The sequence below is a fragment of the Aliihoeflea sp. 40Bstr573 genome (assembly GCF_024105655.1).
In the GTDB taxonomy this organism is placed as follows: domain Bacteria; phylum Pseudomonadota; class Alphaproteobacteria; order Rhizobiales; family Rhizobiaceae; genus Aliihoeflea.
This window is the reverse complement of record NZ_JAAAMH010000004.1, coordinates 1-109,725: the sequence shown is the minus strand read 5'-3', so window position 1 is coordinate 109,725 and position 109,725 is coordinate 1. Positions and strand designations below refer to the sequence as shown.

Annotated in this window: 116 protein-coding genes and 3 pseudogenes (1 of these 119 only partly in view); 61 read left to right on the top strand and 58 right to left on the bottom strand. The window is 64.2% G+C overall.

Translation table 11 applies throughout. The features are described from left to right. The 5 genes from GTK01_RS07145 to GTK01_RS07125 form a co-directional block, all read left to right on the top strand. Positions 1–138: the 3' portion of a chorismate mutase gene (locus GTK01_RS07145; RefSeq protein ID WP_252925184.1), read on the top strand. The gene continues 177 nt to the left of window position 1, outside the view; only the last 138 of its 315 coding nucleotides appear in the window; its start codon lies beyond the left edge, outside the window; the stop codon is at positions 136–138. A 27-nt stretch (positions 139–165) separates the two neighbouring features. After that, the gene (rpsP, locus tag GTK01_RS07140) at positions 166–594 is read left to right on the top strand and encodes a 30S ribosomal protein S16 (protein ID WP_252925183.1); all 429 of its coding nucleotides are present in this window, start codon (positions 166–168) and stop codon (positions 592–594) included. Positions 595–746: 152 nt separating this feature from the next. Beyond that, positions 747–1,130, top strand: a complete 384-nt coding sequence (locus GTK01_RS07135; protein WP_252925182.1) for a YciI family protein — start codon at positions 747–749, stop codon at positions 1,128–1,130. Further along, positions 1,127–2,365, top strand: coding sequence for an RNA polymerase sigma factor (locus GTK01_RS07130; protein WP_252925181.1), 1,239 nt, complete (start codon positions 1,127–1,129; stop codon positions 2,363–2,365). The genes GTK01_RS07135 and GTK01_RS07130 overlap by 4 nt, the downstream gene beginning before the upstream one ends. Positions 2,366–2,446: 81 nt before the next feature. Continuing rightward, complete coding sequence (locus GTK01_RS07125) at positions 2,447–2,932, top strand: SRPBCC family protein (protein WP_252925180.1); 486 nt, start codon at positions 2,447–2,449, stop codon at positions 2,930–2,932. Between the two features lie 92 nt (positions 2,933–3,024). Here the strand turns inward: GTK01_RS07125 and GTK01_RS07120 are convergent, their stop codons facing one another. After that, positions 3,025–4,638: a phospholipase D family protein gene (locus GTK01_RS07120; RefSeq protein WP_252925179.1), complete on the bottom strand. Its 1,614-nt coding sequence runs from the start codon at positions 4,636–4,638 to the stop codon at positions 3,025–3,027. Between the two features lie 154 nt (positions 4,639–4,792). On the opposite strand from GTK01_RS07120, the gene GTK01_RS07115 reads away from it, so the two are divergent. Together GTK01_RS07115 and GTK01_RS07110 are read left to right on the top strand one after the other, a co-directional pair. Next, positions 4,793–5,146 (top strand): DUF1428 domain-containing protein, encoded by a 354-nt coding sequence (locus tag GTK01_RS07115; RefSeq protein ID WP_252925178.1) that lies wholly within the window; start codon positions 4,793–4,795, stop codon positions 5,144–5,146. A 16-nt stretch (positions 5,147–5,162) separates the two neighbouring features. Then, the gene (locus tag GTK01_RS07110; protein WP_252925177.1) at positions 5,163–5,564 is read left to right on the top strand and encodes a glyoxalase/bleomycin resistance/extradiol dioxygenase family protein; all 402 of its coding nucleotides are present in this window, start codon (positions 5,163–5,165) and stop codon (positions 5,562–5,564) included. A gap of 254 nt (positions 5,565–5,818) precedes the next feature. On the opposite strand, the gene GTK01_RS07105 is transcribed toward GTK01_RS07110, so the two are convergent. The 4 genes from GTK01_RS07105 to GTK01_RS07095 form a co-directional block, all read right to left on the bottom strand. Further along, a complete protein-coding gene (locus tag GTK01_RS07105) occupies positions 5,819–6,853 on the bottom strand; it encodes an aspartate-semialdehyde dehydrogenase (RefSeq protein ID WP_252925176.1) in 1,035 nt (344 codons plus the stop codon). Between the two features lie 107 nt (positions 6,854–6,960). After that, positions 6,961–7,086: a hypothetical protein gene (locus GTK01_RS20965; protein ID WP_256483699.1), complete on the bottom strand. Its 126-nt coding sequence runs from the start codon at positions 7,084–7,086 to the stop codon at positions 6,961–6,963. Positions 7,087–7,133: 47 nt separating this feature from the next. Then, positions 7,134–8,213: a putative zinc-binding metallopeptidase gene (locus tag GTK01_RS07100; RefSeq protein WP_252925175.1), complete on the bottom strand. Its 1,080-nt coding sequence runs from the start codon at positions 8,211–8,213 to the stop codon at positions 7,134–7,136. A 133-nt stretch (positions 8,214–8,346) separates the two neighbouring features. Continuing rightward, complete coding sequence (locus tag GTK01_RS07095) at positions 8,347–9,021, bottom strand: DUF1236 domain-containing protein (RefSeq protein ID WP_252925174.1); 675 nt, start codon at positions 9,019–9,021, stop codon at positions 8,347–8,349. A gap of 249 nt (positions 9,022–9,270) precedes the next feature. Between GTK01_RS07095 and GTK01_RS07090 the strand changes: the two genes are divergently transcribed. Next, positions 9,271–10,065: a lytic transglycosylase domain-containing protein gene (locus tag GTK01_RS07090; protein ID WP_252925173.1), complete on the top strand. Its 795-nt coding sequence runs from the start codon at positions 9,271–9,273 to the stop codon at positions 10,063–10,065. A 67-nt stretch (positions 10,066–10,132) separates the two neighbouring features. Here GTK01_RS07090 and GTK01_RS07085 read toward each other — a convergent pair whose 3' ends face one another. The 5 genes from GTK01_RS07085 to GTK01_RS07065 form a co-directional block, all read right to left on the bottom strand. Next, positions 10,133–11,356 (bottom strand): argininosuccinate synthase, encoded by a 1,224-nt coding sequence (locus GTK01_RS07085; RefSeq protein ID WP_252925172.1) that lies wholly within the window; start codon positions 11,354–11,356, stop codon positions 10,133–10,135. Between the two features lie 100 nt (positions 11,357–11,456). Next, positions 11,457–11,642, bottom strand: coding sequence for a hypothetical protein (locus GTK01_RS07080; RefSeq protein WP_252925171.1), 186 nt, complete (start codon positions 11,640–11,642; stop codon positions 11,457–11,459). A 16-nt stretch (positions 11,643–11,658) separates the two neighbouring features. Further along, positions 11,659–13,077 (bottom strand): TRAP transporter large permease subunit, encoded by a 1,419-nt coding sequence (locus tag GTK01_RS07075; protein WP_252925170.1) that lies wholly within the window; start codon positions 13,075–13,077, stop codon positions 11,659–11,661. After that, the gene (locus tag GTK01_RS07070; protein WP_252925169.1) at positions 13,074–13,694 is read right to left on the bottom strand and encodes a TRAP transporter small permease subunit; all 621 of its coding nucleotides are present in this window, start codon (positions 13,692–13,694) and stop codon (positions 13,074–13,076) included. Before GTK01_RS07070 ends, GTK01_RS07075 begins: the two co-directional genes overlap by 4 nt. Positions 13,695–13,773: 79 nt before the next feature. After that, a complete protein-coding gene (locus GTK01_RS07065; protein WP_252925168.1) occupies positions 13,774–14,910 on the bottom strand; it encodes a TRAP transporter substrate-binding protein in 1,137 nt (378 codons plus the stop codon). A gap of 158 nt (positions 14,911–15,068) precedes the next feature. Here GTK01_RS07065 and GTK01_RS07060 point away from each other — a divergent pair, with 158 nt between their 5' ends. After that, positions 15,069–15,713 (top strand): LysE family translocator, encoded by a 645-nt coding sequence (locus GTK01_RS07060; RefSeq protein WP_252925167.1) that lies wholly within the window; start codon positions 15,069–15,071, stop codon positions 15,711–15,713. Between the two features lie 3 nt (positions 15,714–15,716). Here GTK01_RS07060 and GTK01_RS07055 read toward each other — a convergent pair whose 3' ends face one another. The 3 genes from GTK01_RS07055 to GTK01_RS07045 form a co-directional block, all read right to left on the bottom strand. Then, entirely contained in the window at positions 15,717–16,166 is a 450-nt protein-coding gene (locus tag GTK01_RS07055; protein WP_252925166.1) for a hypothetical protein, read from the bottom strand. A 10-nt stretch (positions 16,167–16,176) separates the two neighbouring features. Next, complete coding sequence (gene rlmN / locus GTK01_RS07050; RefSeq protein ID WP_252925165.1) at positions 16,177–17,400, bottom strand: 23S rRNA (adenine(2503)-C(2))-methyltransferase RlmN; 1,224 nt, start codon at positions 17,398–17,400, stop codon at positions 16,177–16,179. Positions 17,401–17,588: 188 nt separating this feature from the next. Next, positions 17,589–18,092 (bottom strand): invasion associated locus B family protein, encoded by a 504-nt coding sequence (locus GTK01_RS07045; protein ID WP_252925164.1) that lies wholly within the window; start codon positions 18,090–18,092, stop codon positions 17,589–17,591. Between the two features lie 374 nt (positions 18,093–18,466). On the opposite strand from GTK01_RS07045, the gene GTK01_RS07040 reads away from it, so the two are divergent. Beyond that, complete coding sequence (locus GTK01_RS07040; RefSeq protein ID WP_252925163.1) at positions 18,467–19,042, top strand: sigma-70 family RNA polymerase sigma factor; 576 nt, start codon at positions 18,467–18,469, stop codon at positions 19,040–19,042. Here the strand turns inward: GTK01_RS07040 and GTK01_RS07035 are convergent. The 4 genes from GTK01_RS07035 to GTK01_RS07020 form a co-directional block, all read right to left on the bottom strand. After that, positions 19,039–19,419 carry a YkvA family protein gene (locus GTK01_RS07035; RefSeq protein WP_252925162.1) on the bottom strand — a complete coding sequence of 127 codons (381 nt, stop codon included), beginning with the start codon at positions 19,417–19,419 and terminating at the stop codon, positions 19,039–19,041. The two genes, GTK01_RS07040 and GTK01_RS07035, sit on opposite strands and share 4 nt — an antisense overlap. A 52-nt stretch (positions 19,420–19,471) precedes the next feature. Further along, positions 19,472–19,768: a 4a-hydroxytetrahydrobiopterin dehydratase gene (locus GTK01_RS07030; RefSeq protein WP_252925161.1), complete on the bottom strand. Its 297-nt coding sequence runs from the start codon at positions 19,766–19,768 to the stop codon at positions 19,472–19,474. Next, positions 19,768–20,364, bottom strand: a complete 597-nt coding sequence (gene thpR / locus GTK01_RS07025) for an RNA 2',3'-cyclic phosphodiesterase (protein WP_252925160.1) — start codon at positions 20,362–20,364, stop codon at positions 19,768–19,770. The genes GTK01_RS07030 and thpR overlap by 1 nt, the downstream gene beginning before the upstream one ends. A 301-nt stretch (positions 20,365–20,665) precedes the next feature. Beyond that, positions 20,666–21,301 carry an arylesterase gene (locus GTK01_RS07020; protein WP_252925159.1) on the bottom strand — a complete coding sequence of 212 codons (636 nt, stop codon included), beginning with the start codon at positions 21,299–21,301 and terminating at the stop codon, positions 20,666–20,668. A gap of 111 nt (positions 21,302–21,412) precedes the next feature. Between GTK01_RS07020 and GTK01_RS07015 the strand changes: the two genes are divergently transcribed. The 4 genes from GTK01_RS07015 (at position 21,413) to GTK01_RS07000 (ending at position 26,530) form a co-directional block, all read left to right on the top strand. Next, the gene (locus tag GTK01_RS07015; RefSeq protein WP_252925355.1) at positions 21,413–22,090 is read left to right on the top strand and encodes an ABC transporter ATP-binding protein; all 678 of its coding nucleotides are present in this window, start codon (positions 21,413–21,415) and stop codon (positions 22,088–22,090) included. Between the two features lie 199 nt (positions 22,091–22,289). Beyond that, positions 22,290–24,836: an ABC transporter permease gene (locus GTK01_RS07010; RefSeq protein ID WP_252925158.1), complete on the top strand. Its 2,547-nt coding sequence runs from the start codon at positions 22,290–22,292 to the stop codon at positions 24,834–24,836. A 221-nt stretch (positions 24,837–25,057) separates the two neighbouring features. Beyond that, on the top strand, positions 25,058–25,837 hold the full coding sequence (locus GTK01_RS07005; RefSeq protein ID WP_252925157.1) for a Bax inhibitor-1/YccA family protein: 780 nt from the start codon (positions 25,058–25,060) through the stop codon (positions 25,835–25,837). Positions 25,838–25,960: 123 nt separating this feature from the next. Further along, positions 25,961–26,530, top strand: coding sequence for a GNAT family N-acetyltransferase (locus tag GTK01_RS07000; RefSeq protein WP_252925156.1), 570 nt, complete (start codon positions 25,961–25,963; stop codon positions 26,528–26,530). A 6-nt stretch (positions 26,531–26,536) separates the two neighbouring features. Here GTK01_RS07000 and ccmB read toward each other — a convergent pair whose 3' ends face one another. Both ccmB and ccmA read right to left on the bottom strand, forming a co-directional pair. Beyond that, positions 26,537–27,202 carry a heme exporter protein CcmB gene (gene ccmB / locus GTK01_RS06995; protein ID WP_252925155.1) on the bottom strand — a complete coding sequence of 222 codons (666 nt, stop codon included), beginning with the start codon at positions 27,200–27,202 and terminating at the stop codon, positions 26,537–26,539. A 33-nt stretch (positions 27,203–27,235) separates the two neighbouring features. Further along, positions 27,236–27,835, bottom strand: coding sequence for a heme ABC exporter ATP-binding protein CcmA (gene ccmA / locus GTK01_RS06990; RefSeq protein ID WP_252925154.1), 600 nt, complete (start codon positions 27,833–27,835; stop codon positions 27,236–27,238). A gap of 260 nt (positions 27,836–28,095) precedes the next feature. On the opposite strand from ccmA, the gene acnA reads away from it, so the two are divergent. The 6 genes from acnA to GTK01_RS06960 all read left to right on the top strand — a co-directional run bounded on the left by acnA (position 28,096) and on the right by GTK01_RS06960 (position 34,063). Then, positions 28,096–30,789: an aconitate hydratase AcnA gene (gene acnA, locus GTK01_RS06985; RefSeq protein ID WP_252925153.1), complete on the top strand. Its 2,694-nt coding sequence runs from the start codon at positions 28,096–28,098 to the stop codon at positions 30,787–30,789. Positions 30,790–31,019: 230 nt separating this feature from the next. After that, positions 31,020–31,778, top strand: a complete 759-nt coding sequence (locus tag GTK01_RS06980) for a thioredoxin family protein (protein ID WP_252925152.1) — start codon at positions 31,020–31,022, stop codon at positions 31,776–31,778. Between the two features lie 327 nt (positions 31,779–32,105). Further along, entirely contained in the window at positions 32,106–32,489 is a 384-nt protein-coding gene (locus GTK01_RS06975) for a DUF2794 domain-containing protein (RefSeq protein WP_252925151.1), read from the top strand. Positions 32,490–32,574: 85 nt separating this feature from the next. Next, a complete protein-coding gene (locus tag GTK01_RS06970; protein WP_252925150.1) occupies positions 32,575–33,339 on the top strand; it encodes a heme ABC transporter permease in 765 nt (254 codons plus the stop codon). Then, positions 33,336–33,494: a heme exporter protein CcmD gene (gene ccmD, locus GTK01_RS06965; protein WP_252925149.1), complete on the top strand. Its 159-nt coding sequence runs from the start codon at positions 33,336–33,338 to the stop codon at positions 33,492–33,494. Before GTK01_RS06970 ends, ccmD begins: the two co-directional genes overlap by 4 nt. Further along, positions 33,491–34,063, top strand: coding sequence for a DsbE family thiol:disulfide interchange protein (locus GTK01_RS06960; protein ID WP_252925148.1), 573 nt, complete (start codon positions 33,491–33,493; stop codon positions 34,061–34,063). Before ccmD ends, GTK01_RS06960 begins: the two co-directional genes overlap by 4 nt. Here the strand turns inward: GTK01_RS06960 and GTK01_RS06955 are convergent, their stop codons facing one another. The 10 genes from GTK01_RS06955 to GTK01_RS06910 form a co-directional block, all read right to left on the bottom strand. Continuing rightward, positions 34,064–34,942: an NAD(P)-dependent oxidoreductase gene (locus GTK01_RS06955; RefSeq protein ID WP_252925147.1), complete on the bottom strand. Its 879-nt coding sequence runs from the start codon at positions 34,940–34,942 to the stop codon at positions 34,064–34,066. After that, positions 34,939–35,748, bottom strand: a complete 810-nt coding sequence (locus tag GTK01_RS06950; RefSeq protein WP_252925146.1) for a glycosyltransferase — start codon at positions 35,746–35,748, stop codon at positions 34,939–34,941. Before GTK01_RS06950 ends, GTK01_RS06955 begins: the two co-directional genes overlap by 4 nt. Next, on the bottom strand, positions 35,745–36,965 hold the full coding sequence (locus GTK01_RS06945) for an NAD-dependent epimerase/dehydratase family protein (RefSeq protein ID WP_252925145.1): 1,221 nt from the start codon (positions 36,963–36,965) through the stop codon (positions 35,745–35,747). The genes GTK01_RS06950 and GTK01_RS06945 overlap by 4 nt, the downstream gene beginning before the upstream one ends. 57 nt (positions 36,966–37,022) lie before the next feature. Then, on the bottom strand, positions 37,023–37,637 hold the full coding sequence (locus GTK01_RS06940) for a pyridoxamine 5'-phosphate oxidase family protein (RefSeq protein WP_252925144.1): 615 nt from the start codon (positions 37,635–37,637) through the stop codon (positions 37,023–37,025). Positions 37,638–37,647: 10 nt separating this feature from the next. Next, positions 37,648–38,307 (bottom strand): septation protein A, encoded by a 660-nt coding sequence (locus GTK01_RS06935; protein WP_252925143.1) that lies wholly within the window; start codon positions 38,305–38,307, stop codon positions 37,648–37,650. Between the two features lie 2 nt (positions 38,308–38,309). Beyond that, positions 38,310–39,848: a signal recognition particle-docking protein FtsY gene (gene ftsY / locus GTK01_RS06930; RefSeq protein WP_252925142.1), complete on the bottom strand. Its 1,539-nt coding sequence runs from the start codon at positions 39,846–39,848 to the stop codon at positions 38,310–38,312. A gap of 9 nt (positions 39,849–39,857) precedes the next feature. After that, the gene (mtaB, locus tag GTK01_RS06925) at positions 39,858–41,147 is read right to left on the bottom strand and encodes a tRNA (N(6)-L-threonylcarbamoyladenosine(37)-C(2))-methylthiotransferase MtaB (RefSeq protein WP_252925141.1); all 1,290 of its coding nucleotides are present in this window, start codon (positions 41,145–41,147) and stop codon (positions 39,858–39,860) included. Positions 41,148–41,343: 196 nt separating this feature from the next. Continuing rightward, entirely contained in the window at positions 41,344–42,225 is an 882-nt protein-coding gene (gene dapF / locus GTK01_RS06920) for a diaminopimelate epimerase (RefSeq protein WP_252925140.1), read from the bottom strand. 49 nt (positions 42,226–42,274) lie between these two features. Beyond that, complete coding sequence (locus tag GTK01_RS06915; RefSeq protein WP_252925139.1) at positions 42,275–42,448, bottom strand: DUF1328 domain-containing protein; 174 nt, start codon at positions 42,446–42,448, stop codon at positions 42,275–42,277. 32 nt (positions 42,449–42,480) lie between these two features. Then, positions 42,481–43,509, bottom strand: a complete 1,029-nt coding sequence (locus GTK01_RS06910) for an MBL fold metallo-hydrolase (RefSeq protein WP_371924298.1) — start codon at positions 43,507–43,509, stop codon at positions 42,481–42,483. A gap of 275 nt (positions 43,510–43,784) precedes the next feature. On the opposite strand from GTK01_RS06910, the gene GTK01_RS06905 reads away from it, so the two are divergent. The 10 genes from GTK01_RS06905 to lpdA all read left to right on the top strand — a co-directional run bounded on the left by GTK01_RS06905 (position 43,785) and on the right by lpdA (position 55,821). After that, positions 43,785–44,363 carry an AprI/Inh family metalloprotease inhibitor gene (locus GTK01_RS06905; protein ID WP_252925137.1) on the top strand — a complete coding sequence of 193 codons (579 nt, stop codon included), beginning with the start codon at positions 43,785–43,787 and terminating at the stop codon, positions 44,361–44,363. 19 nt (positions 44,364–44,382) lie between these two features. After that, positions 44,383–45,537: a cell division protein ZapE gene (gene zapE, locus GTK01_RS06900; protein ID WP_252925136.1), complete on the top strand. Its 1,155-nt coding sequence runs from the start codon at positions 44,383–44,385 to the stop codon at positions 45,535–45,537. A 195-nt stretch (positions 45,538–45,732) separates the two neighbouring features. Then, positions 45,733–46,698 (top strand): malate dehydrogenase, encoded by a 966-nt coding sequence (mdh, locus tag GTK01_RS06895; protein WP_024587452.1) that lies wholly within the window; start codon positions 45,733–45,735, stop codon positions 46,696–46,698. Between the two features lie 12 nt (positions 46,699–46,710). Continuing rightward, positions 46,711–47,907: an ADP-forming succinate--CoA ligase subunit beta gene (gene sucC, locus GTK01_RS06890; protein WP_252925135.1), complete on the top strand. Its 1,197-nt coding sequence runs from the start codon at positions 46,711–46,713 to the stop codon at positions 47,905–47,907. Between the two features lie 5 nt (positions 47,908–47,912). Then, positions 47,913–48,815, top strand: a complete 903-nt coding sequence (gene sucD / locus GTK01_RS06885) for a succinate--CoA ligase subunit alpha (protein ID WP_252925134.1) — start codon at positions 47,913–47,915, stop codon at positions 48,813–48,815. A 135-nt stretch (positions 48,816–48,950) separates the two neighbouring features. After that, positions 48,951–51,938, top strand: coding sequence for a 2-oxoglutarate dehydrogenase E1 component (locus GTK01_RS06880; protein ID WP_252925133.1), 2,988 nt, complete (start codon positions 48,951–48,953; stop codon positions 51,936–51,938). A 28-nt stretch (positions 51,939–51,966) separates the two neighbouring features. Continuing rightward, positions 51,967–53,193 carry a 2-oxoglutarate dehydrogenase complex dihydrolipoyllysine-residue succinyltransferase gene (gene odhB, locus GTK01_RS06875; protein WP_252925132.1) on the top strand — a complete coding sequence of 409 codons (1,227 nt, stop codon included), beginning with the start codon at positions 51,967–51,969 and terminating at the stop codon, positions 53,191–53,193. A 25-nt stretch (positions 53,194–53,218) separates the two neighbouring features. Further along, positions 53,219–53,647 (top strand): VOC family protein, encoded by a 429-nt coding sequence (locus GTK01_RS06870; RefSeq protein WP_252925131.1) that lies wholly within the window; start codon positions 53,219–53,221, stop codon positions 53,645–53,647. Beyond that, a complete protein-coding gene (locus GTK01_RS06865; protein ID WP_252925130.1) occupies positions 53,644–54,390 on the top strand; it encodes an SDR family oxidoreductase in 747 nt (248 codons plus the stop codon). The genes GTK01_RS06870 and GTK01_RS06865 overlap by 4 nt, the downstream gene beginning before the upstream one ends. Positions 54,391–54,414: 24 nt before the next feature. Next, positions 54,415–55,821, top strand: a complete 1,407-nt coding sequence (gene lpdA, locus GTK01_RS06860; protein WP_252925129.1) for a dihydrolipoyl dehydrogenase — start codon at positions 54,415–54,417, stop codon at positions 55,819–55,821. Positions 55,822–56,038: 217 nt separating this feature from the next. On the opposite strand, the gene GTK01_RS06855 is transcribed toward lpdA, so the two are convergent. Continuing rightward, entirely contained in the window at positions 56,039–58,069 is a 2,031-nt protein-coding gene (locus GTK01_RS06855; RefSeq protein ID WP_252925128.1) for a M3 family metallopeptidase, read from the bottom strand. A gap of 152 nt (positions 58,070–58,221) precedes the next feature. Here GTK01_RS06855 and GTK01_RS06850 point away from each other — a divergent pair, with 152 nt between their 5' ends. Both GTK01_RS06850 and GTK01_RS06845 read left to right on the top strand, forming a co-directional pair. Continuing rightward, positions 58,222–58,689, top strand: a complete 468-nt coding sequence (locus GTK01_RS06850) for a MarR family winged helix-turn-helix transcriptional regulator (RefSeq protein WP_252925127.1) — start codon at positions 58,222–58,224, stop codon at positions 58,687–58,689. Next, positions 58,686–59,942, top strand: a complete 1,257-nt coding sequence (locus GTK01_RS06845) for a multidrug effflux MFS transporter (protein WP_252925126.1) — start codon at positions 58,686–58,688, stop codon at positions 59,940–59,942. The genes GTK01_RS06850 and GTK01_RS06845 overlap by 4 nt, the downstream gene beginning before the upstream one ends. A gap of 3 nt (positions 59,943–59,945) precedes the next feature. On the opposite strand, the gene GTK01_RS06840 is transcribed toward GTK01_RS06845, so the two are convergent. Genes GTK01_RS06840 through GTK01_RS06820 form a run of 5 tightly spaced genes read right to left on the bottom strand, consistent with a single transcriptional unit; the run spans position 59,946 to position 63,616 of the window. Beyond that, positions 59,946–60,608: a carbonic anhydrase gene (locus tag GTK01_RS06840; protein WP_252925125.1), complete on the bottom strand. Its 663-nt coding sequence runs from the start codon at positions 60,606–60,608 to the stop codon at positions 59,946–59,948. Between the two features lie 36 nt (positions 60,609–60,644). Beyond that, the gene (locus GTK01_RS06835; RefSeq protein WP_252925124.1) at positions 60,645–61,421 is read right to left on the bottom strand and encodes a DUF429 domain-containing protein; all 777 of its coding nucleotides are present in this window, start codon (positions 61,419–61,421) and stop codon (positions 60,645–60,647) included. Next, complete coding sequence (gene pdxY, locus GTK01_RS06830) at positions 61,402–62,241, bottom strand: pyridoxal kinase PdxY (RefSeq protein ID WP_252925123.1); 840 nt, start codon at positions 62,239–62,241, stop codon at positions 61,402–61,404. The genes GTK01_RS06835 and pdxY overlap by 20 nt, the downstream gene beginning before the upstream one ends. Continuing rightward, positions 62,238–62,456, bottom strand: coding sequence for a hypothetical protein (locus tag GTK01_RS06825; RefSeq protein WP_252925122.1), 219 nt, complete (start codon positions 62,454–62,456; stop codon positions 62,238–62,240). Before GTK01_RS06825 ends, pdxY begins: the two co-directional genes overlap by 4 nt. After that, on the bottom strand, positions 62,453–63,616 hold the full coding sequence (locus tag GTK01_RS06820) for a M20 aminoacylase family protein (protein WP_252925121.1): 1,164 nt from the start codon (positions 63,614–63,616) through the stop codon (positions 62,453–62,455). Before GTK01_RS06820 ends, GTK01_RS06825 begins: the two co-directional genes overlap by 4 nt. A gap of 117 nt (positions 63,617–63,733) precedes the next feature. Here GTK01_RS06820 and pncA point away from each other — a divergent pair, with 117 nt between their 5' ends. Together pncA and GTK01_RS06810 are read left to right on the top strand one after the other, a co-directional pair. Continuing rightward, positions 63,734–64,333 (top strand): bifunctional nicotinamidase/pyrazinamidase, encoded by a 600-nt coding sequence (gene pncA, locus GTK01_RS06815; protein WP_252925120.1) that lies wholly within the window; start codon positions 63,734–63,736, stop codon positions 64,331–64,333. Next, positions 64,330–64,914 (top strand): hypothetical protein, encoded by a 585-nt coding sequence (locus tag GTK01_RS06810; RefSeq protein ID WP_252925119.1) that lies wholly within the window; start codon positions 64,330–64,332, stop codon positions 64,912–64,914. Before pncA ends, GTK01_RS06810 begins: the two co-directional genes overlap by 4 nt. A 42-nt stretch (positions 64,915–64,956) precedes the next feature. On the opposite strand, the gene ppa is transcribed toward GTK01_RS06810, so the two are convergent. The 3 genes from ppa to GTK01_RS06795 form a co-directional block, all read right to left on the bottom strand. Continuing rightward, complete coding sequence (gene ppa, locus GTK01_RS06805; protein WP_252925118.1) at positions 64,957–65,493, bottom strand: inorganic diphosphatase; 537 nt, start codon at positions 65,491–65,493, stop codon at positions 64,957–64,959. Positions 65,494–65,654: 161 nt separating this feature from the next. Further along, positions 65,655–66,161, bottom strand: a complete 507-nt coding sequence (locus tag GTK01_RS06800) for a GNAT family N-acetyltransferase (RefSeq protein ID WP_252925117.1) — start codon at positions 66,159–66,161, stop codon at positions 65,655–65,657. Positions 66,162–66,257: 96 nt separating this feature from the next. Then, on the bottom strand, positions 66,258–67,448 hold the full coding sequence (locus GTK01_RS06795) for a VWA domain-containing protein (protein ID WP_252925116.1): 1,191 nt from the start codon (positions 67,446–67,448) through the stop codon (positions 66,258–66,260). Between the two features lie 80 nt (positions 67,449–67,528). On the opposite strand from GTK01_RS06795, the gene GTK01_RS06790 reads away from it, so the two are divergent. Further along, entirely contained in the window at positions 67,529–68,176 is a 648-nt protein-coding gene (locus GTK01_RS06790) for a thiamine diphosphokinase (RefSeq protein ID WP_252925115.1), read from the top strand. A gap of 7 nt (positions 68,177–68,183) precedes the next feature. Further along, a complete protein-coding gene (locus GTK01_RS06785; RefSeq protein ID WP_252925114.1) occupies positions 68,184–69,992 on the top strand; it encodes an ABC-F family ATP-binding cassette domain-containing protein in 1,809 nt (602 codons plus the stop codon). Positions 69,993–70,196: 204 nt separating this feature from the next. Here the strand turns inward: GTK01_RS06785 and GTK01_RS06780 are convergent, their stop codons facing one another. Continuing rightward, complete coding sequence (locus tag GTK01_RS06780; protein WP_252925113.1) at positions 70,197–71,135, bottom strand: homocysteine S-methyltransferase family protein; 939 nt, start codon at positions 71,133–71,135, stop codon at positions 70,197–70,199. Between the two features lie 158 nt (positions 71,136–71,293). Here GTK01_RS06780 and GTK01_RS06775 point away from each other — a divergent pair, with 158 nt between their 5' ends. Together GTK01_RS06775 and GTK01_RS06770 are read left to right on the top strand one after the other, a co-directional pair. Beyond that, positions 71,294–71,533, top strand: coding sequence for a type II toxin-antitoxin system CcdA family antitoxin (locus tag GTK01_RS06775; protein ID WP_252925112.1), 240 nt, complete (start codon positions 71,294–71,296; stop codon positions 71,531–71,533). Further along, positions 71,533–71,829 carry a CcdB family protein gene (locus tag GTK01_RS06770; protein ID WP_252925111.1) on the top strand — a complete coding sequence of 99 codons (297 nt, stop codon included), beginning with the start codon at positions 71,533–71,535 and terminating at the stop codon, positions 71,827–71,829. Before GTK01_RS06775 ends, GTK01_RS06770 begins: the two co-directional genes overlap by 1 nt. 1 nt (position 71,830) lies before the next feature. Here the strand turns inward: GTK01_RS06770 and GTK01_RS06765 are convergent, their stop codons facing one another. Both GTK01_RS06765 and GTK01_RS06760 read right to left on the bottom strand, forming a co-directional pair. Then, entirely contained in the window at positions 71,831–72,202 is a 372-nt protein-coding gene (locus GTK01_RS06765) for a cell division protein ZapA (RefSeq protein ID WP_252925110.1), read from the bottom strand. A gap of 6 nt (positions 72,203–72,208) precedes the next feature. Beyond that, entirely contained in the window at positions 72,209–72,481 is a 273-nt protein-coding gene (locus GTK01_RS06760; protein WP_252925109.1) for a DUF4164 domain-containing protein, read from the bottom strand. A 232-nt stretch (positions 72,482–72,713) separates the two neighbouring features. Here GTK01_RS06760 and tkt point away from each other — a divergent pair, with 232 nt between their 5' ends. From tkt to pgk, 4 genes and pseudogenes are all read left to right on the top strand, one after another. Continuing rightward, positions 72,714–74,708: a transketolase gene (tkt, locus tag GTK01_RS06755; protein ID WP_252925108.1), complete on the top strand. Its 1,995-nt coding sequence runs from the start codon at positions 72,714–72,716 to the stop codon at positions 74,706–74,708. Between the two features lie 143 nt (positions 74,709–74,851). Then, positions 74,852–75,859, top strand: coding sequence for a type I glyceraldehyde-3-phosphate dehydrogenase (gap, locus tag GTK01_RS06750; RefSeq protein ID WP_252925107.1), 1,008 nt, complete (start codon positions 74,852–74,854; stop codon positions 75,857–75,859). Between the two features lie 110 nt (positions 75,860–75,969). Next, a pseudogene (locus tag GTK01_RS06745) lies at positions 75,970–77,827 on the top strand (potassium/proton antiporter). Between the two features lie 68 nt (positions 77,828–77,895). Then, on the top strand, positions 77,896–79,092 hold the full coding sequence (gene pgk, locus GTK01_RS06740; protein WP_252925106.1) for a phosphoglycerate kinase: 1,197 nt from the start codon (positions 77,896–77,898) through the stop codon (positions 79,090–79,092). Positions 79,093–79,113: 21 nt separating this feature from the next. Here pgk and pyk read toward each other — a convergent pair whose 3' ends face one another. Next, positions 79,114–80,550: a pyruvate kinase gene (gene pyk / locus GTK01_RS06735; RefSeq protein WP_252925105.1), complete on the bottom strand. Its 1,437-nt coding sequence runs from the start codon at positions 80,548–80,550 to the stop codon at positions 79,114–79,116. Next, a complete protein-coding gene (locus GTK01_RS06730; protein WP_252925104.1) occupies positions 80,547–81,110 on the bottom strand; it encodes a DUF1036 domain-containing protein in 564 nt (187 codons plus the stop codon). The genes pyk and GTK01_RS06730 overlap by 4 nt, the downstream gene beginning before the upstream one ends. Positions 81,111–81,300: 190 nt before the next feature. Between GTK01_RS06730 and GTK01_RS06725 the strand changes: the two genes are divergently transcribed. The 4 genes and pseudogenes from GTK01_RS06725 (at position 81,301) to GTK01_RS06710 (ending at position 83,060) form a co-directional block, all read left to right on the top strand. Next, positions 81,301–82,116, top strand: coding sequence for an N-formylglutamate amidohydrolase (locus tag GTK01_RS06725; RefSeq protein ID WP_252925103.1), 816 nt, complete (start codon positions 81,301–81,303; stop codon positions 82,114–82,116). Continuing rightward, complete coding sequence (locus GTK01_RS06720; protein WP_252925102.1) at positions 82,113–82,421, top strand: DUF1244 domain-containing protein; 309 nt, start codon at positions 82,113–82,115, stop codon at positions 82,419–82,421. Before GTK01_RS06725 ends, GTK01_RS06720 begins: the two co-directional genes overlap by 4 nt. A gap of 129 nt (positions 82,422–82,550) precedes the next feature. Further along, a pseudogene (locus GTK01_RS06715) lies at positions 82,551–82,697 on the top strand (DUF2312 domain-containing protein); the annotation flags it as partial. Positions 82,698–82,802: 105 nt separating this feature from the next. Next, entirely contained in the window at positions 82,803–83,060 is a 258-nt protein-coding gene (locus GTK01_RS06710) for a DUF2312 domain-containing protein (protein ID WP_252925101.1), read from the top strand. 107 nt (positions 83,061–83,167) lie between these two features. Here the strand turns inward: GTK01_RS06710 and GTK01_RS06705 are convergent, their stop codons facing one another. Continuing rightward, positions 83,168–83,452, bottom strand: a complete 285-nt coding sequence (locus tag GTK01_RS06705) for a helix-turn-helix domain-containing protein (RefSeq protein ID WP_252925100.1) — start codon at positions 83,450–83,452, stop codon at positions 83,168–83,170. 471 nt (positions 83,453–83,923) lie between these two features. Here GTK01_RS06705 and GTK01_RS06700 point away from each other — a divergent pair, with 471 nt between their 5' ends. Beyond that, complete coding sequence (locus GTK01_RS06700) at positions 83,924–85,948, top strand: AAA family ATPase (protein WP_252925099.1); 2,025 nt, start codon at positions 83,924–83,926, stop codon at positions 85,946–85,948. Between the two features lie 382 nt (positions 85,949–86,330). Here GTK01_RS06700 and GTK01_RS06695 read toward each other — a convergent pair whose 3' ends face one another. The 6 genes from GTK01_RS06695 to GTK01_RS06670 all read right to left on the bottom strand — a co-directional run bounded on the left by GTK01_RS06695 (position 86,331) and on the right by GTK01_RS06670 (position 90,408). Beyond that, entirely contained in the window at positions 86,331–86,753 is a 423-nt protein-coding gene (locus GTK01_RS06695; RefSeq protein ID WP_252925354.1) for an MbcA/ParS/Xre antitoxin family protein, read from the bottom strand. A 227-nt stretch (positions 86,754–86,980) separates the two neighbouring features. Further along, complete coding sequence (locus GTK01_RS06690; protein WP_252925098.1) at positions 86,981–87,658, bottom strand: hypothetical protein; 678 nt, start codon at positions 87,656–87,658, stop codon at positions 86,981–86,983. 90 nt (positions 87,659–87,748) lie between these two features. Further along, positions 87,749–87,955: a hypothetical protein gene (locus tag GTK01_RS06685; protein ID WP_252925097.1), complete on the bottom strand. Its 207-nt coding sequence runs from the start codon at positions 87,953–87,955 to the stop codon at positions 87,749–87,751. 552 nt (positions 87,956–88,507) lie between these two features. Continuing rightward, positions 88,508–89,245, bottom strand: a complete 738-nt coding sequence (locus tag GTK01_RS06680; RefSeq protein ID WP_252925096.1) for a hypothetical protein — start codon at positions 89,243–89,245, stop codon at positions 88,508–88,510. 20 nt (positions 89,246–89,265) lie between these two features. Further along, complete coding sequence (locus GTK01_RS06675; RefSeq protein WP_252925095.1) at positions 89,266–90,000, bottom strand: HupE/UreJ family protein; 735 nt, start codon at positions 89,998–90,000, stop codon at positions 89,266–89,268. Positions 90,001–90,057: 57 nt separating this feature from the next. After that, complete coding sequence (locus GTK01_RS06670; RefSeq protein WP_252925094.1) at positions 90,058–90,408, bottom strand: hypothetical protein; 351 nt, start codon at positions 90,406–90,408, stop codon at positions 90,058–90,060. A gap of 159 nt (positions 90,409–90,567) precedes the next feature. Between GTK01_RS06670 and GTK01_RS06665 the strand changes: the two genes are divergently transcribed. Both GTK01_RS06665 and GTK01_RS06660 read left to right on the top strand, forming a co-directional pair. Beyond that, on the top strand, positions 90,568–91,890 hold the full coding sequence (locus GTK01_RS06665) for an MFS transporter (protein ID WP_252925093.1): 1,323 nt from the start codon (positions 90,568–90,570) through the stop codon (positions 91,888–91,890). A 28-nt stretch (positions 91,891–91,918) separates the two neighbouring features. Continuing rightward, positions 91,919–92,631, top strand: a pseudogene (locus GTK01_RS06660) (ABC transporter permease). A 178-nt stretch (positions 92,632–92,809) separates the two neighbouring features. Here GTK01_RS06660 and GTK01_RS06655 read toward each other — a convergent pair. Beyond that, positions 92,810–95,284 (bottom strand): heavy metal translocating P-type ATPase, encoded by a 2,475-nt coding sequence (locus GTK01_RS06655; RefSeq protein WP_371924285.1) that lies wholly within the window; start codon positions 95,282–95,284, stop codon positions 92,810–92,812. A 192-nt stretch (positions 95,285–95,476) separates the two neighbouring features. Between GTK01_RS06655 and GTK01_RS06650 the strand changes: the two genes are divergently transcribed. From GTK01_RS06650 to GTK01_RS06595, 12 genes are all read left to right on the top strand, one after another. Further along, positions 95,477–95,671, top strand: coding sequence for a heavy-metal-associated domain-containing protein (locus tag GTK01_RS06650; RefSeq protein WP_252925092.1), 195 nt, complete (start codon positions 95,477–95,479; stop codon positions 95,669–95,671). 11 nt (positions 95,672–95,682) lie between these two features. Further along, complete coding sequence (locus GTK01_RS06645; RefSeq protein ID WP_252925091.1) at positions 95,683–95,844, top strand: hypothetical protein; 162 nt, start codon at positions 95,683–95,685, stop codon at positions 95,842–95,844. Positions 95,845–95,978: 134 nt separating this feature from the next. Beyond that, positions 95,979–96,707: a glutaredoxin gene (locus GTK01_RS06640; RefSeq protein ID WP_252925090.1), complete on the top strand. Its 729-nt coding sequence runs from the start codon at positions 95,979–95,981 to the stop codon at positions 96,705–96,707. Positions 96,708–96,726: 19 nt separating this feature from the next. After that, complete coding sequence (locus GTK01_RS06635; protein ID WP_252925089.1) at positions 96,727–96,921, top strand: hypothetical protein; 195 nt, start codon at positions 96,727–96,729, stop codon at positions 96,919–96,921. Between the two features lie 49 nt (positions 96,922–96,970). Continuing rightward, a complete protein-coding gene (locus GTK01_RS06630) occupies positions 96,971–97,372 on the top strand; it encodes a hypothetical protein (RefSeq protein ID WP_252925088.1) in 402 nt (133 codons plus the stop codon). An 84-nt stretch (positions 97,373–97,456) separates the two neighbouring features. Further along, a complete protein-coding gene (locus tag GTK01_RS06625) occupies positions 97,457–97,678 on the top strand; it encodes a hypothetical protein (RefSeq protein WP_252925087.1) in 222 nt (73 codons plus the stop codon). Further along, positions 97,675–99,156, top strand: coding sequence for a TolC family protein (locus GTK01_RS06620; RefSeq protein ID WP_252925352.1), 1,482 nt, complete (start codon positions 97,675–97,677; stop codon positions 99,154–99,156). Before GTK01_RS06625 ends, GTK01_RS06620 begins: the two co-directional genes overlap by 4 nt. A 14-nt stretch (positions 99,157–99,170) precedes the next feature. Further along, on the top strand, positions 99,171–100,538 hold the full coding sequence (locus tag GTK01_RS06615) for a multicopper oxidase family protein (RefSeq protein ID WP_252925086.1): 1,368 nt from the start codon (positions 99,171–99,173) through the stop codon (positions 100,536–100,538). A gap of 42 nt (positions 100,539–100,580) precedes the next feature. Continuing rightward, a complete protein-coding gene (locus tag GTK01_RS06610; protein WP_252925085.1) occupies positions 100,581–101,060 on the top strand; it encodes a plastocyanin/azurin family copper-binding protein in 480 nt (159 codons plus the stop codon). 22 nt (positions 101,061–101,082) lie between these two features. Then, positions 101,083–101,364 (top strand): copper-binding protein, encoded by a 282-nt coding sequence (locus GTK01_RS06605; protein ID WP_252925084.1) that lies wholly within the window; start codon positions 101,083–101,085, stop codon positions 101,362–101,364. Between the two features lie 181 nt (positions 101,365–101,545). Next, positions 101,546–102,223 carry a response regulator transcription factor gene (locus GTK01_RS06600; protein WP_252925083.1) on the top strand — a complete coding sequence of 226 codons (678 nt, stop codon included), beginning with the start codon at positions 101,546–101,548 and terminating at the stop codon, positions 102,221–102,223. Continuing rightward, entirely contained in the window at positions 102,210–103,604 is a 1,395-nt protein-coding gene (locus tag GTK01_RS06595; RefSeq protein WP_252925082.1) for a HAMP domain-containing sensor histidine kinase, read from the top strand. The genes GTK01_RS06600 and GTK01_RS06595 overlap by 14 nt, the downstream gene beginning before the upstream one ends. Positions 103,605–103,782: 178 nt before the next feature. Here GTK01_RS06595 and GTK01_RS06590 read toward each other — a convergent pair whose 3' ends face one another. The 7 genes from GTK01_RS06590 to GTK01_RS06560 all read right to left on the bottom strand — a co-directional run. Beyond that, positions 103,783–104,598, bottom strand: a complete 816-nt coding sequence (locus GTK01_RS06590) for a hypothetical protein (protein WP_252925081.1) — start codon at positions 104,596–104,598, stop codon at positions 103,783–103,785. Between the two features lie 3 nt (positions 104,599–104,601). Next, positions 104,602–104,937, bottom strand: a complete 336-nt coding sequence (locus GTK01_RS06585; protein WP_252925080.1) for a hypothetical protein — start codon at positions 104,935–104,937, stop codon at positions 104,602–104,604. A gap of 376 nt (positions 104,938–105,313) precedes the next feature. Continuing rightward, positions 105,314–107,074: an ABC-three component system protein gene (locus GTK01_RS06580; protein ID WP_252925079.1), complete on the bottom strand. Its 1,761-nt coding sequence runs from the start codon at positions 107,072–107,074 to the stop codon at positions 105,314–105,316. Continuing rightward, a complete protein-coding gene (locus GTK01_RS06575; protein ID WP_252925078.1) occupies positions 107,071–107,322 on the bottom strand; it encodes an ABC-three component system middle component 6 in 252 nt (83 codons plus the stop codon). Before GTK01_RS06575 ends, GTK01_RS06580 begins: the two co-directional genes overlap by 4 nt. Beyond that, entirely contained in the window at positions 107,319–107,957 is a 639-nt protein-coding gene (locus GTK01_RS06570) for an ABC-three component system protein (protein ID WP_252925077.1), read from the bottom strand. The genes GTK01_RS06575 and GTK01_RS06570 overlap by 4 nt, the downstream gene beginning before the upstream one ends. Before the next feature lie 894 nt (positions 107,958–108,851). Further along, positions 108,852–109,175 carry a hypothetical protein gene (locus GTK01_RS06565; protein WP_252925076.1) on the bottom strand — a complete coding sequence of 108 codons (324 nt, stop codon included), beginning with the start codon at positions 109,173–109,175 and terminating at the stop codon, positions 108,852–108,854. A 365-nt stretch (positions 109,176–109,540) separates the two neighbouring features. Further along, positions 109,541–109,725 (bottom strand): hypothetical protein (locus GTK01_RS06560; RefSeq protein ID WP_252925075.1); only part of this gene is annotated, 185 nt, incomplete at its 5' end.

Sequence of the window (109,725 nt, the reverse complement as noted above, 5' to 3'; positions counted from 1 at the left end):
CAGATCGAACGGCTGCGCCGGCTTGCCGACGACGCCAATCTCGACCCCGATTTCGCGGAGAAGTTTTTGAACTTCATCGTCCGCGAGGTCATCCGCCATCACGAGGCGCTCGCCTCTGAGAAACATGAAAACGCATAAGAACCGAACTTTTCCAGGAGAACTGAAATGGCACTGAAGATTCGTCTGTCCCGCGCTGGCTCCAAGAAGCGCCCCTACTACCACGTCGTCATCGCCGACGTCCGCGCGCCGCGCGACGGCCGCTTCATCGAGCAGGTCGGCTCCTGGAACCCGACGCTGCCCAAGGATGGCGAGCGCGTGAAGCTCAACAACGAGCGCATCCAGCATTGGCTCGACCACGGCGCCCAGCCGACCGACCGCGTGCTGCGCTTCCTCGACCAGGCCGGCATCGCCAAGCGCGAAGTCCGCAACAACCCGAAGAAGGCCGAGCCGGGCCAGAAGGCCCAGGAGCGCGTTGCCGCGCAGAAGAAGGCCGAGGAAGACGCGGCCGCCAAGAAGGCAGCCGACGAAGCTGCTGCCGCCGAGGCCGCCAACGCACCGGCTGCCGAGGCTGCTTCGGAAGAAGCCGCTTCGTAAACGACGTCTTCAAGACGTGCTCAAAAACCCCGCCGGTCCTGCCGGCGGGGTTTTTGTCTGCGCGGGCCATTGATTCTTTCGAAATTGCCGCAGCGGAATCTGTCGGCTACGGCTGTGTTCGTTCGTCGTTCCATCAAGCTCGCGAGGCAGACATGCTCTACGCCATTCTTTGCTACAACAACGAAGACACGGTCGGCCAATGGACCAAGGAGGAGGACGACGCCGTCATGGCGCGTCTCGACGCCGTGCTGCAGCCGGTCGAACGTGCCGGCCAGCTCGGCCCGGTCGCACGCCTCCTGCCGACTTCGGCTGCGACGACCCTGCGCAAGGCGAGCGGCGAACCGCTCGTCATCGACGGCCCGTTCGCCGAGACGAAAGAACAGTTCCTCGGATTCTACCTCGTCGATTTCGACAGTCTCGACCAGGCGCTGGCCTTTTCGAAGGATCTGGCCGAAGCCAATCCCGGCGGCGGCTCCTATGAAATCCGTCCGGTCGGCTACGTGCGTGACCGCGACAGGGAAAAGCACGCTTCATGACCGACGCGCGCGCCCTCGAAACGCTGCTATCCGCCGCCCGTCCGCAGACGGTCGGCGCGCTCTTGCGGTATTTCCGCGATCTCGACCGGGCGGAAGAAGCGTTTCAGGAGGCGTGCCTGAAGGCGCTGAAGAACTGGCCGAGGAATGGCGCCCCGCGCGATCCGGCCGCGTGGCTGATCTTCGTCGGGCGCAATGTCGGCATCGACGCGGTGCGCCGCGAGAAGCGCCTCGTGGCGCTGCCGGACGAGCCGGTACTGTCGGACCTCGACGATGTCGAGACGCCGCTCGCCGAGCGGCTGGACGGCGCCGACTATCGCGACGACATCCTGCGCCTGCTCTTCGTGTGCTCTGACCCGGCGCTGCCGGCCGAGCATCAGGTGGCGCTCGCGCTGCGTATCGTCTCCGGCCTGACCGTGCCGCAGATCGCGCGCGCCTTCCTCGTGTCGGAAGCGGCGATGGAGCAGCGCATCACCCGCGCCAAGGCGAAGATCGCCGCATCCGGCCGCCAGTTCGAGGCGCCGGACGCCATCGCGCGGTCGGAACGCGCCGGCGCGGTCGCCGCGATGATCTATCTCGTCTTCAACGAGGGCTATTCGTCCCGCCCGGGCGCAAGCGAGGCTGCGCCGGTCCTGTGCGAGGAGGCGATCCGTCTCGGCCGGCTGCTCCTGCGCATCTTCCCGACCGAGCCGGAGATCATGGCTCTTCTCGCGCTGATGCTGCTGCAGCATTCGCGTTCCGCCGCGCGGATCGATGCTGAGGGAGAGATCATCCTTCTCGACGACCAGGACCGCGCGCGCTGGAACGCCAAGATGATCGGCGAGGGGCTGGCGCTGGTCGACAAGGCGTTCCGTCACCGCCAGCCGGGCAGCTACCAGATCCAGGCCGCCATCGCCGCGCTCCATGCCCGGGCGAAAACCGCCGACGAGACCGACTGGACGGAGATCGAACTGCTCTACCGGATGCTGGAGCACGTGGAACCCTCGCCGGTCGTCACGCTCAACCGCGCCGTCGCGCTTGCCAAGGTGCAAGGGCCGCAGGCCGCACTCGACCTGATCGAGCCGCTCGGCGACCGGCTCTCGGGCTATTTCAACTATCATGCCCTTCGCGGCGGACTGCTCCTCGAACTCGAACGCTGCCGCGAGGCACGCGAGGCGTTCGACCGCGCCATCGCGCTGGCACGCAATCCGGCCGAAGCCGCCCATATCCGCCGCCATCTCGACCGGATGCAGGCATAGACCCGCTCGTTTTCGCGTGCCCGATGTCGGTTCGCGCGCCTGCGGATCGTTCTTGGATCAGACCTGACAAAGGAGATCACGATGACCCCGGAACCCAAGGCAGAGACGGAGCACGAACTCGTTCTCACCCGACTTCTCGATGCACCGCGCGACAAGCTCTTCCGCTGCTGGACCGATGCCGAACTGCTGCCGAAATGGTTCGTGCCGGCGCCGTGGACGATCGCCAAGGCCGAGGTCGACCCGCGCCCCGGCGGGCGGTCCTTCATCGTCATGCGCGACCCGGACGGCAACGAGTATCCCAATGAGGGTGTCTATCTGGAGATCGTGAAGAACGAGAAGATCGTCTTCACCGACGCCTATACGGAAGGCTGGGTGCCCTCGCAAAAGCCGTTCTTTACCGGCATCATCACCTTCGCCGACGAGGATGGTCGCACGCGCTACACGGCGCGCGCGCGCCATTGGCGGGAAGAGGACAAGCAGAACCACGAGAAGATGGGTTTCCACGAAGGCTGGGGCATTTGTGCGGACCAGCTCGAGGCCCTGGCGAAGACGCTCCAGCTGTCCTGATATTCAGGGTTGCGCGGCCTGCAAATGGCGGCATTCTGCGCCGGTTCTCGAAATCCGCCGATTTCGGCATGCCCGATCGCGACACACCTTGGCTACAGCAGCCACTCGATGTCGAGGCGCTTCAGGATGCCGATCGCCAGCCGACCCCCAAGCCCCATACCCGGCTCGCGCCGCAAGGGTGCGGGAAGGTCGGGGCGCTTCCAGACGAGCCCGCAATGTTCGGACAAGGCCACCTCATAGGCGTTGTCCGGCACCACGTCGTCGAAGGCGTCGGCGACGAGGCCGGCCAGTAGCGGCGATTCGATGACGATGCCCATCTCGGTGTTCAGATCGATCGAGCGCGGGTCGAAGTTGAACGAGCCGACGAAGAGGCGCTCGCGGTCGACGACGAAGGTCTTGGCGTGAAGCGTCGAAGCGCCGGCGCGCAGCGCCGAGGCCGAGCCGCTGCCGGACCCGCGCAGGCGACCTGAGACGCCCAGCCGCGAACCCTTGCGCCGCTCGCGACGCGACGGCGCCTGCCGCGCCCCGTCGCACATCTCGAACAGGCGGATGCCGGCGCGCAGCAATTGCCGCCGATAGGGCGCGTAGCCGGCATGAACCGCGCCGACATCGGTCGCCTCATACGCGTTGGTCAGGATGGAGACCTCGACGCCGCGGGCGCGCAGCGCCTGAAGATTGGCGACACCGCGACTGCCGGGCACGAAATAGCCAGCGATGATGGCGAGCTCGCGCTTTGGCGTGCCGATCGCGTTTTCCAGCAGGCCGGAGAGCCGCGCGTCGCTGCCCGCGTCTTTCTTCAGATAGCCGAGCGCCTTGCCGGGATCGTCATGCAGGAGCGACACCTTCGCCCATTCCATCGGCAGCCGCGCCTCGGCAAGCTGGTGCACGATCTCGAGGTCGCGGACCGCCTTCAAATAGCGCCGCGCGGCCGGATCGCGCTCGACGATCGAGCTGCGCTTGCGCAAACGGCGCAGGCTGCGGGGACCGACACGGCGCAGGAGCAGGCGGGCCGGGAAGGAGGAGGCGGCGTTCCAATAGGTTTCGAACTGCGTCGCCACCTCGTCCACGACCGGGCCGAGGGCGAGCACGTCGAGATCGGCGAAGAGCGGGCCGTCGGCGACGCCGAAATATTCGTCGCCGATATTGCGCCCCCCAATCACCGTCGCCTGTCCGTCGACGGTGAAGCTCTTGTTGTGCATGCGCCGGTTCAAACGCGGGAAGTCGAAGACATATCCGAGCACTTTCGGCCAACGGACGGGGAATGGATTGAACAGGCGCACCTCGACCCGCGGATGCCGGTCGAGCGCGAAAAGCACCTGGTCGAGCCCGTCGATGCCGTTGTCGTCGAGGAGAAGCCGGACACGAACGCCGCGATCGGCGGCGTCGAGCACCTCCTCGAGAAGCATCGTTCCCGTGCGATCCCCGCGCCAGATGTAATATTGAAGGTCGAGCGTCTTTTCGGCCTGGCGGGCAAGCGACATGCGGGTCGCAAATGCTTCGGGGCCGTCCGCCAGAAGGTAGACGCCGGAGAGGCCGGGATGTGCGTCGACCGCCGGCCGCGTCATGCGCGCAAGCGTCGTTCCACTCACGTCGGGGGCGGGCCCGGGCGCGGGCAAGGCGCGCTGCGGCAAGGTGAACGCGCGGCGCATGGCGGCGGCCGTGAGGAGGGCGGCGCCAAGGACCAGCAATTTTCCGCTCGCACGCATTCCTTCCTCCGATCGCCGCCGTACAATCGTTCCGCGCGCTTCCGGTTCCGGCTGGCCAGGGCGCTCGAATGGCCGATTAATTCGAAAGCGCATGTCGGGAGCGCGCTCGGCCGTTCGTCATCCTGTCGCAACATGATGAAAGAGGAGCAATATCATGAGCTATGTCGACGGTTTCCTGCTTTCCGTTCCGAAGTCCAATCTCGAGACCTATAAGGAGCACGCCCGTGTGTCGGCCGATGTCTGGCTGGAACACGGGGCCACCGGCTATGTCGAGTGCCTGGCCGACGACGTGCCCTATGGCGAACTCACCTCGTTTCCGCGTGCGGTGCAGGCCAAGGAAGACGAGATCGTTGTATTTGCCTGGGCGACCTATCCCGACAAGACCAAGCGCGACGAGGTGATGAAGAAGGTCTTCGAGGACCCGCGGATGAAGCCGGCCATGGAGAACATGCAGTTCGACGGCAAGCGCATGATCTATGGCGGGTTCGACGCGTTCATCGAACGCTGAGCCGGAGGATCGATCGATGTCGGACTACACCTATCCCGGCGTGACGCCGCATCTGATGTCGAAGGACGCGGTGGCCGCCATCGACTTCTACAAGCGCGCGCTCGGCGCGCAGGAACAGGGCGAGCGCATGCTGATGGAAGACGGCAAGCGCATCATGCATTGCGAACTGAAAATAAATGGCGGCACGCTGATGATCGCCGACGCGATGCCGGAATACGGCTATCCCTGGGTCGAGCCGCAGGGCACCACGCTGAACATCATCGTCGACGATGCGCGCGCGGTCTGGGACCGGGCGATCGCGGCGGGCTGCACGGTGAAGATGCCGCTCGAAGTCGCCTTCTGGGGTGATCTCTACGGTCAGTTCGACGATCCGTTCGGGCACAGTTGGGCAGTGGTCGGCCCGGCGCCGAAGGGGTGAGCTGCGGTTTGGTTATTGGTTGCCTTTCCGATCCTTCGGATCGGATAGGGACCCCCACCCTTTATCCCTCCCCACAAGGGGGAGGGAGTCGCCGCCGTGGCGACGGTCCTTCAGCGATGGGCGGAAGAATTGGGCGCAGCGTGGATGCCTCCCTCCCCCTTGTGGGGAGGCATAAAGGGTGGGGGTCCTCTTCACAGAAACCGCAACAAGGCCGGGCATGAACCCGGCCTTTTTCATTCAGTTCATCCGAACGCTTACGCCGCCTGCTTCTTCGGCTGGATCAGGCCGCGCGCGACGAGGAGTTCGGCGATCTGGACCGCGTTCAGCGCGGCGCCCTTGCGCAGATTGTCGGAGACGACCCACATGTTGAGGCCGTTCTCGATGGTCTGGTCCTCGCGGATTCGGGAGATGTAGGTCGCGTCCTCGCCGGCCGAATCGAGCGGGGTGACGTAGCCGCCATCCTCGCGCTTGTCGATGACGATGCAGCCCGGCGCCTCGCGCAGGATCTCGCGCGCCTCGTCGGCGGTGATGGGGTTCTCGAACTCGATGTTGACCGCCTCGGAGTGCCCGATGAAGACCGGCACGCGCACGGCGGTGCAGGTGACCTTGATCTTCGGGTCGAGCATCTTCTTGGTCTCGGCCATCACCTTCCACTCTTCCTTGGTCGAGCCGTCGTCCATGAAGACGTCGATATGGGGGATGACGTTGAACGCGATGCGCTTGGTGAACTTCTTGGCTTCCACCGGATCGGCGACGAACACGGCGCGCGTCTGGGTGAAGAGCTCGTCCATGCCTTCCTTGCCGGCGCCGGAAACCGACTGGTAGGTCGACACCACGATTCGCTTGATCGTCGCCTTGTCGTGCAGCGGCTTCATCGCCACGACAAGCTGCGCGGTCGAGCAGTTGGGGTTGGCGATGATGTTCTTGCGCGAGAAGCCGTCGATGGCGTCCGGATTCACTTCCGGCACGATCAGCGGCACGTCCTGGTCGTAGCGGAAGGCGGACGAGTTATCGATGACGACGCAGCCCTGGCGGCCGATCTTCGGCGACCATTCCTTCGACACGTTGCCGCCTGCAGACATCAGGCAGATGTCGGTGTCGGAAAAGTCGTATTGCGCCAGGTCGCGCACCTTCAAGGTCCGGTCGCCATAGGAGACTTCCGTGCCCTGACTGCGGCGCGAAGCGAGCGCCACGACCTCATCGGCCGGAAAGCCGCGCTCTTCCAGAATGTTCAGCATTTCGCGCCCGACATTGCCGGTGGCGCCCACGACTGCGATCTTGAAACCCATTTCGTCTATCCTCGATCTCTCCGCGCTTCGACCGTGAGACCGTCCGCCGGCCATGAAGCGGACCTTCTCCCTGGCCAGACCGGGGAGAGATCGGAAAGGCCAGTGGATCAGACGGTTTTGGTGGTGTTTTTGGAGAGCTTGGTGGCCGGGGTCGAACGGAGGCGCGCGCGCGTCTCGTCGCGCTCGAAAGAGCCGAGAGAAGAGGCCATGAATGCCAAGATGAGGCCGCGCATTGCGAGTTTCCCGTTCGGCGCGCCTTTTACGCGGTTCTGACGAAGAGTCAATGCGGCCCGGCCCGGCCCCTGGTCTCGGCCATCAACTCATGAACGAAGCGCAGCTTCTCGGCGACCGGTTCGGAGATGACGAACGGGTAGAGGTCGGGCAGACCCATGCAGCGATTGATCTGGTTGGACGCCTCGCACAGGATGAGCCACCGCGTCAAAAACTCATCGAAATCTGCCGGCGGCTCCGGGTCGTGCACGTGCGCTGCGACCGGCTGGTCGGCGAACTCGCCTTCGTTCGGTGGCAGGTCATGGTCGATGACCGTATCGAGGCGGCCGAGCGGCATGTTGAGCGCCGCCGTCATTTCCAGCGTGTCGTAGATGTGGAGATAGTGGGCCCAAGTCTCTGCCCAATCCTCCCAAGCGTGGCTCGCCGCATAGTGCGAGATGTGGTTCTCATCCCAACCGGGTTGCGGCCCCGCTTCGTAGTGCCGCTGGAGCGCCTGCATGTAGTCTTCGCGCTCGTCGCCGAAGAGCGCGCGGCAGCGGTCGAGCCATTGCTGGTCGTCGCGGATCAGCCGGTCCCAGTAGTAGTGGCCGAGTTCGTGGCGGAAATGCCCGAGCAGCGTACGATAGGCCTCGCCCATGGCGACACGCATCTTCTCGCGCTCCGGGCTGTCGGCCTCGGCGACATTGAGCGTGATGAGGCCATTGTCGTGGCCCGTCAGGACGCGCTCGCCGCCCGGACCGCCACCAGCCGGATCGGCCAGAAAATCGAAGGCAAGGCCGACCTCGTCGTCGGGATTGGCTTTTGGAAAGACGTCCAGTCCGAAATGAAGGAGCTGATAGACGGCGCGCCTTTTCGCCGTCTCGGTGCGCGCCCAGCGTTCCGGATTGCCGCTGATCGACAGGTCGGGAATGGTCTTGTTGAGGGAGCAGGCGCGGCAGAAGCCGCCCTCGACCTCAGCGGCCCAGTTACATGCGGCGGACAGGGCGTTGGTACAGGTAAAGCCGCCCTGCCCCGTGATGACGAAATTCTCCTGCATCGGATCGTAGAGGACCGCGGTGCCGCAGGCGAGGCACATGCCGTTCTCGAAATAGAGGCGGCTCGAACATTTCGGGCAGGAGAAGAGCTTCATGGGGCAGGTATCCGCAGAGGGGTGTTGGCCGGAGAACTCGCAACCGTCGCAGCCGTTCCACGATCAGCGCACCGTCAGAAAGAAAAGCCGCCGGTGCGAGGCCGGCGGCTTACTTGCGTCAGACTGTCGAAGACTAACGCACGATGTAGACGATCCGGCGCGATTGCGGCTCGATGACGACCGGCTGGCCGTTGATATAGGCATAGCGGTAGTCGTAGTCCGGGATTTCGCGAATCTCGACGGTGTCCGGAACACCGGCGCCGACGACGACTTCGCCGTCGAGATAGACGGGCTCCACCTCGTTCTCGACCACGTAGCTGCGCAGCTGCGGGTCCGGGTCGGTCAGCACCCCTTCCGTCAAGCCGCCCGTGGCAGCGCCCGCGACGGTTCCAACGGCGGCGCCGATCGGTCCGGCGACCAGTGCGCCGGCGATCGCACCGGTGGCGGCGCCGGAGATCGCGCCTGCGCCTGTGGCGGTGCTTTCCTCATAGGTGGCGACCGGGACCATCTCGGCCGGGCGCTCCGTGACGACGATCTGCGCACCGGCATTGTCGGCGATCAGATAGTCGGAATAGGCCCAGCCTTCCGCGCCGGCAGCCGAGACCTGGCACCATTTGGAGTTTTCGAGGCAACCGGCGAGGGTCGCTTCGCCATTGGCGGTGATGGAGCCGACGATCGGATATTGCGGGCCAGGGCCGGCGCGGACGTTCAGGTCGGTCGTCGCGGTCACGGCGGTCTGGGCAAAAGCTGCAGACGACGCCAGCAGGACGACGGCAAAAGCCGACGACGAGGTCAGAATGTTCTTCATTTTCGTGTTCTCCGCGGGGGGTGTCACCTTCGCGGTAACAACGGCGTGAAAGCCCTGCGGTTCCAGGGTTGGGCAGCGGATCACAATTCGGTCATCATGATCGGACAACCAGCACGAGATAACGTGCGGGTAAGAAGCGTGTGCGACAGTGTCGGGCAGGCAGACGCTCTCGCGTCCGCGCGCCCGGACGGGCCAAAGATGATCTCAGTCATTTCGAAAGGCAGATGGATGGCAGGTTGGGGAAAGAGAATGCTGGGCGCGCTCCTGGCGCTCGGCGCAAGCGTGTCGCTGGCACAGGCGCAGCAATGCGGAAATGACGGCTCGGGCTTCGAGGCCTGGAAAAGCCAGTTCGCGCAGCGCGCCGCCTCGAGCGGAATCGGCCAGCGCGGCATTTCCGCGCTTCAGGGCACGAGCTATGCCACGCGCACCATCTCGGCCGACCGCAAGCAGGGCGGTGGTTTCACGCTGACGCTCGACCAGTTCCTCGAGCGGCGCGGCGGAAACGCCATCGTCTCGCGCGGCACGCAGCTGAAGCGCCAGAACGCCGACCTTCTCGCCCGCATCGAGCGCGTCTACGGCGTGCCGGCGGGCCCGCTCCTTGCGATTTGGGGCATGGAAACGGGCTTCGGCGGCTTCCTTGGCAACGAGAACATCCTCTCCGCCGTCGCCACGCTCGCCTATGACTGCCGGCGTTCGGAATTCTTCTCGGGCCACCTGATCGGTGCGCTGCAGCTCGTCGACCAGGGCAATCTGAATCCAGCCGCCAAGGGCGCAGCGCATGGCGAGATCGGCCAGACGCAGTTCCTGCCGGCCAATGTCGTGCGCTACGGCGTCGACGGCGATGGCGACGGCCGGATCGACCTGATCGGCAGCCGTGCGGATGCGCTCGCTTCGACCGCCAACTTCCTGCGCGGCCATGGCTGGCGGGCGGGCGCCGGATACCAGCCGGGCGAGCCGAACTTCGCGGCGATCCAGGGCTGGAATGCCGCCAGCGTCTACCAGCAGGCAATCGCCGTGCTCGGCCGCCAGATCGACGCGAACTGATCGCCATCCGATCGGACACGAAAAAGGGCCCGAACGGGCCCTTTTTCAGTGAGGCGCGCCGGGCGGATCAGGCCTTGCGCTTCCTTGCCGCCAGCGTGCGCAGGCGCAGCGCGTTGAGGCGGATGAAGCCCTCGGCATCCTTCTGGTCGTAGGCGCCACGGTCGTCCTCGAAGGTGACGAGCGCGTCGGAATAGAGCGACTTTGGCGAGCGGCGCCCGGTGACGATGACATTGCCCTTGTAGAGCTTCAGGCGAACTTCGCCCTCGACGTCTTCCTGGCTCTTGTCGATCAGCGCCTGCAGCATCTCGCGCTCGGGCGAGAACCAGAAGCCGTTGTAGATCAGCTCCGCGTAGCGGGGCATGATGTCGTCCTTCAGATGCGCCGCGCCGCGGTCGAGCGTGATCGATTCGATCGCGCGGTGGGCGGCAAGCAGGATCGTGCCGCCGGGCGTCTCGTAGACGCCGCGCGACTTCATGCCCACGAAGCGGTTCTCCACGAGGTCGAGACGGCCGATGCCGTTGTCGCGGCCGAGATCGTTGAGTGCGGCGAAGAGGCTGGCGGGCGACATCTCCTTGCCGTCGAGCGCGACCGGATCGCCCTTGCGGAAGGTGATGACGATGTCCCTCGCCTTGTCCGGCGCGTCCATCGGCGAGATGGTGCGCTGGTGAACATATTCCGGCGGCTCCTGCCACGGGTCTTCCAGCACCTTGCCTTCGGAGGACGAGTGCAGGAGGTTGGCGTCGACCGAGAACGGCGCCTCGCCCTTCTTGTCCTTCGTCACCTGAATCTGGTGCTGTTCGGCGAAGTTGATCAGGTCCGTGCGCGACTTGAACGTCCAGTCGCGCCATGGCGCGATGACCTTGATGTCGGGGTTCAGCGCATAGGCCGAAAGCTCGAAGCGGACCTGGTCGTTGCCCTTGCCGGTCGCGCCATGCGCAATGGCGTCGGCGCCGGTTTCCTCGGCGATTTCGACGAGACGCTTGGAGATCAGCGGCCGGGCGATCGACGTGCCGAGCAGGTAGGTGCCTTCATAGACGGCATTGGCGCGGAACATCGGGAAGACGAAGTCGCGGATGAATTCCTCGCGCACGTCCTCGATGTAGATCTCCTTGATGCCGAGCATCTCGGCCTTGCGGCGCGCAGGCTCCAGCTCGTCGCCCTGGCCGAGATCGGCGGTGAAGGTCACGACCTCCGCGCCGAGTTCGGTCTGGAGCCATTTCAGGATGATCGAGGTGTCGAGGCCGCCCGAATAGGCGAGCACGACCTTCTTGACGTCTTTCCATTTCGACATTCGGGGACCTGCTTGAGATGAATTCCGTTTCGGGCGGCAGCGCCCGTCCGGTCGCCTTTTAGCAGGAATGACGGGCCGGACAAGGCGTCCGGCCCCTTCGTCAGTCGGACGCGCGCCTGGCGCGCGAACTGCGCATTGCCGTCTCGAAGAGATCGTAGAGAACGGCAGCGATACCGATCGCGATCACGATGCCGAGGTCGAGCCGCGGCACCTTCCACAAGATGACCGCGAAGAACGCCACGAAGGCGATGAGGGCGAGGGGCGGTGCCAGTCTGGCGGCGAGCATCGGATGCTTCCTTTCCTTATCTTCCGTAGATCACTTCGGGCAGCCAGTAGACGATCTGCGGGAAGATATAGAGCAGCGCCATGGTGATGAAGACCATGCCCACATAGGGCAGGGAGCCGGCGAAGATCTGCGTCAGGCGGACCTCCGGCGGTGCGATGCCCTTGAGATAGTAGGCCGACATCGCCATCGGCGGCGTCAGGAAGGAGGTCTGCAGGTTGAGCGCGATCAGGATGCCGAAGAACAGCGGGTCGATATCGAAGATCACCAGCAGCGGCAGGAAGATCGGCACGAAGATGATGATGATCTCCGACCATTCGAGCGGCCAGCCCAGGAGGAAAATGATGAACTGGGCGAGAATCAGGAACTGGAACGGGGTGAGATCCATGCCGACCACGAAATCGCGCACCACATGCTCGCCGCCGAGATAGGAGAACACCGAGGCGAAGACCCAGGAGCCGACGAAGAGCCAGCACACCATCGCCGTGGTCCGCACGCTCAGATAGACGGACTCGCGCAGGCGCCGCCATGTAAGCGAACGGTATGCGGCCGCCAGAACCAGACCGCCCAGCGCGCCGATGGCGGCCGCCTCGGATGGGGTCGCCAGTCCGAAGAGAATGGCACCGAGCACGGACATGATGAGCACGGCGAGCGGAAAGAACGACGTCAGCATCATCCACATGAGCCGCGCCATCGGGATCGGCTCGGCCGGCTCGACGGGCTTCGGGGCGAGTTTCGGCTGCATGATGGCACGGACAATGATGTAGACGAGATACATGCCTGCCAGCAGGAATCCCGGCAGGAGCGCGCCGGCATAAAGCCGGACGATCGACGTGCCTGATGCCGCCGCGTAGACGATCAGCATGATCGAGGGCGGGATCAGGATGCCGAGCGTGCCGCCGGCGCAAATGACGCCCGAGGCGAAGCTGGTGTCGTAGCGCGCCTTCATCATCGCCGGGAAGGCGAGCAGGCCCATCAGCGTGACGACGGCGCCGACGATGCCGGTGGCGGTGGCGAACAGTGCGCAGGTGATGAGCGCGGCGACCGCCATCGAGCCGGGCACGCGGCGTGTGGCGATGCTCAGCGTCTCGAACAGGCGGTCGACGATGTTCGCGCGCTCGACGATGTATCCCATGAACAGGAACAGCGGGATCGCGGTCAGAACGTCGTTCGCCATGACCGAAAAGGTCTGGTTGACGAAGAGATCGAAGATCCGGTTATTGAAGAAGCCGCCGATCCAGGACTGCCAAAGATCGAAGGACGACACGTCCTGATCGAGCATCCGGTTATACGGCGCCCACATGCGACCCGCGTCGAAATAGGCGTAGTAACCGAAGCCGATGGCCAGGGCCATCAGCGTGAATGCGATGGGAAAACCCAGCATGATGACGAAGATGAAGAGCCCGAGCATCACCAGGGCAATGACGGGATCGCTCATCGGCGGGGCTCCTTGGGCGTGACGACATCGACGGCTTCGCTACCATGGCGAAGGACCGGCTCGTTTTCGCGCAGCATGATGGTTTCGAGTTCTTCCACATCGGGCGCGGGCTGCGGCCACTCGTTGGTCTGCATGGTGACGAGGCATCGGCAGACCTGCGCGATGCCCTGGATCAGGAGCAGGGTGCCCGCAGCCACGATTACGGTCTTGAACTGGTAGATCGGCATTCCCGCCGGGCTCATGGTGCTGACTTCCATGAAGCCCCAGGAGCGGCTGGCATATTTCCAGCCGGAAATGACCAGCGCGAGGACGCCGGGAAAGAAGAAGAAGAAATACAGGACGAACTCGATCTTGGCCTGCGTGCGCGGCTGCCAAAGCCGGTAGACGAAATCGCCCCGCACATGGCCGTTGCGCGACAGCGTGTAGGCGCCGGCCATCATGAACATGGTGCCGTACATCATGTAGCTCAAGTCGAAGGCCCAGGGGGTCGGGGCGCGAAAGGCGTAGCGGACGAGAACCTCGTAGCCGACGCCGAGAGCCATGATGACGATGCACCAGGCGAAAACCTTGCCGAACCACGCCGACAGCTCGTCGGCGAATGCGATGAAGCGGAGCATGAACTGCCAATCCCGTTACAGATAAAATCCGGCTCCTGATGGACAGGAGCCGGACACAAGGCGGTGCGGGGTCTTCGCCCTAGGCTTCCATCTTCAGCTTGCCGGGGAAGTAATGCTCATAAGCAAGCGCCAGATCGGCCGAGTTCATAAGTTCGTAGAAAGTGACGCGTTCGACCCATTCACGCTGGCTGTCGAGCACCTTCTTCATGAAGGGATCGGCCTCAAGCGTCGGAATGATCTTGTCCCAGGCCTCGAGCTGCGCAGCGAGAATTTCCCGAGAGGTGCGATGCACGGTGACGCCGTACTCTTCCTGCAGCCTCACGAGATCGGCGGAATAGTTGTCGAGGGCCAGCGCGGTGATGGCCGTGCTCGCCGCCTCGACGCCATATTCGAGGACTGCCTTCAGATCGTCGTCCAGCCCGTCGAAGACGTCGCGGTTGAACATGAACTCGAAGGATTCGCTCGCCTGGTGGTAGGACGAAAGGATGTAGTGCTTGGCGACGTCCTGCGAACCGAAGCGCAGATCCGAGGACGGGTTGTTGAATTCGAAGGCGTCGATGACGCCGCGCTCCATGGCCGGCACGATTTCGCCGCCGGGAAGCTGAGCGACGCTCATGCCCATTTCCTGCATGAGATCGGCTGCCAGGCCCACGGTTCGGTACTTGAAGCCGTTGACGTCGGCGACCGTGGTCACGGGCTCCTTGAACCAGCCAAAGGGCTGGGCCGGCATCGGGAAGCCGTAGAAGGCGACGACGTTGAGGCCCATGATGTCCTGCGTCAGCTCCTGGTAGAGCTCCTTGCCACCGCCCTGATGGAACCAGGCGAGCATGGTCGTGGCGCTGCCGCCGAAGACCGGGCCGGTGCCGAAGAGCGAGGCGGCTTTGTGCTTGCCGTACCAGTACACCGGCACGGTATGCGTGGCGTCGATGATGCCATCATTGACGGCGTCGAGCACCTGGAACGCGCCGACGACGGCGCCGGCCGGCAGGAGCTCGAACTTGATGCGGCCAGCCGACATCTTCTCCACGCGCTCGATGTACAGGCGTGCAAAATCCATCCAGATGTCGGACGAAGGCCACGAGGTCTGCATCTTGATCGTGACAGGCGCCTGCGCCAGGACAGCCGGTGCGGCCAGTGCACTTGCGGCCGTCGCGCCGATTACGGTCGTTGCACCGGTCCCGAGGAACTTGCGGCGCGAAAGCGATTTGGTTTGCATATCGGTCTCCTCCCAAAGACAGTGCCGGCGTCTCTCTCCGGCTCCGTTGGTGAGGATAACTATTACGTTAAGTAACGCAACCCAGTCAGGGTTGTTGTGTGCGCTCTTCGACTAATGGCTAATATGCCGATCCACCCGCCATCGTAACCGGACCGCCCATGGAATTCCTGCCGACCACCGCCACGCTCGTACAGTTTGCGGTCGCCACATTCGTCATCGCGATCACGCCGGGTCCCGACATGACCCTGTTCGTCGGACGTGCGCTGTCCGAAGGCCGCGCAGCCGGCTTCGCCTGCATGCTCGGCGCGATGACGGGCATCGTCGTCCATACCGCGCTGGTTGCGCTCGGCCTGTCGGCGCTGATCGTCGCCTCGCCGCAGGCCTTCCTTGCGCTGAAGCTGGTCGGCGCGCTCTATCTCGTCTGGCTGGCCTGGCAGGCGATCCGGCACGGCTCGGCCTTCTCGCCCGGAACCGGCGAGAAGCGCGCCAGGCGCTCCTTCTTCGCCAACTGGGCGACGGGGCTCGGCATCAATCTCCTCAATCCGAAGATCATCCTGTTCTTCATGACGTTCCTGCCGCAATTCGTCTCGGCATCGGACCCCGACGCGCCGGCAAAGCTCTTCTTCCTTGGCGCGCTGTTCATTCCGCTGTCGCTGCCGATCACCGTGCCGATGGTGATCGCGGCGGATTCGTTCTCCGCGCTGCTCAAGCGCTCGCCGCGCGTGACGCGGGTGATCGACTACGTGTTCGCGGGGGTGTTCTCGGCCTTTGCGCTGCGCATCCTCATGACGCAGACAAGGTAGCGGTCAGGTCTCGTCGCGCCAAAGGCCGGCATTGCGTCCGCAGATCGCCCAATAGGCGATGCCGCCGACGAGTCCGGCAGCGAGCGTCACCAGCATCAGACCGGGATCGGAGGCGGCGTCCGGCGCATCGAGCGCTTCGGCCATGCGCCAGCCGGCATAGAGCGCCACCGGTGCGCCCGCGAGCGCGTGTGCAAGCCACGAGCGCCAGCCGAGAAGCTCGGCCGCGACCGCGACGACGAGAAACGCGCCGAAGGCGAGGTTGGCCACGATCAGCGCAAAGAAGGGAACGGTGACGAACAGCGTCGGCCGCGCCGCGTCGGTCAGTTCGGGGATGATTGCGACGATCGTCGAGGCGAAGAGCAGATTGACGAAGAGACTCGCCGCCAGGCACGCGACGATGAAGCCGGCGAGAATCGCAATGAGGCGGACGACATAGGTGACGAGGCGGTTCATTCGCCGCCTGTCACTCGCCATGCCCCGCGATCATCATCGCCTCGAGCGCCAGGCGCTCGGATTTCTTCATGCGTTCGGATTCGGACTTCAACTGGCCGCAGGCGGCAAGGATATCGCGCCCGCGTGGCGTGCGGATCGGCGAGGCGTAGCCGGCCGCGTTGACGTAATCGGCGAATTTCTCGATCTGCTCCCAGTCCGAGCACTGATAGTTCGAACCCGGCCAGGGGTTGAACGGGATCAGGTTGATCTTGGCCGGAATGCCGCGCAGCAGCTTCACCAGCGCCTTGGCGTCTTCCATTGAATCGTTGATGTCCTTCAGCATCACATATTCGAAGGTGATGCGGCGGGCGTTCGACAGGCCAGGATAGTCGCGGCAGGCCTGGATCAACTGCTCCAGCGGGTACTTCTTGTTGATCGGCACCAGAAGGTCGCGCAGATCGTCGTTCACGGCATGAAGCGAGATCGCCAGCATGACGCCGAGCTCGTCGCCCGTGCGGTAGATTTCCGACACGACGCCGGAGGTCGAGAGGGTGATGCGGCGCTTGGACAGGGAAAGCCCGTCGCCGTCCGAGGCGATCAGCAGCGCCTTCTTCACCTCCTCGAAATTGTAGAGCGGCTCGCCCATGCCCATCATGACGATGTTGGTGATCTTGCGCCCTTCCGCCGGCACGATCGCGCCATCGGGCGTGTCGCGGTCGGGAAAGTCGCCGAGCCGGTCGCGCGCCGTCATCAACTGGTTGAGGATTTCCTCGGCCGTCAGGTTGCGGACCAGCTTCTGCGTGCCGGTGTGGCAGAAGGTACAGGTCAAGGTGCAGCCGACCTGGCTGGAAATGCACAGCGTGCCGCGGCCCTCTTCAGGAATGTAGACCGTCTCGATCTCGACCGGCCGGCCGGCGCCGCGCGGTGGAAACCGGAACAGCCATTTGCGCGTGCCGTCCTCGGAAATCTGCTCCTCGACGATTTCCGGGCGGGCGATCGTAAAGGCATCCGCCAGCTTGGCCCGCAGCTCCTTCGAGATGTTGAACATGTGCGCGAAGTCAGAGACGCCGCGCACGTAGAGCCAGTGCCACAGCTGCTGGACGCGCATCCTGCGCTGCTTTTCGGGGATGCCGATCGCGCCGAGCGCCTCGGCCATCTCGGCCCGCGACATGCCGATCAGCGACGGCTTCTCGGCGCTCCGGGGGCGAAGCGCTGCGCGGGTCTGCGGCTGGGTCAGGTCGAGCGTCAGGGTCATCGGTCGGCAATCTCGAAAATCGGGACAATCGCGGCGGCTGAACGTTCCCGTTCCTATCACGAACGGTTCGCCGCCGCTAATCGGCGGCGCGCTCGCCAGCCGGTCGGTGGCGCTCACATAAGCGACGTTGCGGCAAATGAAAAGGCCGGAGCTTTCGCCCCGGCCTTGAATGGACGTGGAATCCGAACCTAGCTGCAGTTCTGGATCGAGCTCAAGGCAGCGGTGATGCCGCGCAGCGAGAAGGTGTAGTTGGTGTCGTTGCCGCGTCCCGACTTTGCCGAGATCTTCATGTCGGCGCCGGCGCGCATGGCTGCGATCAGCTCGCCTTCCTGCGCGGCGTTCTCGAGCCAGGCGGAAGTGCCGCGGGTGAACATGGAGTAGCTCTTGTCGCCCACCTGGACCGTGACCTTCGAATTGTCCTGAAGATTGTAGGAGGCGATGAACTGCGGTTCGTAGGAGACGTTCTGGCCGGGCTTCTGGCTGACGAAGAAGAAGATGTCGCCATGGTTGAGGCTCGTCGGCTGCTTGTCGGTCGGAACCGTCAGCACGTAGCAGACGCGCCCGCCGTCACCCTCGTAGGAATAGGTGCCCCAGGCATTATGCTGTCCAATCTTGGTTGCGGATTGGGCGAGTGCCGGCGTGGCGAGAGCGACCATGCTGAGGCAGGAGAGTGTCGCGATTGTTCTGCGCATGGCTGTCTTGGATCCCTGTCTGAACGTTTTGGACTGGTTAACGAAACGGGTCGAAAAGGCCCGAATTGCCTCGAATTTTACGGAAACGGGGTTACCAAAGAATAAACCGGCTGGCAGCGGGCTGGCTGGCATTCAGGGCTTCCCCTCCCATACCCGAACGCGCCGCCCGGATCAGGGTGTATGCGATGTCCCTGAAATGAGTTTGAACCGGGCAAAGGCGGCAAGATTTTGACTGAATGTGTCGTACCGTGAACTGACGGGCGGGCATGGGATCGTGCGAACCGGTGGAAACCGGTTTCCACTTTGCGTTTCCATGTTCTAGTGTCGGGTCAAGTTGCGGCATCCCGGCCGCCGGGGAGAGTTCGCCGCTTCGCATGACGACCCAGTCTCCACAAGACCATGCCCGGCTTGCGGCCCGCGTGGCCGTCGACCGCGACCGCGCCGCCTTCGCAGCCCTGTTCGATCATTTCGCCCCGTGCGTGAACGGATATCTGCAGCGGCTCGGTATGGAACGTTCCCAAGCCGAGGACCTTGCGCAAGAGGTGCTGGCCGTGCTGTGGCACAAGGCGCATCTGTTCGATCCGGCCAAGTCCTCGCTCGCCACCTGGCTCTACCGCGTCGCGCGCAACCGGCGCATCGACCATTTGCGCCGCGACAAGTCGGACCGGCTTGATCCGGCCGATCCGATCTTCGAGCCGGACGCGCCGGAGCCCGCCGACGAAGCGCTCGATGCCGCCCGCCGCGACGAGCGTGTGCGGCTGGCGCTCGATACGCTGCCGCCAGAGCAGATCGAACTGATTCGCCTCGCCTTCTTTGCCGGACTGACGCACAGCCAGATCGCCGAGAAGACGGGCGTGCCGCTCGGCACGGTCAAGTCCCGGATAAGGCTCGCATTCTCGCGGCTGCGCAAGGCGCTCGAAGCCGACGCGCAAGTGGATACGGACGTTTAGCCAGACCTTGCGAAGCGTTCGATGGCGGCCTGTGCTGCCTTGCGATGCTCGGGCCTGATGTGGGCGCGCATGTTGGCGATCGCTGCCGTCAGCACCGCGATGTCGTCGGTGAAGCCGAGGCCGAGGATGAAATCCGGAACCATGTCGAAGGGCAGGACGAAATAGGCAAGCGCCGCCAGGAGCGTGCCGCGCACGCGCAGCGGCGTGCTGGGGTCGAGGGCGCAGTAATAGGCGGCGACGAGTTCGTCGGCGAAGGGGATGTGGCGCGAGGCCCGCTTAAACGTGCGCCAGAAGCCGCCGGCCACGCGGCGCGCGCGCGCCTCGTTGGTGTGGCCGTCGCCCGGCTCCAGAATGTCGTCGATGGTTGCCTGCTTCATCGGTGTCCGATCCTGTTCAACGGTTGAGAAATGGGATCGGCGCGATTCTCCTTCAAGCCTGGAACATCTTGTCGAAGCGCTTCGCCAGGTCGACGTCGCGCTGCGACAGCCCGTCGACGTCGTGCGAGGTCAAGCGCACGTCGACGCGGTTGTAGACGTTCGACCATTCGGGATGATGGTCGGCCTTCTCGGCGGCCAGTGCGCAGCGCGTCATGAAGCCGAAGGCCTGGCTGAAGGTCTTGAACCTGAAGCTGCGCGAGATGCCTTTGCCGTCCGCGTCGCGCGTCCAGTCCGGCAGCGCTTCGAGCGCTGCCGTGACCTGCGTTTCGGAAAGGGCGTCGCCCTCCATCAGCGCGGCGTCCATGCGGGCTGGGGGACATGGGCCCATCCGCCGCGCGCGGCAGGTTCCAGCTGGTCGAGCGGCCATGCCTCCTCGACGACGTAAGGGCCACCGCCGATCGAATCGCGCGAGGACATCATGACGAAGCGGCCGACCCGGAAGGGGGCGGTGGAAAAATTGCCGCGCATGGACAGGTAGTGGGCGACTTCGCCGGGAGAGACGTTGCGCAGGCGCGCCACCGTCACATGCGGGGTGAACTTGCGCGCGTCCGCCGGCAGTCCGAGGCGCTGGCCGATCCGCTCGATCTCGCCCTGGAGAGCGGTCAGCTCGGGCGAGGCCGCGACGCCGGCATAGACCGAATGCGGCTTCTTGGAGCCGAAGGCGCCGACGCCGGACAAGGCAAGCGTGAAGGCAGGGCGGCGGATGCGATCGAGCGCGACTGCGATCTCGTCAGCCACATGGCCTTCGACATCGCCGTAGAAGCGCAGCGTCAGGTGGTAGTTCTCGGGGTCGATCCAGCGGGCGCCGGGCAGGCCCCCGCGCAGGAGGGAGAGCGAAAGGGCGGCGTCGCGCGGGATTTCAAGCGCTGTGAAAAGTCGCGGCATGGTCTGGTCCTTCCCCAAATCCGCCGGCTGCTGCCTGGAACAGACGGCTTCTACCGCTTCGACGCCATGGTTGCCTGGAAGGCGCCGAAGCCGGGATGTCAGCCCGAAAAATCGGGCGGCGAACCGGTCGGCGCAAAACGACGCGTTGCAGTGCGGCATTTGCCGTCCGGGACTTTTCACCGGCACTTCGAGACCGGCTCTGGCCCTCCTCGAATCGACTGCTTCTCATATCAAGCGAATCACCCGCAGCCTGGTTCCGCAAGGGATTTTGCAGCGCAGCGTAATTCATCAACGGTTAACGTTACCCTTGCGCCTCGATATAGGCCTCGACCATCGGCAGCACGCCCTCCACCATCCGGTCGACGCCGGCCGCGCTTGGATGCATGCGATCCTCGAGCGTCATTCCAGGAACCGTCGTCACGCCGTCGAGGAAAAACGGGTAGAGCTCGACGGCGAACCGGCTCGCAAGCTGCGGATAGATGCCGTTGAAGCGATCGCCGAACGAGGCGCCGAGATTGGGCGCGGCAAGCATGCCCATCAGCATCACATCAATGTCGCGGGCGTCCAGTCCTTCCAGAATCGCGGTGAGGTTCTTCTCGGTCACGCCCGGGTCGACGCCGCGCAGCATGTCGTTGGCGCCCAGGCCGAGAAGGACGAGATCGGTATCGTCGGGCACGGACCAGTCGAGACGGGCAAGGCCGGCGCTCGTCGTGTCGCCGGAGACGCCGGCATTCGCGATCACCACATCGTGACCACGCGCTTTCAGCGCTTCTTCCAATCTTTCGGGGAAGGATTCGCCCGGGTTCAGCTGGTATCCGGCCATGAGACTGTCGCCGAAAGCGACGATCCGGACCGGTTCGGCCAATGCCGAGGCGATGCCGGCGAACAGCACCAGTCCGGCTGCGACCAAAACGCGTATGGAAGAATTGAACGCCATCACCCACAACCCATATGAAATCCGCCGGTTCGCCGGCCCGTCAGGGAACGACCGTTCCCGCTTCGAAAGCGAATATAGGAGCGATCGGCCGTGACCAAACCCGTCATCGAAATGAAAGACGTTTCGCTCACGCTCGGCGAGGGCGCTTCGTCCGTCCATGTCCTCAAGGGCATCACCCTCGACATCGCGGCCGGCGAGACGGCCGGCATCGTCGGCCCGTCCGGGTCGGGCAAGTCGACGCTTTTGATGGTGCTCGCGGGACTGGAGCGCATCGACGCCGGCCAGATCCGCATCGCAGGCGAAGATCTGACGGCCATGAGCGAAGACCAGCTTGCCGCCTTTCGCGGCCGCAATGTCGGCATCGTCTTTCAGTCCTTCCACCTGATCCCCAACATGACGGCGCTCGAAAACGTCGCCGTGCCGCTGGAACTCGCCGGCCGCGACGACGCCTTCGCCATTGCCGAGCGGGAACTTGCCGAAGTCGGGCTGAAAGACCGGCTGACGCACTATCCGGGCGAACTTTCGGGCGGCGAACAGCAGCGCGTCGCCATCGCCCGCGCGCTTGCGCCCTCCCCGCGCCTTCTCATCGCCGACGAGCCTACCGGCAATCTCGACCAGACCACCGGTCGGCAGATCGCCGACATGCTCTTTGCCAAGGCTGTCGAGCGCGACATGACCTTGATGCTGGTGACACACGACCCGGCACTGGCGGCGCGGTGCTCTCGCCAGATCGCGATCCGCTCGGGACGGATCGAGAGCGAGCCGCAATTGCAGGCGGTGCGGGCGTGATGGGGAGCCTGAGTTTCTGGAGCGGGACCCCCACCTTCTATCCCTCCCCACAAGGGGGAGGGAGGCATCCACGTGGCGATTCACGCTTGATGCGTCATTGCAAAAGGATACGCGGCGCTCACGTTCCCCTCCCCCTTGTGGGGAGGGATAAAGGGTGGGGGTACCCTACCAAAGACTCTCGCACCGCGAGGCCGATCCCATGAATTCGCGCCATCTCGCTCTCGCCTTCCGTTTTGCCGCGCGCGAAATGCGGGCCGGCCTTGCCGGCTTCTTGATCTTCATCGCCTGCATCGCGCTCGGCGTCGCTGCCATTGGCGGGGTCAATTCGGTGGCGCAGGCGATCACGCTTGGCGTTTCCAACCAGGGCCAGACGCTGCTCGGCGGCGACATGCGCTTCGAGCTCAACCAGCGCGAGACGACGCCGCAGGAAGCGGCGTTCCTGAGCGAGCACGGCGAGGTGACCCATACGGCCGGCATCCGGTCCATGGTGCGGCTCGAGGACGGGTCGGACCAGACGCTGGTCGAGGCCAAGGCCGTCGACGCCGCCTATCCGCTCTACGGCGCGGTCGAGACCACCCTGGATGACCCCATCGCGGCGCAGATCGAAGAGCGGGACGGCATCTTCGGGGCGGTGGCGCCGGACATCCTGTTTCAGCGGCTCGGGCTCGCGATCGGCGACCGCGTCGTCCTGGGCGACCAGGTCTTCGAGCTGCGCGCCGAGCTTCTTACCGAGCCCGATGCCATTTCGGACGGGTTCGGCCTCGCGCCGCGCCTGATGGTGTCGATCGATGGCCTGCGCGCTTCCGGCCTGTTGCAGGAAGGCAGTCTCGTCGAACATGGCTACAAGATCCGCATGCCGCTCGGCACGTCGCAGGACGAGATCGAGGCCGTCCAAGCCGAGGCGGGCGAGCGCTTCCCCGAGGCCGGCTGGTCGATCCGCTCGCGCACCAATGCCGCGCCTTCTCTGTCCTCGAACATCGAGCGCTTCTCGCAATTCCTGACGCTGGTCGGGCTGACGGCGCTGGTCGTGGGCGGGGTGGGCGTCGCCAATGCCGTGCGCGCCTATCTCGACGCCAAGCGCGGCGTGATCGCCACCTTCAAGAGCCTCGGCGCGTCGGGCGCGCTGGTCTTTTCGATCTACCTGATCCAGATCCTGATCATCGCCGGCGTCGGCATCGCCATCGGCCTCGTCCTGGCTGCGATCATGCCGTTCGCCGCCAGCGCGATGCTTGCCAACGTGCTGCCGATCCCTTCGGAAGGCGGCATATATCCGGGCGCGCTGGCGCTGGCGGCGCTCTTCGGCCTGATGGTGACGCTCGCCTTCGCTGTCCTGCCGCTCGGCCGCGCCCGCGACGTACCGGCCACCGCGCTCTTCCGCGAACTCGGGCTCGAAGGCCGCGGCATGCCGCGCGCCGTCTATGTGATTTCGGCGGCCGCGATCGCCGTCATGCTCGCGGTCCTTGCCGTCGGGTTCTCCGGCGATCGCCGCATCGCGACCATTTTCGTCGGCGCGACCATCTTCGCGTTCCTGGTGCTGCGTGTCGTTGGCAGCCTGGTGCAGACGCTCGCGCGCCGCAGCCCGCGCGTTTCCTCGACCGCTCTCAGGCTGGCGCTCGGCAATGTCCACCGGCCCGGCGCGCTGACGCCGTCCGTCGTCCTGTCGCTCGGCCTCGGGCTGACGCTTCTCGTCACCCTGGCGCTGATCGACGGCAATCTGCGCCGGCAGATCTCCGGTAACCTGCCCGAGCAGGCGCCGAACTTCTTCTTCGTCGACATCCAGGCCAATGAGGTCGAAGATTTTGCCGCGCTGGTCGAGGCCGAAGCCCCCGAAGGCAAGCTCATCCGCGTGCCGATGCTGCGCGGCCGGGTGATGGCGATCAACGACGTCGACGTGCGCGAGATCGAGGTTCCGCCGGAAGGCGCATGGGTGCTGCGCGGCGACCGAGGCATCACTTATGCGCGCAACGCGCCGGAGAACTCGACGCTGTCCGAGGGCACATGGTGGCCGGAGGATTACGCGGGCGAGCCGCTGGTCTCGTTCGCCGCCGAAGAGGGCGGTGAGATCGGCCTGAAGCTCGGCGACACGATCACCGTCAACGTGCTTGGCCGGAACGTGACCGCGCGGATCGCCAATTTCCGGCAGGTCGAGTGGGAATCGATGGGCATCAACTTCGTCATGGTGTTCTCGCCCAACACGTTTGCCGGCGCGCCGCATTCGTGGCTCGCGACGCTTGCCGACGACACGGCGACCAATAGCGACGAGGCGCGCATCCTCAACGCGATCACCCGCAATTTTCCGTCGGTGACGTCGGTCCGGGTCAAGGACGCGCTCGACATCGTCAACCAGATCGTCGCGCAGCTTGCCGTCGCGATCCGGGCTGCGGCGGGCGTCGCGCTCGTCGCCTCGGTGCTCGTGCTGTCGGGCGCGCTGGCGGCCGGCAACCGAGCGCGGGTGCACGACGCGGTGGTTTTGAAGACGCTCGGCGCGACGCGGCGAACGCTCATCACGGCGTTCTCGCTCGAATACACGATCATCGGGCTGGCGACGGCTGTCTTCGCGCTCTTTGCAGGCGGGGTCGCCGCATGGTTTGTGATCACCCGGATCATGGGCCTGCCATCGGCCTTCCTGCCGGAAGTGGCGGTGTCGACGATCGTCATCGCGCTGGTGCTCACGGTCGGCTTCGGCCTTGTCGGCACCTGGCGCGTGCTTGGCCACAAGGCGGCCCCCATCTTGCGCGAACTTTAGAAATCACTCATCCTGCGGTGGCGCGGTTCACCGCTGGGACCAAATGCCGCCGTTCACGGCGTGTTTCAGTTCCGGATTGGTCTTGTGATCGCCACAGAGAATGCGCATATTCCGGCGCAGGCATGCTGGAGTCCCGCCAGCGGCGCCTGGGAGAGTGCCTGACGACAGGTTCGAGCACACGCCCGACACCGGACGGGACAGTAGCAAAGAGGACCATTCACATGGCTGACCTTCGTAATTATCAGGCGCGGTACGGGGCCGCCGGCGTCCAGGCCGATGCCTCTATCGACCAGGGCCTGCGCGCCTATATGCTCAGGGTCTACAACCTGATGGCGCTCGGCCTCGCCATCACCGGCGTTGCCGCCCTCGGCACCGTTTCGCTCGCCACCACCTCCGATCCCAGCCAGGCCGTCGCCACGCTCGGCAACGGCTCGATGCTGACCGCGCTCGGCGCGACGCTTTACGGCTCGCCGCTGCGCTGGGTCGTCATGCTCGCTCCGCTCGCCATGGTTTTCTTCCTGTCGTTCCGCATCGACAAGATGAGCGTGTCGGCCGCGCAGACGACCTTCTGGGCCTATGCCGCGCTGATGGGCGTGTCGCTGTCATCGATCTTCCTGGTCTACACGGCCCAGTCGATCACGCAGACCTTCTTCATCACCGCGACCGCCTTCGGCGCCCTGTCGCTGTGGGGCTACACGACCAAGCGCGATCTGACGGGCATGGGCTCGTTCCTGATCATGGGCGTGTTCGGCCTGATCATCGCGATGATCGTCAACATCTTCCTGCAGTCCTCTGCGCTGCAGTTCGCCGTCTCGGCGATCGGCGTGCTGATCTTCGCGGGCCTCACCGCCTACGACACGCAGAAGATCAAGGAAATGTATTTCGAAGGTGACGGCGCCGTCGCCATGGGCCGCAAGGCCATCATGGGCGCGCTGCGTCTCTATCTCGACTTCATCAACCTGTTCATGTTCATGCTGCAGTTCCTGGGCAACCGCGAATAGTCGGCACGACATGGAAACGGACAAGGGCGGCCTTCGGGCCGCCCTTTTTCGTTAGACCAGCGACGCCGGGGATATTCATCGCCAGAAAGCTCTCCTATCAATGGGCGACCGGAGAGCCCTTGCATGACCGCAATCACCGTCCGCCCCGCCACGCGCGCCGACCTTCCCGCCATCACAGAAATCTATGCCGACGCCGTTCAGAACGGGACGTCGAGCTATGAACTCGTCCCGCCCGACCTTGCCGAGATGACGACGCGCTTTGCCGCGCTCGAGGCTGGCGGGTTTCCCTATCTTGCCGCCACGCGCGGCGACCGCCTCGTCGGCTACGCCTATGCCGGCGCCTTTCGCCCCCGTCCGGCCTATCGCTTCATCGTCGAGAACTCCGTCTATGTCGCGCCCGACGCGCAGGGCGAGGGCATCGGGCGGTTGCTGATGGAAGCACTGATCGATGCGTCGAAGCGGCTCGGCTTTCGTCAGATGATTGCCGTCATCGGCGACGGGCGTTCGGACAGCGCCTCGGTGAGGCTTCATTCGAAGATGGGCTTTGCCGATGCCGGCAAGCTCGTCGGCACCGGTTACAAGCACGGCCGCTGGCTCGACACGGCCTTCATGCAGCTTGCGCTCAACGAAGGCGCGCACGCGCCCCCGGACCCGGCCTCGCTGCCCGAGCGCCGGTTTCGCGGCGAGGCGTGAGGGCGCTCAATCCGACGAGGACTTGAGCGCCAGCGCCGCCGCGAATGGCCCTATCACCGCGAAAAGGAGGGTGAGGGCGCAAAGGATCAGGAAGGGGGGAAGGAAGGGCTGCGGATCGTTCGCCGCACCATAGGCGGCGGAAACGCCGAAGATCAGTACCGGAATCACCAGCGGCAGGATCAGCACCGAGACGAGCAGCCCGCCGCGCGGCAGCGATACGGCCACCGCCGCGCCCACCGCGCCGATGAAGGCGATGGCCGGCGTGCCTGCAAGAAGCGTCGCCGAGGTCGCGAGGATCGCTGCCGGATCCATGTTCATGAACAGGCTAAGAAGCGGCGAGGCGACGACCAGCGGCAGGACGCTGGCGGTCCAGTGCGCGGCGCATTTGACGAAGATCGTGACCGCCAGCATGTGACGGAAATCCGCCAGGATCAGGAGGTCGAGCGCCCCGTCCTCGCGGTCGGCCTGGAACAGGCGGTCAAGGCCGAGAAGGCTCGCCAGCAGCGCGCCGATCCACAAGATGGCGGGCCCGATGCGGGCAAGAAGGTTCAAGTCGGGCCCGACGCCGAACGGGACGACCGCGACGACCGCAAGAAAGAACAGGACGCCCACCAGCGCCCCGCCACCGGCGCGGACTCCCAGCCGGACATCGCGAAGGAAGAGGGCTAGCAAGCGGTTGGCTCCGGGAGGAACGGCGCGGTCATTTCAGTGCGCTCCCATCACCAGTTCACGCGCCCCATCGATCCCCAGCGGCACATGCGTCGCGGCCATGATCAGCCCGCCATCGCCCAGATGCGCCGCCATCAGGGCTGCGAATTGCCGTTCCGAACGCGCATCCAGCCCCGCGGTCGGCTCGTCCAGCAGCCAGACCGGGCGATAGCTGACCAGCAGCCTTGCGATCGATGCCCTGCGCCTTTGCCCGGTAGAGAGATATCCGAACGGCAGATGGCCGATATCGGGCAAGCCGACCATGTCGAGCGCCTCGTCGATCTCCAGATGCGGCTCGCCCTCGAAATCGCGCCAGAACTTCAGATTCTCCTCCACGCTCAACGCCGTCTTCATCGCATTCTGGTGGCCGAGATAGTGTGCCGAGGAGGCAATCGTCTCTCCGCCGGTTGCCTCCAGCGATATGCTGCCTGAGGAGGGCGGCAGCAGGCCAGCGACGACGCGCAGCAGCGTCGACTTGCCCGAACCGTTCTCGCCGGTGACGATCAGCGCCTCGCCGGCCGAAATCGCGAAATCGAGCGGGCCGAACACATGTTCGCCGCCACGCTCGCCGCTCAGCCCTCTTGCCACGAGCCGCATGGCGGACCCCCTGCTAATTATCGATGCGGACGACGAATTTTGCCCCGCCGCTCTCTAGAACTCTTCTACGAAATTCTCTATAGAACCGGCAACCACGCCAGCGGTCGGCGTGCAGATCATTTTGGCCGAACCAGCATGCGCGCCGCCTTGAACGGCCCGGTTGCGAGGTGACGGACAGCGGAAATGACCGTACCCGCACCTTTGCGCGTGATGCACACTGGCGTTCGTCCCCCATCGGCACCGACAGTTAGGGAACGCACGTGTCAAAATCTCTCGACAGCTTCAATTGCCGCCGCACGCTCGAGGTGGCGGGCACGCAGTACACCTACTACAGCCTGATCGAAGCCGAGAAGAACGGCCTGACGGGCGTTTCCAAGCTGCCCTTCTCGATGAAGGTGCTGCTCGAAAACCTGCTGCGCAACGAGGACGGCCGTTCGGTCACCAAGGAATCGATTCAGGCGGTAGCCCAATGGCTGGACGACAAGGGCACGGCCGGTGTCGAGATCGCCTACCGCCCGGCGCGCGTCCTGATGCAGGACTTCACCGGCGTTCCGGCCGTCGTCGACCTCGCCGCGATGCGCGATGCGATGGTCTCGCTCGGCGGCGACCCGAAGAAGATCAACCCGCTCGTTCCCGTCGATCTGGTCATCGACCACTCGGTCATCGTCGACGAATTCGGTACGCCGCGCGCTTTCGCGCGTAATGTCGAGCTCGAATACCAGCGCAACGAAGAGCGCTACAAATTCCTGAAATGGGGCCAGCAGGCGTTCGACAATTTCCGCGTCGTGCCGCCCGGCACCGGCATCTGCCACCAGGTCAACCTCGAATATCTCGGCCAGACCGTGTGGACGAAGGAAGAGGATGGCGAGACGGTCGCCTATCCCGACACATGCGTGGGCACCGACAGCCACACGACCATGATCAACGGCCTCGGCGTCCTGGGCTGGGGCGTTGGCGGTATCGAGGCTGAGGCAGCGATGCTCGGCCAGCCGGTTTCCATGCTCCTGCCGGAAGTCGTCGGCTTCAAGCTGACCGGCAAGCTCAAGGAAGGCGTCACCGCGACAGATCTCGTGCTCACCGTCGTCCAGATGCTGCGCAAGAAGGGCGTCGTGGGCAAGTTCGTCGAATTCTACGGCTCGGGCCTCGGCAACATGACGCTCGCCGACCGCGCGACGATCGGCAATATGGGCCCCGAATACGGCGCGACCTGCGGCTTCTTCCCCGTGGACGGCGAGACGGTCAACTACCTGACCATGTCGGGTCGCGACAAGCACCGCATCGCGCTGGTCGAGGCCTATTCGAAGGCGCAGGGCATGTGGCGTGACGGCGACGGTTCCCACCTCGTCTTCACCGATACGCTCGAGCTCGACATGGAAACCGTCGTTCCCTCGATGGCCGGCCCGAAGCGTCCCGAAGGCCGCGTGGCGCTGGAAAACATCGCGACCGGCTTCGCAGAAGCGCTTGGCGGGGAATACAAGAAGACGACGGACATCGACCGCCGCTATGGCGTCGAGGGCGAGGACTACGACATCGGCCATGGCGACGTGGCCATCGCCGCCATCACGTCCTGCACCAACACGTCGAACCCGTCGGTGCTGATCGCCGCCGGTCTCGTCGCGCGCAACGCCAACCGCCTCGGCCTCAAGCAGAAACCCTGGGTCAAGACCTCGCTCGCGCCCGGCTCCCAGGTGGTCGCCGAGTATCTGGAGCGTGCGGGCCTGCAAAAGGAGCTCGATCAGATCGGCTTCAACCTCGTCGGCTTCGGCTGCACGACCTGCATCGGCAATTCGGGTCCCTTGCCTCCGGCGATCTCCAACACCATCAACGACAAGGGCCTGATCGCGGCAGCCGTTCTTTCCGGCAACCGCAATTTCGAGGGCCGCGTCTCGCCGGACGTGCAGGCGAACTACCTCGCCTCGCCGCCGCTCGTGGTCGCCTATGCACTCGCCGGCACGGTCACCAAAGACCTGACGACGGAGCCAATCGGCCAGGACAAGGACGGCAACGACGTCTTCCTGAAGGATATCTGGCCGACCTCTGCCGAAATCCAGGACTTCATCGTCAAGAACGTGACCCGCGAGCTCTTCGCGTCGAAATATGCCGACGTCTTCAAGGGCGACGAGAACTGGCAGAAGGTGCAGGCACCGTCGGGCCAGACCTACACATGGGACGATGATTCGACCTATGTGCAGAACCCGCCCTACTTCGAAGGCATGCAGAAAAAGGGCGACGGCAAGGTCGCTCCGATCGACGGCGCGCGCATCCTCGGCCTGTTTGGCGACAAGATCACGACCGACCACATCTCGCCGGCCGGCTCGATCAAGGCAGCCTCGCCAGCCGGCAAGTACCTGACCGATCACGGCGTCGGCGTCACCGACTTCAACCAGTACGGCACGCGTCGCGGCAACCATGAAGTGATGATGCGCGGCACCTTCGCCAATATCCGCATCCGCAATCACATGCTGGGCGAGAATGGACGCGAAGGCGGCTACACGATCCACTATCCCTCGAAAGAGGAGATGTCGATCTACGACGCGGCCATGCAGTACAAGGCCGAGGGCGTTCCGCTCGTCGTAATCGCCGGCGTCGAATACGGCAACGGCTCTTCGCGCGACTGGGCGGCCAAGGGCACGAACCTGCTGGGCGTGCGCGCGGTCATCGCACAGTCGTTCGAGCGCATCCACCGCTCCAATCTCGTCGGCATGGGCGTCATCCCGTTCGTCTTCGAGGACGGTACGAGCTGGAAGGACCTGAACCTCAAGGGTGACGAGATCGTCACCATCGAAGGGCTCGACCAGCTCAAGCCGCGCCAGCTCATGACCGCGAAGATCACCTATGCCGACGGCCAGGTGAGGGACGTTCCGGTCTGGTGCCGCATCGATACGCTCGACGAGCTCGACTACTTCAAGAATGGCGGAATCTTGCACTACGTGCTGCGCGATCTCGCCGCCTGACCCATCCGCCCGGCCATCAAGGTCGCGTGATCGAAACCGGGGCCCTGCGCCCCGGTTTTTTTCGTTTCGGGCTCGAAACACCGTCGAATAGTCGGAAAACGGCGTCAATTGGCATCGTTTGGCGCAAAACTTTCACCGCAACGTGACTTTCCGTTGACGTGCGGCTGCGCCTAACCTTATCCCGGTCTGGCGGCGCCATCCCGGCGCGACCGCTCGCAACCGGAACGATCATGGGCAAGCGAAGTGCATTCGGGCTCATCGCTTTCGCGATAGCCAGCCTCGGGGCATTTTCCGTCTCGGCCACGCCCGATGTCGACCGTCCGGTGGCGGTGGTGGAACTTTTCACCAGCCAGGGCTGCAACTCCTGCCCGAAGGCCGATGCGCTGCTTAGAGAGCTGGCCGAACGCGGCGACGTCGTAGCACTCGCCTTCCACGTCGACTACTGGGACTATCTCGGCTGGAAAGACACGCTGGCGCGGCCCGAGCATACCGAGCGCCAGCGCGACTACGCGCGCATGTTCGGCAACCGCTCGGTCTATACGCCGCAGATCGTCGTCAACGGCTCGATCGACGTGAAAGGCTCCAAGCCAGCGCGGGTCGAATCGGCGCTGCGCCGTGCGCAGATGGGCCATTCGCTTCCGGTCGCGGTCGATCTGTCCTTCACCGACGACAGCCTGGTCATCGATGTCGGCGAGGGCAAGGCCGCGGCCGAGGCTGCCATCGTGATCGTCTATTTCGACGAGCGGGTGGAGGTGGCCATCACGCAGGGCGTGAATCGGGGGCAGACGCAAAGCTACATCCATCCCGTCACGGCTTTCCACAGCGCGGGCATGTGGCAGGGCAGGAGCCAGGAACTGCGCATGCCGCTGCACGACCTGCAGAAGAAGGGCACGGGCGGCGTCGCCGTCTTCGTGCAGGAGATCAACCCCAATGGGCTGCCGGGCACGATCCGCGGCGCGGCCATGATCCACCACCAGCCAGGCTCCTGACCAGAGCGAAATGCGCGTGTTTTCGGGGGAGGTTGTTGACCGGAGTTGGTTCGATCCGACGTCGGCCCCGTGGGCGGGGGGCTTGGGGTTACGGAAACCGGGTCGGACCGAACCGTCTCAGGCAACGAGTGCAGACTGTCTTCAGATTGGGGCGGCAAATGGGATTAATTGTGGCGAAACTAAGTCCCAACATCACCAATTCGGACAGGGTGTCCCGCGTCGTGAAGCAAGTGTGACCATGCTGCAACTGGCGCATTTTGCCTTGCAATCGCGCTGCGCCCGCGCGACCCTTGGCCCGTCGCGAAACTGTCACGAGGAGGTTCGCTGATGACCGAAGGCGGACATGGCGGAGGCACCGACGCCTCGGCAATACTCATCCCGCTCCATGAAGTCCGACGCGAGCGCTTGGAGCTGCCCATCACCTTTCACCGTCTCGAACTCGACATGATCCTGCGGCTCTATGGCAGGATGGTCGCGGCCGGGGAATGGCGTGATTATGCCATCGACCATTTGAAAGACCGCGCGCTGTTCTCGGTCTTTCGACGCACCAGCGAGACTCCGCTCTTCCAGATCATCAAGACGCCGGCGCTCGCGCGCAAGCAGGGCGCGTTTTCGGTCGTTGGCGCGAATGGGGTCATCCTCAAGCGCGGCCACGAACTGCAGCGCGTGCTCGCCGTGTTCAATTCCAAGCTGAAGCTCGTCGGGGCCTGACAGGGGCGCTGCGCGACGAACTCACGCACACGGCCGTGAACATGCGCCGATTGCGCCCTTCCCGCCGCCGGTCTATTTGGAGGCGATGAGCGAGACGAGCGCACCTGCGAGCCTGACAGACTTGGCGAACCCGAGCCGGTTCATCGCCGTCGTCGAGCGCGTGCTGCCATGGGTCTACGGCCTTGCCGCGCTGACGCTCGCAGTCGGCCTCTATATGAGCTTTTCCGCGCCGGAGGACTACCAGCAGGGCATCACGGTCCGGATCATGTACATCCACGTGCCTTTCGCGTGGTTGTCCATGATGTGCTATTCGCTGATGGCCATCTCGGCGCTCGGAACGCTGGTCTGGCGACATCCGCTTGCCGACGTGGCGCTCAAGGCCGCCGCCCCGCTTGGCGCCGCCTTCACGCTTCTGGCGCTCGCCACCGGCTCCATCTGGGGCAAGCCGATGTGGGGCACATGGTGGGTGTGGGATGCGCGGCTGACTTCCGTCTTCGTGCTGTTCCTCATGTATCTGGGCATCATCGCGCTCACCCGCGCGCTCGACGATCCCGGGCGCTCGGCCAGGGCTGCGGCCATCGTCACGCTGGTCGGCTTCGTCAACATCCCGATCATCAAGTTCTCGGTCGACTGGTGGAACACGCTGCACCAGCCCGCCTCGGTCATCCGCCTCGACGGGCCGACGATCCACGCCTCGATGCTGTGGCCGCTGCTCGTCATGGCGGTGGGCTTCACGCTGCTCTTTCTCGCTTTCCACCTGACGGCGATGCGCACTGAAATCTGGCGCCGCCGCGTGGCTGCCATGCGCCGTCTCGCTGCACGCCGCGCCGATGTGGACCTGCGGGCATGAGTCATCTCGCCTATGTCAGTGCCGCCTACGGAGCTGCTATTCTGGTGCTGGCCGGCATCGCGGTCTGGCTCGCCGCCGATCATCGCGCGCGCCGGCGCGAACTCGCCGACCTTGAGGCGCGGGGCGTGCGCCGGCGCTCGCAGGCGCAGTCATGAGCACGCAGACGGCCACGCCGAGGAAGCGCCTGCCCTGGCTGGCGCTCCTGCCGCTCCTGCTCTTCCTCGCGCTGGCGGGCATCTTCCTCTTCCAGCTTCTGTCCGGGCGCGACGCATCCGTCGTTCCCTCGGCGCTGATCGGGGCGCCGGCGCCGCAAACGAACCTGCCGCCGCTGGAGGGTTCGCCTCTGCCCGGCATCGAAAGCGCCGCGTTCGACGGCAATCTCACGCTCGTCAATGTCTGGGCGTCGTGGTGCGCGCCCTGCCGGCAGGAACATCCGCTATTGATGGAACTGTCCAGGGACGAGAACCTTGTCATCGCCGGGCTGAACTACAAGGACCGGGCCGAGCAGGCGCGGGGGTTCCTTTCAGAACTGGGCAATCCCTATGACGCGATCGGCGTCGACGGCTCGGGACGCACCGCCATCGACTGGGGCGTCTATGGCGTACCGGAAACCTTTCTCGTCGGTCCCGATGGCACGATCCTCTACAAGCATGTCGGCCCGTTCACGGTCGAATCGATGCGCGACGGGCTGATGCCGGCGATCGAAAAGGCGCGCGGCAGCTGATCAGCCAAGAAGCGCGCGAACGGTTTGTTCGAGCAAGGGCCGGCCGCCGGGCGTCCAGCCAAGGCTGCGCAACCGGCTGCAGTCCATCGCGTTGATCGCCGCCGCATCCGCCGGCTCCGGCAGCGGATGGGCCGAGCCGGTCGCATCCTGGACGATCGCGAGAAGATCGCGTCGGTCGACCACGAGGTCGGACACGTTGACCAGCGCAGGTGCTGCCCTGCCGAGCGCGATGCAGATGGCGGCGGCGACGTCGTCGCCATGGACCTCGGTACCCGCGCGGGGTTCGATCTTCCTGCCGGCAAGGTAATCGTCGAACAGCCCGGCCCATTTGTGCCGTCGACCGGGACCGGCAGGGCCGTAGACACCGGTGACGCGCAGGACGACCGGCGTGAATTCGGCGTCCGCCATTGCGGCCAGCGCCTCTTCGGCCTCGAGCTTCACCCGTCCGTAGAGCGTGTCCGGCCTGGCGGCCATGTCCTCGGTCAGCAACGTGGCTCGTGTTCTCGGGCCATAGACGGCGCGCGTGGAAAGGAACGCCGCGCGCGCCACGCCGGCTTGTTTCGCCGCCGCAAAGAGCGCGATCGAGCCGTCTCGGTTGCGTCGGACGAAGCCGTCCGGGTCGTTGCCCTCGCCGCCCCGATACCTTCCCGGCAGATGGTCGAAGGCCGCATGGACGACAGCATCGAAGCCGGCGAGCCGGGCCGGCGAAAACGCGCCGGGTTCGAGGTTGCCGGTGATGAAGCCAACGGGCTTCGAGAAAAAGCCGGGCGGCGGCGCGCTGCGGCCGAAGACCGTCACCTCTTCGCCGTCGGCCAGGAACCGCTCGACGATGAACCGGCCGACATATCCCGAACCGCCCGTAACAAGGATGCGGCTCATGGCGACGGATTGGCCAGCGCGTCGATGTCCGGAATGTTCTCGCCGGTCAGGTAGGCGCGCCACAGATCGATCAGCGGGCGCAGCCTGTCGGCTTTCGGATGGTCTGCTTCCCATGGCTTTTCATACTGGAAATGGATCACGCGGACGGACTTCCAGTCCCACAGCGCCGGCAGGGCAAACCAGACATATTGCAGCATGTTGTCGAACACTGGCAGACCGTGCCAGTCGGGAAAGAATTCCTGCAGGAAGGTCTGGTCGGTGCGCGGCCAGTGCGCGCCGGGCGCATCGAGGCGCGCGGTCATCGCTTCGAATGTCGCGCGCGACGGCTTTGCCACGAAGACGCCGGAGTTCATCCGGTGAAAATCGGCAAGGCTCTCATAGACGTTCGGAGCAGCGGAGAATTCGGGATAGGAGAAGAGCCTGTCGATGTTGCGGATCACGATCGCATCGGCATCAATGAAGACGATGCGCTCGTATTCCTCCATTTCCCACAGCCGCAGCTTGGCGAAATTGTCGAGCGGCGTGTGGAAGTCGGGCTTGCGGCCTTTCGTGAAGGGTCTGTCCGCATGGATGCGGGCGCGGGAATGGCGTTCGTTGAACGCGTCGGAAGTGGGCAGGAGTTCGGCCGGACAAAGTTTCGCGCCAAGCGCCACGAGGGGCGCGAGCATGGCCGCCTCGACGCCGCCGGTGTGCATGACGACGATGTCGGCCTGCGTCCCGGTCAGTTTCAAAGAGCGGACGAGGGCCGTCGCGCCGAGCACGTAGTCGGAATTGGTGACGAGAGTGGCGTAGGCCCGAGCGTTCACGAAACGCTCTTCAGCGCCTTGCCTTCCGGGTCGCGGTCGAGTGTCGGGGCGATGTCTTTGGTCCAGGCCGAAATGGCGGGGATGCGGGAGCGGTCGACGCGGTAGGCGTATTTCTTCGCGACGTCCACGACCTCCGACAGGAGCCCTTCGGCGAGCCGGATCGGGTCGAGGCCGAGCGCCATGAACTGCTCGTTGCGAACGACGAGATCGTTTTCGGCCGCTTCCTTGCGCGGGTTGGGAAGATAGGCGACCTTGGCGCCGGCGATCTTCGCCACCAGTTCGGCAAGATCGCGCACGCGGTGCGTCTCGGTCATCTGGTTGAAGATCTTCACGCGGTCGCCGCGCTTCGGCGCATTCTTCAGCGCGATCTCGATGCAGCGCACCGAATCCTGGATGTGGATGAAGGCGCGGGTCTGGCCGCCCGTGCCGTGGACCGTCAGCGGGTAGCCGATCGCGGCCTGGATCAGGAAGCGGTTCAGCACCGTGCCGTAATCGCCGTCATAGTCGAAGCGGTTGACGAGCTGCTCGTGCCGCCGCGTCTGGTCGGTGTGCGTGCCCCAGACGATGCCCTGATGCAGGTCGGTGATCCGCACCCCGTCGTTCTTGGCGTAGAACTGGAAGAGCAACTGATCGAGGCACTTGGTCATGTGGTAGATCGAGCCGGGATTGGCCGGATAGAGGATATCCTGCTTCACCGTCTCGCCCGCCATCGTGTCGATGCCGACGGGCAGGTAGCCCTCGGGGATCGCCGCTCCGACGGTCGAATAACCGTAGACGCCCATGGTGCCCAGATGCACCAGATGCGCGTCGAGGCCGATCTCGACCATCGCGTTCAAGAGATTGTGGGTCGCGTTGACGTTGTTGTTGACCGTGTAGTTCTTGTGCCGGTCCGACTTCATCGAATAGGGCGCGGCGCGCTGTTCGGCGAAGTGGATGATGGCGTCGGGGCGCTCGCTTGCGAGCCAGTTCTTCAGGATCTCGTAGTCGCGGGCGAGGTCGATCAGGTGGAAATGGATGCGCCGGCCGGTCTCCTGATACCAGATGCGCGTGCGCTCTTGGATCGAATCCATCGGCGTCAGCGACTGGACGCCGAGCTCGGTGTCGATCCAGCGGCGCGACAGGTTGTCGAGGATGTGGATTTCGTGGCCGGCATTCGACAGGTGCAGGCTCGTCGGCCAGCCCACGAAACCGTCACCACCCAGAACCGCAATCTTCATCGAATTCCACTCCTTCAGTCGTCCAGTCGAATGTCGCCGGCAGATGTGACGCGGATATTACCAGAGCGACTTTTTGTAGGCGTCGTCCAGATCGCGATCGATGTCCGACGCGGCGACGGACAGCGCGAGCTGGTCGCGCAGCATTTCGCCGAGCGTCGGCATCTCGGCGCGGGCGGGCCAGGTCTGCGGCTTCCACAGCGCGGAACGCATGAACGCCTTGGCGCAATGCATGTAGGAAGCGCGAATTTCGACCACGAGCGCGCTGATCGCCGGTCTGCCGTCGACGCCAAGGCGGTTGCAAAGCTCGGCGTCGGCCGTGATGCGGCCGATGCCGTTGACGCGCAGCGTTTCGTTCATGCCGGGAATGAGGAAGAGGAGGCCGACCGCCGGGTTGGCGACGATGTTTTCCCAGGTGTCGAGCCGATTGTTGCCCGGCCGGTCGGGGATCGCCAGCGTGCGGTCGTCAAGGATCGCGACGAAGCCGGGCCGGTCGCCCTTGGGCGTCACGTCAGCGTTGCCGGCGCCGTCCGAAGAGCCGATCATGACGAAGGGAGAGCGTTCCACGAAGCGTCGCGCATGGGCGTCGAGCGCAGGCAGTTCCTTGCGGACGGCGCCGTCGCCTGGCAGCTTGTAGTGCGCGCGCAGGCCTTCGCGGCTGGTGATATATTCCATGTCGGAGACCCTATTCGGCAGGCTGGCTCTTGTCGCGCTCGGGTAGCGAATGGCGCATGATCAGCGGCATCTGGGAGAGCGTGAAGGCGATGGTGACCGGCATCGTTCCCCAGACCTTGAAGGCGACCCAGAAATCGGTCGAGAAATTGCGCCAGACGACCTCGTTGAGGATCGCGAGGAAGACGAAGAACAGGCCCCAGCGCAAGGTCAGTTTGCGCCAGCCCTCGGCGTCGAGCCTGAAGGCGGCCTCGAAGACGTAGCCGAGCAGCGACTTGCCGAACATCAGCCCGCCGAGAAGCACCGCGGCGAAAAGGCCGTTGACGATGGTCGGCTTCATCTTGATGAAGATTTCGTCCTGCAGATAGAGCGTCAGCGCGCCGAACACCAGGACGACGACGCCCGAGACGAGCGGCATCATCGGCAAGGTGCGCGTCAGCGCCCAGGAAACGGCGAGCGCGACGGCGGTCGCGACCATGAACAGGAAAGTGGCGAGAAAGATCGGGTCGCCGATCGAGCCCAGCGCCGGAAAGGTGTCGATCAGCCATTCGCCGCGCAGATTGGCGAAGAAGAAGACGAGCAGCGGCCCGAGCTCGAGTGCGAACTTCAAAAGCGGATTGATCTCGCCCTTCTTCGGGTCGCCCGGCTCGCGTTCGATGATGCGTTCGCTCATGCTCAATTCACTCCAGCGATCGCTCGGGCGAAATCGCGTGCTTCGAAGGGTTCAAGATCGTCGACGCCTTCGCCGACGCCGATGAAATAGACAGGCAGGCGATATTTGGCGGCGATTGCGACCAAAATACCGCCGCGCGCGGTGCCGTCGAGCTTGGTCATGACGATGCCGTTGACGCCGGCCACGTTGCGGAAGATCTCGACCTGGCTCATCGCGTTCTGGCCGGTCGTGGCATCGACGGTCTGAAGCACGGTGTGAGGCGCTTCCGCGTCGTGCTTGCCGAGGACGCGGACGATCTTTTCGAGCTCGGCCATCAGCTCCGCCTTGTTCTGCAGCCGGCCGGCGGTGTCGATGATCAGAACGTCGGAGCCGTTCGCCTTGGCCGTCTCGAAGGCGTCCCAGGCAAGGCCTGCCGCATCGGCTCCGAGCTTGGAGGCGACGACTTCGGAGCCGGTGCGCTCGCCCCAGATCTTGAGCTGCTCGATGGCGGCCGCGCGGAACGTGTCGCCTGCCCCAAGCGTCACCTTCAGCCCGCCCGCGACGAGCTTGGCGGCAAGCTTGCCGATTGTCGTCGTCTTGCCGGTGCCGTTGACGCCGACGACGAGAATGACGTGCGGCTTGTGCGACAAATCCAGCTCGAGCGGCTTTGCGACGGGGCCGAGCACCTTCTCGACCTCGCTCGCCATGACCGCGCGCACGTCGGCGTCCGAGACGTCGCGGCCGAAGCGGCCTTCGCTCAAGGTATCGGTAATGCGGATCGCGGTTTCCATGCCGAGATCGGCGCGCAGGAGCACGTCTTCAAGATCCTGCAGCGTGTCCTCGTCCAGCTTGCGCTTGGTGAAAACGCCCGAAATGTTGGTCGACAGCTCGCGCGATGAACGCGACAGGCCGTCGCGCAGCCGATCGAACCATGGGCGCTGGACGGCAGGCGCGGCAGTCTGCGCTACGGCGGGGCCGCGCTCCACGGTCTTCGACACGCGCACCAGCGCGGACGGGTCGGTCTCGGTCTCGACCGTGCGCTTCAGGAATTCGGGAACGGCCGGCGCGTCGGCCTGCGGCGGTGGCGGCGGAGCCGGGGTTGGCTGGGGCGTCACCTCAGGCAGCGGCGCAGCCGGCGTCTCGACGGGCGCGGGCGGGACTTCCGCTGGCGGTTCAGGCACTTCGGCCGGCGGCAGCGGAACCTCGGCCGGCGCGGGCTCCGGCGTCGGTTCCTCGACCGGGACTGGGTCGACCGGCACTTCCGACGGCGGGGCAACGGGTTCCGGCTCGCGCGGAAGGGCGACCGGCCCGGGCTCGGGAATTTCGCGCGGTTCGGGGGCTTGGGTCGGCGTCTCGATCGGCACTTCGGGGACGGGCTGCGGCGCAGGCGGGACGGGCGCCGGCTCGGGCTCTTCCGCGCGCTGGCGCAGGAAGTCCGGCAGGGCCGGGGCATCGACGGCGGGGCCGGCCGTCGTCGAGGCAATCTCCTCGCGCGGCGTCTCCTCGGCTACGGCTTCGTCCTTGCGGCCGAAGGAGAACATCTTCTTGAAGAAACCGGCCATCGAATGTCCTTAGGCGGCGCGCCTGGCGCGCGTCATTGCAGTCAGCCGCTCGCCGTCATCGCCGGTCACGACCACTTCCACGATCTCGCCCGGCGCGCCGGCATCGATGGCGGCCATGGTGAAGCCTTCGGTGCGGCCGATCCCGTCGCGCTCGACGAGGACACGCTGGCTCGTGCCGGCCAGCTTTGCCAGATGGCCGCGATAGGCGGCGTCGCCCACGGCGCGCAGCCGCGCGGCGCGGTCCTTGACGATTTCGCGCCGGACCTGCGGCATCCGCGCGGCGGGCGTGCCCTCGCGGGGAGAAAACGGAAAGACGTGCAGATGCGTCAGACCGCATTCGTCGACGATCTTCAGGGAGTTCTCGAACATCTCTTCGGTCTCGGTCGGGAAACCGGCGATGATGTCGGCGCCAAAGACCATGTCGGGGCGAAGCTTGCGAACGTCCTGGCAAAAGCGGATCGAATCGTCGCGCAGGTGCCGGCGCTTCATGCGCTTCAGGATCATGTCGTCGCCGGCCTGCAGCGACAGGTGCAGATGGGGCATCAGCCGCACCTCGGTCGCGATCGCCTCCATGAGCTCCGGGTCGGCTTCGATGGAATCGATCGAGGAGAGCCGCAAACGGGCAAGATCCGGGATCTGCCGCAGGATCGTGCGTACGAGCTTTCCAAGACGCGGGCTGCCTGGAAGGTCCGCGCCATAGCTGGTCATGTCGACACCGGTCAGCACGACCTCGGCATAGCCATTCCCGACGAGGCGCTTGACCTGCTCGACCACCGCACCCATCGGCACAGAGCGCGAATTGCCGCGACCGTAAGGGATGATGCAGAAGGTGCAGCGGTGGTCGCAGCCGTTCTGCACCTGCACGAAGGCGCGGGCGCGGCCCTCGATGGCGTCGACCATGTGGCCGGCGGTCTCGGTCACCGACATGATGTCGTTGACGCGCGCCTTCTCGAACTGGTTGACGCCGAAATCGGGCAGGGCGCGGTAGTTGTGGCTCTTGAGCTTCTCGTCATTGCCAAGGACGAGATCGACCTCGCCCATTTCAACGAACGTGCCGGGCTCGGTCTGCGCGGCGCAGCCGGTCACGATGATGCGCGCCTGCGGGTTTTCGCGCCGCGCCTTGCGGATTGCCTGCCGTGCCTGGCGCACGGCTTCGGATGTCACGGCACAGGTGTTGAAGACGATGGCGCCGCCGTCAAGTTCGCCGAGGCCAGCCTCGGTCGCCTCGCGGCGCATCACCTCGGATTCGTAGGTGTTCATGCGGCACCCGAAGGTGACGATGTCGAGGCCCTTGGTCATGGCGAGATGCTGTGAGCGGCAGCCGCCCACGCCCTACGATCGTACCCCCACCCTTTATCCCTCCCCACAAGGGGGAGGGAGTCGTCCACGTAGCGCTTGATGCTTGATGCGTCATCGCAATGGGATGCACGGCGACCACGTCCCCCTTCCCATTGTGGGGAGGGATAGAGGGTGGGGGTCAATTCAGAAAAACCCCTCATGCCGCGCTCGTCTCGTCTCGGCTCCAGGCGCCCGTCTCCGGGTCGAATATGCCGGAAAATTCCCATTCGGCCGGGCCGGTCATGACGACGTGGTCGTCGTCGCGCCATTCGATCAGCAGCGGTCCGCCGGGAACCGTCACTGTGACGACGCGGTCGGTGCGGCGCGTGCGGGCGGCGGAGACGGCGGCGGCGCAGGCGGCGGAACCGCAGGCGCGCGTCAGGCCCGCGCCGCGCTCCCATGTGCGGATCGTCATCGCGCCGCGGGCGGTCACCTGCGCAATCGTGATGTTGGCGCGCTCGGGAAAGATCGGATGGTTTTCCAGAAGTGGCCCGAAGCGTTCCAGATCGTACGACCAGACGTCGTTCTCGACCCAGAAGATCGCGTGCGGATTGCCCATCGAGGCAACGGAAGGCGAATGCAGGACCGGCGCATCGATTGGGCCGATCTGCAGTTCGATCATGCGCGTGTCGCGGAATTCCTCGGACAGGGGGATGTCCTGCCAGCCGAATTTGGGCACGCCCATGTCGACGGAGATCAGCCCGTCCTCATGCTCCTTCGCGGTCAGGATGCCGGCGATCGTCTCGAAGGTGAAGACGCGCTGCCCGGTCTCGGCGGCCAATGCCTGCACCACGCAGCGCATGCCGTTGCCGCAGGCCTGCGCCATCGAGCCGTCGGAATTGATGATCTCGACATAGTTCGCGGTGCCGGGCGTGCGCGCATCGTGGATCGCCATGATCTGGTCGAAGCGCGTGGCTGGATCGGCGTTAAGCGCGATTGCGGCGGCCGGCGTCACGCGCCCCGTGCGCCCGCGCATGTCGGCAACGACGATTTCGTTACCAAGCCCGTTCATCTTCGCAAAAGGCGCCAGATTGCTCATGCGCCGCTATATGGCGGAAACGGCACGCAATTACCAGTGTCGGCGCCGGTCAGAGCTGGATGGAATCCGCCCAGCCGAAGACCAGAAGCAGGATGACGAAGAGCGCGATGGCGAGCGCTGCGATGGCAAATGCGATGCGGCTCGCCACCCGCGAGACGCTGCGCATGCCCACCGCGCCGGCGATGATCGCGATTGCGACGAAGAAGATGAACCAGCCGAACATTCAAAGCCCCCTTTGAAATTGCCCGACCGACTTTAAGCGATTCCTGATGGAATGTCCCACGCTTCGCCAGGCTGGAGCGGGCGGAACCGCTCCCGCGCGATGCCGGCCGTATCGAGCGCGGCGAAAAGCAGGTCGCGCGGCTCCTCGATCGCCTCGTTGGTGAGCTGGAACGTGCCCCAGTGATGGCCGAGTGCGAAGTCGGCATTGGCGAGTTTCATGCCCGCCACCGCCTCGTTCGGGTCCTGGTGCTGAGCGGCCATGAACCAGCGCGGATCGTAGGCGCCGACGGGCAGGATGGCGAGGCGGAAGCCGCCATGCTTTTCGGCGACCGCGCGATAGTTGATGCCCGAATGAAAGCCGGTATCGCCGATATGGTAGATCTTGCCGGCCGGCGTTTCGAGAACGAAGGAGGCCCACAAGGCCATGCGCCGGTCGCGCATGCCGCGTGCCGACCAGTGATGCGCCGGCTCGCAATGGATCGTCAGCGGGCCGAACTCGACCGCGTCGCCCCAGTCCTGCACGTGGAGGCGCATGTCCGGAATGTCCGTCCGGACGATGACGTCATTGCCGAGCGGCGTGACCACCAGCGGATCGTGCTCCCGCTTCAGGCGCGAGAGCGTCAAAAGGTCGAGATGGTCGTAGTGGTTGTGCGTCAGGAGCACGAGGTCGATCTTCGGCAAGGCCTCGAAGACGATGCCAGGGGCATTGACGCGCGCGGGGCCTGCAAACTGAAAGGGCGAAGCGCGGGTCGAGAAGACCGGATCGGTCAGAATGTTGAGCCCGCCGACCTGGATCAGCATCGTCGCATGGCCGACCATCGTCACGCGCATCGCTTCGCCGCCGACCGACGCATCGGGCATCGCGCCGGCGAACGGGCTTGGAAATTCGGACGGCCAGCGGGCTTTGGTCTCGCCGAACTGCCAGCGCAAGAGGTCGGAAAAGCCGCGCGGTTCCTCGCCGCCCGGATTGAAGAACACCCGCCCGTCGAAATGATCGCTGGCGGGCCCGCTGTAGTAACGGTTGCCGCCCTGCGCCTTCGCGATCCCCATGCCGCCGGCCATTGCCGCCAGCCCACCCAGTCCCAGCCATGTCAGCATGCGTCGCCTGTTCATCTTCATGGCGCGAAACTAGCCGAAGGTTCGTCATGCGCAAATGACATAAGCGTGGGTTTAAGCCCATGAGACTGTTGAATTTCAGCAACAGCACATCGTAAATTAACCTTGTTGCATCAATATGACCCGACCGTCGCCACAGTTGCGCGCGAATGGGCGCATCGAGGGACGCACATATAGGAACCTGCGGAGTGACCGGGCGTTGCTTCGACGGAGGTGGATCAATGACTCTGACTAAAAGCACGCTACTCATCGCAGTTTCCGCTCTGGCCGTCACCGGCTGCACGAGCGATCGGTTCTCGCGCGTCGACACCCGCCCGGCGGTGGTCGCAACCGCGCCGGCGCCGATCACGGCCGCCCCGGCCGGTCAGGTTTCCTCGAGCCAGTTGCCGCCCCCCACCCAGCCCGGCGTCACCAATCCCGGCCCGATCCAGCCCGGCATGACGCAGGGGGCCTTCCCCGCAGCTCCCGGTTCCGAAACTGGCGGAACGCAGGTCGCCTCGCTTCCCGCCACGGGCGGCGCCCCCGTTTCGGCCGGCGGTGTCGCCGGTGTGTGGAACGCCTCGGTCGCCGGACAGTCCTGCCGCATCGCCACGCCGCAGACGCGCTTTGGCGAAGGCTTCCGCGCAGGCCCGCTGCGCTGCCCGGCCCCGCTCGACGGCGTGCGCTCGTGGAACGTGTCGGGCTCCACGCTAACGCTTTACGATGCCAATGGAGGCGCGCTGGCCAATCTGTCGTCCGCCGGCAGCGGATCGTTCAACGGTCAGACCACGACGGGTCAGCCGCTGTCGCTTACGCGCTAGAAGCCGGACGCCTTGCCCGATGTCGCATGAAGGTCTGCCCGAATTCCGCTCGGTCCGGGACGCTTATCTCGATCGGGTGGAGAATGGCGCCTTGTCGCGCGACGAGCGTCAGCTTGCGTTGGCAGATCGTTTCGACCGGCTGACGGCCGAAATCCGCACCAAGCGGCTCGCCGCCAAGTCGAGTGCGCTCGGCTGGCTCTTCGGCAAGCGCCGCGAGGCGCGCGAGCTGGTCAAGGGTCTGTATCTTTACGGAGGTGTCGGGCGCGGCAAGACCATGCTGATGGATCTCTTCTTCGAGCTCCTGCCCGTCAGGCGCAAGCGGCGCGCGCATTTCAACGACTTCATGGCCGACGTGCATGATCGCATCGGCCGACATCGCGAGGCATTGAAGCGCGGCGAGACGAAGGAGACGGACCCCATTCCGGTGGTCGCCGCCGCGCTCGCGTCCGAGGCATGGGTGCTGTGCTTCGACGAGTTCACCGTCACCGACATTGCCGATGCGATGATCCTGTCGCGACTGTTCACGGCGCTGTTCGAGCTTGGCGTGGTGCTCGTCGCAACCTCTAATGTCGCGCCCGACGATCTTTATCGCGACGGCCTCAATCGCGGCCTCTTCCTGCCTTTCGTGGCGGTGCTCAAAAGGCACTGCGATATCCTGCCCCTCGATGGGGCGACCGATTACCGGCTGGAAAGGCTCGGCCGTATCCCGGTCTACATCACCCCCTGCACCGGCGAGGGCGAGCGCCTGATGGAAGAGGCCTGGGAGGCCGCGAGTTCGGGCCACCAGACCCAGCCGCGGACAATCCGCGTGAAGGGCCGCGAAATTGCGATCCCAAAGGCAAACGGCCGTGCGGCACGGTTCAGCTTCGCCGATCTGTGCTCCCAGCCGCTCGGCGCGCGTGACTATCTTGCCATCGCAACCGAATTCGACACGATCCTCGTCGACTGCGTTCCGGCCATGGACATGGACCGGCGCAACGAAGCAAAGCGCTTCATCCTGTTCGTCGATACGCTCTATGACCGCAAGACGCGGCTCATCCTTTCGGCCGAAGTCCCGCCGCAGGAGCTTTACCATGCGCGCAGCGGCACGGAGGCGTTCGAATTCGACCGCACCGTCTCGCGTCTGATCGAGATGCAGAGCTCCGAGTGGGCTTCTGCAGCGGATGCCGCGTGATAATTCTTACGTTTACGTAAGTCCGGGATGATCTAACCGATTGAAAGATATGGCGGTCAAAGAATCGGTTGAATTTTCAGGCCGATCGGTCTATGCGACGCCCACTCCCGGGCGACCTCCCGTGCCCGCGTTCAATGGTTGAAAACGCATCTTCGGCCCCGCGCCGTCGCAAACCAATCCAGGGGATTTCCATACATGGCTCGCAACAAGATTGCCCTCATCGGCTCCGGCATGATCGGCGGCACGCTCGCCCACATGATCGGCCTCAAGGAACTCGGCGACGTGGTCCTGTTCGACATTTCCGAGGGCGTCCCGCAGGGCAAGGGGCTCGACATCGCGCAGTCCTCGCCGGTCGACGGCTTCGATGCGAGCTTCACCGGCGCGAACGACTATTCGGCGATCGAGGGCGCTGACGTTTGCATCGTCACCGCCGGCGTGCCGCGCAAGCCGGGAATGAGCCGCGACGATCTCCTCGGCATCAACCTCAAGGTGATGGAGCAGGTCGGCGCGGGGATCAAGAAGTATGCCCCGAACGCCTTCGTCATCTGCATCACCAACCCGCTCGATGCGATGGTCTGGGCGCTGCAGAAGTTTTCCGGCCTGCCGAAGAGCCATGTCGTCGGCATGGCCGGCGTGCTGGATTCGGCCCGCTTCCGCTACTTCCTCGCCGACGAGTTCAAGGTTTCGGTCGAGGACGTCACCGCCTTCGTGCTCGGCGGCCATGGCGACACGATGGTGCCGTTGACCCGCTACTCGACGGTCGCCGGCATCCCGCTGCCCGACCTCGTCAAGATGGGCTGGACCACCCAAGACAAGCTCGACAAGATCGTCCAGCGCACCCGCGACGGCGGTGCGGAGATCGTCGGCCTCCTGAAGACCGGTTCGGCCTATTACGCGCCAGCCTCCTCGGCGATCCAGATGGCCGAGGCCTATCTCAAGGACAAGAAGCGCGTCCTGCCCTGCGCGGCCCATCTTTCGGGCCAGTACGGCGTCAAGGACATGTATGTCGGCGTGCCGACCGTGATCGGCGCCGGTGGCATCGAGCGCGTCATCGAGATCGACCTGAACAAGGCCGAGCAGAAAATGTTCGAAAAGTCCGTGGAATCGGTGAAGGGCCTTTGCGACGCCTGCTCCGAAATCGCGCCCGCACTGAAGCAGTAAGGATTTCCCGGCATGAATATCCATGAATACCAGGCCAAGCAGGTCCTGAAGTCGTTCGGCGCGCCCGTCGCCGAAGGCGTTCCCCTGATGGAGGCTTCCGAAGCGGAAGCGGCGGCGAAGTCGCTGCCCGGCCCGCTTTACGTGGTGAAGAGCCAGATCCACGCCGGCGGACGCGGCAAGGGCAAGTTCAAGGAACTGGGCGCGGACGCCAAGGGCGGCGTGCGCCTTGCCAAGTCCGTCGAAGAGGTCGTCTCCCACACCAACGAAATGCTGGGCAACACGCTCGTCACCAAGCAGACGGGCGAGGCCGGCAAGCAGGTCAACCGGCTCTATATCGAAGACGGCGCCGACATCGCCCGCGAGCTTTATCTCTCGATCCTCGTCGACCGCTCGGTCGGCCGCGTCGCCTTCGTCGTCTCGACGGAAGGCGGCATGGACATCGAGGCTGTGGCCGAAGAAACGCCGGAGAAGATCATCACCGTCGCCATCGACCCCGAAAAGGGCGTCACGGCGGACGACGTGAAGAAGCTGAACGCGGCGCTGGAACTTGACGGCGATGCGGCGAAGGACGGCGAGACGCTGTTCCCGATCCTCTACAAGGCCTTCACCGAAAAGGACATGGCGCTCCTCGAGGTCAATCCGCTGATCGTGATGGAAAACGGGCGCCTGCGCGTGCTCGACGCCAAGGTCTCGTTCGACAACAACGCGCTCTTCCGCCAGGCCGACATCGTCGAACTGCGCGACACGAGCGAAGAGGATGCAAAGGAAATCGAGGCGTCGAAATACGACCTCGCCTATGTCGCGCTCGACGGCAATATCGGCTGCATGGTCAACGGCGCCGGCCTTGCCATGGCGACTATGGACATCATCAAGCTTTATGGAGCCGAGCCCGCCAACTTCCTCGACGTGGGCGGCGGCGCTTCCAAGGAGAAGGTGACGGCAGCCTTCAAGATCATCACGGCCGATCCGGCGGTGAAGGGCATTCTCGTCAACATCTTCGGCGGCATCATGAAGTGCGACGTCATCGCCGAAGGCGTGATCGCGGCCGTTAAGGAAGTCGGGCTCAAGGTGCCGCTCGTCGTGCGCCTCGAGGGCACCAATGTCGAGCTCGGCAAGAAGATCATCAACGAAAGCGGCCTCAACGTCATCTCCGCCGACGATCTCGACGACGCGGCGCAGAAGATCGTCAATGCAGTGAAGGGGGCCTGAGCCTGATGTCCATCCTCGTCAATAAAGACACCAAGGTTCTCGTCCAGGGCCTCACCGGCAAGACCGGCACGTTCCACACCGAACAGGCGCTCGCCTATCACGGCACGCAGATGGTCGGCGGCATCCACCCGAAGAAGGGCGGCGAGACGTGGACCGGATCGAAGGGCGAAAGCCTGCCGATCTTCGCGACCGTCGCCGAGGGCAAGGAACGGACCGGCGCAGACGCGTCCGTCATCTACGTCCCGCCGGCAGGCGCGGCCGACGCGATCCTCGAGGCCATCGAAGCCGAGATCGGCCTGATCGTGTGCATCACCGAGGGCATTCCGGTCATGGACATGGTGAAGGTCAAGGCCCGCCTCGACCGCTCGTCCTCGCGCCTGATCGGCCCGAACTGTCCCGGCGTGCTGACGCCCGACGAGTGCAAGATCGGCATCATGCCGGGCAACATCTTCAAGAAGGGCTCGGTCGGTGTTGTCTCGCGCTCCGGCACGCTTACCTACGAGGCGGTGTTCCAGACCACCAATGCCGGTCTCGGCCAGACGACGGCCGTCGGCATCGGCGGCGATCCGGTCAAGGGCACCGAGTTCATCGACGTGCTCGAAATGTTCCTCGCCGACGACGAGACCACGTCGATCATCATGATCGGCGAGATCGGCGGCTCGGCCGAGGAAGACGCGGCGCAGTTCCTGCGCGACGAAGCCAAGCGCGGACGAAAGAAGCCGATGGCCGGCTTCATTGCCGGACGCACGGCGCCGGAAGGCCGCACCATGGGCCATGCCGGCGCGGTCATCTCGGGCGGCAAGGGCGGCGCGGAAGACAAGATCGCGGCAATGGAGGCAGCGGGCATCCGTGTGTCGCCCTCGCCGGCGCGTCTCGGCACGACGCTTGTCGAAGCCCTCAAGGGCTAAGGAAAGGCAGTATGTGATCGGGGCAGCGGGGCTTAGGGAAAATCGCGGCATGTTCTTGCCCTGATCCCCTGCTCACCTGCTGCCCTGATCCCCTCACACCAGGAGACGGAGCGCGGCGCTCCGAAAGTGAAGAAAATGGCACGTCAGGACCAGGCCAACGACCGGGCATCGCTCACCTCGTTCCTCTATGGCGGCAATGCCGCCTATATCGACGAGCTCTATGCGTCGTGGCAGGACGATCCCAATTCGGTCGAGCCGGAATGGCGGGAGTTCTTTGCCGAACTGAAGGACGACGCCGAGTCCGTCAAGAAGAGCGCCGCAGGCGCTTCCTGGAAGAAGAAGAACTGGCCCGTTGCTGCCAATGGCGAGCTCGTCTCGGCGCTCGACGGAAACTGGGGCTCGCTCGAACAGCATTTCGACAAGAAGTTCAAGGCAAGGGCGGCCGACGGCACCTCTGCGCTCTCGCCCGCCCAGGTCATGCAGGCGACGCGCGATTCCGTTCGCGCCATCATGATGATCCGGGCCTTCCGCATGCGCGGCCATCTGCACGCCAATCTCGATCCGCTCGGCATCGCCGAGGCCAAGGAAGACTATAACGAGCTGTCTCCGGAGAATTACGGCTTCACGGAAGCCGACTATGACCGGCCGATCTTCATCGACCACGTTCTGGGGCTCGAATTCGCAACCATTCGCGAGATGGTCGAGATCCTGAAGCGGACCTATTGCTCCACGCTCGGCGTCGAGTTCATGCACATCTCCAATCCCGAGGAGAAGGCCTGGATTCAAGAGCGTATCGAGGGGCCGGACAAGGGCATCGAATTCACCGCCAACGGCAAGAAGGCGATCCTCTCCAAGCTGATCGAGGCCGAGGGTTTCGAGCAGTTCATCGACGTCAAGTACAAGGGCACCAAGCGCTTCGGCCTCGATGGCGGCGAAGCGCTGATCCCGGCGCTCGAGCAGATCGTCAAGCGCGGCGGCGCCATGGGTCTGAAGGAGATCGTGCTCGGCATGGCCCATCGCGGCCGCCTCAACGTGCTTTCCCAAGTGATGCAGAAGCCGCATCGCGCGATCTTCCACGAGTTCAAGGGCGGCTCCTTCGCGCCCGACGACGTCGAGGGCTCGGGCGACGTGAAGTACCATCTGGGCGCCTCCTCGGACCGCGAGTTCGATGGCAACAAGGTGCACCTGTCGCTGACGGCCAACCCGTCGCACCTCGAGATCGTCAATCCCGTCGTCATGGGCAAGGCGCGCGCCAAGCAGGACCAGATCTTCGGCCGCACGCGCGAGGAAATCGTGCCGAGCGAGGAGCGCGCCAAGGTGTTGCCGCTGCTGCTCCACGGCGATGCGGCCTTCGCGGGTCAGGGCGTCGTCGCCGAATGTCTCGGCCTTTCGGGCCTCAAGGGGCATCGCGTCGCGGGCACGCTGCATTTCATCATCAACAACCAGATCGGGTTCACCACCAATCCGCGCTTCTCGCGCTCCTCGCCCTATCCGTCGGACGTGGCGAAGATGATCGAGGCGCCGATCTTCCACGTGAACGGCGACGATCCGGAAGCCGTCGTCTACGCGGCCAAGGTCGCGATGGAATATCGGATGACGTTCCACAAGCCGGCCGTTGTGGACATGTTCTGCTACCGCCGCTTCGGCCATAACGAGGGCGACGAGCCGGCGTTCACGCAGCCGATCATGTACAAGTCGATCCGACAGCACCGGACGACCGTGCAGCTCTATTCGGAAAAGCTGATCGCCGAGGGCGTCGTCTCGGAAGGCGAGGTCGAGAAGATGCGGGCCGACTGGCGCGCCCATCTCGAACAGGAGTGGGAGTCGGGCCAGGCCTACAAGCCGAACAAGGCCGACTGGCTCGATGGCGCCTGGACTGGCCTGCGCACGGCAGACACCCAGGACGAGATGCGCCGCGGCAAGACCGCGATGCCCGTCAAGTCGCTGAAGGAACTCGGCAAGAAGCTGACCGAGGTGCCGAAGGATTTCGAGGCCCACAAGACGATCCAGCGCTTCCTCGATAATCGCCGCAAGATGATCGACACGGGCGAGGGCATCGACTGGTCGACCGCCGAGGCGCTGGCCTTCGGTGCGATCCTGATGGATGGCAATCCGATCCGCCTGTCGGGGCAGGATTCGGAGCGCGGCACGTTCTCCCAGCGCCATTCGGTCCTCTACGACCAGCGCGACGAGGGCCGCTACATTCCGCTCAACAATCTGGGACCCCAGCAGGCCAATTACGAAGTCATCAATTCGATGCTGTCGGAAGAGGCGGTGCTCGGCTTCGAATACGGGTTCAGCCTCGCCGAGCCGCGCGCGCTGACACTGTGGGAAGCCCAGTTCGGCGATTTCGCCAACGGCGCGCAGGTCGTGTTCGACCAGTTCGTGAGCAGCGGCGAACGCAAGTGGCTGCGCATGTCGGGCCTCGTGTGCCTCCTGCCGCACGGCTATGAAGGCCAGGGCCCGGAGCATTCCTCGGCGCGCCTCGAACGCTTCCTGCAGATGTGCGCGGAAGACAACATGCAGGTCGCCAACGTCACCACGCCGGCGAACTACTTCCACATCCTACGCCGCCAGTTGAAGCGCGACTTCCGCAAGCCGCTGATCCTGATGACGCCGAAGTCGCTGCTGCGCCACAAGCGTGCCGTGTCGACGCTGGCGGAAATGTCGGGCGAAAGCTCCTTCCACCGTCTGCTTTGGGACGACGCGCAGTATCTTGGCGACCAGCCGATCAAGCTCGTCAAGGATTCCAAGATCCGCCGCGTCGTCATATGCTCGGGCAAGGTCTATTACGACCTCTACGAAGAGCGCGAGAAGCGCGGCATCGACGACGTCTATCTGCTGCGCGTGGAACAGCTCTACCCGTTCCCGGCCAAGGCGCTGATCAACGAGCTTTCGCGCTTCCGCAACGCCGAGATGGTGTGGTGCCAGGAAGAGCCGAAGAACATGGGCGCCTGGGCTTTCATCGATCCCTATCTGGAGTGGGTGCTGCAGCATATCGACGCCAAGCACCAGCGCGTGCGCTATACCGGCCGACCGGCTGCGGCATCGCCGGCCACCGGCCTGATGTCCAAGCATCTCGCACAGCTCGAAGCGTTCCTCGAAGACGCGCTCGGCGAATAGAAACGAACAAAGGCAAGGCAACCAAACGATGGCCACCGAAATCCGCGTCCCGACCCTGGGCGAATCCGTCTCTGAGGCAACCATCGGCAAGTGGTTCAAGAAGGCTGGCGACACAATTGCCGCCGATGAGCCGATCGTCGAACTCGAAACCGACAAGGTAACCGTCGAGGTGCCTGCGCCCGCCGCCGGCACGCTTTCCGAGATCACCGTCCAGGAAGGCGAAACGGTCGAGGTCGGCGCGCTTTTGGGCATGATCGCTGCCGGTTCGGGCGCCGCTGCTGCATCGAAGAAGGAAGAAGCGCCGAAGGCGGAAGCCAAGCCTGCGCCGGCCAAGGAAGATAAGGCCGCCGCTCCGGCCAAGTCCGGCGACATGCCGGCTCCCCCCTCTGCTGCCAAGCTGATGGCCGAAAAGAACGTCTCAGCCGACCAGGTTTCGGGTTCGGGCAAGCGCGGACAGGTCCTGAAGGGCGACGTGCTCGACGCGATCGCGAAAGGCCCGGCCGCGAAGGCTGAGGCCCCGCAGGCCGCGCGTGCACCGTCCTCCGGCGACGATGCGGGCCGCGAGGAGCGCGTGAAGATGACGCGCCTGCGCCAGACCATCGCGCGCCGCCTGAAGGACGCGCAGGACACCGCCGCCATGCTCACCACCTTTAACGAGGTGGACATGAAGCCGGTCATGGACCTGCGCTCCAAGTACAAGGACCTGTTCGAGAAGAAGCACGGCGTCAAGCTCGGCTTCATGGGCTTCTTCACCAAGGCGGTGACCCATGCGCTGCAGGAAATCCCGGCGGTCAACGCCGAGATCGACGGCACCGACATCATCTACAAGAACTTCGCCCATATCGGCGTGGCCGTCGGCACCGACAAGGGTCTCGTCGTCCCGGTCGTGCGCGACGCGGACCAGATGTCGATCGCCGAGATCGAGAAGGAAATCGGCCGCCTCGGCCTTGCCGCGCGCGATGGCAAGCTCGGCATGGCCGACATGCAGGGCGGCACCTTCACCATCTCGAATGGCGGCGTCTACGGCTCGCTGATGTCGACACCGATCCTCAACGCGCCGCAGTCGGGCATTCTCGGCATGCACAAGATCCAGGAGCGCCCGGTCGTCGTCGGCGGCCAGATCGTGATCCGCCCGATGATGTATCTCGCGCTCTCCTACGATCACCGCATCGTCGACGGCAAGGAGGCGGTCACCTTCCTCGTGCGCGTCAAGGAGACGCTGGAAGACCCCGAGCGCCTCGTCCTCGACTTGTAAGGACAGGTCTGCGAGGCTTTGAGCGATGGCCTACGATCCCGACATTCCGCCGATCCAGGTTCACCTGTGCGTCAAGGGCGGGAAGGCGGCCGTCGCCTGGTACGAGACCGCCTTCGAGGCGGTCGAGACCTATGAGCAGATGGCCGAGGACGGTGAGCGCATCCTGCACGCCAACCTCGCGCTGTTCGGCTCCGAGGTCATGCTGCACGACGAGTTTCCCGAATTCGGCGGCGACGTCGCCGGGCCGGATACGCGCGGGGGCGCAAGCATGACGATATCGATCAACCTGTCGACGCCGGACAAGGTCGACGCCGCCTTCGCCAGGGCCGTGGATGCCGGCGCGCATGTCGTGATGAAGCCGGCCGACGCCTTCTGGGGCGCGCGCTACGCCAAATTGCGCGACCCGTTCGGCCATGTCTGGGCGTTCAACGCGCCGCTCGGAAGCGTGCGATGACCCGAGGCGTCCTCGTCATAACCGGCGCATCGCGCGGCATCGGCGCAGCGACCGCCAGACTCGCCGGCGCGGCGGGCTATGACGTCCTCGTCAACTTTGTCTCCAACGCGGATGCCGCCACATCCGTCGTCGCCGCCATCGAAGCGGCCGGCGGCAGCGCCTTTTCGGTTCAGGCCGACGCCTCGAGCAAGGCCGGGATCGCGGCGATCTTCGCCGCCGCCGATGCGCGCGGCACTCTCGCCGGCCTCGTCAACAATGCCGGCGTGGTGGATGCCAGGTCGCGCGTCGACGAAATGGATGAAGCGCGGCTGACGCGCATGATGGGCACCAACATCGTCGGCCCGATGCTCTGCGCGGGTGAGGCCGTGCGCCGTCTTTCGACACTCCACGGCGGTGCGGGCGGGGCGATCGTCAACGTCTCGTCGGTCGCCGCCAGGCTCGGCAGCCCGGCCGAATATGTCGACTACGCAGCCTCCAAGGCCGCGATCGACACGTTCACGCTCGGTCTTGCCCGCGAAGTCGCAACCGAGGGCATTCGCGTCAACGCGGTGCGGCCGGGCATCATCGACACCGAAATCCATGCCTCGGGCGGCCAGCCCGACCGCGTCCAGCGGGTCAGGGGCATGGTTCCCATGCTGCGCGAGGGCAAGGCCGACGAGGTGGCGCGCGCCATTCTCTGGCTGTTGTCCGACGAGGCATCCTACACGACAGGCGCGCTGCTCGACGTCGGCGGCGGGCGCTAACATATCATCAGGAAGGACGGATCAATGAGCTATGATGTTGTGGTGATCGGCGCAGGGCCGGGCGGCTATGTATGCGCCATCAAGGCGGCGCAGCTCGGCCTCAAGGTCGGGCTCGTCGAAAAGCGCGCCACGCCCGGCGGCACCTGCATCAATATCGGCTGCATTCCTTCGAAGGCGCTGCTGCACGCTTCCGAAAAGTTCGCCGAGGCCGGCCATTCCTTTGCCGCGCTCGGCATCGATGTCGGCAAGCCGAAGCTCGATCTCGACAAGATGCTCGGCCACCGGCAGGCGACCGTCGACGCCAACGTCAAGGGCCTCGAATTTCTCATCAAGAAGAACAAGATCGACTGGCTGCGCGGCACCGGCAAGGTGCTGGGCGAGGGCAAGCTTTCCGTCACCGGAGACGACGGCGCGGAAAAGGAGATCGAGGCAAAGAACATCGTCATCGCCACCGGCTCCGACATTGCCGGCATTCCCGGCGTCGACGTGAAGTTTGACGAGAAGATCATCGTCTCGTCCACCGGCGCGCTCGCGCTCGAGAAGGTGCCCGGTTCGCTCGTGGTCGTCGGCGGAGGCGTTATCGGCCTCGAACTCGGTTCGGTCTGGTCACGTCTCGGCGCCAAGGTCACCGTGGTCGAATATCTCGACACGATCCTCGGCGGCATGGACGGCGAGGTCGCCAAGCAGTTCCAGAAGCTCCTCGCCAAGCAGGGCCTCGAATTCAAGCTCGGTGCCAAGGTCACGGGCGTGGAGAAGGGGGGCGACGGCGCGAAGGTCACCTTCGAACCGGTGAAGGGCGGCGATGCCGAGACGCTCGACGCCGACGTGGTTCTGGTCGCCACCGGCCGCCGTCCCTATGTCGACGGGCTCGGGCTCGAGGCTGCCGGCGTGACGCTCGACGAGCGCGGCCGCGTCGCGGTGGACGATCATTTCCGCACGTCGATCCCCGGCATCTATGCCATCGGCGACGTCGTTCGTGGCCCGATGCTTGCCCACAAGGGCGAGGACGAGGGCGTGGCGGTCGCCGAGATCATCGCCGGCCAGGCCGGACACGTGAACTACGACGTCATTCCCAGCGTCGTCTACACCAGCCCGGAAGTCGCCTCGGTCGGCAAGACCGAGGAAGAGCTGAAGAAGGCCGGCATCGCCTACAAGGCCGGCAAGTTCCCGTTCTCCGCCAATGGCCGCGCGCGTGCCATGCAGCAGACGGACGGCTTCGTGAAGGTTCTCGCGGACGAGGCGAGCGATCGCGTGCTCGGCGTCCACATCGTCGGCTTCGGCGCCGGCGAGATGATTCACGAGGCGGCGGTGCTGATGGAGTTCGGCGGCTCTTCGGAAGACCTCGCCCGCACCTGCCACGCGCATCCGACCATGTCGGAAGCCGTCAAGGAAGCCGCGCTCGCGACCTTCTTCAAGCCGATCCATATGTAGGCGGAGGCTTCGCCGCGCTTTTCTTAAGACCCCCACCCTGTATCCCTCCCCCTTGTGGGGAGGGAAGGCATCCACGCGGTAACCTGCCTTTCCACGGGGAGCTTCGTCGATCGGAAATGCGCGACGCCGACGACCCCCTCCCCCTTGTGGGGAGGGATACAGGGTGGGGGTCTCCGCAAAGACCCCGGCAGCCGGATCACTCCCGTGCGCCTCGAGCCTACACCAATCCCCGCTTGGCCATCATCGCCTCCGCCGTCGGCATCTTGCCGCGAAAGGCCAGATAGAGCTCTTCGGGGTCCTTCGACCCGCCGGCCGCATAGATGTGCGTCTTCAGCTTTTCGGCCATCTCGCCATTGAAGGCGTCGCCGGTTTCCTCGAAGGCCGCAAAGGCGTCGGCGTCGAGCACTTCCGACCACATGTAGGAATAGTATCCGGCCGAATAGCCGTCGCCGGAGAAGACGTGCAGGAAATGCGGCGTGCGGTGGCGCATGGCGATAGCGTCGGGCATGTCGAGCCGCTTCAGCGTCGCCGCCTCGAACCCGGCCGGGTCGGCGGGCGCGTCGGCTTCGGCGTGATAGGCCATATCGACCAGCGCCGAGGCGGTGAACTCCACCGTCGCGAAACCCTGGCCGAAATTCTTCGCCGCCAGCATCTTGTCGAGCAGGTCCTGCGGCAGCGGCTCGCCGGTGCGATAGTGAACCGCATGCGCCTTCATGACGTCTGGCACGGTCAACCAGTGCTCGTAGAGTTGTGAGGGCAGTTCGACGAAGTCGCGCGAGACGGACGTGCCGGAGACCGACGGCCATGTCACGTCCGTCAGCATGCCGTGCAGCGCGTGGCCGAATTCGTGAAAGAGCGTGCGCGCCTCGTCCATGGAAAGCAGCGCCGGCTCGCCCTTGGGCGGCTTGGCGAAATTCATCACGTTGTAGATGATCGGCGACTGGCCGTCGCCGAGCGCGAAGCCCGATTGCAGGCTGCTCATCCAGGCGCCCGAACGCTTCGAGGGGCGGTTGAAATAGTCGGCGAGGAAGGTCGCGCGGTGCGAGCCATCGGGGTTTTTCACCTCGAAGACGCGCACGTCCGGATGCCAGGCCGCGATGCCGGTCTTTTCCTCGAAAGTCACGCCGAAGAGCCGCGTTGCGACGTCGAACGAGGCGTCGATGATGCGGTCGAGCTGGAGATAGGGCTTCAGCTCCGCCTCGTCGAAGGCATAGCGCTCGGCGCGCAACTTCTCGGCGTAGTGCCGCCAGTCCCAGGCCGCAAAGGGCTCGTTCGCTCCGGCGGAATGCGCAAGGCGCTCCAGTTCGCGCTGGTCCTCGGCGGCACGGCTGCGTGCCCGCTCCCAGACGGGCTCCAGCAAGCCGAGCACCGCGTCGGGGGTCTTCGCCATCGTGTCGTCGAGCTTCAGCGCGGCATAGCTTTGATAGCCGAGCAGCTTCGCCTTCTCGGCACGCAGCGCCAGCGTCTTCCTGACGAGGTCCGCATTGGACTTCTCGCCGCGCGATGTGAAGCCGCGCCAGGCCTCCTCGCGCAGGTCGCGGCGCGTCGAATAGGTGGTGAAGGGTTCGTAGATCGAGCGCGAGAGCGTCACCGCATAACGCCCTTGCTGCCCGCGCGAGGCGGCAGCTTCCGCCATCGCGTCACGAACGAAGTCGGGCAACCCGTCGAGGTCGCCCTTGTCGAGGAAGCGCACCCAGCCGGCCTCGTCGGCAAGTACGTTCTGGCCGAATTCGGCGCCAAGCGAGGCCAGTTCCTCGTTGATCGCGCCGAGCCGGGTCTTCGACACCTCGTCGAGCTTGGCGCCTGACTTGACGAAGCGCTTCCAGGTCTTTTCGAGAACGCGCAACGTCTCCGCGTCGAGGCCGAGCGTGTCGCGTCGGGCATAAAGAGCATCGATGCGGGCGAAGAGCGCCGCATTCATGTGGATCGCGGAAAAATGGCGCGCCATCTTCGGCGAAATCTCGCGCTCCATCGCCTGGATCTGCGGGTTCGTGTCGGCGCCCGCCTTGCACCAGAAGATCGCCGACACGCGACCAAGCGCCTCGCCGGCCAGTTCCAGCGCGGTCATCACGTTCTCGACCGTCGGCGTTGCGGGATCGTTGGCGATGGCGTCGATTTCCGCCTGGTGCGCCTTCAGCGCCGCGTCGAAGACAGGTCCGAAGTCGTCGTCCGAAATCGTCTCGAAGGCGGGCAGGCCAAGTGGGCCCGTCCAATGGGTGAGCGGGTGGCGGGCAAGATCGATGGTCATGAAAATCCTCGGTGAGAAGCGCGTCCGAGACATTTAGGCACCGCGCTCGCGCGCGGCAACCAGGCACCGCGCTCGCGCTCGGCAGCCGGCACCACTTGACGCTGCACCGCACAAATACTAAGTAGGCCAGATAATAAGTTTTGCTTATCATTATGCCCCGACAGATCGACCCCGCATCCTTTGGTTTCCTGGTAACCGACCTCGCCCGCATGCTGCGCGCCGAGATGGACCGCCGCATCGCCGGCTCCGGCATGGAGCTGACGCCCGGCGAAGTGCGGCTCCTCGCGCAGGCCGCGCGCGCCGGAACGGTGCGCCAGTCGGTTCTGGCCGAGCGCATCGGCGTCGAGGCGATGACCGTCTCGGCCTATGTCGACCGGCTGGAAGCGCGCGGGCTGATCGAACGGCTGCCCGATCCCTCGGACCGCCGCGCCAAGCTGATCGCACTCACCGACGCGGCGGACGCCGTGCTCGACCAGGTCAAGGTGTTTGCGGAGGATGCGCGCCGGCAGGCCGCGCAATCGGTCGACCCGCACGAGTGGGCGGCGATGCTCAAGGTGCTGAAGACGGTGCGCTGCAACCTGTCGGATGCGCGCATCGAGGCCCGGAGTTCTGCGGCATGAACATGCAGCCTGCCCAGCCAGTCGCGTCGCAGCCGGTCATGAGCGAACTGCGCGTCTCGATCATCGGCGCGCTTCTCGTCGCCATCGGCCCTATCTCGATGGCGCTGTTCACGCCTGCCATGCCCGAGATCGTGCGCGCGTTCGGCACCACCGACGCGGCGGTGAAGATGACGCTGTCGCTCTATTTCGCAGGCTTCGCCTTCGCCCAACTCGTCTGCGGGCCGCTTTCTGACGGCTATGGCCGCAAGCCGATCACCATCGCGTTCATGGGCATCTACCTTGCCGCGACCGTCGCCGCGATTCTCGCGCCGACGATCGAATTGCTGATTGCCGCGCGCTTTGCGCAGGGTGTCGGCGCGGCGGCGGGCATCGCCATCTCGCGCGCCATCGTACGCGACCTTTTCACCAACGAGCGTTCCGCGCGGATCATGAATCTCATCGGCATGATCCTCGGCATCGGCCCTGCCTTCTCGCCGACGCTCGGCGGAATCACGATGGAGCTGTTCGGCTGGCATGCGATCTTCGCCTTCATGCTCGCCTTCGGCGTCACGATCATTCTCGTCGTCAAGTTCGCGATGACGGAAACGGTGGTGCGTGATCCCTCGCGGGTCAAGCCGCGCGCGCTCATGCGCTCATACAGATCGCTGTCGACCAGCGGCTATTTCATGTGGTCGAGCTTCGTCATGGGCGGCTCGGTCGGCGCGCTCTACACGCTCGCCACCATCCTGCCGTTCGTGCTGATGGACCGGGTCGGGCTGACGCCCACGCAGTTCGGCCTCGGCATGCTGATGCAGTCCGGCGCGTTCTTCATCGGCGCCGTCGTCATGCGCCGCCTGATGGGCAAGCGCAGCGCCTACCAGCTCGTCATACCGGGGCTCTGCTTCATCGCAGCCGGCAGCCTGCTCCTTGCCATCGGCCTGCACCTATTCGAGCCGAGCTTCCTGCTCGTCATGGGCCCGGTCGGCGTCTATGCGTTCGGCATCGCCTTCGTCATGCCGGCCATGTCGACGGCGTCGCTCGCTCCCTTTCCGCACATGGCGGGAGCGGCGGCTTCGATGAGCGGCTTCGTCCAGATGGGCGGCGGTCTCGTCGGCGGCATGATCGCGGCGCTCGTCGGCGATCCCGTCACGGGTCTTTCGACGGTCATTCCCGCGATGGGCTTCTTCGCCATCCTGTCTTGGGTGCTGTGGAGCCGCTATCCCGAGCCGGCGCTCGCGCGCACCGTCATCACGCCTGCCGCGCCGGCGGAATAGACCTCAGGCCGGCGTTTCGGTGCGCGCCAGGTCCGGCCGCTCGAAATCGCCCGTCGCCGGGTCCATCGCCCACAACTCGCCCGACGAGATGTCGAACCAGGCGCCGTGCAGGGTCAGCCGACCCTTCTTCTCGAGAATGTCGACGCACGGAAACGTGCGCAGATTGGCGAGCGAGAAGCGGATCGAGATGCGCTCCATCGCGGTCTGGCGTTCAGCGGCGGTCATGACGTCGTTGCCAGCGACCATCTGGGCGGCCGGGGCGACGAGGCTCATCCAGCGGCCGATGAAGTCGCCGGGCGAGAGCGGTTCGCTCATGGGATTGAGCGCGGCCGAAATGCCCCCGCATCGGCCGTGCCCGAGCACGACGATATGTTTCACCTTCAGGCTTTGCACCGCGAATTCGAGCGCCGCCGATGTCGCATGCAGCTTGTCGTCGGGCTCGTAGGGCGGCACGAGATTCGCCACGTTGCGCACCACGAACAGCTCGCCCGGGCTGGCATTGAAGATCGTTTCCGGCGCGGCACGGCTGTCGCAGCAGGCGATCACCATGGTTTCAGGCTTCTGGCCTTCCTTGGCCAGAGTGCGATAGCGCTCGCTCTCGGTCGTGTACCGACCGCTCATGAAATCGCGATAACCAGTGAGGAGAGTGTCAGGCAGATGGCTCATGGACGATGAAATAGACGGAAAATTCCGTGCGGGCAATCACGTCCAGATTGCGATCGGAATGCCGTGGCCATCTTCGAACGGTGGGTCGGGGAAGGGCTGCGCCAGCCCGCTCGCCCGACGCTCCGCCACGAGCAGCATCGCGCAGGCGTCAAGGAAGTCGTCCTCGCCTGCGCCGGCTGGGCACCTTTCGTGCAGAAAGGCCGCGTCCAGCCCTCGAGCGCCAAGAAGAGAGCGCCGCTCCGCCATGCCCGCGGGGTAGACCTGTCCCTTGATCTTCTTCGGAAGGACCATCGCGCGCTCGCCGTTAAGCCGCCAGAACGCCGCCTCGGGATGGGATTCGATCACACGGAAGCGGAGCTCCGGCCGTGCGCGCAGCAGCGCGTCGATCTCGCGGATCTTGGAGAACAGCGCGAAGGCCTGGATCGAGACGCCGCGCGGCGGATCGGAGGTCTTGCGCGCGACCTCGCTCGCCTTTCGGTGGTCGTCGTACCATGTGTCGAGCGTGGTGAACGGGTCGGTCGCGGCATAGACCGCCGCCCGCGACGGGATCGCAAAGACGCTCGACTGGCGCGCGCCAAGATGCTCGCGGACGAGGGCCTCCGGACCGCGTCCAGCACGACCGATCCGGTCGGGCAGGCCGATGGGCATGTCGACGGCTATGACGGTGTTGGCGGGATGGAAGGCGATCAGCGCTTCGAATGACGGGTGGACGCGGCAATCGACGCTGTCGCCGCCCGTTCGCGAAACGGCGATCCACCCGCCCTTGCAACCGTCGACGCCGACGACCACCCTTTCAGCCAAGTGGGCGGACATCGACCAATGCCTTCGGCGCGGTCAGGCTTGCCACGTCTGTCTCCAGCATCAGCTCGTTCGCACCGCGCGCCGCTGCGCGCGACAGGACGTCGAACACGGCGGCGGTGACGTGCCGCACGGCCTCGTGCGCATTCCTCCCCTCCAGACGCTGCGCGAGCAGCATCGCCGCCGTCAGGTCGCCAAGTCCGTTCGGCGGCTTCAAGACGAGGTCATGGCTGGCGAGAAACGTCGTCGTCCCGTCCACCCACAAATTGCCGATACGTCCGTCAACCGCCGGCGCGGAGGTGACGAGCATGGCGCGCGGCGGCAGGTCGCGCGCGGCAGCGGCAATTTCGTCCAGCGTCTCGTTGGTGCGGCCCGCCAGCCAGTCGAGCTCGGCCCGGTTCGGCGTCGCGATATCGGCCAGCGGCAGAAGATGGTCGCGGATCGCCTCCGCAGTGGCCTGCGGCACATAGAGCCCGCCGCGATCGCCGATCACCGGGTCGCAGACATAAAGGGCGTCGGGGTTGCGTGCCTTCACCGCCTCGATCAGCCGGGCCACCGGCTCTGCCTGCTGCGCGCTGCCGAGATAGCCGGTCAGCACGCCGCCCACCTCGCCGAGCCATGGCGCGCCTTCCAGGTCGGACAGCAGCGCCGCGAAGGCGTCGGCGGGCGCAACGATGCGCGTTGCGGGTCCATGGCCGGGGTGCCAGGGCAGCGTCACGGTCGGCACGGCCCAGACGGGAAAGCCGAGCGTTTCGAGCGCGAAGACGGCCGCCCGGTTGCCGACGGTGCCTCGCACGACATGGCTCGATATGACGAGGAGCGCCGGCTTCGTCATAATGTGCGGATGAAATCGATCAGCCACCAGACGAGCACGGCGGCGAGGACGATGCTGAAGACGCGCCCGATGCGTGTGCCCCAGACCTCCACCCAATCTTCCGGGTCCGCGTCGGCGCCCGACAGGTGACGGCGCACGCGCGTTGCCATCGTCGCCTCGCTTTCCTGGCCGACGCGGCGGATGATGCGTTTCGATTCCTCTTCGTCGTGCCTCATGCGGCAAGCTTCCGCTCGACGAGACGGATCCAGTAGGAAACGCCGGCCGGAATTGCCTCGTCCTCGAAATCATAGGCGGGGTGGTGGAGGTCGGCCGACTTGCCGTTGCCGAGGAAGACCAGGGTGCCGGGGCGCAGTTCCAGCATGCGCGAGAAATCCTCGCCCGCCATGACCGGCGCAACTTCGCCGTCCACCTGCGCCTCGCCGACGACCTCGCGCGCGACGTCTGTCGAGAAGGCGGCTTCGTCGGGGTCGTTGTGGGTCACCGAGATGGTCTGGTTGTAGTCGACCTCGACGCTCGCGCCAGCGGCCTCGCCGATCTTCGTGGCGATGTGGACGATCCGGTCCTCGGTCGCCTTCGCCACATCCATCGAGAGCGCACGCACGCTGCCCCACAATTCGATGACTTCGGGAATGATGTTGTAGGCCGTTCCGGCATCGAACTTCGTCACCGTCACCACCGCCGAGGTAACCGGGTCGGTGTTGCGCGAGACGATCATCTGCAGCGCGGTGACGATCTGCGCGCCGGTCACGATTGGGTCGATCGTGGTATGCGGGCGCGCCGCATGGCCGCCGCGCCCCGTCACGCGGATGGTGAACTTGGCTGACGCCGCCATCATCGATCCGGGCCGAAGCGCGATGTGGCCGGCTGCAAGTCCGGGCATGTTGTGCATGCCGTAGACGTGACCGATGCCGAAGCGGTCGAAGAGCCCGTCTTCGATCATTGCCTTCGCGCCGCCGCCGATCTCCTCGGCCGGCTGGAAGACGAGGACGACGGAGCCCTTGAAGTTGCGCGTTTCGGCGAGGTATTTGGCGGCGCCAAGCAGCATCGCCGTATGGCCGTCATGGCCGCAGGCATGCATGGCGCCCTCGATTGTGGAAGCATGCGGCTGGGATGTCGCCTCGACGATCGGCAGTGCGTCCATGTCGGCGCGCAGGGCGATCGCAGGCCCGTCGCCGAGTCGGCCGCGGATCACGCCGACGATACCCGTTTCGCCGAACCCGCGATGGATCTCGTTGACGCCGAACTCCTCCAGCTTGCGCGCGACGAATTCCGCCGTCTGGTGAACCTCGAAGCCGATTTCGGGATGTTGGTGGATGTGCCTGCGCCAGCCGACGATTTCATCGTGCAGTTCGCTCGCGCGGTTCAGGATCGGCATCATCGTCTCCAGTTCACTCGGTGCAGACTAGCCAGCGGCTTGCGGCATGGGAACCGCAAATGTTGCCCTCAGCGCGGTCGCTGACTAGGGTGCGGGCCGATAACGGGAGAAGCGCGCATGGCCGAGGAAGCACTGATCGTCATCGACTTACAGAACGATTTCTGCCCCGGAGGCGCGCTCGCCGTCGAGGATGGCGACGCCATCGTGCCGATCGTCAACCGGATGATCGAAGCGACGCCACACGTGATCCTGACGCAGGACTGGCACCCGGGAGGCCATTCGAGCTTCGCCTCGCGGCACGAAGGCAAGGCGCCGTTCGAGACGATCGAGATGGACTACGGCATGCAGACGCTCTGGCCCGACCATTGCGTGCAGGGCACCAGGGGCGCAGCCTTCCACCCCGATCTCGACTGGACGCGCGCCGAAATCCTCCTGCGCAAAGGATTCCGGCCGGCGATCGATTCCTACTCCGCCTTCTTCGAGAACGATCGGGCGACGCCGACCGGGCTCGGCGGCTATCTCAGGGAGCGCGGCATTCGCAAGCTGACGCTGGTCGGGCTGGCGACGGATTTCTGCGTCGCCTATTCGGCGCTCGATGCCGTGAAGCTCGGCTTTTCGGTCACCGTGGCGCTGGAGGCCTGCCGCGCCATCGACCTTGGCGGATCGCTGGCTGCCATGACAGATGAGATGAAGTCTGCCGGCGTGGTGCTCGCGTGAAGACGGCCGCCGCTGCATGGCTCTTTTTCCTGACCGCCAGCGTCGGCCACGCCGAAATCGTCTCCGAATACACCGACTTCGACGCCGACAGCGGCTGCGGCGTCCATCGCATGGCGGACGAGGGTGACGGCGACTGGGCCGACCTCGCCTGCGGCGGCTATCGCGGCTACCCGGTCCTGCTGAGCTACACCGACCTGCGTGAGACGATCTTTTACGGCTTCCCACCCGAGGGCGAGTTGCCGCGCCAGCCCGGTTTCCATCCCTTCAACCATGCCGGCCCGCGCATCGAATGGCGCATCGACCGGCAAGAGCGCAGTGAGACGCCGTTCGCGGCGATTCATCGCTGGTTCGTGGCCGCCGGCGGTGAGGGTCGGTCCGACACCGAGATTCTCGTTGTCAGCAAGGTGGCGGGCCTGGCCGATCGCGCCGGTTGCTTCGTCGGCTATGTGATGGCTTCGGGCAATCCCGGTGCCAATGTCGAGGCGCGCGAGATGGCCGACGCGAACGCGCGCGATTTCGCCTGCGGCACCGATGCGCCGGAATATTCCGATTCCGCGATCCGCGATCTCGTCAGCCAATGAAAAAGGGCGCCGAAGCGCCCTCGTTCCGTTCGCCCGGGTCGGTCAGGCCTTATTGCTCTTCGCCCGCTCGATCGCCTCGACGATCATGGCGCGCGCCTTGTCGGCGCCCTGCCATCCGCCGATCTTCACCCACTTGCCGGGCTCCAGATCCTTGTAGTGTTCGAAGAAGTGCTCGATCTGCTTCAGCGTGATTTCCGGCAGGTCGGTATGGTTGTGAACGTTCTCGTAGCGGCGCGTGACATGCGGGGTCGGCACGGCGATGATCTTCTCGTCCTTGCCGCCGTCGTCCTCCATGATCAGCACGCCGATCGGGCGCACATTGATGACGCAGCCCGGCACGAGCTCGCGCGTGTTGCAGATCAGCACGTCGATCGGGTCACCGTCATCCGACAGCGTGTGTGGCACGAAGCCGTAATTGCCGGGATAGCGCATCGGCGTATAGAGGAAGCGGTCGACCACAAGCACGCCAGCGTCCTTGTCCATCTCGTACTTGATCGGCTGGCCGCCGGCCGGCACTTCGATGAGGACGTTGACGTCATGGGGCGGGTTGTCGCCGATGGAAATCGCGTCGAGGCGCATGCGCTGATCCTGTCTTCGCAAGGTTCTGAAAATGTGCGCAAGCGGTTAGCGCGTCTCATGCTGCAATGCAAGGAACCCGCGCGTCACGTCGCGTCTCAAGCACGAAATGCAAGGCTGCAGTGAGCTGAGAGTGCCGCCATCGCCGCTGCGGCTGGGCGCCATCAGTTCCAGACGTAGGCGACCTTTTTCAGGGCCTTCTGGTCAAAGATCTCCACACCTTCGGCGACGTCGCGGCCGCCTGCGCCCTCGTAGAAGGCGCGGGCACCGTCATTGTCCTCGAGCGCCCAGACGACGAGCCCGGAAAGGCCGTGTGCCTTCAGCCGGTCGCGCGCGGCCTCGAACAGACGGGTGCCGAGGCCGATGCCCTGATATTCGGGCAGCAGATAGAGTTCGTAGATCTCGCCGGCCTGCGGCAGGTCGCGGGCGCGGTTGCGCCCCAGCGTAGCATAGCCGACGACATTTCCGTCGATCTCGACGACGAGGACGCTCGCCGCACGCCGGATCGCCTTTTCCCACCAGTGCGCGCCACGGCGCGACAGCATGGAATTCAGCGCGCCATGCGGGATGAGGCCGGCATAGGCGCCCACCCAGGCATCGTGATGCACGCCGGCGATCGCATCCGCGTCGTGCGGGTCGGCCTTGCGAATGTCGATCGAGAGCGTCTTCATGATTTGTTAATCATAGCTGGCGAAGGCGCTTGACGGCAAGCGGGAAGGTGGCGCGAAGCCAAACTTCGCGCAAGCCTCGGGCAATGTCAGGGCGGTTCAGCGGCTGCGGGACAGCTCGCGCGTCGCCTTTTCCAGGCCGCTCAGCGTCAACGGGAACATGCGCTCGGAAAAGATTTCGCGGATCATCTGGATCGAGTGCGTATAGCCCCAGTGCTTCTCGCGCACCGGATTGAGCCAGACCGCCTTCGGCCAATGCTGGAGCACGCGCTGCAGCCAGACAATACCGGCTTCAGCGTTCCAATGCTCCACCGCCCCGCCCGGGTAGGCGATCTCGTAGGGGCTCATTGAGGCGTCACCGACGAAGATCGCCTTGTAGTCGGCGCCGTACTTATGAAGAACGTCATAGGTCGGAATGACTTCGGAGTGCCGGCGGGCATTGTCCTTCCACACGCCCTCATAGATGCAGTTGTGGAAGTAGAAATATTCGAGCTGCCGAAATTCGGCGCGCGCGGCGGAAAACAGCTCCTCCACGATACGGATATGGTCGTCCATCGAGCCGCCGACGTCGAAGAACATGAGGAGCTTCACCGCATTGCGCCGTTCGGGGCGCGTCTGGACATCCAGATAGCCATGTTCGGCGGTCGACTTGATGGTGCCGCCGAGGTCGAATTCCTCATCGGCGCCCTCGCGCACCCAGCGGCGCAGGCGTTTCAGCGCGACCTTGATGTTGCGCGTGCCAAGCTCGACCGAATCGTCGAAGTTGCGGAATTCTCGCTTGTCCCAGACCTTGACCGCGCGGCGGTTGCGGCTCGTTTCCTGGCCGATGCGCACGCCTTCCGGGTTGTAGCCATAGGCGCCGAAGGGCGAGGTGCCGGCGGTGCCGATCCATTTCGACCCGCCCTGGTGGCGGCCCTTCTGCTCCTCGAGCCGCTTCTTCAGCGTCTCCATCAGCTTCTCGAAGCCGCCGAGGCTTTCGACGAGTTTCTTCTCCTCGTCGGTCAGATGCTTTTCGGCCAGCCGCCGCAGCCATTCCTCGGGAATGTTCGCAACGTCGACGGCGCTCTCGCCCGACACCGCCTCGACGCCCTTGAAGACATGGCCGAAGACCTGGTCGAAGCGGTCGATGTGCCGCTCGTCCTTCACCATCGCCGCGCGCGCCAGATAATAGAAGCCCTCGACGTCGTAGTCGACGAGATGGGCGTCCATGCCTTCGAGCAGCGACAGATACTCCCTGAGCGAGACAGGGATGCGCGCGGCCTTCAGTTCGAGGAAGAACGGTATGAACATGTGCCGCAAACTAGATCGGTTGCCGCGCGTATGGAAGCCATCTGTTCCCTTCGCTCGAAACCCTTGCTAAGGGGCGCAAGATGACCGCGTCCTCCACCCATTTCACGATCCTGCTCGGCGGCGATGCCGAACCGACGCCGCGCCTTGGTCGTCAGATCGCCGGCAGCCGCGTCATCGCGGCGGATTCGGGCATGCGCCATGCCGGCCCGCTCGGCCTCGTGCCGGAGCTTTGGACCGGCGATTTCGATTCCGTCGATGCCGTCCTCGATGCGGCCCATCCCGACATTGCGCGCGAGATCTTCCCGCCCGCCAAGGATATGACCGATGGCGAGATCGCGGTCGAGGCGGCGCTGGCGCGCGGCGCAACTTCGCTGACGCTGGTCGGCGCCTTCGGCGGCCCGCGGGCGGACCATGCCTTCCTGCATCTGGCGCTCGGCGTGCGGCTGGCCGAGCGCGGGCTTTCCATCTTGCTGACCAGCGGCACGCAGGAAGGCGTGCCCTTGCTTGAAGGTGTACGCCGGCTCGACTATCTGGCGGGTACCGTGTTCTCGGTCGTCGCGATGACCGATCTTGCCGGCCTCACGCTCGAAGGCGTTCGCTGGCCGCTCGAGAAACGGTACGTTCCCTTCGGCTCGTCGCTGACGCTCTCCAACGAGGTCACCGGCGACCTGACCGTTCAGCTGACATCCGGCCGCGCGATCCTCATCGCCCACCCGTCCGGCCAATAGGAATTCCATGGCGCCTCCGCTTCTCAATCTCGATGGCATCAAGCTCACCTTCGGCGGCACGCCCCTGCTCGACGGCGCGTCCCTGTCCGCGCAGGCCGGCGACCGCATCGCGCTGGTCGGCCGCAACGGCTCCGGCAAGTCGACGCTCCTGAAGATCGCCGCCGGGCTCGTAGAAGCACAGGATGGCGAAATCTTCCGCCAGCCCTCGGCCACGATCCGCTATCTGCGCCAGTCGCCCGACATGGAGGGGTTCGCCACCGTCCTTGCCTATGTCGAAGCAGGCCTTGGGCCGAGCGACGATCCGCACCGCGCGACCTATCTCATCGAAAGCCTCGGCCTTGACGGGACGGCCGCGCCGGAGAACCTGTCCGGCGGCGAGGCGCGCCGCGCCGCGCTCGCCCGCGTTCTGGCGCCACAGCCCGACATCCTGCTTCTCGACGAGCCGACGAACCATCTCGACCTTGCCACCATCGAGTGGCTCGAGGGCGAACTCGTCCGCTCCACCTCCGCCATCGTCGTCATCTCGCATGACCGGCGCTTCCTCGAGCGCGTTTCCAAAGCCACCGTCTGGCTCGATCGCGGCCAGACGCGCCGTCTTGACAAGGGGTTTGCCCATTTCGAGGCATGGCGCGATCAGGTGCTCGAAGAAGAAGAGCGCGACCAGCACAAGCTCGGCCGCCAGATCGTGCGTGAAGAACACTGGCTGCGCTACGGCGTCACCGCGCGGCGCAAGCGCAACATGCGCCGGCTCGGCGAACTCCATTCCATGCGCCAGCAGTTTCGATCGCATCGCGGGGCGGAAGGCAAGGCGACGCTTCAGGCGAGCGACGCCAATGAATCGGGCAAGCTCGTCATCGAGGCAAAGGGCATCGCCAAGAGCTTTAGCCCGCGCCAGATCGTGCGCGATTTCTCCACCCGCATCCAGCGCGGCGACCGGATCGGCCTCGTCGGCCCGAACGGCGCCGGCAAGACGACGCTCCTGAAGATGCTGACCGGCGAGCTCGCGCCCGATGCCGGTTCGGTCCGGCTCGGCGTCAATCTGGAGATCGCCACGCTCGACCAGAAGCGCGATCTCGACCTCGACGAGACGCTGGCGCACTATCTCACAGACGGGCGCGGCGACAGCGTCGTCGTCAATGGCGAGCAGCGCCACGTCGTCTCCTACATGAAGGATTTCCTGTTCAAGCCCGAACAGGCGCGCACGCCGATCCGCGAGCTTTCCGGCGGCGAGCGGGCGCGGCTCGTGCTCGCGCGGCTCTTGGCGCGCCCGGCCAATCTGCTCGTCCTCGACGAGCCGACCAACGATCTCGACATGGAAACCCTCGACCTGTTGCAGGAACTGGTTTCGGGCTTCCCCGGCACGGTCATCCTCGTCAGCCACGATCGCGACTTCCTTGATCGCACGGTGACGAGCACGGTCGCCCCCGAAGAGGATGGCCGCTGGGTCGAATATGCCGGCGGCTATGCCGACATGCTCACACAGCGCGGCACGAAGGCGTTCACGCAGAAGCCGGCGAAGTCGGAACCGCGCGACAAGACCACCGCCAGTTCGCCCAAGCCAAGCGGCAACGCCGCGTCGAAGAAGCTCTCGTTCAAGCAGAAATTCGCGCTGGAGAAGCTGCCCGGAGCGATGGAGGCGACGTCTGCGAAGATGGCGACGCTCGAAACGAAAATAGCCGACCCCCAGTTTTATGTCCGCGATCCCGACGGATTCGCCAAAACCGCGGCCACGCTCGACGCGCTGCGTGCGGACCTCACGCGGATGGAAGAGGAATGGCTGGAGCTGGAGATGCTGCGCGAGGAGGTCGAAGGGTAGGAGGCAGGGGCACGGCGTTTTTCGCGTATCATACCCCCACCCTTTATCCATCCCCACAAGGGAGAGGGAGCCGCGAGAGTCGTATCAATCCAAAGGCTCGGGCACCAAGCTTGACGGTATGGCGCAACGCGGATGCCCTCCCTCCCCCTTTGGGGGGATGGATAAAGGGTGGGAGTCCTTTTCGCAGAAAACAAATTCGGCCCCTCACAAACAGGCCTCGCAAATCGCCGCGATGTGCCGACGATCCGTCCCGCAGCAGCCCCCCAGCACCGAAATCTGCCCGAACTGCCGTCGCATCTCGCCATAGCGCCGGCCGAGATCTGCCGGATCGCCGGGATCGAGTTCTGTTGCCTCGTCGAGTTCGGCATGGCTCTTGGCGGATGCGTTGGCGCGGACCCCGCCTAGCCTTTGCATCCAGCCCTCGCCATTGCCGAGCGCGGTGGCGAAATGGGTCGGGTGGGCGCAGTTGATCATGTAGTAGATCGGCGTGCCTTCCGTATCTTCGTCGACGGTTTCGATCGCCTCGCGCAGGCTCGCGCCGGAGGCAAGATTGCCGTCGGTCTCGACCGTGAAGGAGATGACGCAGGGCAGACCGAAGGCTGCTGCAGCGCGCGCGACGCCGCAGGCTTCCTCGACATAGTTCATCGTCATCCCGCTCACCATGTCGGCGCCCGTGGCGTGGAAGGCTTCGATCTGCGCATGGTGATAGTGCTCGGCCCCGTCGCGGTCCATCAGGGCCGTCGGCCGGTAGCCGTCGCCGCGCGGACCGACCACGCCGTTGACGACGATCTTGTCGTTGCCGTCGCCCAGTTCCCGGCGCAGCGACTTCGCCCAGCCCACCGCCTCGCGGTTGATCTCGGCCAAAGCGGGCGCATCGAAACCCAGCTTTTCGCCCCAGTCCCGATTGGCCCGCCAGGTCGGCGTGTCGATGATGAAGCCCGCATGTCGGGCGAGCGCCATCTCGACGAAGGGCGCGAAATAGTCCGTCAGTTGCTTGCGGCCATAGGCGTTGAGCAGAAGCGGGAAGGCGGCAAAAAGCGGAAGATCGACGCCGTCATGGAAGATCAGCGAGGTCTCGAGGCCGCCATCGGTCAGGAAGACCGCACCGCCCGGCCGCGGAAGCACCGCGTGCGACATAATCATGGCTCATCCGGCCCACCGCCCGCCAAAGGCAGCGCCAAGACGCTGCCTCCTGAAATGATCCGCCTGCTGGCGTGGACTGTCAATCGATCCACGCCGCATGTATTTGCGGGTCGCTTGATATGCGCATATTCTATGCGGAGCAAACGAGCCTCGATCCCATGCGCCACGCAAAGCCCGCCGCCCGCAAGCCCACCAACCTGACGCTCGACGCCGCCCTCCTTGCCGAAGCAAAGGAATTGTCGGTCAACGTCTCCCGCGCGGCCGAAAACGGCATCGCCGAAGCCGTCCGCGCCGAGAAGGAACGGCTCTGGCTGGAGGAAAACCGCGAGGCGCTGGAAAGCTGGAAGGCCTGGGTCGACGAAAATGGCCTGCCGCTTGCCAAGTATCGCATGTTCTGATGGCCCGGTACGACGTCTATCGCGCGCCTGACGATGCGCTTCTGCTCGACGTTCAGTCGCCGCTTCTCGACATTGTCGGCTCGCGGGTGGTGATCCCGCTTCTGCCGGCGGCGGCGGCGCCGCGTTCGATCGCGCGGCTCCATCCCGTCTTTGATGTCGAAGGAGAGCCGCAAGTGCTGGCCACGCACCTGATCTCGGCTGTGCCCGATACGCTCGTTGCGGCTCGCGTCGCCAACCTTGCGCAACACCACGACGAGATCGTCGCGGCGCTCGACATGCTGTTTCAGGGGTTTTGAATCACACCTGTCGCGGACGCCCGCTCAGGCGGCTGGCGACGATCTCGATCCGCTCGGCGAAGTCGGCCAGGGCGCCGGTCAGCGCGGCGTCGTTCTTGTCGGCCTTGGTCAGGGCGTCGTCGCGGGTCTTGCGCAGCGTGCCGATCTCGGTCTCGAAGCCCTTCGTGCGCTTTTGCAGCTCCACCAGCTCGTCCATGACCATGATGCCGGCCATGACGGTCAGGCGCTGGTCGCCGATCTCGCCGAATGAGTCCTTTAGGTGCATCACATAGCGGTCGAACCGGCTGGCGAGCGAGACCAGGTGCTCTTCCTGTCCTTCGTCGCAGGCCATCCGGTAGGCCTTGCCGTCGATCGTCACGGTAACCTGAGCCATTGGTCCCTACCTGTCGAGCACGGCGCGGATCGTCTCCATTGCGGTCACGAGCCGGCGCGAGACTTCCTTGTTGGCATCTTCGAGGCGCTCGGCGCGCGCTTCCGACGCGTCGAGTTCCTGTGCGAGGCGCGAGCGGTCGGCGTTCATGCGCTGCGCCTCGGCATCGGCTTCCTGATAGTCCTGGTCGCTTTCGAGGCGCGACGAAACCGCGCTTTCCAGCGATTCGACCGCGGCTCCGAGACGGCCGATGACTTCCCTGAGTGTGGTTTCCCCTGTCATGGCTCCAACCTGGGCCCCCGACGCGAATCATTGTTACATGAGAACGTCTTAATCGGAAAACATTAAGCGGCGGACGAATCGGGCGTCAACCGAAGGTGCCGACTATCCCCGGCATTCGGCCGGGAGCCACGCCCGCGCGGCGTTGACTCCGGGGCCCGAACGGCTATGTGTCGCCTGCCGAAAGGGCCGAGCGCGCCTCCCATTTCCAATTCTTCGCAGGACCAGAGCGATCATGACGACACGCGACAAGCACGACCGGATGGCCAATGCGATCCGCTTCCTCTCCATGGATGCGGTCGAGAAGGCGAATTCGGGCCATCCCGGCCTGCCCATGGGCGCCGCCGACATCGCCACCGTGCTGTTCACCCGCTTCATGAAGCATGATCCGAAGCACCCGCGCTGGGCAGATCGCGACCGTTTCGTCCTGTCGGCGGGGCACGGCTCGATGCTGCTCTATTCGCTCCTGTACCTGTCGGGCTACGAGGACATCACGCTCGACGAGATCAAGAATTTCCGTCAGCTCGGCTCGAAGACCGCCGGCCATCCCGAATACGGTCACGCGGCCGGCATCGAAACCACGACCGGCCCGCTCGGCCAGGGTCTTGGAAACGCCGTCGGCATGGCGCTCGCCGAGCGCGTCCTCAATGCGCATTACGGCGACGGGCTGGTCGATCACTACACCTATGTGCTGGCCGGCGACGGCTGCCTGATGGAAGGCATCAGCCAGGAGGCGATCTCGCTCGCCGGGCATCTCAAGCTGTCCAAGCTGATCGTGATGTGGGACGACAACAACATCTCGATCGACGGTCCGGTCTCGCTTTCCGATTCCACCGACCAGATCGCGCGGTTCGCCGCTTCCGGCTGGAACACGTTGCGCGCCGACGGCCACGATCCCGAGGCCATCGCCCATGCGATCGAGACCGCGCGCCAGTCCGACCGGCCGACGCTGATCGCGTGCAAGACGACGATCGGCTACGGCGCGCCGACCCGCGCGGGCACCAGCAAGGCGCATGGCTCGCCGCTCGGAGCGGAGGAGATCACGGGAACGCGCAAGGCGCTGAACTGGGATGCGGAAGCCTTCGCCGTTCCTTCCGATATTCTCGACGCGTGGCGTCTCGCCGGCCTGCGATCGGCCAAGGAGCGCAAGGCCTGGGAGGGCCGTCTTGCCGAGACCGAGAGTGAGAAGCGCGCCGAGTTCGAACGCCGCATGCGCGGCGAGCTGCCCGAAGGGCTCGACGCAGCAATCGTCGACTACAAGAAGAAGCTTTCCGCCGACAAGCCGAAAGTCGCGACCCGCAAGGCGTCGGAAATGGCGCTCGAAATCATCAACGGTATCCTGCCGGACACGATCGGCGGCTCGGCGGACCTTACCGGCTCCAACAATACCAAGACGTCCCAGACCAAGCCGATCACGCCCTCCGACTTCTCCGGACGTTACGTCTATTACGGCATTCGCGAGCACGGCATGGCGGCGGCCATCAACGGCATGGCGCTGCATGGCGGCATCATCCCCTATGGCGGCACGTTCCTGGTCTTCTCCGACTATGCGCGCCCGTCGATGCGGCTTGCCTCGCTGATGGGCATCCGCTCGATCTTCGTCATGACGCATGATTCGATCGGGCTCGGCGAAGACGGCCCGACGCACCAGCCGGTCGAGCATCTTGCGGCGTTGCGGGCGATCCCGAACCACTACGTTTTCCGCCCCGCCGACGCTGTCGAAACCGCCGAATGCTGGCAGATCGCGCTCGAATCCGAGACGACGCCGTCGACGCTGGCGCTCACCCGCCAGAACCTGCCGACGCTGCGCACCGAGCATGACGAGGAGAACCTCTCCTCCTACGGTGCCTACGAACTCGAGACTGCCAGCGACGAGGCCAAGGTCACGCTCTTCGCCTCGGGCTCGGAAGTCGAGATCGCGATGAAGGCGCGCGAGATCCTTGAGGCCAAGGGTCACCCGACGCGCGTCGTGTCGGTGCCCTGCTTCGAGCTTTTCGGAGAACAGAGCTACGAATATCGCCATGCGATCGTCGGCGACGCGTCGATCAAGGTCGGCATCGAGGCGGGTATCCGCATGGGTTGGGAGCGCCTGATAGGCTCCAACGGCATCTTCGTCGGCATGACGGGCTTCGGCGCGTCGGGCCCCGCTGAAGAGCTCTACAAGCATTTCGGCATCACCGCCGAGGCCGCCGTCAAGGCGGTCGAGGAGCGCATTGCGAATGGCGGCTGAGCCAAGCCCCGGAAAATAAAAACGATTTAGTCGCAAAGGGCGGGCCTGCACCCGCCCTTTTCTCATGTGTGGCGCTGGATTCCTCCCCGTTGCGCCGCTAAAGACGGCGGCATCAAGCCTTACCTTCTCCCGGGAGACAGCGAATGACTGTGAAAGTTGCCATCAACGGTTTTGGCCGCATCGGCCGCAACGTGCTGCGCGCGATCTACGAATCGGGCCGCACCGACATCGAGGTCGTCGCGATCAACGATCTGGGCCCGGTCGAGACCAATGCGCACCTGATGCGCTACGACAGCGTGCATGGCCGCTTCCCGGGCGAAGTCACCGTCAAGGGCGACGCGATCGACGCGGGCCGCGGTCCGATCAAGGTCCACGCCGTGCGCAACCCGGCCGAGCTGCCCTGGAAGGCCGAGGGCGTCGACATCGCGCTCGAATGCACTGGCATCTTCACCTCGAAGGAAAAGGCTTCCTCCCACATCGAGGCCGGCGCCAAGCGCGTCATCGTCTCGGCGCCTGCCGACAATGCAGACCTGACCGTCGTCTACGGCGTCAACCACGACAAGCTGACGAAGGACCACATGGTCATTTCGAACGCGTCGTGCACCACCAACTGCCTCGCCCCGGTCGCGCAGGTCCTCAACGAGGCCGTCGGCATCGAGAAGGGCTTCATGACGACGATCCACTCCTATACGGGCGACCAGCCGACGCTCGACACGATGCACAAGGACCTCTACCGCGCCCGTGCGGCGGCGCTGTCGATGATCCCGACCTCGACGGGCGCGGCCAAGGCCGTCGGCCTCGTCCTGCCGGAACTGAAGGGCAAGCTCGATGGCGTGGCGATCCGCGTTCCCACGCCGAACGTCTCGGTGGTCGACCTGACCTTCATCGCCAAGCGCGAAACCTCGGTCGACGAGATCAACGGCGCGATCCGCGCCGCCGCCGATGGCCGCCTCAAGGGCATTTTGGGCTACACGGACGAGTCGCTCGTCTCGATCGACTTCAACCACAATCCGCATTCTTCGGTCTTCCACATGGACCAGACCAAGGTGATGGAAGGCACGATGGTCCGTATCCTGACCTGGTACGACAATGAGTGGGGTTTCTCGAACCGCATGAGCGACACGGCCGTCGCCTTCGGCAAGCTGATCTGACCGCCGCAACTTTTTCAACTATTCTCGACGCCCGGCCTCAAACCGGGCGTTTTCTTTCCTAGATAGAAAGCAGCGATCGAAACGGGCGAACGAGGGGACATGAAGGGCGGATGATCGAGGGGATCTATCTCATCACCCTGATCGGCACCTTGCTCGTGCTGGTCGCTGCATTTTCCAGCCTGCTCGCATTCCGCTTCGGCGCTCCCCTTCTTCTTCTCTTTCTCGGTATCGGCCTTGCCGCCGGCGTCGACGGGCTCGGCATCAGTTTCGACAATGCCGGCGTTGCCTATTTCATCGGCTCGCTGGCGCTTGCCGTCATCCTGTTCGATTCCGGCTTCGGCACGTCGATCCAGTCTTTCCGCCAGTAACGGTCGAGGATCGCCCGGCCGGCCGCCAGCGGCCGGACCGGCGATCACGCTCGCCACGCTCGGCGTGGTGCTGACGGCGGCCATCTTCGGCCTCGTCGCGCATTATGTGGCTGGCCTCTCCCTGCTCGAATCACTGCTTCTCGGCTCGATCGTGGGGTCCACGGACGCCGCCGCCGTGTTCTTCCTCCTGCGCATCGGCGGCATCCAGATCCGCGACCGGGTGCGCTCGGCGCTCGAAGTCGAATCGGGCTCGAACGACCCGATGGCGATCTTCCTCACCATCGCGCTCGTCGAGCTGATCGCGTCGGGCGCGGGGCTGGAAGCGATCGGGGTCGAAATCCTGCTCCTCTTCGTCACGCAGATGGGCATCGGCCTCCTCGCCGGCCTTGCCGGCGGCCAGATGATCGTCTTCCTAGTCAACCGGCTGAAGATGGAGCGGGGCCTGTCGCCGATCTTCGTCCTGGCGCTGTCGCTCCTGGTTTTTTCCGCCACCGGCGCGCTCGGCGGTTCCGGCTTCCTCGCGGTCTACGTCGCCGGCCTCTTCGCCGGCAACCGAAACATCCGCTCCGCGCCCACGCTCAAGCGGTTCCAGGACGGTATGACCTGGCTCGCGCAGATCATCATGTTCCTGATGCTCGGCCTGCTTGCCACGCCGTCGGACTTTCCGGCCATTGGCGTCTCCGCCGTCATGCTCGCGCTGGTGCTGATTTTCGTCGCCCGGCCGCTGGCGGTGTGGCTCTCGCTCCTGCCGTTCAACTTCCCGCGCGCCGAAACGGCCTTCATCTCCTGGGTCGGCCTTCGCGGCGCGGTCTCCATCCTGCTCGCGCTCGTCCCGCTCCTTGGAGACCTGGAGGCGGGCTCGACGTTCTTCAATTACGCCTTCATCATCGTGCTCGTCTCGCTTCTCGTGCAAGGCTGGACCATCAATCCGCTCGCCAAGCGGCTCGGCCTCGTCGTTCCGCCGCGCATCGGGCCGGTGGACAAGGTGGAGCTCGAACTGCCCGGCACCGCGCATCACGAGCTTCTCATCTATCGCGTCGTCGCCAATTCACCGGTCGCCAAGGGCGAGCGCGTGCCGCGCTGGGCGCGCCCGTCGCTGGTCATTCGAGACGGCCACTCGATGCGCTATCAGTATGCCGGTCGCCTGCGTGCCGGCGACTACGTCTATCTCTTCATCTCCTCGCGCTACCCGCGTCTTCTGGACCGTCTCTTCGCCAGTCCTGCTCCGGTCGACGTCGACGACGCGGAATTCTTCGGCGCCTTCTCGATCGACCCGAAGCGCCCGGCGCGCGACCTCGAGGCCGCTTACGGTCCCGCCCTGCGCGAGGGGGAGGAAGAGATGTCGATCGGCGAACTCATGATGGACCGACTGGGTGGGCGGGCCGAATATGCCGACCGCGTCTCGCTCGGCTCGGTCGAGCTCATCGTGCGCGATACCGATCAGGATGGCGACATCATCACCGTCGGCGTGTCGCTGGAGCCCGAGCAGCGCGAGCCGCAGATCCCGGCCTTCCTGTCGCTGCGCGAGATGTTCATCCTCGCCAGGGGCTGGCTGAAGCCTGCGCCGAAGGCAGGATCGGACGACGCACCGCAAGCCTGAAGGCTTGCGCCAGAAGCGGGAGGCGGTATTGTCCGCCGCACGCATCCGCCCCCTTCGAAGGATCCATCATGCCCGGCTTCCGCACCCTTGACGACATCGACGCCTCCGGGAAACGCGTGCTCGTGCGCGTCGACCTCAACGTCCCGATGAACGAGGACGGCACCGTGTCCGACGCGACGCGCATCGAGCGCGTTGCGCCGACCATCACCGAGCTTTCCGACAAGGGCGCCAGGGTGGTCCTGCTCGCCCATTTCGGCCGCCCCAAAGGCGCGGTCGTGCCCGAAATGTCGCTTGGGCCGATCGCGCAGGCCGTGGCCGATGTCGTCGGCCGCGATGTCGCCTTCGCCGAAGACTGCATCGGGCCGGCCGCCGCCAAGGCGGTCGAGCGCATGAAGGACGGGGACATCCTGCTTCTGGAGAACACGCGCTTCCACAAGGGCGAGGAAAAGAACGATCCCGAATTTGCAAAGGCGCTTGCGGCAAACGGCGACCTCTACGTCAACGACGCCTTCTCCGCCGCTCACCGGGCCCACGCCTCGACGGAAGGGCTCGCGCGGCTGTTACCCTCCTTTGCCGGCCGCACCATGCAAGAAGAGCTCGAAGCGCTGGAGAAGGGCCTCGGCAAGCCGCAAAAGCCCGTCGTCGCTATCGTCGGCGGCGCCAAGGTCTCAACCAAGATCGACCTTCTGATGAACCTCGTCACCAAGGTGGACGCGCTCGTCATCGGCGGCGGCATGGCCAACACCTTCCTTGCAGCGCGCGGCACCAATGTCGGCAAGTCGCTGTGCGAGCACGATCTTGCGGCCACGGCGAAGACGATCATGACCGAGGCCGCGCAGGCCGGCTGCGCAATCATCCTGCCGGCAGACGCGGTCGTCGCGCGCGAGTTCAAGGCGGGCGCGGCGAGCGAGACTGTTTCCGTCGAGAACGTCCCCGCCGACGCGATGATCCTCGATGCCGGCCCGCAATCGGTCACCCGCATCAAGGAGTGGATCGGCCGTGCCAACACGCTGGTCTGGAACGGCCCGCTCGGTGCGTTCGAAATCGAGCCCTTCGACAAGGCAACCATGGAGGCCGCGCGCTTTGCGGCGGCCGAGACGAAGGCCGGAAACCTCGTCTCCGTCGCCGGCGGCGGCGACACCGTCTCCGCGCTCAACCAGGCAGGTGCGGCGGACGACTTTTCCTATGTCTCGACGGCCGGCGGCGCGTTCCTGGAATGGATGGAAGGCAAGGAATTGCCGGGCGTTGCCGCGCTGTCGCGCTGACGCGTTCTGGAAGAGCGGGTCTTAAAGCCCGCTTTTCCCGTCCGAGGCGATGTAGGCGATCCGCAGCATGTTGGTCGCACCCGGCGTTCTGAGCGGCACGCCGGCGGTGATGATGATCCGGTCCCCCGGTCCGCCGAAACCCTCGCGGTGGGCGATCCGGCAGGCGCGGTCGACGACGTCGTCGAGGTCGTTCGCATCGTCCGTCACCACGCAATGCGTGCCCCACAACAAGGACAGCCGCCGGGCGGTCTCGATCACCGGGGACAGCGCGATGATCGGCACCTGCGGGCGCTCGCGCGCGACGCGCAGGCCCGTCGTGCCCGATCCGGTGTAGCAGACGATGGCGGCAAGGTTCAGCGTATCGGCGATTTGCCGCGCAGCGAGCGCGATGGCGTCCGGACCGGTTGCTTCCGGCTCGGTGCGCTGGGCGTTGATGATGCCCGGATAGAGCGGATCGCGCTCCACCTGGACGGCGATCGCGTTCATCGTCGAGACGGCCTCGATCGGATACTGGCCGGCGGCTGATTCGGCCGAGAGCATGACGGCGTCCGCGCCCTCGAAGACGGCGATCGAGACGTCCGAAACCTCGGCGCGCGTCGGCACGGGGGCCGAGATCATCGATTCCAGCATCTGCGTCGCGACGACGACAGGCTTGCCGGCGCGGCGCGCCGCGCGCGTGATCTGCTTCTGGATGCCGGGCACGGCCTCAAGCGGCATCTCGACGCCCAGATCGCCGCGCGCCACCATCAGCGCGTCGGAAAGTTCGATGATTTCGGCGAGCCGCGCGACGGCTTGCGGCTTTTCGATCTTGGACATGATCGCCGCGCGCCCGCGCGCGATCTTGCGCACCTCGGCAATGTCCTCGGGCCGCTGGACGAAGGAGAGCGCGACCCAGTCGACGCCGGTCGCTAGCACCGCGTCGAGGTCCTTGCGGTCCTTCTCGGTCAGTGCGCCGACTGGCAGTTCGGTGTCGGGCAGCGAGACGCCCTTGCGGTCGGAAATCTTGGTGCCGGATAGGACGGTGCAGCGCACTTTGCGCCCGTCCGTTTCCTCGACGCGCAGCGCCAGCCGGCCGTCGTCGATCAGCAGCCGATGCTCGGGCTGGACGGAGGACAGGATTTCGGGATGCGGGAGCTGGACGCGCGTGGAATCGCCCGGCGTCTTGTCGCCGTCGAGCGTGAAGCTTTGGCCGATCTCAAGCGTCTCGGCGCCTTTTTCGAACTTGCCGACACGCAGCTTCGGGCCTTGCAGGTCGGCGAGGATGCCGATCGGGCGCTGCACCTCGGCCTCGACCTTGCGCAGGCGCGCGACGAGCGTGCGCATCAGTTCATGGCTCGAATGGCTCATATTGATGCGGAAGACGTCGGCGCCCGCATCGAAGAGCTTGCGGATCATCACCTCGTCGGAAGAGGCTGGCCCGAGCGTTGCGAGGATTTTGACCTTGCGGCTGCGTCTCATTGGCTCTCGCTTGGTGTTGCGCCGGTTGGGCTCCCGCCTGGCGTTGCGCGATTGGCCGCCCCGGTGTCCCCGGTCAATGCGGGCAGGCCGTTGCCGGCTGGTTCGTCGGTCAACTGCACCATCCAGCTCGACTGCTCACGCGTGTCGTATTCTTGGAAGCCGGCCCGCTGGAAGCCGCGCGCGAAGCAGTCGCCCGGGCCGGAAATCTTGAATTCGCGCTCGGCCACGCACATGTTGACTTCGCCTTCCCAGCGTCCGCCACGCTCGGCATCCTCGGCGTAGAGATAGTAGTAGCGCGAGGCGAGTGCGCCTTCGATCAGCGTCTTGCAGCTCGAAGCTTCGATATGCCACCAGCCTTCGGTCACCCAGCCGGCCTGCGCGCGGTAGCCGATCGCCACTCCGACGAGGCTTTGCGTGGCATTGCAGACGCGGAAGTCGGCAAGGGCGGGAGCCGCGCTCGCGCCGAGGCCGACACTGGCCAATATCGCCAGAATGGGCGCGCGCCTTTTCACCCATCGGGCGATGGGGCGAAGCGGGCGCGTGAGGCATGAAATCAGCATGGTTTCAACCTTTTCGGCAATCGGCCGGACCTTGTCAACGCGCCATGCAAGCGGCGCAAATCGATTTAGGCCAATGGTCGGCCACGATCTTGTCGCATGAATGACATTGCACCAGCCTTGCGTCTCAATGGGATTTGCGTCCATGACAGGGCAACGCTTCGAGCCGTCTAGCATCAGGACCTGCCATTTCATGACGCGCGCCGCCCTTTTCAATCCCGTCGAACTCGTCGAGGGCGACCGCAGGCGCGGGCTGGTGCTCCTGGCCGACCATGCCCGCAACGCGCTGCCTGACGAGTATGGCGATCTGGGCCTTCCGGCCTCGGAATTTTCCCGCCACATCGCCTATGACATCGGCGTCGAGATGGTGACGCGCGGGCTCGCCGCCCGGCTCCAGTCGCCGGCGGTGATGGCGACGTATTCGCGGCTTCTCATCGATCCCAATCGCGGCGAGGACGACCCGACGCTCATCCGCCAGCTCTATGACGGCACGATCGTGCCAGCGAACTACCCGATGAGCGCGGACGAGCGCGAGCGCCGGCTGGAGCGATATTACCGACCCTATCACGACGCCGTCGGCGCGCTCGTCGCCTCCGTTGCGCATGCGACGGGCGCCGCGCCGTTCATCGTCTCGGTCCACTCCTTCACGCCCGCCATGCAGGGCAGGCGGCGGCCGTGGGAGATCGGCATATTGTGGGATTCGGACCCGCGGGCGGTCGAACCGATGCTGGAAGCGTTGCGCGCCGATGCGGCGCTGACGGTCGGTGACAACGAGCCCTATGACGGCGCGCTGCGCGGCGACACCATGTTCAAGCACGCGATCCTCGAAGGCTACGCGCATCTGCTGATCGAGATCCGGCAGGACCTGATCGCCGACCAGGCGGGGGCAGACACTTGGGCCGACCGGCTGGCCCCCATCCTTGACGCGATCAACGCCCGTCCCGACATTCATGTGGCGCGGCAATTCGGCTCGCGCACGGGCCCGCTCTTCGAAGGAGAAAAGAGATGACGGAACTCACCGACAGGCAGCGCGAGGCCTATGAGGCGGCCGCCTTTCGCCGGCTGCTTTCCCATCTGCGCGAACGCAGCGACGTCCAGAACATCGACCTGATGAACCTTGCCGGCTTTTGCCGAAACTGCCTTTCCAACTGGTATCGCGACGCGGCCGAGGCCGACGGCGCTTCGCTGTCGAAGGACGAGGCGCGCGAGATCGTCTACGGCATGCCCTACGCAGATTGGCAGGCGAAGCACCAGACAGAGGCCAGCGGATCACAATTGGCCGCATTCGAGACGAACCGCCCGAAAGACCATTGACCCTTTCGCGGCACTGAGGCAACCAAGCGCCCGATCCCTCCGGACGCGCACGCAGCCCTCACGCCTCGCCGTCCAGAGCCGTAACAAATCATGCGGCGCATCGCCCGCACTTGCATCACGAGGTCGACCATGGATGACGTAACAGCAACGCAGGACACCGTCGCGGCCGCCGAACTGCGCCAGTTGATCGAGCGTGTCGAGCGCCTCGAGGAAGAGAAGTCAGCGCTCCAGGACGACATCAAGGAAGTGATGGCCGAGGCCAAGGGCCGTGGCTACTAATACCCCCTAAAATCTGTAGTCTGATAACATTATCAAGGTGTTGCGATGGGCACAAGGTTGCCCGCTATGCAACACCTTGATTGGCAATAGAACGGATCGCAAATGGTAGACGACGTAACCGACAGCACGCATGAGGTTGCCGCTGGGCAGCTTCGCTCATTGATCGAGCGCATCGAGCGGCTCGAAGAAGAGAAAAAGGCGTTGGCCGACGACATCAAGGAAGTTTACGCTGAGGCGAAAGGAACCGGATTCGACACGTCGGCGATACGCCAGCTGATCAGGATCCGAAAGCAAGATGCTTCAGAACGGCAGGAAGCTGAAGCAATTTTGGAACTGTACATGAATGCGCTTGGTATGTAGGCGCGTTAGCACCTTACAATCTCCGCATACAGGCGATGGACCCGGCAGCGGCCCGGGTCCTCTAAGTTTTCAACAGGGCTACCCGCCGCCCATGGATCGCGTCACGCTCATTTCTTGCGTAGCAATGTCAATTTAGCTTGGAATTCCGCATCGGGCGGATTTTGGCGGAACCCCTCTCCCTCCGCTTCCGTCGCGGGCAACCACTGTACGCCTGCCGCCTGCAGCGTCTCTATCACCCTTAGATACAGACCGCGCCTGACGCTGGATGCGTCCTGCTCCAATTTTTGTATCGTGTCGCGCGAAACTCCTGCGAGTGTCGCGATTTCATCCTGGCTCAAGCCGGAACTGACTCGGGCCGCCTTCAAGATGTTTGCAGCGAATGTGACGTCCATAATGGGCACGGGTGGTCGGAGCCCAGCTCGTTGTCAACAAGTCGCGCGAATCCCTATTGAATAACCGCACAGAATCGGTTTATGCCGGCTTTATGCGGTTATTTTAAGTGGGCTCCGAGGGGCAACGGGTGATGGACGTCGACAACGGGCTTGGTCAGTCGCTGATTCTCTTGCGTGAGCGCTTTGGATGTCTTGAGGCGGACTTGGGCTGGCTAACTGGCGAGCATCGCATTTTCCCTTCCAGAGAACCTGTTCGTCTTGAGAACTGGCGTGTTGCCTCGCGTTTGGTGCCCTGTTTGGCTGGCACAGTTTTCGGACATCCGACCTGCGCTGACGGCCAGTTGATAAGTACTTCCGAGATTGTGTTCATCCGGTCTGAGTTCGGCATGGCTCGGAGCTTTTCACGATGGTACTCGCTCGGAACTCCGGCGGGAGGCGATTGCGGATATCGGTTCAAACTACAGGAAGACGATGATCCATGTTTCAATCCCGCCGTTCCAGCATAGTGGACCGCATCAAGCCATGCGAGTGTCAGATGATGAAAAGCCTGCGGTACCAATCATGCAGCGCTTTCTACGCCATAAAGCCCCGTTCACCGCCTTTTTAGCCTATTGCGCGCTTGTCCGGGCCGCTCGTGCATCACTCGGACGACATCGACCGAATTCGGGCGTTCTCGTCGCTAGGATACGGCCGGATTGGCATCCCACCATGACGGGGGCGGCTGCGATAGGCTTTGGCAATAGGGAACAGAAGCGTTGGACTTCTAACCGCGATGAATTTCAAACCATCGTACTCGAAACGTTCGTCACAAGGGATGTAGTTGACGAGAAGCAATTCACAAAGGCGGTCGCGGAAGCCGACTTTACGCTTGTGATCGCGAGTACCGACGAATTCCTGCCCCGTGCGGTAACGCTCTCGGCTGATTGGATAGTCGATGTTAGTGCACCGACTGACGACCATTTTCGCGCGGCTTGCAAGCTGTTCATGGACAGACTGCCAACGGATGAAGAAGTTATCCTGTTGGGGAGCACTGATCCCGCAGATCTAGAAGTCACTATGCGACGCGGGCGGCGCTTGACCCACTGCTTGGAGCGGTTGATTGATGACCGGCGTCGCAGTGCTGCCGCGCCTATATCCAATAAGACAACCACCAAGCTTTCAGACCTGTTCGGATTCGGGCCAGCGGCAGCCTGGGGGCGTCAGTTGGCTGCGGACCTCGTTCAGTGGAAGGCCGGCACGCTCCGATGGGAAGATGTCGATCGCGGCCTGCTTCTGTCCGGTCTCCCCGGCACCGGGAAAACAACCTACGCCCGAGCGTTGGCTAACGAATGTAAGGCTCACCTCGAAATTGCATCCTTGGCGCGCTGGCAGGCCAAAGGACACCTCGGTGATCTGCTGAAGGCCATGCGAAATTCGTTCGCCAATGCGCGTCGGAATTCGCCGTCGATTCTCTTCATCGACGAGATCGACGCTATCGGCGACCGTGACGCGTTTGCAGGCCATAATGCGCAGTACTGCACGGAAGTTGTAAATGCTCTACTGGAATGTCTTGACGGTTTGGATGACCGAGAGGGGGTTGTCGTGCTCGGGGCATGCAACAACGCTCGTCGCCTCGATTTGGCCCTGCGAAGGAGTGGTCGCCTCGACCAACATATCCGCATTGATTTGCCGGACCCCGAAGCACGATGTCGCATACTTGCGCACCATCTAAATGAACAGGTCGACTGGTCCCTCCTAAAGCCCATTATAGATGTTACTGAAGGGTGGTCGGGAGCAGATCTCGAAAGGCTTGGCCGATTGGCTCGGCGAAAAGCGCGATCTCAGGGGGCGCAGCTATCGCCAGAGCTCGTCCTTGAATGCGTGCCCTTGTCGCCGGATTTGACGGAGGACGAACGATATAGGATCGCAGTCCACGAAGCAGGACATGCCATCATTGGCGTTCATTTGTCGGGACGGAGGATTATGGAGGTAAGCGTTCGGAACCGTCTTACAGCATTGCCTGGGCAGACATCTCTTGGCGTCACGCGATTCGTCGATGATCCATCGCACGTCATTCTCGCCCGCGATCTCCTTAACGCGATTGCCACTACCCTTGCAGGAGGTGCCGCAGAGGAGGTCGTCTTTGGCGAACGGAGTGCCGGAGCCGGTGGCAGTTTGGATTCGGATCTTGCGAAGGCAACGGAGCTCGCTTGGGATTTCCACGCGCGCTATGGATTCGGCAAGTCCATGGCCTACTACAGGGACACCGTCGGTCGCAGGCCAACGATGCAGTCACCGAACCCGATCGAGTCAGATGTCGAGCAGACAATCCGCGAGCAGCACGAGGCTGCGAAGATTCACCTGCAGTTCCATCGCTCGATTTTGGACAAGTTAGTCCATGAATTGGTCACAAAGGGCAAGCTCAACGCCGAAGAAGTCGACTATGTTTTCGTGCGTCATCAGCGCCGCGACGGAGTGACCATCGGTCCCGGTGTGCCGGAGGTGCAGGAGGGGTGATCATGCCGTAGGATGACTGGGCCCGTTCGCGTTGGTAGCCGTGCGAAACTAAATCGATCTGCACCAAACAAGCTTACAAAGACGCCGCGTCCAAGCGTGTAGATTCACGAGCCAGTTGGCAACGCCGTCGATGTGAAAGACGCGAACTTCAGGTCGCGGTGAGGTGTTCGAATTGCCCGGCCCGCCTCTGCGGCCAATGTAATCAATTACTCCGAGGCGGTGAACCCCGACAGGCGCTTTCTCGACCTCGGTCAATGGGCTCCGTGTTCATGCCGAAGCAACTCGCTTCAATCGGAGAATTCATGGCCAGCTCGTCCGGCATGGCCGCGGATCAGGCGCGCTGTTCAGACGCGCTCTCCGCCTCAAGGAATTCCGCCCAAACCTACGAAGCCTGCGGCGATCCCCCTTCAGCTTCGAGCCAATTCCGGATCGCCGCGAGGTCCGAATTCTCCCCGCGCAGCATGATCTGGAGCGCAGAAACTCCGCCGAAGGCAGCGTTTGGCTTTCGGATCCAGTCGTAGCCCTGGGACGGAGTCTTGAACAGGTATCGCAAACTTTTGTGGATCCCCATCAAGTCGGCCATTCTAACCCGAAGATCCCGGTCGATCCGGCCGTGGGAGCCGCTCTTCCAACGCGCCCATGTACGTGGCGACATGCCACCCAAGAGGACGCAGGCTTCGGAGTCGGTCAGTGTCCAGACTTTGGCCAAGTTTACGGTCGCTCGGGCCAAAGCGAGGGCCTCGTCATCGGTGATCGAGGGGGTTCCTCCGTTCGCGGGTGGTGGACGACACACTCTTAACCGCATCGCGTTCATTCTTTGACATTCAAGCCAAGGTAGGTGTCGGCTGGGGCAACGATTCACGTTGAGAATGGCGCGCCAAACCGGGCGGCGTCAATAAACTTCAACCGCCCAGCGGCGGTTGCCGCGATGCGGCAGAGATCGTTTGCCTCGCCCTTTGGTGAGATGGAAGCCGCTTCGACGGAGGAGCCGGCTCCCTACGTCGGAGCGAAGAAATTGGGCAGACGCGGGCGTCAGCCAGCAGGATCGGATCCCAGTCCGCCCAAGCCATGTCCGCCGATTTCATGCCAAAGCGCTCGCGCCATCTTCATATGGCCTTGGGAAAGTGCGCGCTCGATTACGTAAGGCGGCACTCCGTAATCCTTTGCTAGATCCGAGGGCAACCTACCGCTTTCGATGTCCGCTTGCCTAAATTCCATTGGATACAGAATTTCTATGGCGACGAGTTCCGCAAGAACTTCCGACTGGATCTCAATTTTCGCAGGCCGCATTCCTTCGAAGATGTGGTCTGCGATAAGTTCTTCGATCGTCTTCGACCCATCCCAATTGAAATCCTCTTTCTCGTCAATCGCAAGATGGGACAGTTCTTTGACTGCGATGAAGCGATGCCAATAGCCGTTAACAGTCAGATCATTGTCTTGCCTCTGGCGGATAAACACGTGGGCCGTGCCATTCTCGTACCGCTCCATCATGCCCCGGATATGCTCAGCTTCGAAGTCAACGAGTTCCTTGGTGATTTTGAACCCATACTTTTCTTCAATCGCCCATTGAGTGTCTTCGACCGATACAGGCAACTTGTCGGGAGCGATGACGTACTGCCGAACGAATTCCTGGATATCACTCACCTTCCGGAATGCGGATTCAAGTTTAGCGGAATAAACCCAAGTCGATCCGTTCGAGGAATCAGGCACCGTCAATCTCCAAAACAAAAGGCCCCAGCTAAAAGCTGAGGCCTTCGAAACTTCGCTTTCCATCCGAGCTAATAAGGCTCGGCTAACGTGTCAAGCTTGGATGCGCCGAGAATCACCAAAATCAAGTGCCTGGGTCTTGCCACCTTCACGAGCCGCGTAAAGAGCGTTCACTTCCGCACATACCTGCTCGGTCGACGCTTCGTCGAGGTTGCGAACGTAAAACTTCACGTCCACGAGCCCCTTGCCCGCCAGTTCCTTAAAACGGCCGGCGAGCGACATACATTCAGTCATCTTCATACTCGCCTCCTTCTCAGACGTAACCATAATGCCACCTCAACGTGTGGTGACGTCGTTAAGATAAGATTGACACGGTGTCGTTTCCATGACGCGCGACGCGATATCACAAAAAAAACGCATGTCAATCACGTTCACCGCGATCTGTGGCGATGATATTCATCAAATTCGAAACCGTCTATCCCGGTTCCAACAAAAAATCAGCGGTTGGTTGACGAGTAGGGTGACGCTGTTAGTCCGCCTCGAACTCGTCGGAACGCTTTCGCTGTCTCCAGCAGGCACGGCCGTATATCCTATGGAACGCCGGGATGACGCCTTCGCCGCTATCGACCGCAGATCACCACGTAGCCGTCCTTGGCAACCTTGGCCACCACCGGCTAGAAGCCGTCTGTCCGTAAACCATTTCGTATGAGTCATTCAGGCGCACGCGGAGCGCATTGCCCGAAATTTGGCAACACACGACCCCATTGCCGACAAAGGCTGGCTGCTGAGCCTCTCCTGAAAGCGGACGTTGGAGGCGGGATGACGCGCCTTGCGGCACCCCGCCTGTGACAACTACACCAGCCGCTGGATCGCCGTATAGGTCCCGCTTGTGCGAATCGTCAGCGACACCGGCGCATCGCCGCGGTTCCGCCAGAACCAGCCGTGCTTGCCTGTGAAGGCGGCCTGCAACTGGCCTTCATCAGCGGAAACGCCGCGGCCCTTTTCGTAGCTGATATTCTGGCCGCCGCCGTCACCATGGGTGTCGTAGTTGACGGCACCGCCTTCGGACACGACCCAGGCAAAGGCCGCGATCTCGCCTTCCACCATCGTCAGCTTGATCTCGGCTCCCTCGCCGGGAGCAAGAGTGATCGTCATTTCGTCCTGGCGCTGCTCCTGCGCGGCAGCGGGCGATATGATCAGTGCGCCGATGGTCCCCCATAGGCTGGACTGACGCTCGGGGGCCGGCGGTGCCGGAGGAGCGGGCGGCGCGACTGGAGCGACCATCGGTGCCGGAGTGCCGGACGCCGCGGGCGCGGGCGTCGTGCTAGTGGACGTCGCGGCCGGGATTGCGCTGGCGGCGGCGTCCATTGCCGCGTCGGCTTCCGCCTCCTCGGCAAGCTGCATCTTGATCTCGCCCATCTCCGTCAGGTTCAGGGCGGAACCGATCCCGGTCGGGTCGATCCCATATTCGGACGGGAGAACGACGGCGACGAGGAGTGCGCCTGCGGTCACGATGGCGATTCCGGTCGAGCGGAGCAGCTTGGCGGTCGAGGGAAGTTCGGCGCGGGTGGGCATGTCGGTGTTGTACATGTGAGGTCCTTTAGGGAAATTCAGGAAACGAAGTAGCCGGCTACCTGGTAGCCGAAGAGGAGGAAGCCGGCGGCCATCATCGCAACGTTGGCCGTGTAGGCGTGACGGAAGAAGGTCGCGCTCTTCCGCCAGAAGCCCATGACGATCAGGATCGCGCCGAGCGCCAGAAGCTGGCCGATCTCGACGCCGACATTGAAGGCGAGCAGGTTCGGCACGAGGCCGTCCGGCGCGATGTCGTATTCGAGAATCTTGGTCGACAGGCCGAAGCCGTGGAACAGACCGAAGATAAGGGTCGCGGCCTTGGTGTTCGGCTGGAAGCCGAACCAGCGCTGGTAGGCTCCCATGTTGTCGAGCGCCTTGTAGACGACCGACAGGCCGATGATGGCGTCGATGATGTAGCTGTTGATGCCGATGTTGAAATAGACGCCGAGCAGCATGGTCGTGGAGTGACCGATGGCGAACAGCGTCACGTAGATGGCGATGTGCTGCATCCGGTAGAGGAAGAAGATCACGCCAAGCAGGAACAGGATGTGGTCGTAGCCGGTGACCATGTGCTTGGCCCCCAGATAGATGAACGGGATGATATTCACCCCGCTGATTTCCTGGATGTAGCCCTGATCGCCCGCCGTCACCGCATGGGCGAAGGCGGAGGATGCGAAGGCGAGGATCATGCCGAGCGCAAGCAGCCCGGACGTGAGATGGGGAGCGAACGCGCCAAGCGTCCGGCTGCCCACCGCAGATGGTGGTCGTCTCATGAAAATGGTGTCCGTGTTGAGAAGGAACGTCGCCCCTGATCCAGGGGCAGCGGTCACTCAAGCACGCGGCGGACGGTCCAATTCGAAGATTCGGACGGGCAAGGATTCGGGAAAGGCGCTAATGCGCCAGGCGTCGCTTGTCCGGACGAAGAGCGTGGCCACGGACGGCGGATAGGTTGGCGTGTCGTGCAGGTGATCGGCAGCGTTATGACCATGCAGGTGACCGGACTTGCTCTCGCTGTCCCAGCCATCGTCATGCGAGTGACCGTGCTCGGCGATTTCGGCTGCCAGTTCCAGATGACGCTCGGCTTCGATCTGCGCGAGTGCGTGCGGGTCGTGAGAGGATGACCCCCCGGTCGGCGCGAGCAGCAGCGACACCGCCATCGCGCAGGCGATGACGACGCGCAACGCGACGCTTTGCAGACGGCCAATCATGATGCCAGCGATACCCCTCGGTGGTTAATGAAACCTTTCTCCCGATTCTGGGGCGAGATGAAGGCCGTTGCCCCGTAGAATGGCCACGATATTGGCTTCGATTATCGGAAAGATATCCGTCAAAGGTCCGACATGCTGCACGTCCTTGCGAACCGCACCTACCGTCACCTGTTCCTGGCGCAGATCATCGCGCTCCTGGGAACGGGATTGGCGACGGTTGCGCTCGGCCTGCTCGCCTTTGAGTTGGCGGGCGAGAACGCCGGGGCGGTTCTCGGGACGGCGCTGGCGATCAAGATGGTGGCCTATGTCGGCGTCGCGCCTATTGCCGCCGCCTTCGCCGAGCGGCTGCCACGGCGTGAGACGCTCGTGGCGCTCGACATTGTCCGGGCAGGCGTCGCGGTGCTCCTGCCGTTCGTCACGGAGATTTGGCAGGTCTATGTCTTGATCTTCGCGCTGCAATCGGCATCGGCCGCGTTCACGCCGACCTTCCAGGCGACGATCCCGGATGTGCTTCCGGACGAGAAGGAGTATACGCGGGCGCTGTCGCTATCGCGGCTCGCATACGACCTCGAAAGCCTCGTCAGCCCGATGATCGCGGCTGCGCTTTTGACGGTCATCAGTTTCCACAGCCTGTTCGCCGGGACGGTCGTCGGCTTCCTCGTTTCGGCCGCGCTGGTGCTGACGGTCGTCTTGCCGACCCCGAAGCCGAGCGCCCGGCGCGGCATTTACGACCGCACGACGCGCGGTATCCGCATCTATCTCGCGACGCCGCGTCTGCGCGGGCTGCTGGCGATCAACATGGCTGTCGCCGCCGCCGGCGCGGTCGTCATCGTCAACACGGTCGTCTACGTCCAGGCCGTCTTCGGCCTTGGCCAGAGCGAGACGGCGATGGCGCTCGCGGCCTTCGGCGGCGGTTCGATGGTTGTCGCGCTGGCGCTGCCCCGGCTTCTCGACAGATTGCCCGACCGGCCGGTGATGCTCGCGGGAGCGGGCATCCTCGCCGTCGCAACGCTGGCTGCGGCCGCCATCGAATCCTACGAAATGCTGCTCATTGTTTGGTTCGTCGTCGGTGTCGGCTATTCCCTTGCGCAGACGCCTTCTGGACGGCTGCTGCGCCGTTCATCCCATGCCGAGGACCGTCCGGCGCTGTTCGCCGCCCAGTTCGCCCTGTCGCACGCCTGCTGGCTGGTCACCTATCCACTCGCGGGATGGGCGGGCGCGAGCTTCGGTTTGTCGGCAACAGCCATGTTGCTGACGATCACCGCCACGGCGGGCACGCTCGCAGCAATCAATCTATGGCCCTCGGCCGATCCCGAGATCATCGAACACAGCCACGAGGCTCTTCCCTCGTCGCATCCGCATTGGAAAGAAGGGAATTCGGATGGGCGGCACCGCCATGCCCATCCGTTCGTAATCGACGACTTGCACGCCTCCTGGCCGAACGCCCGTCCATGAGCACCGACCGGCGCTTATGACGGCTTTCATGCAAGGCCTGGTCGAAATCCAGCGCGACATCTACCTGACCTTCGCGGACACGATCCGGGCGTTCGCCGCGGGTGGTGGATGGTTCGAACTCGCCACCTTCCTGCCGATGGCGATCATCTTTGGAGCGGTCCATGCGCTGACGCCTGGCCACAGCAAGGCGATCCTCGCTACCTACCTGGCCGGGTGTCTCTGTCGGTCGCGCGCGGCCTCATGGTCTCGCTTACGCTGTCGTTCACCCATGTCCTGATAGCCGTCATCATCGCCGTATTATCGCTTCCGCTCGTCTCGATCGCATTGGGCAGCGTCGGCCGCGCGCCTGCCATGGAAAATGTCAGCCGTGGGCTCCTTGGCTTGATCGGCCTGTGGATGATCTGGCGCGCATTGCGTGGCCAGCTCAATGGCCTCGGCAAAAACAGGGGGGCGCTCGTGGGCTTCCTCGCGGGGCTCATTCCCTGTCCGCTTACGCTGTTTGTCATGATCTTCGCGATCCAGCGCGGCGTCACGGAGGCGGGATTGGCCTTCGCGTCGATGATGATGCTCGGCGTCGCGACGACGCTTTCAGTGGTTACGCTGGCGACGATCGTCTTCCGGCAAGGAATTGCCGCCCTGATCGCCTCGCGCCCAAGGTTGCTCGACAGGACGGGGTGCGCAGTCGAAGCGCTCGCCGGGATCATTCTGGTCCTGATCGCCTTCCAGACGATTGTTAGATGAACGACCGTGCGACTGGAGCGGCTTATTTGAAGAACACGTATTTAACGAGGGCCGCTACTACGAGCACGAGGATCGCCAATACGAGAAGGCCCCAAAGCCCCATACCCCACGTCATGCTGCTGTCCATCATCATGGTCGTCTCGTTCCTCCGGCATTTTTTAACTTGTACGCATTCATTTCATTCCACCGCCGAGGTGAATCGCCTCAGGCGCAGCGCGTTTGCGAGAACGAAGACGCTCGAAAGGGCCATCGCTCCGGCCGCGAGGACAGGTGACAGGAGGATTCCGAACGCGGGGTACAGGATGCCCGCTGCGACCGGGATCAGCGCTGTGTTGTAGGCGAAAGCCCAGAACAGGTTCTGCCGGATGTTGCCGATCGTCGCTTTCGACAGGGCGATGCCGTTGGGGATGGAGTGAAGGCTTCCGGACATCAGGACCACATCGGCCGCCTCGATCGCAATATCGGTTCCCGTTCCGATAGCCAGACCTACATCGGCTTCGGCGAGCGCCGGAGCGTCGTTGATTCCGTCACCGACGAACGCAACCGCGCCATGCTCGCGCTTGAGGCGGCGGATCGCCTCGACCTTGCCGTCGGGGAGCACTTCCGAGACGACGTCGTCGATGCCGAGGCGGTCGGCGATCGCCTGCGCCGTACGCGCATTGTCGCCGGTGACCATCGCCACCTTGAGGCCGAGACGATGAAGCGCGGCAATCGCGTCGGGCGTCGCCGGCTTGATCGGATCAGCGACTGCGACGACGGCAGCCGGTCTGCCGCCCACCGCTGCATAAAGCGGCGTCTTGCCCTCGGCCGCGAGCCGGTCCGCCATGTCGCGGAAGCCGGACATGTCGACGCCGATCTTTGCCATGAACCTGTCCGCACCGACTTCGATCCGCACGCTGTCGGACACACCGCGAACGCCCAGGCCCGTCACCGATTCGAAGGACTCGATTTCGGGGAGCGCGATGCCCTCCGCCTGCGCTGCGTCGACGATCGCACCCGCGATCGGATGTTCCGACTTCGATTCCACCGCTGCCACGAGCCCCAGAACCGTGGAGCGGTCGAATCCGTCCGCCGTCTCGAAATCGGTGAGCGTCGGCTTGCCCTCGGTCAGCGTCCCGGTCTTGTCGAAGGCGACCACGCGAGCATCCTTCAGCGACTGCAGGGCCTCGCCCTTGCGGAAGAGCACGCCCATTTCCGCGCCGCGGCCGGTGCCGACCATGATCGATGTCGGCGTGGCAAGCCCCATGGCGCAGGGACAGGCGATGATGAGGACGGCGACCGCATTGACGAGCGCGAAGGTCAATGCAGGCGACGGGCCGAAGACCAGCCAGACCGCGAAGGTCAGGACCGCGACGGCCATCACTGCGGGGACAAACCACATCGTGATCCTGTCGACCAGAGCCTGGATCGGCAGTTTCGACCCCTGCGCCTCCTCGACCATGCGGATGATCTGCGCGAGCACGGTCTTGCTGCCGACGGCGGTCGCACGAAACGCGAACGCGCCCTTCTGGTTGACGGTGCCGCCGGTGACTGCGCCGCCGGGGGACTTGGCGACCGGAACAGGTTCACCCGTGATCATGGATTCGTCGACATAACTCTCGCCTTCGACGAGTTCGCCGTCGACCGGAATGCGCTCGCCGGGACGAACGTCGATGACGTCCCCGGCTGCGACTTCCGCGATCGGCAGTTCGACCGTCGTGTCCCCGCGGCGCACGCGCGCGGTCTTCGCTTGCAATCCGACGAGCCGCTTGATCGCTTCGGACGTCCGGCCCTTTGCCCGCGCCTCGAGATAGCGGCCGAGAAGGATCAGCGTCACGATCACCGCGGCCGCTTCGTAGTAGACGTTGATGGTGCCTTCGGGCAGCAAGGCGGGTGCGAAGGTCGCGACGAGCGAATAGCCATAGGCGGCGATCGTGCCGACGGCGACCAGCGAATTCATGTCGGGTGTCGCGCGCAGCAGGGCGGGAAAGCCTTTCCGGTAGAAGCGGATGCCAGGCACGAACAGGACGAGGGTGGTGAGCGCACACTGGATGTACCAGCTTGCCTGCATACCGATCGAATTGGCGATCAGCGCATGGAATGCCGGTATGAGATGCGATCCCATTTCGAGGATGAAGACGGGCAACGTGAGCAAGGCCGCGAGCGTCAGATCGCGCCGCAATTCGCGGCGCTCCTCGTCCTTTCGCTCGCCGACGGCTTCACCCGCCGTTCCGGCCTCGTCGATGGCCCGCGCTTCGTAGCCGGCAGCCGCTACGGCAGCCTTGACGTCACGTATGTCCGCCGAGCCGGCGATCGTTGCCCGTTCCGTCGCGAGATTGACTGATGCGTCCGTAACGCCGGGAACCTGCAGCAGTGCTCTTTCGACGGCTCCGACGCACGAGGCGCAGCTCATGCCTTCGATTGCCATGGACACTGATTGTTCGGCTGTCACAGCATAGCCTGCAGCTTCGACGGCTTTTGCAAGCGCGTTCCGGTCGAGGTTCGTTCCGCGGATTGTCGCTTTCTCGGTCGCGAGATTGACGGAAACATTCTCGACGCCCGGGACTTTCGATAAGGCCTGCTCGACCCTGCCCACGCAGGACGCGCAGCTCATGCCTTCCACATCAAGCGAAATGGTCGACGAGGATTGGTTGTTGCGGAACGGAGCATTCACGACTGCTTCTCCTTGGGTGGAGTTCATTTTGGGCAACGATGGCGCTTCCCGCCGCTGGAAGGTCAAGCGTTCATTCCGGCCGACACTTTTTTCATCACGAATGGCGACTTTTCTTGCCGGACGTCTGTTGACCTTCCAGCGGCGGGAAGCCGCATAAACCTTCTTAGTCGAGGAAAAAAAAAGGAGACCGACATGCAGTTCAAGATCGAGAAGATGGCCTGCGGCGGGTGCGTGAAGACTGTGACGGCAACCGTCACAGCGATGGATCCGGCAGCCAGTGTTGAGGCCGACACGGCGGCCAGGACCGTAAAGATCGAGACCACGGCCAGCGGCCCCGCGATCGAACGCGCATTGGCCGACGCCGGTTACCCGGCCCAACCATTTTGACGAAGGGCGCGATGGACAAGTTGACCCCCATCTTCATCGCGGCCTCCCTCGTTGCAGCCGCAGGCCTCGCCTACGCCCAGAGCCAGATCGGCGAGCCTATGGGGCCCGACGCTGCGCCAGGACATGCCGTTCACGGCAGCGCCCAACCTGGCGCTCCGGTCGGCGTGGAATGAAGGGCGCAGTCGGCACGAAATTGCGGCCGGGATCGGAAACGTTCGTTTGGGAAAGTCGCAGCTTCGGCCAATCTCGTACAAGGAAGGGAATGGCAATGGATGTCAGACGAACGAAACGAGCGGACCTATATCGCATGGTCACTCCGGAACATACCTGTCCGTGGGGTTTGAAGACGCTCGACCTCCTGAAGCGCGAAGGTTACGAGGTCGAGGATCACCAGTTGACCTCCCGCGACGAGATCGACGCGTTCAAGGCCAAACATGGTGTGGATACGACGCCGCAGACCTTCATCGAGGGAGTGCGCGTCGGCGGATATGATGATCTGCGCGCCTATTTCGGCAAGGAGACGAAGGACAAAGACGCGGTCACCTACAAACCGGTCATCGCCCTGTTCGCTATGGCCGCCTTGATGGCCTTGGCGGCGAGCTGGGCGGCGTTCGGCAACCTGTTCACCGTCGCTGCGGGCGAGTGGTTTATCGCCATCGCCATGTGTCTTCTCGCGCTACAGAAGCTGAAGGACGTCGACGGCTTTGCGACCATGTTTCTCAACTACGACCTTCTGGCGCAACGCTGGGTCCGCTACGCCTATGTCTATCCGTTCGCCGAAGGGCTGGCAGGCGTGTTGATGATCGCGGGAGCGCTGATGTGGCTATCGATCCCGGTTGCCTTGTTCATCGGCACGATTGGCGCGGTTTCCGTATTCAAGGCCGTCTATGTCGACAAGCGGGAATTGAAGTGCGCCTGCGTCGGCGGCGACAGCAATGTTCCGCTCGGCTTCGTCTCGCTGACGGAGAACCTGATGATGGTCGCCATGGCGGTATGGATGCTTTTGAAGCCAATGGGCATGGGCCTTGGCCACTGAGCTACGGAGAACAGGCAACATGCACAACGATTCGCATTCCAAGGGCCATTCCGGCCACTCACGGCCCTACCTGATGCTTGGGGTCAACATGGCCCTCAGCCTCATCGTCATGTATGTTGTCATGTTCACCATGACCGAGCCCCGGCGGCAACGGTTTAGTTCGCCGCCGGAGGCGGGCGGCCCCCTTGCGGTCGCCCAGCTTACAAAATTGTAAAGAACCGTGCACTTGACCATCAACGGGGCTTCGCGCATAGCATCAGAACATGGATGAATCGCGCTGGATATCGACACGCGTCCTACGGCTTGCAACGAAGTTGCTGGTCGCGTTCGTGCTTCTGGTCGGTCCGTACGCCCAGGCCGCATCAGCGGGCGGCCCGTCCGCAAGTCCAGACCACCATGCCGCCATGTCTATGGACGCCGGCGGCCACGAGGCGGCCGCGCACGAGCATCATCCCGAAGCCGAAGCCGCAACCGACTCAGAGGCAGGATCCGGTCCGGTCAAGTTGGCCGACAAGTGCTGTGACCTGTTCTGCATGGGCGTCGCTTGCATCGTTCCCACCTACGCATTGGCATCGCGGGAGCCGGTGAGTGTCTCGCATGACGTGCTCGACGCTGACGTCGGGCCCGGCGAGTGGGTTCTGCCGCATCGTCCTCCAAACGCCTGACCTGAATTCAGCCTTTTGAGGCCGTGACCGCCGGGAATCCGCCAGCGGTCGGCGCTCGTCGAATTCAAAGATCAGGTAATTCACATGAACAAGACCGTTTCGATGGTCGCGCTACCGCTATTCGTGGGCGGCTGCGCGGCGACATTGCCGGCCGACGTCACACCGACGCGTTCGCCCGCACTGCCCTATGAGGCGAGCCGCCTCCATCATCACAACCCGATCGGTGCCTACACGCATCGGGTCCCCGTCGAGCCGCGCCCTTGGCGGCAGCAGAACGATGCCCAACGGCCGGGAGGCGGCCAATGAACCGCATTGCGAGAAACGCTTCGATCTTGGCGCTACCGCTCTTCATCGGCGGGTGTGCGGCGACTGCGCAAGAGGCCTTGTACGGCGAATCACTCGCGGGGTTCGGAACGGTTCAGGCGGCAACCCGGGTGGCGACCGGCAAAAATGCCGTATGGGTCCAGGACAGACAGACGGCCGATGCGATCACCTCCCAGGTTCGGGGCATGGTTCAAGGCAAGACCGTCGGCGCTGATACCGCCGTTCAGGTCGCCCTCCTGAACAACAGGGGCCTGCAGGCCGCCTATGCGGAACTCGGGCTGTCGGCGACCGATGCTTGGCAGGAAACGATGTTCGTCAACCCGACGGCTTCGATCGGAGTGCTGGGAATCGGATCGCCGGAGCTCGGTGCCTTCCGCGCGCTCGAAGGGATGATCGTCAACAACATTTTCGCGCTCGTCACGCGGGACCGGCGCATCGACATCGCCGACACGCGCTTTCGCAAGGCGCAACTCGACGCTGCGGTGGCGACGTTGTCGCTGGCCGCCGAGACGAGGCGCGCATGGATCGAGGCCGCCTCTGCCTGGGAGCGAGTCGCATATCTGAATCAAGCCCGGGCGGCGGCCGACGCCGCGTCGGAACTGGCAGCCAGGCTCGGCGAAAGCGGGGCGCTCAACAAGTCCGGCCAAGCTCGGGAGCACGTCTTCAACGCGGAGCTGGCGGGCGAAACAGCGCGCGCGAGACTTGCCGCCCGAACCGCCAAGGCCGAGCTCACCCGCCTTATGGGACTTTGGGGGTCGGACATCGAATACGAGGTACCGAACCAGCTGCCCTCGTTGCCGAAGACGCTCGCCCGGGTCGAGACTATCGAAACCGACGCCTTGGGCCACCGGGCCGATCTGAAGGCGGCTGCCTTGGATCTCGAGGCGCTGGCGAAGCAGTACGGGCTAACCGAAGCCACGAGGTATGAAACCGACATCGCCCTGGTGGCGGGACTGGAAGTCGAGGGCGAAATTGAGGACGGCGACCGCGATATCTCCGTGACCCCGAATTTGGATCTAGAGGTCGAATTTGCCATCCCGATTTTCGATAGCGGCAAGGCTCGGATGCGGCGCGCAGAACTCGAATATATGGGGGCAGCCAACCGCCTAGCCGAGAAGGCGGTCAACGTCCGGTCCGAAGCCCGCACGGCCTATGACGAGTACAAGTCGACCTACGATATCGCCCGCCACTACAGGAACAACGTCCTGCCCCTCCGCACGACGATCGAGGAAGAAGCCCTGCTGACCTACAACGGCATGATCACCAGCACCTTCGAATTGCTGGCCGACACCCGGGCCAAGATCGACTCCGTCCTGCTTTCCGTCGATGCCAAGCGTGATTTCTGGCTCGCGGAGGCCAATCTCGCGCCGACCATCTACGGGGGCCGGTCCGGCGGCGCGACCGGCGGCGGCGGAGAAGCGGCCGCGGTCGCCGACGCTGGCGAAGCGGCCGGACACTGAGAAAGGATATTACGATGCTTAATCGCAGACAGTTGCTCGGTGCCGGCGCGACCATCGTCGGGGCCGCCGCCTGGACCAAGACTTCGGCCATGGGCCTGCCCGACGCGCCGACGATGGAAAGCGCCTCGACGCAGCCGCCCCTGGTCCCGACCTCGGGTCCGGACTACCAGCCGGTCGTCACCCTCAACGGATGGACGTTGCCACACCGGATGAACAACGGCGTCAAGGAGTTCCATCTCGTCGCCGAACCCGTCGAGCGCGAGATGGGCGAAGGCATGATCGCCTATCTTTGGGGCTATAACGGCCAATCGCCTGGGCCGACGATCGAGGCTGTCGAAGGCGACCGGGTCCGCATTTTCGTCACCAACAAGCTGCCGGAACACACGACCATCCATTGGCACGGCATGATCCTTCCCTGCGGCATGGACGGGGTGGCGGGTCTCACGCAGCCGCCCATCCCGGCGGGCAAGACCTTCGTCTACGAGTTCGATCTCGTGAAGAGCGGGACGTTCATGTACCACCCGCACGGGGACGAAATGGTGCAGATGGCGATGGGCATGATGGGCTTTTTCGTCATCCATCCGAAGGACCCGCAGTTCATGCGGGTCGACCGCGACTTCGTCTTCCTGCTCAACGCGTTCGACATCGAGCCGGGTTCCTATGTCCCCAGGGTCATGGAGATGACGGACTTCAACATGTGGTGTTGGAACAGCCGGATCTTTCCCGACATCGATCCTTTGGTCGTTTCGAAGAACGACCGGGTGCGGGTGCGGGTCGGGAACCTGACGATGACCAACCACCCGATCCACATGCACGGCTACGACTTCGAGGTCACGTGCACGGACGGCGGCTGGACAAGGCCGGAGGCGCGCTGGCCGGAAGTGTCGATCGACATACCCGTCGGCGCGATGCGCGCCTACGAATTCGACGCGGTCTACGAGGGCGACTGGGCGATCCACTGTCACAAGTCGCACCACACGATGAACGCCATGGGACATGACGTCCCGACCTTCATCGGCGTCGACAAGTCGCGCGTCACGCCGATGATCCGCCGCCTGCAGCCGGAATACATGCCGATGGGCACCGCCGGCATGGCCGACATGGCCGAAATGTCGATGCCGCTGCCCGACAACACCATCCCGATGATGACGGGATGGGGTCAGTTCGGGGCGATCGAAATGGGCGGCATGTTTTCGGTGGTGAAAGTCCGCGAGGGCATCGCCGCCGACGACTACGCCGATCCGGGCGACTACGAGCATCCGGAAGGCACCGTCGCGTACGAGTGGACGGGCGATCTGCCCGCCGCGTCGAGCGCGACGGACGCGAAGACGCAGACGCCGACGAAACCGGCTGCTGCTCCAGGGCACGGCGGCCATGGCTGACGTGCGACCAGCACTTCCTACAACAACCAGGAGACAATACCGATGAAGACACTTATCGCATCCGCCGCCTTCTTGGTGATATCCGCCGGCTTCGCCGCTGCCTCGCCGGGCCATTCCGGGGGCCACGACGAGATGGCGGTCGGCAAACCGGGCGACGCGGCGAAGGCGACACGCACGATCAACGTCACGATGTTCGAGAATGACGAGGGCGAAATGCTTTTCCAGCCCAATTCGTTCGCTGTGAAGGAGGGTCAGACCGTCCGCTTCAGCATCCTGAACAAGGGCGAACTCGACCATGAGTTCGTGCTCGACGAGAAGGAAAAGAACGCGGAACACCGGGAACTGATGATGAAGTTTCCGGAGATGGAGCACGACGATCCGAACGCTATCCGCCTCGAAGCGGGCAAGCGCGGCGAGATTGTCTGGACGTTCTCGAACACGGGCACGTTCGAATTCGCGTGCCTGATCCCCGGCCATTACGAGTCCGGCATGCACGGTGCCGTCGAAGTGTCCGCCAAGTAACCGCAACGAAGGAGTACGAAAAATGAAATCCAAGTTCGTCATCGCCGCGGCTGTCGCCGCCGTCGCCTGGAGCGTCCCTGCCGTCGCCCAGGAATACACCAAGGGGACCGTGAAGGAGGTCAAGGCCGACGAGGAAAAGGTCACCGTCGTCCACGAGGAGCTGAAGAACCTCGACATGCCCGCCATGACGATGGTGTTCAACGTCGCCGATCCGGCAATTCTGGACGGACTGAGTGCTGGAGACGCCATCGAGTTCGTCGCGGACCGCGTCCGCGGGAAGCTGACCATCACCGACGTGAAGTAGTCTCCGCTTCCGTCGTGGCACCGCTCCCGCCCGGCGGGAGCGGTGCACCCGCATATGCGGCATTGCCGCCAACAAAATCTCAACGCACCTGACGGATACGCCTCCCCGACGCCCGGACGCTCGGGCGGGGGCCGCGCGAGGTCATCACCGCGGACGCTGTTCGCAAACGGGGCGATCGACTATGAGGATATTGCTTGTCGAGGACGACAAACGGACGAGCGACTACATTTCCAGCGGCCTCGCCTCTTCCGGCCATGTGACCGACGTCCTGGCCGATGGCCGCGACGCATTGGCCGTGGGTCTGCGGGAATCCTACGACGTTGTGATCGTCGACCGGATGATCCCCGGGCTGGACGGGGTGTCGCTGGTGAAAAGCTTGCGGGCCGCGGGCGGCAAACTGCCGATTATCCTTCTGACCGCGTTGGGCGGGGTCGAGGATCGGGTGGAAGGCCTCGAAGCGGGAGCCGACGATTACCTGACCAAGCCTTTCGCATTCAGCGAATTGCTAGCTCGACTGCACGCGCTCGGCAGGCGGCCTCCTATGGCTCAGGAGAAGACCGTGTTGCGGGTGGCTGACCTGGAACTCGATCTGGTGCGTCGCATCGCGAGACGTGCGGGTCAGATCGTCGAGCTTCTGCCGCGCGAGTTTTCCCTTCTGGAATTCCTGATGCGCAACGAAGGTCGGGTCCTGACGAAGACTATGCTCCTGGAACGGATATGGAACTTCAACTTCGACCCCCAGAGCACGGTCGTGGAAACCCATGTCAGCCGGCTGCGGGCCAAGATCGACAGGCCCTTTGAGGTCCAACTTATCCATACCGTCAGAAGCACGGGATACAGCCTTCATGCGCCTCGGTAAGCTGGCACGCAGCACGCCGTTCCGCTTGGCGGCTCTTTACGTCCTGCTGTTCATCCTGTCGCTTTCGGGCGGTAACGTTGTCGCTTACAACATGGTCGCCGCTTATCTTTACGAACGCTTGGATTCCCACGTCATGGAACGCTACCGGGAAATCGAGTCTGCCTACGAGGCGCGCGGCATCGATGGCGCGGCGGCGATGATCGGTAGCCACGGTCCCGCGATCCGCGGACAGGAGACGCTGTATCTGCTCCGAGGTGTGCAAGGGGAGTTCATTGCGGGCAATTTCCGGGTGCCTGCGGTGCCCACGGGCTTCTCGACGTTCACCGCAGAGGTCGAGGGCGGTTCCAGCACGAATTACCGGCTCTACCGCGGCGGGCTGGGGGACCAGCAACTTGTGGTCGGCGTCAGCTACGACGACACCAACAGGCTGCGCTGGATCGCGCTCGTCAGCTTTGGATGGGCCACGGCGATCGTGCTCGGCGCGGGTTTGGGCGGCGGTGCGTTGTTGGCCTTCCGGACGCGCCGGCGCATCGCGGTGCTGTCGGATACGATGAAGCTCGTCGGCGAGGGGCATCTCGGGACCCGGCTGCCGGTATCGGCCCGCCAGGACGATCTCGATCTCCTCGCCGTAGACGTCAACTCGGCCCTCGAACAACTGGAGACGAGCGTGGCGGCGATGAAGCAGGTCACCACCGACATCGCCCACGATCTGAAGACGCCCATCGGAAGACTCTACCTGACACTGGAAGACGCCATCGAGAAGGTCGCTGATGACGCGACAGCCAAAGCAGTCCTCGAAACCGCCGTGGGCGAGGTCCTCCAGATATCGGGGACGTTCGAAGCCCTTCTGAGAATCTCGCAGATCGAGGCTGGAGCCAGGCGCAGGAATTTCGCGCCCGTGCGGCTCGACGCGCTGGTGGAGGAAATGCTGGAGATACATCAGCCGATCGCCGAGGAGTCGGGAAAGCAGTTGAGCCTGCTGCCCGGACGCGGCCCGTCGGGCTCGGAGATTTCCGGCGACCACGACCTGTTGCGGCAGATGTGCGCTAACCTGCTCGCCAACGCGATCCGCCACACCCCGTACGGTGCCAGGATCGCCCTTGCGTCCGGACTGGAACGGAACCGTCCGTTCCTGATCGTCGCGGACAACGGCCCCGGAATTCCGGAAGCAGAGCGCCAGAAGGTCTTCAAGCGGTTCTACCGTCTCGACAAAAGCCGAACGAGCGAAGGCACGGGCCTCGGGCTTAGCCTCGTCAAGGCGGTGGCTGACCTTCACGGCGCGGATATCGTGCTTTCCGACCGCTCGCCGGGTCTGGCCGTGCGTGTCGTCTTTCCTGCGGCTGCGGCCAGCGGCCTGACCTTCCAGGTTCCAGACAGATAGAACCCGCGGCTCAGAAAGGGTTCGCCCGCATCTCGAGGCGTTCGGCAAGCGAGCGCGGGATGCAGTGGGAGCCGGGGCCATTGATGCGTCGTGGTTTTGGTACTCAAGGTGCTTGAAACGGCGGGTCGCATTTCAACGCGCCGCCCTCAGCGCCGAATGCGTTCGGTTCGACCCGGCATTACCAACCGGGTTTCCATTCTCGCGGCGCGTCGTCCAATGTCGGCATGACTTCGGGCTCTTCTGTCGCCTTCCTGAAGACGACGCCAGCGTCATCCATGGATGACACTTCGACAGGAGTTCCATTTCCGTCTACCGACAGGAGACCGACGGCGTCGATCGGTACCTTGAGGATATAGACCTCCGCCGCCTCGAGCGCGGCGTCCAACATATCCCGCACCAAGGAAGCGTTCCACTCGTTCGGAAGGCCTTTGACGGAGTCATAACCTTCATTGCCGACGGACATGCCGCGTCGCCGGATTTCGTCGATGATTTTTTGCGGGGAGAATTGCGGCGGCTTTCCGGCCGCCGCCAAGACAAGCGGGCCGAGAGGACACCATCGTTTGTCGATAGTGACCAGATCAACGAAATCCCTGGGCTTGGTTCGCGACGATGCGGCGATGACCTTATTGATGGCGAGATCGGCCTGGTGGAGCCGGGAACCCCATTCTTCGTCGCGGACCAAAGGAAAGAACCTCGTCTTCGTCTCGCTCATCCACTGGATCACGGTGGACTGCCCGTCCTTTGAAACCGTGGCTTCGACGCACCCGTAGATCTCGACTTCGACCGAAACCCGGTATCCGGCGTCGCGGAGAGTTTCGATGTCCTTGTCGGCCGCGGCACCGATCTCCTCGTCGGTGTCATGGAAGATATCCACGTCGTCCGAGATGCGGGGCCATTCGTGGTTCAATACCAAACCGCCCGCCATGTAGCTGGTTTCGGATCTGTTCGAAGCTAGGCAGCGGACGATATCCTTCTGCAACTCGGTGAGGGCCATCGATCAGTTCTCCAGCGCCGCTTGGATGCGACGCCCCAGAACGAACGCCCTCGCGTCCCCTTTCTCGAAAAGCGCATTCGCGATGACCGGCGCTTGGTTCATGATCCCGGGGATGCGGGCCAAGTCGACATTGTCGAATATTCGAACGGAATATCGTTCGGTCGCCTTCATGCACAATTCTCGCACATGCTCTTTCCTTTCGCGGAAATCCGCGCGCATACGTGCAGCATCCGCGACAATGTCATCTCTACGCGAGCGAGGAACCAGCACTTCCACGCGCACCAGATCCGACGCTCCGCCTACCTCGCGGTACTTTTTAACTCTGTCCCGAGCGCCCATCGCGATACTCCTTTCGAACAATATATGCGTATCCCGGTTACGCATCAAGCGGGGATTGCCAAAGGTGACTTAGGCTTGCAGCACCCTTGGAGAGACCTTACGGAACGGTATGTCCGCAGTCCCGCATCGTGATGGTAGGTAAGGGCGACGGAATGTTCGTGCTCCGCGAATAGCGCGCTCCGAGCCGCAGCGAACATTTCAATAACCGTCTCGCCAAGTTCAGAACCACTATCGCTTCCATGGATTATGGAGGGGACGGAAACTCGGTCCGGCCGTCAGCAAATGGCGGGCATGGCATCGGGCCTATCTGAGCCGACCGGCAAGCCACGCTTGGGGTCGCAGACTGCCGAGCGATGGCGTTGAGCTGGCCTTTAGCCTATTCGAAACGGAAACCGAAGAGGCCGCCTTCGTCGGTGTCCTCCAGGACCACGGGAAGAACCTTCGAGCGGGCATCGTAGTCCGTCGAAAACGGCAGGCTGCCGAACTTGTCGCTGTTCATCGTCACGAGATACTGAAGCCCCTCGGCGTCGGCGAACTTCCCTGCGATCTCGATCGCTGCGGCGGCCTGTCGGGCATCGACGCCGTCGAACAAGTGGCTGTCATGGACCAGGAAACCGGGCCCTCCCATGCGTTCTGAGGTGACCTTGAACAAGGCGTAGTCCATGGCGAAGATTTCCATGTTGGAAATTCCGCCGCTGCGGTCGCCGGCCACGGAAACGGTGAACCGAGGTCCTGTTTCTGTACTCTCGATCCGCAGCCATTTGGGGCGCTCGGTTCCGTAAAGTGCAATGAGGGCCTCGTCGACCGCCAGTGTCGCCGTCCGGACGGCCGAAAACCTCGCCTGCATGTCCAAGTCGAGACGCCGCTTCAGGCTGATGCGCTCGACCTTCTGCTCCGATTTGTCCGATTCTAGCCTCTGCAAGGTATCTTTCAGTCCTTCGAGCGTGGCGACGCGGCTTTCCGCTTCGGCCAGCCGGCGCTGGATGGCTGCAAGATCGGAGAACGCGCCACGTCCGGACAGATGGTTCATGATCTCCGTGCGACGTGTCAGGTTTCGTTTTCGCTCGGTCTCGATATCCGCCAGCAGGTTGCGGTTCCGCTCGAGTTCCTGGGCGAGATGATGCCTCCTGTTCGAAATGACAGCCTGGTGAAAGGCCTGCACCTCTTCAAATCCGCGGCGGGCGCTGTCAGGTAGTTGGATACCGACCTCCGCATAGAGACGCTCGACGTCGCCGAGGCTCGAGACCGGTTCGGTCGAGACGCTGGTCTCGATCTGCTCGACGAGGTTCCGGATCTCCACGGCTCTTCTGCTCAACCGGTCGGCTTCGCGTTTCGTCGCCGACGCCTCCCGATCAAGGTCCGCGTAGTGTTCCTCCAGCTTGAAATGGCTGAGCTCGTCCCGGACCGCGGCTGACCTGCGTTCGGCGACGACAAGCTCCGCGGTGACGGCGGCGAGCGTGGCGAGTTGCGGATTTCGTGCCTTCGCCAGACGGGATTCGGCCTGGAGATCCTTGGAGACCTGCTTCCGGCGCTCGAACTCCCGCGCGATCGTCCAATCCAGTCCGAAGAGGTAAGCCAGCGAGAGGTGGCCTTCGGCGTCGGGAATGACGCTGGCGAACCGGTGCGGTTTGCTGAAGCCGTCGTCGCCGCGGCGTCGGGCGAAGTATCCGAAGAGGCTGCGGAAGCTCGGACCGCCGTCGGCGAACGGCGTGCCCGTGGTCGATGTCGGGATGCCGAAGCAGACGTGACCAAGCCAATCCGTCCAGTCCCTCAGGTCGACGTAAGGTTCGATAAGATCGCCTTCGCTCCGGAGCGGCACCGTTGGTTCGTCGGCGAAGGTCACGAAGACCTTGTCGGGGTCCCCTACCCTCCGCTCCACGCGAAGCCGCGATCCGGCAAAAGTGAACTCGCCCCAAAAGGAAGCCGTCACGAGCGCCTTCGCCTTGAATACGGAGCCTCTGGCTGGGGTGCTACCCAGCAGGAAGTGGATGATTTCCACCACGCTGGACTTTCCGAGGCTGTTGCGGCTGTCGGTCTCGGACGAGGCCAGGTTCTGGTCAGCCAGCAGGACGTTGAGACCCGGGCCGAAGGCCAGCGTCCGGAAGCTTGCTATCGAGCTGCCGATGGCGTGGATCATGCTCGACCGCTCCCGGTCACATGCAGCAGCCCGTCCCTGATCTCGACCATTCCGGCGGCAAAAAGGAAGGTCAAGGCGAGCGTGAACCAATCGAACCCTATCGCGAGGCCGCGGGCGCGCCTGCTCGCGCGTACGCCTTCCCACACCTCGCTGACGGTGCGCGGGCCGTGCTTGATCTCGCGCAGCGCCTCGCCGCCGATGAACATCAGCGACCGCTCGGCGGGAAGGAACTTGTCTGGCAGGATCACGGTACGGCTTCCGCTTCTAGTGTCGTCTCCTTGTCCTCGAAAATGATGCAGGCTTCAAAGAGCGCCGCCACGATGGCCGTCGCCGCCTCGTAGCGTCCGTCGAACTCGTTGATGTAGCCGGCCAGTTTTTCATGGAGAAACCCAAGTATCGCGCCCGCGTCGAACCCTTGCGCCTTCAACTCGAGATAGCGATGCTTCATGAACCGGGGCATACCGTCCGGTGCCCGCTCGTCGGAACCGATGATGGCCTTCACGGTGTCCGCGTGGACCAGGTTCATAGTGATGTTCGCGCGCCACCTGGCCGGTACGTCGTTGTAGTCGAGCTTGTCTCGAGGAGGGATGGTAACGTCCCTGACGTTTGCCTCCGATGAATCTATGCTTGCCATCACCCGCTTGATGATGAGGTTCACGTTTTCCGGAAGACGCTCCGTGTCGATCTTGCTGTAGACGGCGACGCCGATGAGATCTTCGAGCTGGTCGTCGGTGAAGCCCGGCAGAAGGCTCCTGAAATTATCGTACCCGAACAGGCCGGCCTCGATTCCGATGGACTCGATGGTCGATTTGAGCTCGAGAAACGACTTCACGACGGGATGGGGGATGTCGATCAAGTTGTGGGTGAACAGCCAACGCTTCATGCCGGGCGTGCTGAGGCGTGCCTTCTCGAAATCTTCCGCCAGCTTCTCACAGACGTATTTGTGATCCTGTACGTGGCCGTTATGGCACCGTAACACTGGAAGAGCGTCGCATCGCTTTGACGAAACCCGTCCATGCCGCCGTCGCCGAGGCGTCCGTGAGCCTTCACCCGAATGAAATCGCCCGGATGAAGGGTTCCCATGAAGTCGCCGAAGAAGTCCTGGAACGCAGCTCCGTGACGCTTCCTCAGCTGCAGCTCGAGCAACGGTGTCCACTGTCGCGCCATCAATTCATCCCCCTGCCCATTCCCCTGCCAACGGTACATGCCGACGAACTGGCGCACAATGTTGCGGTGGAGAAGCCGAAGTGCGTCTTCATTCGCCCCGGCGTTGGGATGGTGAAACGGGCGGGGTCTGGTATCCAAAGGGCCGGCGGCGCGCAGGGCATCGAGATAGCAAGTTGTCGGAGCGGAGCCCGCATTCCGATCCCGTCGGAAGGGGTTTCACACTCTGGCCGCGCCGGACGGAGGTCGCGAGACCGTCATTAGCTGATTGCGCGGTGACGCCGGAAACAGAGCGAACTTGCTGGCAAAATCCGCTATGCGAATTCCATCGGCATCGCTTCGCGAGATCGCGTCACAAAGAGGTCGCGACCCGAAAAAATCCCGCCTGCGGAGGTCAGTCACGCAGGCGGGCAGCTGGGCTGACGAGGCAGGGATCGCTACGTCAACTTGATACGGTGACAATCTGAACCAGGCGTCTTGTGGCTGTTTGTCGCGAAGCTTACAGATTTGTAAGACTTCGCATCTTGATAGCGATCGGGCGATCCCGCCGGGAGCGGTTCCGGTCCCACCGCAGGAGGCTGTCCATGCGGCGGGGACCGGTCGCGCGCCGCGGCTACCTGCCGCTGCGAAGATCCCACTCGGTCACCTGAGGACCGTAGTTTCCGTACGGACGGTGCGGCTGGTGATTGCTGTTGACTCCGGTATCGATCGAAGCCGTCGTGCGGGTATCGATCGCACCGCTGATATCGGCGTGGCTGCCGGCATGGTCGCCGCGGACCTGGCGTCCGGGAGCGCCGTAGTGCTTGGGCTTGGAATCGTGGCCGGTGCGGACGACCGGTGGGTTGTAATCGAGCCCGTAGACAGGGGCTTCCTGTGCGGCGGCGATGCCCGAGGCGCTGAGGCTCAGGGCGATGGCGATGGTCGTCAAGCGATACATGAATTTACCTTTCTTCGATCCGTTTGCGCGGTGGGAGTCCGCGGAACGCCGGATCGCCCGGCGCTGAAAAGAAGACTGCACGGTCCAGTTGGACGGCGTTTGACGCCAACTTTACATATTTGCAAAGGTCTCCGGTCGGGGTCGCGCTGGCCCATCATCGCGGTGCTAGTGTCCGGTATCTGTCTCCTCGGACTTTGACCCAACAGCCAGTTGGCCAGCGCGTCGCCGCAATAGTGAGGTTTGCAACCATCTAGACGCGGCAGCGTCACACGCGGCCGATAAAGCGCCGAGTGGCATTATCGGTTTAGCTTCGGAAGCCCTGGGCTCGAGGGCGGACTGAGATCAAGGAAGTCGAAAGCTACCTTCTACAGACGCTTAATCACCTCATCAAAATCGCTGTCGACAAAGATCCGCAGTCCGTACTGATCCAGCCCCACTGAACGGGTCCACCTTGAGTTATGGTTTTGACCATGAAGGAGGACCACGATGAGCAACAAACGACACAAGCCGGAAGAGATCGTCACGAAGCTTCGGCAGGTTGAAGTCCTGC

Bases quoted from the DNA above. Each gene is read 5' to 3' on its own strand.
- GTK01_RS06685 (WP_252925097.1), bottom strand. From the start codon at position 87,955: ATGAAGATGACTGAATGTATGTCGCTCGCCGGCCGTTTTAAGGAACTG.
- GTK01_RS07005 (WP_252925157.1), top strand. From the start codon at position 25,058: ATGGCTGACCTTCGTAATTATCAGGCGCGGTACGGGGCCGCCGGCGTC.
- GTK01_RS06635 (WP_252925089.1), top strand. From the start codon at position 96,727: ATGCACAACGATTCGCATTCCAAGGGCCATTCCGGCCACTCACGGCCC.
- rpsP (WP_252925183.1), top strand. From the start codon at position 166: ATGGCACTGAAGATTCGTCTGTCCCGCGCTGGCTCCAAGAAGCGCCCC.
- GTK01_RS07110 (WP_252925177.1), top strand. From the start codon at position 5,163: ATGTCGGACTACACCTATCCCGGCGTGACGCCGCATCTGATGTCGAAG.
- GTK01_RS06780 (WP_252925113.1), bottom strand. From the start codon at position 71,135: ATGATTATGTCGCACGCGGTGCTTCCGCGGCCGGGCGGTGCGGTCTTC.
- GTK01_RS06605 (WP_252925084.1), top strand. From the start codon at position 101,083: ATGAAATCCAAGTTCGTCATCGCCGCGGCTGTCGCCGCCGTCGCCTGG.
- ppa (WP_252925118.1), bottom strand. From the start codon at position 65,493: ATGCGCCTCGACGCGATTTCCATCGGCGACAACCCGCCCCATGACGTC.
- GTK01_RS06630 (WP_252925088.1), top strand. From the start codon at position 96,971: ATGGATGAATCGCGCTGGATATCGACACGCGTCCTACGGCTTGCAACG.
- GTK01_RS06870 (WP_252925131.1), top strand. From the start codon at position 53,219: ATGGCCTACGATCCCGACATTCCGCCGATCCAGGTTCACCTGTGCGTC.
- GTK01_RS07085 (WP_252925172.1), bottom strand. From the start codon at position 11,356: ATGTCGAAATGGAAAGACGTCAAGAAGGTCGTGCTCGCCTATTCGGGC.
- GTK01_RS06680 (WP_252925096.1), bottom strand. From the start codon at position 89,245: ATGTACAACACCGACATGCCCACCCGCGCCGAACTTCCCTCGACCGCC.
- GTK01_RS07100 (WP_252925175.1), bottom strand. From the start codon at position 8,213: ATGAAGCTCTTCTCCTGCCCGAAATGTTCGAGCCGCCTCTATTTCGAG.
- GTK01_RS07080 (WP_252925171.1), bottom strand. From the start codon at position 11,642: ATGCTCGCCGCCAGACTGGCACCGCCCCTCGCCCTCATCGCCTTCGTG.
- GTK01_RS06795 (WP_252925116.1), bottom strand. From the start codon at position 67,448: ATGTTCATACCGTTCTTCCTCGAACTGAAGGCCGCGCGCATCCCTGTC.
- GTK01_RS07065 (WP_252925168.1), bottom strand. From the start codon at position 14,910: ATGCAAACCAAATCGCTTTCGCGCCGCAAGTTCCTCGGGACCGGTGCA.
- GTK01_RS06665 (WP_252925093.1), top strand. From the start codon at position 90,568: ATGCTGCACGTCCTTGCGAACCGCACCTACCGTCACCTGTTCCTGGCG.
- GTK01_RS06975 (WP_252925151.1), top strand. From the start codon at position 32,106: ATGACCGAAGGCGGACATGGCGGAGGCACCGACGCCTCGGCAATACTC.
- lpdA (WP_252925129.1), top strand. From the start codon at position 54,415: ATGAGCTATGATGTTGTGGTGATCGGCGCAGGGCCGGGCGGCTATGTA.
- GTK01_RS06865 (WP_252925130.1), top strand. From the start codon at position 53,644: ATGACCCGAGGCGTCCTCGTCATAACCGGCGCATCGCGCGGCATCGGC.
- GTK01_RS06835 (WP_252925124.1), bottom strand. From the start codon at position 61,421: ATGTCCGCCCACTTGGCTGAAAGGGTGGTCGTCGGCGTCGACGGTTGC.
- rlmN (WP_252925165.1), bottom strand. From the start codon at position 17,400: ATGACCCTGACGCTCGACCTGACCCAGCCGCAGACCCGCGCAGCGCTT.
- GTK01_RS06565 (WP_252925076.1), bottom strand. From the start codon at position 109,175: ATGTATCGCTTGACGACCATCGCCATCGCCCTGAGCCTCAGCGCCTCG.
- GTK01_RS06585 (WP_252925080.1), bottom strand. From the start codon at position 104,937: ATGGGCGCTCGGGACAGAGTTAAAAAGTACCGCGAGGTAGGCGGAGCG.
- pncA (WP_252925120.1), top strand. From the start codon at position 63,734: ATGGCCGAGGAAGCACTGATCGTCATCGACTTACAGAACGATTTCTGC.
- GTK01_RS07020 (WP_252925159.1), bottom strand. From the start codon at position 21,301: ATGGCGTTCAATTCTTCCATACGCGTTTTGGTCGCAGCCGGACTGGTG.
- ccmD (WP_252925149.1), top strand. From the start codon at position 33,336: ATGAGTCATCTCGCCTATGTCAGTGCCGCCTACGGAGCTGCTATTCTG.
- GTK01_RS06790 (WP_252925115.1), top strand. From the start codon at position 67,529: ATGACCGCGTCCTCCACCCATTTCACGATCCTGCTCGGCGGCGATGCC.
- GTK01_RS07090 (WP_252925173.1), top strand. From the start codon at position 9,271: ATGCTGGGCGCGCTCCTGGCGCTCGGCGCAAGCGTGTCGCTGGCACAG.
- GTK01_RS07135 (WP_252925182.1), top strand. From the start codon at position 747: ATGCTCTACGCCATTCTTTGCTACAACAACGAAGACACGGTCGGCCAA.
- GTK01_RS06595 (WP_252925082.1), top strand. From the start codon at position 102,210: ATGCGCCTCGGTAAGCTGGCACGCAGCACGCCGTTCCGCTTGGCGGCT.
- GTK01_RS06640 (WP_252925090.1), top strand. From the start codon at position 95,979: ATGGTCACTCCGGAACATACCTGTCCGTGGGGTTTGAAGACGCTCGAC.
- GTK01_RS06910 (WP_371924298.1), bottom strand. From the start codon at position 43,509: ATGGCCGGCGGCATGGGGATCGCGAAGGCGCAGGGCGGCAACCGTTAC.
- gap (WP_252925107.1), top strand. From the start codon at position 74,852: ATGACTGTGAAAGTTGCCATCAACGGTTTTGGCCGCATCGGCCGCAAC.
- GTK01_RS07125 (WP_252925180.1), top strand. From the start codon at position 2,447: ATGACCCCGGAACCCAAGGCAGAGACGGAGCACGAACTCGTTCTCACC.
- GTK01_RS07070 (WP_252925169.1), bottom strand. From the start codon at position 13,694: ATGCTCCGCTTCATCGCATTCGCCGACGAGCTGTCGGCGTGGTTCGGC.
- GTK01_RS06825 (WP_252925122.1), bottom strand. From the start codon at position 62,456: ATGAGGCACGACGAAGAGGAATCGAAACGCATCATCCGCCGCGTCGGC.
- GTK01_RS06730 (WP_252925104.1), bottom strand. From the start codon at position 81,110: ATGCTGATTTCATGCCTCACGCGCCCGCTTCGCCCCATCGCCCGATGG.
- GTK01_RS06625 (WP_252925087.1), top strand. From the start codon at position 97,457: ATGAACAAGACCGTTTCGATGGTCGCGCTACCGCTATTCGTGGGCGGC.
- ftsY (WP_252925142.1), bottom strand. From the start codon at position 39,848: ATGGCCGGTTTCTTCAAGAAGATGTTCTCCTTCGGCCGCAAGGACGAA.
- GTK01_RS06955 (WP_252925147.1), bottom strand. From the start codon at position 34,942: ATGAGCCGCATCCTTGTTACGGGCGGTTCGGGATATGTCGGCCGGTTC.
- GTK01_RS07035 (WP_252925162.1), bottom strand. From the start codon at position 19,419: ATGAAGCAGGCAACCATCGACGACATTCTGGAGCCGGGCGACGGCCAC.
- GTK01_RS07060 (WP_252925167.1), top strand. From the start codon at position 15,069: ATGGAATTCCTGCCGACCACCGCCACGCTCGTACAGTTTGCGGTCGCC.
- GTK01_RS06710 (WP_252925101.1), top strand. From the start codon at position 82,803: ATGGTAGACGACGTAACCGACAGCACGCATGAGGTTGCCGCTGGGCAG.
- GTK01_RS06855 (WP_252925128.1), bottom strand. From the start codon at position 58,069: ATGACCATCGATCTTGCCCGCCACCCGCTCACCCATTGGACGGGCCCA.
- pgk (WP_252925106.1), top strand. From the start codon at position 77,896: ATGCCCGGCTTCCGCACCCTTGACGACATCGACGCCTCCGGGAAACGC.
- GTK01_RS07040 (WP_252925163.1), top strand. From the start codon at position 18,467: ATGACGACCCAGTCTCCACAAGACCATGCCCGGCTTGCGGCCCGCGTG.
- GTK01_RS07015 (WP_252925355.1), top strand. From the start codon at position 21,413: ATGAAAGACGTTTCGCTCACGCTCGGCGAGGGCGCTTCGTCCGTCCAT.
- GTK01_RS07095 (WP_252925174.1), bottom strand. From the start codon at position 9,021: ATGAAGAACATTCTGACCTCGTCGTCGGCTTTTGCCGTCGTCCTGCTG.
- GTK01_RS06725 (WP_252925103.1), top strand. From the start codon at position 81,301: ATGACGCGCGCCGCCCTTTTCAATCCCGTCGAACTCGTCGAGGGCGAC.
- GTK01_RS07120 (WP_252925179.1), bottom strand. From the start codon at position 4,638: ATGCGTGCGAGCGGAAAATTGCTGGTCCTTGGCGCCGCCCTCCTCACG.
- GTK01_RS07010 (WP_252925158.1), top strand. From the start codon at position 22,290: ATGAATTCGCGCCATCTCGCTCTCGCCTTCCGTTTTGCCGCGCGCGAA.
- GTK01_RS06845 (WP_252925126.1), top strand. From the start codon at position 58,686: ATGAACATGCAGCCTGCCCAGCCAGTCGCGTCGCAGCCGGTCATGAGC.
- GTK01_RS07075 (WP_252925170.1), bottom strand. From the start codon at position 13,077: ATGAGCGATCCCGTCATTGCCCTGGTGATGCTCGGGCTCTTCATCTTC.
- mtaB (WP_252925141.1), bottom strand. From the start codon at position 41,147: ATGACCAAGGGCCTCGACATCGTCACCTTCGGGTGCCGCATGAACACC.
- GTK01_RS06615 (WP_252925086.1), top strand. From the start codon at position 99,171: ATGCTTAATCGCAGACAGTTGCTCGGTGCCGGCGCGACCATCGTCGGG.
- GTK01_RS06905 (WP_252925137.1), top strand. From the start codon at position 43,785: ATGACTCTGACTAAAAGCACGCTACTCATCGCAGTTTCCGCTCTGGCC.
- GTK01_RS06850 (WP_252925127.1), top strand. From the start codon at position 58,222: ATGCCCCGACAGATCGACCCCGCATCCTTTGGTTTCCTGGTAACCGAC.
- GTK01_RS06940 (WP_252925144.1), bottom strand. From the start codon at position 37,637: ATGGAATATATCACCAGCCGCGAAGGCCTGCGCGCGCACTACAAGCTG.
- GTK01_RS06620 (WP_252925352.1), top strand. From the start codon at position 97,675: ATGAACCGCATTGCGAGAAACGCTTCGATCTTGGCGCTACCGCTCTTC.
- GTK01_RS06610 (WP_252925085.1), top strand. From the start codon at position 100,581: ATGAAGACACTTATCGCATCCGCCGCCTTCTTGGTGATATCCGCCGGC.
- GTK01_RS06800 (WP_252925117.1), bottom strand. From the start codon at position 66,161: ATGAAGACGCTCTCGATCGACATTCGCAAGGCCGACCCGCACGACGCG.
- pyk (WP_252925105.1), bottom strand. From the start codon at position 80,550: ATGAGACGCAGCCGCAAGGTCAAAATCCTCGCAACGCTCGGGCCAGCC.
- GTK01_RS06695 (WP_252925354.1), bottom strand. From the start codon at position 86,753: ATGCGGTTAAGAGTGTGTCGTCCACCACCCGCGAACGGAGGAACCCCC.
- sucD (WP_252925134.1), top strand. From the start codon at position 47,913: ATGTCCATCCTCGTCAATAAAGACACCAAGGTTCTCGTCCAGGGCCTC.
- GTK01_RS07030 (WP_252925161.1), bottom strand. From the start codon at position 19,768: ATGGAGGGCGACGCCCTTTCCGAAACGCAGGTCACGGCAGCGCTCGAA.
- sucC (WP_252925135.1), top strand. From the start codon at position 46,711: ATGAATATCCATGAATACCAGGCCAAGCAGGTCCTGAAGTCGTTCGGC.
- GTK01_RS06700 (WP_252925099.1), top strand. From the start codon at position 83,924: ATGATCCATGTTTCAATCCCGCCGTTCCAGCATAGTGGACCGCATCAA.
- thpR (WP_252925160.1), bottom strand. From the start codon at position 20,364: ATGCCGCGACTTTTCACAGCGCTTGAAATCCCGCGCGACGCCGCCCTT.
- pdxY (WP_252925123.1), bottom strand. From the start codon at position 62,241: ATGACGAAGCCGGCGCTCCTCGTCATATCGAGCCATGTCGTGCGAGGC.
- GTK01_RS06770 (WP_252925111.1), top strand. From the start codon at position 71,533: ATGGCCCGGTACGACGTCTATCGCGCGCCTGACGATGCGCTTCTGCTC.
- GTK01_RS06600 (WP_252925083.1), top strand. From the start codon at position 101,546: ATGAGGATATTGCTTGTCGAGGACGACAAACGGACGAGCGACTACATT.
- ccmA (WP_252925154.1), bottom strand. From the start codon at position 27,835: ATGCGGCTCGTGGCAAGAGGGCTGAGCGGCGAGCGTGGCGGCGAACAT.
- GTK01_RS06645 (WP_252925091.1), top strand. From the start codon at position 95,683: ATGGACAAGTTGACCCCCATCTTCATCGCGGCCTCCCTCGTTGCAGCC.
- GTK01_RS06705 (WP_252925100.1), bottom strand. From the start codon at position 83,452: ATGGACGTCACATTCGCTGCAAACATCTTGAAGGCGGCCCGAGTCAGT.
- GTK01_RS06915 (WP_252925139.1), bottom strand. From the start codon at position 42,448: ATGTTCGGCTGGTTCATCTTCTTCGTCGCAATCGCGATCATCGCCGGC.
- GTK01_RS06840 (WP_252925125.1), bottom strand. From the start codon at position 60,608: ATGAGCCATCTGCCTGACACTCTCCTCACTGGTTATCGCGATTTCATG.
- GTK01_RS06775 (WP_252925112.1), top strand. From the start codon at position 71,294: ATGCGCCACGCAAAGCCCGCCGCCCGCAAGCCCACCAACCTGACGCTC.
- GTK01_RS07000 (WP_252925156.1), top strand. From the start codon at position 25,961: ATGACCGCAATCACCGTCCGCCCCGCCACGCGCGCCGACCTTCCCGCC.
- zapE (WP_252925136.1), top strand. From the start codon at position 44,383: ATGTCGCATGAAGGTCTGCCCGAATTCCGCTCGGTCCGGGACGCTTAT.
- mdh (WP_024587452.1), top strand. From the start codon at position 45,733: ATGGCTCGCAACAAGATTGCCCTCATCGGCTCCGGCATGATCGGCGGC.
- GTK01_RS06760 (WP_252925109.1), bottom strand. From the start codon at position 72,481: ATGACAGGGGAAACCACACTCAGGGAAGTCATCGGCCGTCTCGGAGCC.
- GTK01_RS07115 (WP_252925178.1), top strand. From the start codon at position 4,793: ATGAGCTATGTCGACGGTTTCCTGCTTTCCGTTCCGAAGTCCAATCTC.
- GTK01_RS06580 (WP_252925079.1), bottom strand. From the start codon at position 107,074: ATGATCCACGCCATCGGCAGCTCGATAGCAAGCTTCCGGACGCTGGCC.
- GTK01_RS06720 (WP_252925102.1), top strand. From the start codon at position 82,113: ATGACGGAACTCACCGACAGGCAGCGCGAGGCCTATGAGGCGGCCGCC.
- GTK01_RS06590 (WP_252925081.1), bottom strand. From the start codon at position 104,598: ATGGCCCTCACCGAGTTGCAGAAGGATATCGTCCGCTGCCTAGCTTCG.
- odhB (WP_252925132.1), top strand. From the start codon at position 51,967: ATGGCCACCGAAATCCGCGTCCCGACCCTGGGCGAATCCGTCTCTGAG.
- GTK01_RS20965 (WP_256483699.1), bottom strand. From the start codon at position 7,086: ATGCGCGGCCTCATCTTGGCATTCATGGCCTCTTCTCTCGGCTCTTTC.
- GTK01_RS06960 (WP_252925148.1), top strand. From the start codon at position 33,491: ATGAGCACGCAGACGGCCACGCCGAGGAAGCGCCTGCCCTGGCTGGCG.
- GTK01_RS07130 (WP_252925181.1), top strand. From the start codon at position 1,127: ATGACCGACGCGCGCGCCCTCGAAACGCTGCTATCCGCCGCCCGTCCG.
- tkt (WP_252925108.1), top strand. From the start codon at position 72,714: ATGACGACACGCGACAAGCACGACCGGATGGCCAATGCGATCCGCTTC.
- GTK01_RS06935 (WP_252925143.1), bottom strand. From the start codon at position 38,307: ATGAGCGAACGCATCATCGAACGCGAGCCGGGCGACCCGAAGAAGGGC.
- GTK01_RS06650 (WP_252925092.1), top strand. From the start codon at position 95,477: ATGCAGTTCAAGATCGAGAAGATGGCCTGCGGCGGGTGCGTGAAGACT.
- GTK01_RS06970 (WP_252925150.1), top strand. From the start codon at position 32,575: ATGAGCGAGACGAGCGCACCTGCGAGCCTGACAGACTTGGCGAACCCG.
- GTK01_RS07045 (WP_252925164.1), bottom strand. From the start codon at position 18,092: ATGCGCAGAACAATCGCGACACTCTCCTGCCTCAGCATGGTCGCTCTC.
- dapF (WP_252925140.1), bottom strand. From the start codon at position 42,225: ATGAGCAATCTGGCGCCTTTTGCGAAGATGAACGGGCTTGGTAACGAA.
- GTK01_RS06880 (WP_252925133.1), top strand. From the start codon at position 48,951: ATGGCACGTCAGGACCAGGCCAACGACCGGGCATCGCTCACCTCGTTC.
- GTK01_RS06980 (WP_252925152.1), top strand. From the start codon at position 31,020: ATGGGCAAGCGAAGTGCATTCGGGCTCATCGCTTTCGCGATAGCCAGC.
- GTK01_RS07105 (WP_252925176.1), bottom strand. From the start codon at position 6,853: ATGGGTTTCAAGATCGCAGTCGTGGGCGCCACCGGCAATGTCGGGCGC.
- GTK01_RS06820 (WP_252925121.1), bottom strand. From the start codon at position 63,616: ATGCCGATCCTGAACCGCGCGAGCGAACTGCACGATGAAATCGTCGGC.
- GTK01_RS06570 (WP_252925077.1), bottom strand. From the start codon at position 107,957: ATGAAGCGTTGGCTGTTCACCCACAACTTGATCGACATCCCCCATCCC.
- GTK01_RS06675 (WP_252925095.1), bottom strand. From the start codon at position 90,000: ATGAGACGACCACCATCTGCGGTGGGCAGCCGGACGCTTGGCGCGTTC.
- GTK01_RS06945 (WP_252925145.1), bottom strand. From the start codon at position 36,965: ATGAAGATTGCGGTTCTGGGTGGTGACGGTTTCGTGGGCTGGCCGACG.
- GTK01_RS06765 (WP_252925110.1), bottom strand. From the start codon at position 72,202: ATGGCTCAGGTTACCGTGACGATCGACGGCAAGGCCTACCGGATGGCC.
- GTK01_RS07055 (WP_252925166.1), bottom strand. From the start codon at position 16,166: ATGAACCGCCTCGTCACCTATGTCGTCCGCCTCATTGCGATTCTCGCC.
- GTK01_RS06785 (WP_252925114.1), top strand. From the start codon at position 68,184: ATGGCGCCTCCGCTTCTCAATCTCGATGGCATCAAGCTCACCTTCGGC.